The 115,343-nt window shown below is 72.8% G+C and carries 91 protein-coding genes and 1 pseudogene (2 of these 92 running past the window's edge); 29 read left to right on the forward strand and 63 right to left on the reverse strand.

The annotated features are described in order from the left end of the window. A protein-coding gene (locus WME97_RS10745; protein ID WP_437551752.1) for an SAM-dependent methyltransferase crosses the window boundary here: on the forward strand, positions 1 to 390 show its 3' portion. Its footprint begins 231 nt before the window's first position; the window shows 390 of its 621 coding nt (coding positions 232-621); the start codon falls outside the window, past its left edge; it ends in the stop codon at positions 388 to 390. 21 nt (positions 391 to 411) lie between these two features. On the opposite strand, the gene WME97_RS10750 is transcribed toward WME97_RS10745, so the two are convergent. Beyond that, positions 412 to 1,206, reverse strand: a complete 795-nt coding sequence (locus WME97_RS10750) for a sulfite exporter TauE/SafE family protein (RefSeq protein ID WP_437551754.1) — start codon at positions 1,204 to 1,206, stop codon at positions 412 to 414. Between the two features lie 124 nt (positions 1,207 to 1,330). Between WME97_RS10750 and WME97_RS10755 the strand changes: the two genes are divergently transcribed. Further along, the gene (locus WME97_RS10755) at positions 1,331 to 3,397 is read left to right on the forward strand and encodes a hypothetical protein (RefSeq protein WP_437551756.1); all 2,067 of its coding nucleotides are present in this window, start codon (positions 1,331 to 1,333) and stop codon (positions 3,395 to 3,397) included. A gap of 117 nt (positions 3,398 to 3,514) precedes the next feature. On the opposite strand, the gene WME97_RS10760 is transcribed toward WME97_RS10755, so the two are convergent. Beyond that, positions 3,515 to 3,943 carry a hypothetical protein gene (locus tag WME97_RS10760; RefSeq protein WP_437551758.1) on the reverse strand — a complete coding sequence of 143 codons (429 nt, stop codon included), beginning with the start codon at positions 3,941 to 3,943 and terminating at the stop codon, positions 3,515 to 3,517. A gap of 498 nt (positions 3,944 to 4,441) precedes the next feature. On the opposite strand from WME97_RS10760, the gene WME97_RS10765 reads away from it, so the two are divergent. Further along, positions 4,442 to 6,463: a hypothetical protein gene (locus WME97_RS10765; RefSeq protein WP_437551760.1), complete on the forward strand. Its 2,022-nt coding sequence runs from the start codon at positions 4,442 to 4,444 to the stop codon at positions 6,461 to 6,463. A gap of 276 nt (positions 6,464 to 6,739) precedes the next feature. Here WME97_RS10765 and WME97_RS10770 read toward each other — a convergent pair whose 3' ends face one another. The 7 genes from WME97_RS10770 to WME97_RS10800 all read right to left on the reverse strand — a co-directional run bounded on the left by WME97_RS10770 (position 6,740) and on the right by WME97_RS10800 (position 16,421). Then, complete coding sequence (locus WME97_RS10770; protein WP_437551762.1) at positions 6,740 to 7,807, reverse strand: S41 family peptidase; 1,068 nt, start codon at positions 7,805 to 7,807, stop codon at positions 6,740 to 6,742. 12 nt (positions 7,808 to 7,819) lie between these two features. Beyond that, positions 7,820 to 8,521, reverse strand: a complete 702-nt coding sequence (locus tag WME97_RS10775; RefSeq protein WP_437551764.1) for a DUF3540 domain-containing protein — start codon at positions 8,519 to 8,521, stop codon at positions 7,820 to 7,822. A gap of 16 nt (positions 8,522 to 8,537) precedes the next feature. Continuing rightward, entirely contained in the window at positions 8,538 to 10,277 is a 1,740-nt protein-coding gene (locus WME97_RS10780; RefSeq protein ID WP_437551766.1) for a pentapeptide repeat-containing protein, read from the reverse strand. After that, complete coding sequence (locus tag WME97_RS10785) at positions 10,274 to 12,712, reverse strand: DUF2169 domain-containing protein (protein ID WP_437551768.1); 2,439 nt, start codon at positions 12,710 to 12,712, stop codon at positions 10,274 to 10,276. The genes WME97_RS10780 and WME97_RS10785 overlap by 4 nt, the downstream gene beginning before the upstream one ends. A 25-nt stretch (positions 12,713 to 12,737) precedes the next feature. After that, positions 12,738 to 13,856: a hypothetical protein gene (locus tag WME97_RS10790; protein WP_437551770.1), complete on the reverse strand. Its 1,119-nt coding sequence runs from the start codon at positions 13,854 to 13,856 to the stop codon at positions 12,738 to 12,740. 45 nt (positions 13,857 to 13,901) lie between these two features. Next, positions 13,902 to 15,155: a hypothetical protein gene (locus WME97_RS10795; RefSeq protein WP_437551771.1), complete on the reverse strand. Its 1,254-nt coding sequence runs from the start codon at positions 15,153 to 15,155 to the stop codon at positions 13,902 to 13,904. Positions 15,156 to 15,299: 144 nt separating this feature from the next. After that, positions 15,300 to 16,421 (reverse strand): DUF4419 domain-containing protein, encoded by a 1,122-nt coding sequence (locus WME97_RS10800; protein ID WP_437551773.1) that lies wholly within the window; start codon positions 16,419 to 16,421, stop codon positions 15,300 to 15,302. A gap of 627 nt (positions 16,422 to 17,048) precedes the next feature. Here WME97_RS10800 and WME97_RS10805 point away from each other — a divergent pair. Next, on the forward strand, positions 17,049 to 17,795 hold the full coding sequence (locus WME97_RS10805) for a Bax inhibitor-1/YccA family protein (protein ID WP_437551775.1): 747 nt from the start codon (positions 17,049 to 17,051) through the stop codon (positions 17,793 to 17,795). A 130-nt stretch (positions 17,796 to 17,925) separates the two neighbouring features. Then, the gene (locus WME97_RS10810) at positions 17,926 to 18,321 is read left to right on the forward strand and encodes a cupredoxin domain-containing protein (protein ID WP_437551777.1); all 396 of its coding nucleotides are present in this window, start codon (positions 17,926 to 17,928) and stop codon (positions 18,319 to 18,321) included. A gap of 37 nt (positions 18,322 to 18,358) precedes the next feature. Here the strand turns inward: WME97_RS10810 and WME97_RS10815 are convergent, their stop codons facing one another. Further along, complete coding sequence (locus WME97_RS10815) at positions 18,359 to 18,868, reverse strand: hypothetical protein (RefSeq protein ID WP_437551779.1); 510 nt, start codon at positions 18,866 to 18,868, stop codon at positions 18,359 to 18,361. A gap of 347 nt (positions 18,869 to 19,215) precedes the next feature. On the opposite strand from WME97_RS10815, the gene rplC reads away from it, so the two are divergent. Together rplC and WME97_RS10825 are read left to right on the forward strand one after the other, a co-directional pair. Beyond that, positions 19,216 to 19,914, forward strand: a complete 699-nt coding sequence (gene rplC / locus WME97_RS10820) for a 50S ribosomal protein L3 (protein ID WP_437551781.1) — start codon at positions 19,216 to 19,218, stop codon at positions 19,912 to 19,914. 69 nt (positions 19,915 to 19,983) lie between these two features. After that, entirely contained in the window at positions 19,984 to 20,601 is a 618-nt protein-coding gene (locus WME97_RS10825; protein ID WP_044968202.1) for an SAM-dependent methyltransferase, read from the forward strand. A 413-nt stretch (positions 20,602 to 21,014) separates the two neighbouring features. On the opposite strand, the gene WME97_RS10830 is transcribed toward WME97_RS10825, so the two are convergent. The 11 genes and pseudogenes from WME97_RS10830 to WME97_RS10880 all read right to left on the reverse strand — a co-directional run bounded on the left by WME97_RS10830 (position 21,015) and on the right by WME97_RS10880 (position 34,956). Then, the gene (locus tag WME97_RS10830) at positions 21,015 to 22,199 is read right to left on the reverse strand and encodes an acyl-CoA dehydrogenase family protein (RefSeq protein WP_437551783.1); all 1,185 of its coding nucleotides are present in this window, start codon (positions 22,197 to 22,199) and stop codon (positions 21,015 to 21,017) included. Positions 22,200 to 22,261: 62 nt separating this feature from the next. Continuing rightward, positions 22,262 to 24,361 carry a L,D-transpeptidase family protein gene (locus tag WME97_RS10835; RefSeq protein ID WP_437551785.1) on the reverse strand — a complete coding sequence of 700 codons (2,100 nt, stop codon included), beginning with the start codon at positions 24,359 to 24,361 and terminating at the stop codon, positions 22,262 to 22,264. 221 nt (positions 24,362 to 24,582) lie between these two features. Beyond that, a complete protein-coding gene (locus tag WME97_RS10840; RefSeq protein ID WP_437551787.1) occupies positions 24,583 to 26,433 on the reverse strand; it encodes a DNRLRE domain-containing protein in 1,851 nt (616 codons plus the stop codon). Positions 26,434 to 27,005: 572 nt separating this feature from the next. Further along, positions 27,006 to 27,800, reverse strand: coding sequence for a creatininase family protein (locus WME97_RS10845; protein ID WP_437551789.1), 795 nt, complete (start codon positions 27,798 to 27,800; stop codon positions 27,006 to 27,008). Between the two features lie 3 nt (positions 27,801 to 27,803). After that, positions 27,804 to 29,507, reverse strand: coding sequence for a benzoate-CoA ligase family protein (locus WME97_RS10850; protein ID WP_437551791.1), 1,704 nt, complete (start codon positions 29,505 to 29,507; stop codon positions 27,804 to 27,806). Further along, positions 29,485 to 30,984 carry an NADH:flavin oxidoreductase gene (locus WME97_RS10855; protein ID WP_437551792.1) on the reverse strand — a complete coding sequence of 500 codons (1,500 nt, stop codon included), beginning with the start codon at positions 30,982 to 30,984 and terminating at the stop codon, positions 29,485 to 29,487. The genes WME97_RS10850 and WME97_RS10855 overlap by 23 nt, the downstream gene beginning before the upstream one ends. 2 nt (positions 30,985 to 30,986) lie before the next feature. Continuing rightward, a complete protein-coding gene (locus tag WME97_RS10860) occupies positions 30,987 to 32,267 on the reverse strand; it encodes an acyl-CoA dehydrogenase family protein (RefSeq protein WP_437551794.1) in 1,281 nt (426 codons plus the stop codon). Further along, positions 32,264 to 33,238: pseudogene (locus tag WME97_RS10865) on the reverse strand (enoyl-CoA hydratase family protein); the annotation flags it as partial. The gene WME97_RS10860 and the pseudogene WME97_RS10865, both read right to left, overlap by 4 nt. Further along, positions 33,192 to 33,734 carry a MarR family winged helix-turn-helix transcriptional regulator gene (locus tag WME97_RS10870; RefSeq protein ID WP_012234634.1) on the reverse strand — a complete coding sequence of 181 codons (543 nt, stop codon included), beginning with the start codon at positions 33,732 to 33,734 and terminating at the stop codon, positions 33,192 to 33,194. The gene WME97_RS10870 and the pseudogene WME97_RS10865, both read right to left, overlap by 47 nt. Positions 33,735 to 33,766: 32 nt before the next feature. Beyond that, positions 33,767 to 34,198, reverse strand: coding sequence for a RidA family protein (locus WME97_RS10875; RefSeq protein ID WP_437551796.1), 432 nt, complete (start codon positions 34,196 to 34,198; stop codon positions 33,767 to 33,769). Then, positions 34,195 to 34,956, reverse strand: coding sequence for an SDR family NAD(P)-dependent oxidoreductase (locus WME97_RS10880; protein ID WP_437555358.1), 762 nt, complete (start codon positions 34,954 to 34,956; stop codon positions 34,195 to 34,197). The genes WME97_RS10875 and WME97_RS10880 overlap by 4 nt, the downstream gene beginning before the upstream one ends. Before the next feature lie 521 nt (positions 34,957 to 35,477). On the opposite strand from WME97_RS10880, the gene WME97_RS10885 reads away from it, so the two are divergent. After that, a complete protein-coding gene (locus WME97_RS10885) occupies positions 35,478 to 36,266 on the forward strand; it encodes a hypothetical protein (RefSeq protein WP_437551798.1) in 789 nt (262 codons plus the stop codon). Positions 36,267 to 36,322: 56 nt separating this feature from the next. Here WME97_RS10885 and WME97_RS10890 read toward each other — a convergent pair whose 3' ends face one another. From WME97_RS10890 to WME97_RS10900, 3 genes are all read right to left on the reverse strand, one after another. Beyond that, positions 36,323 to 36,967 carry a Uma2 family endonuclease gene (locus tag WME97_RS10890; RefSeq protein ID WP_437551800.1) on the reverse strand — a complete coding sequence of 215 codons (645 nt, stop codon included), beginning with the start codon at positions 36,965 to 36,967 and terminating at the stop codon, positions 36,323 to 36,325. A gap of 161 nt (positions 36,968 to 37,128) precedes the next feature. Continuing rightward, the gene (sthA, locus tag WME97_RS10895; protein WP_437551801.1) at positions 37,129 to 38,526 is read right to left on the reverse strand and encodes a Si-specific NAD(P)(+) transhydrogenase; all 1,398 of its coding nucleotides are present in this window, start codon (positions 38,524 to 38,526) and stop codon (positions 37,129 to 37,131) included. A 50-nt stretch (positions 38,527 to 38,576) separates the two neighbouring features. Beyond that, positions 38,577 to 39,104: a tetratricopeptide repeat protein gene (locus tag WME97_RS10900; protein WP_437551803.1), complete on the reverse strand. Its 528-nt coding sequence runs from the start codon at positions 39,102 to 39,104 to the stop codon at positions 38,577 to 38,579. A gap of 62 nt (positions 39,105 to 39,166) precedes the next feature. On the opposite strand from WME97_RS10900, the gene WME97_RS10905 reads away from it, so the two are divergent. The 3 genes from WME97_RS10905 to WME97_RS10915 all read left to right on the forward strand — a co-directional run bounded on the left by WME97_RS10905 (position 39,167) and on the right by WME97_RS10915 (position 42,712). Continuing rightward, positions 39,167 to 41,227 (forward strand): hypothetical protein, encoded by a 2,061-nt coding sequence (locus WME97_RS10905; protein ID WP_437551805.1) that lies wholly within the window; start codon positions 39,167 to 39,169, stop codon positions 41,225 to 41,227. A gap of 107 nt (positions 41,228 to 41,334) precedes the next feature. Further along, the gene (locus WME97_RS10910; protein ID WP_437551807.1) at positions 41,335 to 42,108 is read left to right on the forward strand and encodes an esterase/lipase family protein; all 774 of its coding nucleotides are present in this window, start codon (positions 41,335 to 41,337) and stop codon (positions 42,106 to 42,108) included. A 37-nt stretch (positions 42,109 to 42,145) separates the two neighbouring features. Then, positions 42,146 to 42,712 carry a hypothetical protein gene (locus tag WME97_RS10915; protein WP_437551809.1) on the forward strand — a complete coding sequence of 189 codons (567 nt, stop codon included), beginning with the start codon at positions 42,146 to 42,148 and terminating at the stop codon, positions 42,710 to 42,712. A 58-nt stretch (positions 42,713 to 42,770) separates the two neighbouring features. On the opposite strand, the gene WME97_RS10920 is transcribed toward WME97_RS10915, so the two are convergent. The 10 genes from WME97_RS10920 to WME97_RS10965 form a co-directional block, all read right to left on the reverse strand. After that, the gene (locus WME97_RS10920; protein ID WP_437551811.1) at positions 42,771 to 46,730 is read right to left on the reverse strand and encodes a protein kinase domain-containing protein; all 3,960 of its coding nucleotides are present in this window, start codon (positions 46,728 to 46,730) and stop codon (positions 42,771 to 42,773) included. 98 nt (positions 46,731 to 46,828) lie between these two features. Beyond that, a complete protein-coding gene (gcvPA, locus tag WME97_RS10925) occupies positions 46,829 to 48,193 on the reverse strand; it encodes an aminomethyl-transferring glycine dehydrogenase subunit GcvPA (RefSeq protein ID WP_437551813.1) in 1,365 nt (454 codons plus the stop codon). A 56-nt stretch (positions 48,194 to 48,249) separates the two neighbouring features. Beyond that, entirely contained in the window at positions 48,250 to 48,651 is a 402-nt protein-coding gene (gene gcvH, locus WME97_RS10930; RefSeq protein WP_437551815.1) for a glycine cleavage system protein GcvH, read from the reverse strand. A gap of 78 nt (positions 48,652 to 48,729) precedes the next feature. Next, complete coding sequence (gene gcvT / locus WME97_RS10935; protein ID WP_437551817.1) at positions 48,730 to 49,851, reverse strand: glycine cleavage system aminomethyltransferase GcvT; 1,122 nt, start codon at positions 49,849 to 49,851, stop codon at positions 48,730 to 48,732. 96 nt (positions 49,852 to 49,947) lie between these two features. Continuing rightward, positions 49,948 to 50,490 carry a hypothetical protein gene (locus tag WME97_RS10940; protein WP_437551819.1) on the reverse strand — a complete coding sequence of 181 codons (543 nt, stop codon included), beginning with the start codon at positions 50,488 to 50,490 and terminating at the stop codon, positions 49,948 to 49,950. After that, positions 50,487 to 54,131 carry a hypothetical protein gene (locus WME97_RS10945; protein WP_437551821.1) on the reverse strand — a complete coding sequence of 1,215 codons (3,645 nt, stop codon included), beginning with the start codon at positions 54,129 to 54,131 and terminating at the stop codon, positions 50,487 to 50,489. The genes WME97_RS10940 and WME97_RS10945 overlap by 4 nt, the downstream gene beginning before the upstream one ends. A 16-nt stretch (positions 54,132 to 54,147) precedes the next feature. Further along, positions 54,148 to 54,747 carry a hypothetical protein gene (locus WME97_RS10950; RefSeq protein WP_437551823.1) on the reverse strand — a complete coding sequence of 200 codons (600 nt, stop codon included), beginning with the start codon at positions 54,745 to 54,747 and terminating at the stop codon, positions 54,148 to 54,150. Next, positions 54,741 to 56,099, reverse strand: a complete 1,359-nt coding sequence (locus WME97_RS10955; RefSeq protein WP_437551825.1) for a PilW family protein — start codon at positions 56,097 to 56,099, stop codon at positions 54,741 to 54,743. Before WME97_RS10955 ends, WME97_RS10950 begins: the two co-directional genes overlap by 7 nt. Then, positions 56,096 to 56,701 carry a type IV pilus modification PilV family protein gene (locus WME97_RS10960; protein ID WP_437551827.1) on the reverse strand — a complete coding sequence of 202 codons (606 nt, stop codon included), beginning with the start codon at positions 56,699 to 56,701 and terminating at the stop codon, positions 56,096 to 56,098. The genes WME97_RS10955 and WME97_RS10960 overlap by 4 nt, the downstream gene beginning before the upstream one ends. Further along, positions 56,698 to 57,534, reverse strand: coding sequence for a pilus assembly FimT family protein (locus tag WME97_RS10965; RefSeq protein WP_437551829.1), 837 nt, complete (start codon positions 57,532 to 57,534; stop codon positions 56,698 to 56,700). The genes WME97_RS10960 and WME97_RS10965 overlap by 4 nt, the downstream gene beginning before the upstream one ends. A gap of 65 nt (positions 57,535 to 57,599) precedes the next feature. Here WME97_RS10965 and WME97_RS10970 point away from each other — a divergent pair, with 65 nt between their 5' ends. Further along, positions 57,600 to 58,706 (forward strand): DUF6599 family protein, encoded by a 1,107-nt coding sequence (locus WME97_RS10970; RefSeq protein ID WP_437551831.1) that lies wholly within the window; start codon positions 57,600 to 57,602, stop codon positions 58,704 to 58,706. A 71-nt stretch (positions 58,707 to 58,777) separates the two neighbouring features. Here WME97_RS10970 and WME97_RS10975 read toward each other — a convergent pair whose 3' ends face one another. From WME97_RS10975 to WME97_RS10990, 4 genes are all read right to left on the reverse strand, one after another. Beyond that, entirely contained in the window at positions 58,778 to 59,500 is a 723-nt protein-coding gene (locus WME97_RS10975; RefSeq protein WP_437551833.1) for a peptidylprolyl isomerase, read from the reverse strand. A gap of 51 nt (positions 59,501 to 59,551) precedes the next feature. Continuing rightward, a complete protein-coding gene (locus tag WME97_RS10980; protein WP_437551835.1) occupies positions 59,552 to 60,400 on the reverse strand; it encodes a MaoC/PaaZ C-terminal domain-containing protein in 849 nt (282 codons plus the stop codon). A 129-nt stretch (positions 60,401 to 60,529) separates the two neighbouring features. After that, the gene (locus WME97_RS10985; protein WP_437551837.1) at positions 60,530 to 61,348 is read right to left on the reverse strand and encodes a hypothetical protein; all 819 of its coding nucleotides are present in this window, start codon (positions 61,346 to 61,348) and stop codon (positions 60,530 to 60,532) included. 34 nt (positions 61,349 to 61,382) lie between these two features. After that, positions 61,383 to 63,719 (reverse strand): protein kinase domain-containing protein, encoded by a 2,337-nt coding sequence (locus tag WME97_RS10990; protein WP_437551839.1) that lies wholly within the window; start codon positions 63,717 to 63,719, stop codon positions 61,383 to 61,385. Between the two features lie 125 nt (positions 63,720 to 63,844). Between WME97_RS10990 and WME97_RS10995 the strand changes: the two genes are divergently transcribed. After that, the gene (locus WME97_RS10995) at positions 63,845 to 65,665 is read left to right on the forward strand and encodes a segregation/condensation protein A (protein WP_437551841.1); all 1,821 of its coding nucleotides are present in this window, start codon (positions 63,845 to 63,847) and stop codon (positions 65,663 to 65,665) included. Next, positions 65,652 to 67,382 (forward strand): SMC-Scp complex subunit ScpB, encoded by a 1,731-nt coding sequence (gene scpB / locus WME97_RS11000; protein ID WP_437551843.1) that lies wholly within the window; start codon positions 65,652 to 65,654, stop codon positions 67,380 to 67,382. The genes WME97_RS10995 and scpB overlap by 14 nt, the downstream gene beginning before the upstream one ends. Before the next feature lie 42 nt (positions 67,383 to 67,424). Here the strand turns inward: scpB and WME97_RS11005 are convergent, their stop codons facing one another. Then, positions 67,425 to 67,769, reverse strand: a complete 345-nt coding sequence (locus tag WME97_RS11005; RefSeq protein ID WP_437551845.1) for a helix-turn-helix domain-containing protein — start codon at positions 67,767 to 67,769, stop codon at positions 67,425 to 67,427. A gap of 78 nt (positions 67,770 to 67,847) precedes the next feature. Between WME97_RS11005 and WME97_RS11010 the strand changes: the two genes are divergently transcribed. Together WME97_RS11010 and WME97_RS11015 are read left to right on the forward strand one after the other, a co-directional pair. Then, the gene (locus WME97_RS11010; RefSeq protein ID WP_437551847.1) at positions 67,848 to 69,449 is read left to right on the forward strand and encodes a lamin tail domain-containing protein; all 1,602 of its coding nucleotides are present in this window, start codon (positions 67,848 to 67,850) and stop codon (positions 69,447 to 69,449) included. 199 nt (positions 69,450 to 69,648) lie between these two features. Then, positions 69,649 to 70,278, forward strand: a complete 630-nt coding sequence (locus tag WME97_RS11015; RefSeq protein ID WP_437551849.1) for a helix-turn-helix domain-containing protein — start codon at positions 69,649 to 69,651, stop codon at positions 70,276 to 70,278. A 241-nt stretch (positions 70,279 to 70,519) separates the two neighbouring features. Here WME97_RS11015 and WME97_RS11020 read toward each other — a convergent pair whose 3' ends face one another. Both WME97_RS11020 and WME97_RS11025 read right to left on the reverse strand, forming a co-directional pair. Then, positions 70,520 to 71,902, reverse strand: coding sequence for a TldD/PmbA family protein (locus WME97_RS11020; RefSeq protein ID WP_437551851.1), 1,383 nt, complete (start codon positions 71,900 to 71,902; stop codon positions 70,520 to 70,522). A 104-nt stretch (positions 71,903 to 72,006) separates the two neighbouring features. Next, positions 72,007 to 72,759, reverse strand: a complete 753-nt coding sequence (locus WME97_RS11025; RefSeq protein ID WP_437551853.1) for a hypothetical protein — start codon at positions 72,757 to 72,759, stop codon at positions 72,007 to 72,009. Positions 72,760 to 72,924: 165 nt separating this feature from the next. Here WME97_RS11025 and larB point away from each other — a divergent pair, with 165 nt between their 5' ends. Together larB and larC are read left to right on the forward strand one after the other, a co-directional pair. After that, positions 72,925 to 73,677: a nickel pincer cofactor biosynthesis protein LarB gene (larB, locus tag WME97_RS11030; protein WP_437551855.1), complete on the forward strand. Its 753-nt coding sequence runs from the start codon at positions 72,925 to 72,927 to the stop codon at positions 73,675 to 73,677. A 67-nt stretch (positions 73,678 to 73,744) separates the two neighbouring features. Further along, positions 73,745 to 75,241, forward strand: coding sequence for a nickel pincer cofactor biosynthesis protein LarC (gene larC, locus WME97_RS11035; protein ID WP_437551857.1), 1,497 nt, complete (start codon positions 73,745 to 73,747; stop codon positions 75,239 to 75,241). Positions 75,242 to 75,314: 73 nt separating this feature from the next. Here the strand turns inward: larC and trxA are convergent, their stop codons facing one another. From trxA to WME97_RS11075, 8 genes are all read right to left on the reverse strand, one after another. Further along, on the reverse strand, positions 75,315 to 75,971 hold the full coding sequence (gene trxA, locus WME97_RS11040; RefSeq protein ID WP_012234670.1) for a thioredoxin: 657 nt from the start codon (positions 75,969 to 75,971) through the stop codon (positions 75,315 to 75,317). A 147-nt stretch (positions 75,972 to 76,118) separates the two neighbouring features. Beyond that, the gene (locus WME97_RS11045) at positions 76,119 to 77,111 is read right to left on the reverse strand and encodes an ABC transporter permease (RefSeq protein WP_437551859.1); all 993 of its coding nucleotides are present in this window, start codon (positions 77,109 to 77,111) and stop codon (positions 76,119 to 76,121) included. Further along, the gene (locus tag WME97_RS11050) at positions 77,108 to 78,637 is read right to left on the reverse strand and encodes an ABC transporter permease subunit (RefSeq protein WP_437551860.1); all 1,530 of its coding nucleotides are present in this window, start codon (positions 78,635 to 78,637) and stop codon (positions 77,108 to 77,110) included. Before WME97_RS11050 ends, WME97_RS11045 begins: the two co-directional genes overlap by 4 nt. A gap of 16 nt (positions 78,638 to 78,653) precedes the next feature. Continuing rightward, entirely contained in the window at positions 78,654 to 80,309 is a 1,656-nt protein-coding gene (locus tag WME97_RS11055) for an FHA domain-containing protein (RefSeq protein ID WP_437551861.1), read from the reverse strand. Continuing rightward, a complete protein-coding gene (locus WME97_RS11060; RefSeq protein WP_437551862.1) occupies positions 80,309 to 81,418 on the reverse strand; it encodes a S1 family peptidase in 1,110 nt (369 codons plus the stop codon). Before WME97_RS11060 ends, WME97_RS11055 begins: the two co-directional genes overlap by 1 nt. 1 nt (position 81,419) lies before the next feature. Continuing rightward, positions 81,420 to 83,222, reverse strand: a complete 1,803-nt coding sequence (locus tag WME97_RS11065; protein WP_437551863.1) for a Stp1/IreP family PP2C-type Ser/Thr phosphatase — start codon at positions 83,220 to 83,222, stop codon at positions 81,420 to 81,422. After that, the gene (locus tag WME97_RS11070) at positions 83,219 to 85,180 is read right to left on the reverse strand and encodes an FHA domain-containing protein (RefSeq protein ID WP_437551864.1); all 1,962 of its coding nucleotides are present in this window, start codon (positions 85,178 to 85,180) and stop codon (positions 83,219 to 83,221) included. Before WME97_RS11070 ends, WME97_RS11065 begins: the two co-directional genes overlap by 4 nt. Before the next feature lie 74 nt (positions 85,181 to 85,254). Continuing rightward, the gene (locus WME97_RS11075; RefSeq protein WP_437551865.1) at positions 85,255 to 86,097 is read right to left on the reverse strand and encodes a hypothetical protein; all 843 of its coding nucleotides are present in this window, start codon (positions 86,095 to 86,097) and stop codon (positions 85,255 to 85,257) included. 278 nt (positions 86,098 to 86,375) lie between these two features. Between WME97_RS11075 and WME97_RS11080 the strand changes: the two genes are divergently transcribed. Continuing rightward, on the forward strand, positions 86,376 to 86,768 hold the full coding sequence (locus tag WME97_RS11080) for a hypothetical protein (protein ID WP_437551866.1): 393 nt from the start codon (positions 86,376 to 86,378) through the stop codon (positions 86,766 to 86,768). A gap of 48 nt (positions 86,769 to 86,816) precedes the next feature. On the opposite strand, the gene WME97_RS11085 is transcribed toward WME97_RS11080, so the two are convergent. From WME97_RS11085 to WME97_RS11100, 4 genes are read right to left on the reverse strand one after another with little or no spacing between them, the layout of a single operon-like run. Next, entirely contained in the window at positions 86,817 to 87,932 is a 1,116-nt protein-coding gene (locus WME97_RS11085) for a tetratricopeptide repeat protein (RefSeq protein ID WP_437551867.1), read from the reverse strand. Then, positions 87,929 to 89,032 carry a low-specificity L-threonine aldolase gene (gene ltaE, locus WME97_RS11090; protein WP_437551868.1) on the reverse strand — a complete coding sequence of 368 codons (1,104 nt, stop codon included), beginning with the start codon at positions 89,030 to 89,032 and terminating at the stop codon, positions 87,929 to 87,931. The genes WME97_RS11085 and ltaE overlap by 4 nt, the downstream gene beginning before the upstream one ends. A 59-nt stretch (positions 89,033 to 89,091) precedes the next feature. Next, the gene (locus tag WME97_RS11095) at positions 89,092 to 90,666 is read right to left on the reverse strand and encodes a GMC family oxidoreductase N-terminal domain-containing protein (protein ID WP_437551869.1); all 1,575 of its coding nucleotides are present in this window, start codon (positions 90,664 to 90,666) and stop codon (positions 89,092 to 89,094) included. Beyond that, complete coding sequence (locus WME97_RS11100) at positions 90,663 to 91,184, reverse strand: hypothetical protein (protein WP_437551870.1); 522 nt, start codon at positions 91,182 to 91,184, stop codon at positions 90,663 to 90,665. The genes WME97_RS11095 and WME97_RS11100 overlap by 4 nt, the downstream gene beginning before the upstream one ends. A 279-nt stretch (positions 91,185 to 91,463) precedes the next feature. Between WME97_RS11100 and WME97_RS11105 the strand changes: the two genes are divergently transcribed. The 8 genes from WME97_RS11105 to WME97_RS11140 all read left to right on the forward strand — a co-directional run bounded on the left by WME97_RS11105 (position 91,464) and on the right by WME97_RS11140 (position 98,836). Then, entirely contained in the window at positions 91,464 to 93,041 is a 1,578-nt protein-coding gene (locus tag WME97_RS11105; protein ID WP_437551871.1) for a hypothetical protein, read from the forward strand. 275 nt (positions 93,042 to 93,316) lie between these two features. Further along, positions 93,317 to 93,859 (forward strand): Spy/CpxP family protein refolding chaperone, encoded by a 543-nt coding sequence (locus WME97_RS11110; RefSeq protein WP_437551872.1) that lies wholly within the window; start codon positions 93,317 to 93,319, stop codon positions 93,857 to 93,859. Between the two features lie 11 nt (positions 93,860 to 93,870). Beyond that, positions 93,871 to 94,107: a hypothetical protein gene (locus WME97_RS11115; RefSeq protein ID WP_437551873.1), complete on the forward strand. Its 237-nt coding sequence runs from the start codon at positions 93,871 to 93,873 to the stop codon at positions 94,105 to 94,107. A gap of 58 nt (positions 94,108 to 94,165) precedes the next feature. After that, positions 94,166 to 94,852 carry a response regulator gene (locus tag WME97_RS11120; protein WP_437551874.1) on the forward strand — a complete coding sequence of 229 codons (687 nt, stop codon included), beginning with the start codon at positions 94,166 to 94,168 and terminating at the stop codon, positions 94,850 to 94,852. Beyond that, a complete protein-coding gene (locus WME97_RS11125) occupies positions 94,849 to 96,312 on the forward strand; it encodes an ATP-binding protein (protein WP_437551875.1) in 1,464 nt (487 codons plus the stop codon). The genes WME97_RS11120 and WME97_RS11125 overlap by 4 nt, the downstream gene beginning before the upstream one ends. A 55-nt stretch (positions 96,313 to 96,367) precedes the next feature. Beyond that, positions 96,368 to 96,742 (forward strand): response regulator, encoded by a 375-nt coding sequence (locus tag WME97_RS11130; protein WP_437551876.1) that lies wholly within the window; start codon positions 96,368 to 96,370, stop codon positions 96,740 to 96,742. Between the two features lie 90 nt (positions 96,743 to 96,832). Further along, a complete protein-coding gene (locus WME97_RS11135; RefSeq protein WP_437551877.1) occupies positions 96,833 to 97,990 on the forward strand; it encodes a hypothetical protein in 1,158 nt (385 codons plus the stop codon). A 369-nt stretch (positions 97,991 to 98,359) separates the two neighbouring features. After that, positions 98,360 to 98,836, forward strand: coding sequence for a hypothetical protein (locus WME97_RS11140; protein WP_157906600.1), 477 nt, complete (start codon positions 98,360 to 98,362; stop codon positions 98,834 to 98,836). 15 nt (positions 98,837 to 98,851) lie between these two features. On the opposite strand, the gene WME97_RS11145 is transcribed toward WME97_RS11140, so the two are convergent. From WME97_RS11145 to WME97_RS11170, 6 genes are all read right to left on the reverse strand, one after another. Next, positions 98,852 to 99,865: a hypothetical protein gene (locus WME97_RS11145; RefSeq protein ID WP_437551878.1), complete on the reverse strand. Its 1,014-nt coding sequence runs from the start codon at positions 99,863 to 99,865 to the stop codon at positions 98,852 to 98,854. Beyond that, entirely contained in the window at positions 99,862 to 102,480 is a 2,619-nt protein-coding gene (locus WME97_RS11150) for a Kelch repeat-containing protein (protein WP_437551879.1), read from the reverse strand. Before WME97_RS11150 ends, WME97_RS11145 begins: the two co-directional genes overlap by 4 nt. A 7-nt stretch (positions 102,481 to 102,487) precedes the next feature. Beyond that, on the reverse strand, positions 102,488 to 104,158 hold the full coding sequence (locus tag WME97_RS11155) for a protein kinase domain-containing protein (protein WP_437551880.1): 1,671 nt from the start codon (positions 104,156 to 104,158) through the stop codon (positions 102,488 to 102,490). Positions 104,159 to 104,298: 140 nt separating this feature from the next. Then, a complete protein-coding gene (locus WME97_RS11160) occupies positions 104,299 to 105,330 on the reverse strand; it encodes a diacylglycerol/lipid kinase family protein (RefSeq protein WP_437551881.1) in 1,032 nt (343 codons plus the stop codon). Continuing rightward, complete coding sequence (locus tag WME97_RS11165; protein WP_437551882.1) at positions 105,331 to 106,560, reverse strand: hypothetical protein; 1,230 nt, start codon at positions 106,558 to 106,560, stop codon at positions 105,331 to 105,333. Between the two features lie 157 nt (positions 106,561 to 106,717). Beyond that, positions 106,718 to 108,001 (reverse strand): hypothetical protein, encoded by a 1,284-nt coding sequence (locus WME97_RS11170; protein ID WP_437551883.1) that lies wholly within the window; start codon positions 107,999 to 108,001, stop codon positions 106,718 to 106,720. A gap of 364 nt (positions 108,002 to 108,365) precedes the next feature. On the opposite strand from WME97_RS11170, the gene WME97_RS11175 reads away from it, so the two are divergent. Next, positions 108,366 to 109,718 (forward strand): MFS transporter, encoded by a 1,353-nt coding sequence (locus WME97_RS11175; RefSeq protein ID WP_437551884.1) that lies wholly within the window; start codon positions 108,366 to 108,368, stop codon positions 109,716 to 109,718. Positions 109,719 to 109,928: 210 nt separating this feature from the next. Next, positions 109,929 to 110,717, forward strand: coding sequence for a CPBP family intramembrane glutamic endopeptidase (locus WME97_RS11180; RefSeq protein ID WP_437551885.1), 789 nt, complete (start codon positions 109,929 to 109,931; stop codon positions 110,715 to 110,717). A gap of 5 nt (positions 110,718 to 110,722) precedes the next feature. On the opposite strand, the gene WME97_RS11185 is transcribed toward WME97_RS11180, so the two are convergent. The 4 genes in view from WME97_RS11185 to WME97_RS11200 are tightly spaced (at most 9 nt apart) and all read right to left on the reverse strand, a layout consistent with a single transcriptional unit that may run on beyond the window. Continuing rightward, entirely contained in the window at positions 110,723 to 112,147 is a 1,425-nt protein-coding gene (locus WME97_RS11185; protein ID WP_437551886.1) for a phospholipase D-like domain-containing protein, read from the reverse strand. After that, positions 112,144 to 113,109, reverse strand: coding sequence for a diiron oxygenase (locus tag WME97_RS11190; RefSeq protein WP_437551887.1), 966 nt, complete (start codon positions 113,107 to 113,109; stop codon positions 112,144 to 112,146). Before WME97_RS11190 ends, WME97_RS11185 begins: the two co-directional genes overlap by 4 nt. Then, positions 113,106 to 115,112, reverse strand: coding sequence for an asparagine synthase (glutamine-hydrolyzing) (asnB, locus tag WME97_RS11195; RefSeq protein WP_437551888.1), 2,007 nt, complete (start codon positions 115,110 to 115,112; stop codon positions 113,106 to 113,108). The genes WME97_RS11190 and asnB overlap by 4 nt, the downstream gene beginning before the upstream one ends. 9 nt (positions 115,113 to 115,121) lie before the next feature. Next, on the reverse strand, positions 115,122 to 115,343 hold the end of the coding sequence (locus tag WME97_RS11200; protein WP_437551889.1) for an iron-containing redox enzyme family protein. It continues 2,058 nt past the right edge of the window; 222 of the gene's 2,280 nt are visible here — the last part of the coding sequence; its start codon lies beyond the right edge, outside the window — the gene reads right to left on this strand; its stop codon occupies positions 115,122 to 115,124.

Consider the following 115,343-nt stretch of genomic DNA (forward strand, 5'->3'; position numbering starts at 1 on the left):
GCGCGCCACGGGGATCGGGCCAGGTTCTACGACGAGCCGTTCGGCGAGCTGCACGCGCGCGCGCTGGCCCCCTTCGACCGGGTCCTGATGCTGGGCCTCTTGCACCACGTGGACGACGAGGTGGCGAGCTCGCTGCTCTCGCTGGTCGCGCGCTCGATCCGCCCCTCGGGCCGCGTGATCACGCTCGACACCGCCTTCTGGGAGGGCCAGTCCTCGCTGGCGCGGCTCATCGCGAAGAACGATCGCGGCGACTACATCCGCACCCCGCAGGCGTTCCGTCGGCTCGCCGACCGGTCCTTCGGCCGGATCGAAGAGCGCTTCGTCGGCGACACCCTCAGGATGCCCGCCTCCCATTTCATGATGAGCCTCGAGGCGCCGCGGGTCGCGTAGCCGTCCGGGCGAGCCGCCGAGCTAGCCGCCGAACCGCTCCCACGCGAGCTTGGCCGTGAGCGTGAGGCCGAGCGCGACGACGAACCACCGCACCTTCCTGGGCTCGATGCGGCGGGCGACCACGGCGCCGGCGAGCGAGCCGACCACCGCCGCCGCCATCATGATCGGCGTGGCGACCGCGTCGACCGCGCCCGCGAACAGGAACGCGAGCGCCGCCACGCCGTTGATCAGGCTCGCGAGCACCGTCTTGATCCCGTTCAGCCGGTGGATGTCCACGTCGCCCGCGAACGAGGAGAGCAGCGCGAGCATCATGATGCCGATGCCGGCGCCGAAGTAGCCGCCGTAGACGCTCACGAGGAACTGGAGCAGGAACACGAGCCACGGCCGGGAGGGCAGCGCGAAGCGCTCCGCGCCGGGATCCGCAGCGCCGCCGTTCGCGGAGGGCTTCGCCGGGCGCAGGTTCTGCCAGAGCAGGAGCAGCGTCGCGACGAGCACGAGCCCCGGCACCGCGGCGTCGAACACGCGCTGCGGCGTCACGAGCAGGAGCGCCGAGCCCACGACGCCGCCGAGCAGCGAGGGCAGGAACAGGACGCGGAGGACCCGGTAGTCCCGGGAGAGCTCGCGGCGATACGCCCACGCCGACGCGAGCGACGCCGGCGTGAGCGCCACGGCGTTCGTCGCGTTCGCGGCGAGCGGGGGCAGCCCCGCCGCGATCGCCGCGGGGAACGACACAAGCGTGCCGCCCCCGGCCACCGCGTTGATGGCGCCGGCCACGGCGGCGCCGCCGGCGAGGAGTGCCGCTCTGGTCAGATCCACGGCGCGAGATCGCCCGAGCCCCGCCGGCCTGTCAACCGGCGCGCTTGAGGGGGCGGGCGCGGCGCCCCTAGGATGGCATCGCGGCCGACCCCGGCCGCCGCACCTCCTCGGAGAGCCGAGCGACATGCCGCGATCCTTCCCGCACCTCCCCGCCGCGCTGCTCTCCGCCATGGCGTGCGGCGCGCTCGCTCCAGCGGCCGCCGCCGGCGAGGGGCAGCCCGAGCGCGCGCGCGTCTGGGTGGCCGACGACGGCACGCGCGTCCGCCGGGAGGACGTCGGCCTGCCGCTCTCGCGCGGCGAAGGAAATGCGCTCTTCCGGCCCGGCGAGCCGATCCGGCTCGGCGCGCTCCGCGCGGAGGTCGTCGCCTTCCAGGTCGTCGTCGAGTCCGGCGCCGAGCCCGTGCGCGGCGTCACGGTCGAGCTCTCCGCGCTCGGCCCCGCGGCCGGGCCGGGCGCGCCGGCCAAGGCGCCGCCGGCGCCGCAGCAGCCCGCGCAGGGGCAGGGCGCCGCGCCCGCGGAGACGATCTCGATCCGCCGCTTCGTCGAGCACTACGTCGAGATCACGCAGCGCTCGCGCAACGAGCAGCGCCCCCGGGAGTCGCTCGGGTGGAGCCCTGCGGCGCGGCCGCCCGACGACGTGCACCTCGGGTTCCTCCCCGACGCGCTCATCCCGGTCGAGCTCGCGCCCCCCTGGGCGCCGTACCCGCTCGAGGTCGGCGCCCGCGAGACCCGGGCGGTCTGGATCGATCTCCACGTCCCGGAGGGCGCCCTCCCCGGCGCTTACGAGGGGAGGGTGGTGGTCGGATCCGCGTCGCACGGCGAGCTCGCGTCGCTCGAGCTGAAGCTCGACGTCGCCCCGCCGGTGCTGCCGTACGGCGCTGTCGACTTCATCGCGTTCTACGAGGCCGATCGCGTCGCCGAGCGGGTCGGCGACGGGCCCGCCGTCGAGCAGCAGCTCTGGCAGCTGCTCCACGAGCACCACGTCGACGGCTTTGCGTCGGTCCGGAGCCCCGCCGAGGTCGAACGGCTGCGCGCGGCGATCGACGGCTCGCTCTTCACGGAGGCGCGCGGTTACCGGGGGCCGGGCGCGGGCGTGCCGCCCGGGGCGGTGGCGCTCGGCGCCTATGGCGGCTTCGGCGATCCGGCGGAAGCGACCCTCCACCGCGTCGAGGCGGTCGCGGACCTCCTCCCGCCGGCGGTGGACGACGTGATGCTCTATGCGATCGACGAGCAGTGCGAGAGCCCCCGCGGGCCCGGCTGGCGCCGGCTGATCCGCGGCTCGCGCCTGTCGTCGCGCGTCCTCGTGGGGCACTCGTGCGGCGAGGTCCCTCCGGTGGAGCAGGACGTCGACCTCGTGCTCACGCCGGCGAACCGCTTCGACTCCACGTGGGCGCGGGCCGCGCGCGAGGCGGGCCAGCGGCTCTGGGTGTACAACGGCGCGCTGCCGCGGACCGGCACGTTCATGATCGACGCGCCGCTCACCGGGCTCATGGCCGACGGCTGGATCGCGGCCTCCCACGAGGTGGACCGCTGGTTCCTGTGGGAGACGGCGTTCTGGCACGACGGCAACCGCGGCGGCAAAGGGCCCATCGACCCGTTCACGGTCGCCGAGAACTTCCACAACCGCGACGGAGACGCGTGCCTCGGCGACGGCATGCTGCTCTATCCCGGGACGCAGCGGGGCGCGTTCTCCTCCCGATCCGTCGGCTTTCCCGGCGTGCTCCCCTCGATGCGCCTGAAGAGCCTTCGCCGCGGGATCCAGGACGCCGGCTACATCGCGCTCGCGAGGTCGGCGTCGCCCGGCGCGGTGGACGCGATCGTCAAGGAGGTGATCCCGGCCGCGCTCGACGAGGCGCTCGACAGCGCGCCCGCCGCGTGGAGCAGCGACGGCGCCCCGTTCTTCAGGGCGCGCTCCGCGCTGCGCGCCCTCATCCCGGCGGGCGCCTCGCTCGACGCCGCCGGCGTCCGCCGCGCGCTCGCCGAGGCGGCGGCGGCCCGCCGCGCGCTCGTCCCGCTCCCCCGCGCGGGCGGCGAGGCGGACAGCGCGGGACGGGCCAGCCCGTGGCCGTTCGGCCGGTGGAGCACGACGGCGCGGCTCATCGCCGTCGCCGGGCTGGGCGCCGCCGTGCTCGCGCTGGTCATCGGGCTCTACCGCCGGGGGAAGCCAGGGCGGGGGGCCGAGGGGCGCTGACCGGCGTACGCCTCGCTCGCCTTCCTGGCGGCTGCACCCATATCCCACGAGCCTGCACCCGCTATGAAGAGCGGTTCTATCGCCGGCGGATGGAACGGCGTTGTGGGCTCGTCGGGCTCACGATGATCGCATGATGAGCTGCTGAGTCGCCTTGCGCTCGCCCACGACGGCGACCACCGTCTCGGAGGCGAGCCCCGCCGCGCCCTGCGACGTGCGGCGGATCGTGCCGAGCAGCGCTAACCAGCCGAGCTGGCTGTTCGAAATGGCGCGCTCGCTGATTCCGTCCACGCGGGCCAGCGTCTTGCGCGCGACCCGGAACATGCTGCGATCGATCCCCTCGAGCAGGTCGAGCGTGGCGCCGAGCCGCTCCTGCGTCTCGACGCGCACGTCCTCGAGGAAGCCGAACCCCGCGCGCACGACCTCTTCGACGACGCCGAGGCTGCCATCAACCCAGGTGGTGATCAGGCCCTCTTGCGGAACGCTGAGCTTCGCGCGATCAGAACCATTGCTACCGGCCGCGGCCTGGCCGGAGATGCTCTCGTCCATCTCGAACCCCCTTCCTCAAAATGGCTCGCAGGCCATTCGCCTGCTGCGAACCCACTATCAACAACTGAGTTCTCGGATGGGTTATCACAGGGCAACAAAGGCGTGAACTCTTTCTTCGTCATCTCGTCATCGCGATCGTGCCCTCTGGTGCTCTGGTCGGTCGCGTCCGTTGCTTCGTTGCATCTTGCGTCCGTTGCGTTCGTTGCGTCCGTTGCGTCCGTTGCGTCCGTTGCGTCCGTTGCGTCCGTTGCGTCCGTTTCCGGAGCCAGACGTGCCGCGCGGAGTGAGGCCGTGGCGGCGCCCTCCCAGGCGCCCTGCCGAATCCGCCCTGCCTCGGTAAATTTCGCTGAAAACTCGCGATAAACGGCCAGCGCGTCGGAGACGTAAGCTGGCGGCCACCGAAGACCCTTGGTCCTTGGCAGGCGCGCTCCGGCTGGGTACGGTCCCGCGGTGCCCACGAGGCCCACGAAGATCGAGCGATTCCTGAGGGGAGCCACCTTGTCCACGCTGCTTGCCGCCTCCTGCGTCTCCGGCGCACCGCACGGCGAGGCGCCCTCCGCGCCCCCACCTGCTGAGCTCTTGGCCTTCGATCTGCAAGAAGGCCAGATAGACAACCACTTCTTCCGTCGTGGTCATATCGCTGCCCATCTCTTGACGACGTCGGGCGTGTCGCCGCGGCTCATCGTCGCTTTTCCGGCAGGCAACATGGGAATCGCGGTGTGGTTCGATGCTCTGCCCGCGCCGGTCGATCTCTCGGTGGAGGGGGACGTCTCTGACGTGGAGCGCGTGGAGCGGCCCGGCGTCATGCGCGGCGTGTCGGCGCTCCTCGCGAGCGAGGCGCCGGTGCTGCGCGTCCATCGGGTGCTCCTAGGGAGTGTCCGTACGCTCCGCGACGTGGGGCGCGACGCCGAGGTTCCGGCCTGGCTCGGGAACGACGTCGAGGTGTTCGCCTCGCAGCGGGGCGCGGCGATCGCCGTGCGGCGGACGATGCTGGACGGCGATCATCACCTCGAGTTGCTCATCGAGCCGCAGGACGGCACGACGGCCGCGCTCGGGGACGACGGCCGGATCGAGCTGGCGGCAGGGCCGAGCGGCCTCCGTGTCCGGGTGACGGCGCTCTCGGACGAGGCGCCGCTGACGCCGGTGCCCCTCGAGGAGCTCGTGACGGAGCGCGCCAGCGACGATCCGCGCCACCGCCAGGCGCTCGGCTTCCTCGCGTACCGGGAGAAGCTGCTGGCCGGGTCCTGGCGTTTCCTTACGTACTTCGGCCGGGACACGTTGCTCGCGGTGAGGATGCTCCTGCCCGTCCTCGAGCCGGCGGTGGTCGAGGCGGGCCTCGGCTCTGTCCTCGATCGGCTGAGCCTGGCCGGTGAGGTCGCGCACGAGGAGGCGATCGGCGAGTACGCGGCGCTCATGCACCTCGATTCGGGCATCCCCGGGGCGCTGCGCGAGCCCGTCTACGATTACAAGATGATCGACGACGACTTCCTCCTCGCGCCGGTCGCCGCCGAGTATCTCCTCGGCAGCGCGGCCGGTCGGGAGCGCGCCGCCGAGTTCCTGTCGCGCCGGACGCCGGGGGGCGACACGTATGCGGAGGCGCTCGCGCGGAACGTGGCGCTCGTGCTCCACCTCGCCGCCCCGTTCGCCGAGACAGGGGATCCGATGACGTTGATCGGGCTCAAGGCGGGCACGAAGGTGGGCGAGTGGCGTGACAGCCAGGAGGGCCTGGCGGGCGGCCGGATCCCCTACGACGTGAACGCCGCGCTGGTTCCGGCCGCGCTCCGCGCGTCGGCGCGGCTGCTCGCGAGCCCGCTGCTCGGCGCGGACGCGGAGCGCGCCGGCCGGGCGGAGCGGCTCGCGCGCGCGTGGAAGGACGCCGGCGTGTTCTTCCGTGTGGAGCTGCCGGAGGACGAGGCCAGGCGGCGCGTGTCGTCCTATGCGGCGTCGCTGGGCCTGGACGCGGCGCCGGCGCTCGCGTCGCTCTCGGGGATGCTCTCGTTTCCTGCCGTCGCGCTCGACAGCGAGGGGAAGCCGATTCCCATCATGCACTCCGACGACAGCTTCGTCCTCCTGTTCACGGAGCCGCCGCCCGCTGCGCTGGAGGAGATCGCGGGCCGCCTGATCCGCCCGTTCCCGGCCGGCCTGCGGACGCCGGTGGGGATCCTGGTCGCGAACCCCGCGTTCGCGCAGGATCCGGCGATCCAGAGGGATTTCACGGCGGCCCATTACCACGGGACCGTCACGTGGTCGTGGCAGCAGGCGATGCTGGCCGCGGGCCTCGAGCGGCAGCTCGGCCGCGGCGATCTGCCGGCGCGCGCGCGGGGCGCGCTGGAGCGGGCGCGGAGCGCGCTCTGGGAGGTCATCGCGGCGACGCGCGAGGCGAGCACGCGGGAGCTCTGGAGCTGGGCCTTCGAGGGCGGCTGTTACAAGCTGGTCCCCTTCGGCGCGGAGCGATTGCACCACGACGAGTCGAACGCGGTGCAGCTCTGGAGCACCGTGTACCTCGCGGTACGCCCCTGAGCCGAGCGGCGGCCTGTTCCGCGTGTGACGAATCCCGCCAGGGATCTGTCTCGCAAACGGGGAGAGATTTTAACGCAAAGACGCAAAGACGCAAAGGCGCAAAAAACACAAATATTTTCTTATTTTTGCGACCTTGCGTTGAGATCTCTCCCCGGCTCCCAGGCAGGACCTCTGGCGCGCGGAACTGTTCTTTTTTGCGTCTTTGCGCCTTTGCGTCTTTGCGTTGAGATCTCTCTCCGGCTCTCTGGCAGGACCTCTGTCGGGCGGAGCTAGCGCTCAGGCCTTTGCGCCGGCGATCAAGTCCATCAGCGAGCGCCGCTCCCCGCCGCGATCGGCCCCTTCAATCGCCCCCAGCTCGACATCCGGCCGGATCCCCGTCCCCTGGATCGGCTCTCCCCCCGGCAGGACCATCCTCGCCGCCGGCGCGAGCACCGGCGCGTGATCCTCCGGGTCCGCCGCGACCTTCAGCGCCGTTCCCTTCCCGTACGTGCGCTCCCCCGCCACGACCGCCCTCCCGTGCCACTGGAGGCAGCCGGCGAAGAGCTCCGCTGCCGACGCCGTCCCGCCATTCACCAGGATCCACAGCGGCGCGCGGCACGGATCCCGGTGGCTCGACCGGTACACGATCTCGTCGCCGTCCGCGTCGATCGCCCTCCCTAGGACGCTCCCCGGCTCCAGGAAGTCGCCCGCGAGCTCGAGGAACGCCGTCAGCTCCCCACCGGGGTTGTCGCGCAGATCCAGCACGAGCGTCTCCATCCCTTCGGCCTGGAGCGCCCTCACCGCCGTGTGGACCCGGGCGGGCACGTCCAGCGAGAAGGTGCGGATCTTCACGTACCCGACCCCCGGCTCGAGCTGGACGCTCTCGACGGGCGACGCGCCGCCGCACGGGTGGAGCGACGCGACCAGCGCGTCCAGATCGGCCAGCATCGGGGCGCCGGCGGGCCGCGCGCCCCCGGCGCTGCCCCCGTTGTACGTGATGAAGACGTTGGTCACGCTCGGCAACACCTGGACGCCGATGAAGCAGTTGTAATTGTTGCCGGCCCTCGGAGAGAGCAGCGACGTGGCGGGGGCATAGTTGACGAAGACCCGCACGTTGCCGAACGTGTACTGGCCTGATCCCATGAAGGTCCAGTGCAGCGTGCCCAGCCAGTCGCCCATCGTGAGGATCGCGCGCGCCAGGAGGCTCAGCGCAGGCCCCATCGAGAACCACACGTTGAACGAGAACGGGAACTTCACCGCGTTCGGGTCGAAATTGGGGAACGGGAACGGGCCGAGCGCAGGCGACAGGCACACGTCGGGGTACCCGGCGCTCATGCCGGTGCACTTGTTGTTCGCAGGGAGCATCGCGCCGGCCTCCTATCCCAAGAGGATCTGCTTGCCGTTCACCGTGACCGTCTCCTCGGTCAGGATCGTCGCGTTCTTCGCCTTCGTGAACGCCGTCTTCTCCACGATCGTGTGCGACTCGCTCGCCTGCACGCTCAGCAGCGCGCTCACCCGCTGGACCATCGAGGTGAACCTCTGGACCACGGCGTCGGCCACCATCCGGATCTTGCCCGCCTGCACCTCGAGCTCCGGCCCCCGGATTGCGACGCCCTTGTCCCCGGACAGCGAGAGCTCTCCGTCCCTCGCGTGCACCGCCACGTCCCCCTGGAGCGACAGCACCGTCCGACCCGCGCCGTGGAGCACGCCGATGGCGTAGTAGCGCTCCTCCCTGCCGATGACGAGCAGCGTGTCGCCCACGGCGGGCTCGTAGGGCAGCGCGAGCGCCATCTCGACGGCGATCGGCTGGCCGCCCGGCAGCTCCACCGCGATCGCGCCCCCCTCCGCCGCCGTGACCCGGCCCGGGCCCAGGTACTCCCTCGGGAGCGCCGCGGCGCCCTCCTGGCCCGCGTCGCCGGCCGCCGCGCCCTCGGCGCGCGGGAGGCCGATCCGAAGCACGTCCGCGCCGCGCGAGCCGTGCGCGCCGTACGCGCCGTACGTCCGAAGCGCGTGCTCCTCGCCCGCCGCCGCGTCCACCCGCACGGCCGCCGCGCGATCGCTCTCCTTCATGGCTCCCATCGACATCGCTCCTCCTTCATTGCGAGCGCCGCTCGGGCGGCATCCATGCTTCGGCCTCGAGCCGATCGACGTCCGTGCGCCTCGCCGTGGCGAGGTTGGCATCGAGATAACGTGTCTTCTCGTCGCGGACGTGGTGCAGGTTCGCCCAGTGCAGGTCCGCGCCGGTGAAGTCGGCGCCCGAGATGTCCGCGTGCGAGAGATCGGCGTGGTGCGCCTTGACCCCCACGAACAGCGCCCCGGCAGCGCGGACCTCGTGCATCACCGTCTCCCGGATGTCGGCCCCCGCGAGGTTCGCCCCCGAGAGATCGGCCTTCACGAAGATCGCATTGCGGAGCATCGCCTGCGTCAGCCCGGCGCCGGCGAGCACGCCCTCGCCGAAGAAGGCGGCCTTCGCCATCGCGCCCGCCAGCGAGGCCTGCCGCAGGTTCGCCCCCTTGAAGTTCGCGTTCGCCAGGATGGCGCCGTCGAGGCGCGTCCGCTCCAGGTTGCACGAGGTGAAGTCGCTGTTCGACAGGTTGCACCCCGAGAGGTCCATCCCCGAGAGGTTCCCGAGCACGAAGAAGCACCGCGTGATGGTCAGCCCGGAGAGCGACGCCCGCGTCAGGTCCACGCCGGAGAAGTCCACGCAGTCGAAGATCGCCTTCTCGAAGGTGATGCCCTCCACGACCGCGGTCCGCAGCGTGGTCTGCGAGACGAGCGCGCGCGTCAGGTTCGCGCCCGTCAGGTTGGCTCCCTCCAGCACGCAGCGCACGAGCCGCGATCCGGACAGGTCGGCGCCCGAGAGATCGGCCTCCTTGAAGACCACCATCTCGAGGTCCTTGCCCGAGAGATCCGCGCCCGGCAGCCGCGCCCGGTACAGCATGCACGACCTCAGCGTCGCGCCCCGGAAGTCCGCGCCGGTGAGATCGCAGCCCGCGAGCACCGTCTGGTCGAGCGTCGCGCCCCGGAAGCTCGCGCCCCGGAGGTCCGTGCCCTGGAGCGACGACAGCGTGAGGTTCGCGTTCTCGAAGCTCACTCCGGCGAAGTCCATCCCCTCCAGCGCCGCGCCCGCGAGGTCCGCCCCGGAGAGGTCGAGCCGGCCGAGGCGCGCGCCGTCGAACACCGTCTTCGTGAGCTTCTTCGGGAGCACGGCCTCCCGGAGATCGGCCTTCAGGAACACCACCGTGTCGAGCTCGGCGCCCGACAGATCGGCCCGCGTCAGGTTCGCCTCGGTGAACGACGAGCCCTCGATCCGCGCCTGCGACAGCGAGGCGCCCGAGAGATCCGCCCGCGTGAACGACGACTGCGAGACGGTCACCCCGTCGAGCGCCGCGCCCGAGAGGTCGGCGAGGTCGAGCCGCGTGCCCTTCAGGGTCGCCCCGGACAGCTCCGCCCCCGCGAGCTTCGACTCGGCCAGGTTCGCCTCCTGGAGCCGCGCGCCGCGCAGGTTCGCCCCGGTCAGCTGCCCGCGGACCAGGCTCGCCCCCGTGAGGTTCGCCCCGGCGAGGTTCGCGCCCGAGAGGTCGCTCTGGGCGATGGCCGCGCCCTGGAGATCCGCGCCCGACAGGTCCGCGCCGCGGAGCGCGCACCAGGCCATCTTGATGCCGCGGAGATCGGCCCCCGAGAGGTCCGCGCCCTCCAGCTGCACCCGCCCGAGCTTCACGCCGCGCAGCCGCGCCTTGCGGAGATCGGCCCCCCGCAGATCCATGTCGCCGAGCGTCCTGCCCTCGAGCGCCTCGCCCGCCTGGAGCAGCGCCCTCAGCTCGTCCGGGGTCATCGATCTCGCTCCAGCGTCGACTTCTTCAGGTTCGCCCCCCTGAAATCACAGCCGGATCCCGAGGTCTCGTAGAATTTTGCATCGTAGAGGTTCGCGTCGACGAACTTCGCCTCCGGGACCCGCGCCCTGAGCAGGTCCGCCTCGAAGAGGTTCGCCCGCGTGAAGTCGGCGCGCGTGAGGTTTGCCCGGTCGAACCGGGCGCCCCGCACGTTGGCCCCGAAGAAGCTCGCGCCTTCGGCCGTGGCCTCGCTGAAGAGGGCGCCCGTCAGCACGGCGAGGCTGAGATCCGCGCCGGTGAGGGTCGCGCCCATCCACACGCTCCCGTCGCCCCGCGCGCCCGTGAAGATCGCGCCGGTCAGGTCGGACCCGGAGAAGCTCGAGCCGGTGAGGGTGGCGCCCGCGAACGTGGCGGAGGCGCCCTTGACCTTGGACACGAAGCACCGCGTGAGCGAGGCCTGCGACAGGTCCGCGCGCTCGAGCACGGTGTCCTCCAGGAAGGCCACGGCCCACGCCGCCCCGCGCGCGACGGCCCCCGTCATGTCCGCCCTCGAGAAGACGAGCTGCGACCCTTGCGTGCCCGAGAGATCGGCCTCCATGAGCCGCGCGCCGTCGAACGTGGTGCCCTCCAGCGTGGCGCCGCGGAAGACGGCGCGCTCCGCCGAGGCGCTCTGCAGGGTGGCGAGGCTCAGGTCCGCGCCCGTGAAATCGGCCTCCCTCACGTCGGCGTCGAACAGCACGGCCTGCTTGAGGATGGCGCGCGTGAGCCTGGCGCCCCGGAGGTTGGCGCCCGTGAGGAGGGCGCCCGTGAGGTCCGCGCCGGTCAGGTCGCGGCCGCTCAGGTCCTGCTCGCTCAGGTCCTGGTCGCGGAGGTCGCTCCCGGGCCCGATCTGCCCGGGCGGCCGCGGCGGGGCCATGGAGAGGCCCATCGACGCGAGCTTCGGATCGCCGGCGAGCTTGTCCCACGCCGCGAGCGCCGGGACCTGGGTCCCGCGCGCAGCCGCGAGCGCCTTCGCCTCCTCCACCGCCCGCGCGACGCGCCGGAAGGCCGTCCGGAGCGCCGCGTCCATCAGCATGGGCGACGCGGCGGAGCTCATCGGCGGCAGGGCCTGCGAGGCCTTCGGCAGGTTGCGCAGCGCCTCCGCGATGACGCTGCCGAGGACCTTCCCCCCCGGCAGCGCGACGCCCGCGAGCCCCGCCATCGCCCGGCCGATCCTCTCCTGCTGCGGCTTCGCGACGTCGCCGAGCCGCGCCTTGAGCAGCGCCGACAGCGGGTCGAGCCCCGCCGCGCCGCCGCCGCCGTCGCGCGGCGCCGCGCCGTCGCCCTTCTTCTGCAGCGCCTGCAGCGCCCCCCACTCCTCCTTGAGCTCCGGGGCGAGCTGCTCCTCGATCTCGAGCGGATCGGCCTCGAAGCGCGCGAGGATCTCGCGGTAATGCTCCTCGGGCAGCGCCGGCCCGTCGAGCGGCTCGGAGGCGACGAGCGTGGTGACGCGCGAGAGGTCGTCGTCGGTCACCTCCGTGAGGCCGCGCCACGTGAGGAACAGGGCCCCCTCGTCCAGGTTGGCGAGCAGCGTGTCGAGGTGCATCGGCACCTCCCGGAACCCGCGCTCCGCGTCGTTCGCGAAGAGGCGGATCCGGAGGCCCGGCAGCCGCGACCGGAAGACCTCCGCGTCCGGGTGGAGGTTCTGGAACAGGAGCTCCTCGTCGCCGCGCAGGTACGGGAGCCACTGATCGGGCCGGGCCGAGTTGAAATAGGTCCAGTCGAAGTCGTCGGCGAAATACGGCGCTCGCTTCTCGCGGTACGCCTTGCCGTAGTTCTTCCCGACCCGCCCGCGCCGATCGGGCCGGTTCGGCGACAGGGGTCCGAACCCCGCGGGCGCCGGCCGATCCGAGCGCGACAGCAGCAGATCGTCCGCGCCCTCGACGTTGGGGAGCTCGCGCGTCCCGTGGCCCCTGCCCACCGGGTTGAGCGGGTGCCCCGGCCCTCCGAAGCTGCGCCGATCGCCGAGCGGCATCCGGTCGAACGGCACGGGATCGCTCATGGCGGGCCCGATCAGGCCATCCATCCACACGCGCTCGCCGACCACGCGCAGGATCTTCGACCAGGACCCGACGCCGAACCGCACCGGACACTCGGTCATGCGCGCCTTGCCCGGCGTGTGGCACGTGCCGAGCAGGAGCACGTCGGCGTGGGGCTTGAAGTCCGCCAGATCGCTCGGGTACAGGCACTCGCCGGTCTGCTCGTGATCGTCGTCGTGGAACACGTCGCCGCGCAGCGTCTCCTGCGCGAGCGCCGGGTGGCCCTCGGGCAGGGAGAGCGGCGCTCCGGGCGTGAGGATGAACTTCGCCCGGACGATCAGGGTCATCTCCGGCTGGGGCGGCCTCCGCGAGGTGACCTTGCTGCCGAAGAGGAACGGGGTGAGATTCTTGTTCGCCATCCGTGAGGGTCGTCGCGCTTGCGCGTCACGTCATGAGGTGGACTGCCGCGATGTTCGTGCGGACGGGCACGAACTTGCCCCGGTCCAGGGTGACCTTCACTTTCTCCGGCCCCATCGAGAGCGTGGGCCCGATGCTGGCCTCGAGCGACGCGGCGACGGTGACGGACGCCTCCAGGCCGATCGTGGCGCTCGCCGAGATGCCGCCTGTGAAGCTCACCTCCGCGCCGAGCGTCGCCTCGATCATCCCCCCCAGGACGACCTCGTTGACCATGCCGAGGTTGATCGTCGTCTCGATCCCCTCGACGACGGTCTTGCTGTTGCCCTGCGTGTAGGAGTCCGCGTCGCCGTACTTGTCGTCCTCGGTGTCGGCGTGGGTCTCGGAGATGATCTTGCTCGCCTTCGTGTAGCTCTTGATGACGTCGGCCTCGGTGTGGTCATCGATGGTCCCGGTGACCGTTGTCGAGGTCGTGATCGACCCTGCCTTCATCGTCGACTTCGACGGTCCGTCGATGGTCGTCTCGTCGGTCATCGACGTGGCGTGGGTCGTCGACACCATCGTGTCCGCCCAGGTCTCGTTGGAGATCGAGGGCACCCGCAGCTTCGCAGAGCCGGTATACGAAGAGATGCTCTTGGCCCACGTCCTGTCGACGATCGTGGGGTTCTCCCCGAGGACGCCTGACGACGGGAGCCCCCAGGGGTCCGTGATCTCGTCCAGGTTGCGCGGCGGGCTGTCGTGTCCTGTGACGCTCTCCAGCTTGCTGCCGTAATGGAACTCGAAGGCATCGCCGTGGTAGGTGGTGTGCACCTCGCCCTTCACGGTCTTCTCGCGCAGGCGCTTCTCGCCGCGGGGGCCCTGGATGAAGTCGAACTCACCCGACCCGTAGAAGGTGATGCTCTTCTCGTTGATCTGCCCGTCCTCCGCCTTCCAGCCGCCCTCGAACTCGCGGCGGCCGAGGACGGTCATCTTGTACGTGCCCCCGATGACCTCGACCTTGTCGCCCCGCGTGGTGATGACCCGGTTGCCGTCGGTGTGATCTCGCCAGGTGTACTCGTCGCCCTCGGCCGCGCCGATGCGCAGGTACGACGACATGCCGTCGCCGAAATCAGGCACATGGAGGATACCGTACTTGCCATCGCCGGCCATGGGAGCTCCGTATCCGGTGGCGCGTGGAGCGTTGTGCCCGCGCCCTCAAACGAAGAGGTTGAACGCCGAGACGATCTTGTTGGCGAGCGCGATCTCCGTCTTGCTCATGTGGAGCTCCACGCCCGCCGGGCTGATCTCGAGCCTGGGGCCGGCGGAGACGTCGATGGTCCCGGTCAAGCTGAAATCCGCCTTGAGCCCGACGGTCACGTCGACGATGCCGCCGGCCGTGAAGGTCACCTCCGCGCCGAGCGTCGCCTCGATCATCCCCCCGAGGACGACCTCGTTGACCATGCCGAGGTTGATCGTCGTCTCGATCCCCTCGACGACGGTCTTGCTGTTGCCCTGCGTGTAGGAGTCCGCGTCGCCGTACATATCGTCCTCGGTGTCGGCGTGGGTCTCGGAGATGATCTTGCTCGCCTTCGTATAACTCTTGATGATGTCGGCCTCGGTGTGGTCATCCATGGTCCCGTCGACCTTGGTGGAGGACGTGATCGACGCGGCGCGCATGGTGGATTTCGACTCCTCCTTGACGGTCGTCTCGTCGGTCATCGAGGTGGCGTTCGTCTTCGTCACCATCACTTCCGCCCAGGTCTCGTCCGAGATCGACGGCACCGGCAGCTTCTCCGAGCCGGTATAGGACGAGATGCTCTTGGCCCACGTCCTGTCGACGATCGTGGGGTTGTCCGTCGGGATCGCCTGGGGCGAGGGCGGGTTCTTGTCATCGATGAAATCGTCGGTGACATTCAGCGTGGGGAACGTGTCCGTGCCGGTCTGGCTCTCCTTGACCTTCCCGAAGTAATAGTCGTAGACGTCGCCGTGGTAGAGGGTGTGCACCTCGCCCTTGATGGTCGTCTCGACGACCTTCCACGTCCCGCCGTAGTTCTGCACCCACTCGATCGTGGTGCCGCCGCCGAAGGTCTCGCTGACCTCGGTGACGTGCCCTCCCGACACGTCCCAGCCCGCCTGGTGCTCCCCGCGGCCGAGGATGAGCAGGCGGTAGTTCCCCCCGATCACCTCGACCTTGTCGCCCTTGGTGGTCGAGATGCGGTTGCCGTCGGTGTGATCGCGCCAGCCGCCCTTCGTGTGCAGCTTCGCGGTCTCGGCCTTTCGCTCGCCCACAGGCACGAAATTGGGCGAGCCGTCCCGCTTTCGGTCGTCGTCGGTGAACGTCTGAATCCGCTCGGCGAGATCGTCGCCCGCGCTCTCGCCGAGCGGCGCGGCGGCCCCGAGGCGCAGGTAGGACGGTTCCCCACCATTCAGATCCGGTACTTCGAGGAGCGCAAACTTGCCTCCGGACACTGGAGCCTCCGAGCGTGATGGACGACGCAAGGCGTCGCCGTGTCGCGGACCGCACAATCCTATGTCAGCGTGAGCCGCCCGTCCACGCCGAACCGCTCGCCGTGATCGCCGTGATCGAGCGCGCGGCTCACGGGGCCGCGTGGCTCACGAGGCCTCGGCGGGGCGCTGCGCCGCCGACTCGGGGGCTTGGTGCGCGATGGCCCAGACGAACTCCGGCAGCAGCGCGAGGGAGTGCGGATCCTGCGTCACGCCGATGAGACCGCTGATGAACTCCATCGGGTGCTCGCGCCTGCTCCCATCGATGAAGCGCAGCTGGGCGCTGGTCAGGCCGGGCGGCATCTCGGAGAGCCCTGGTCCCTGCGGGTTGCCGAGGCCCCCGAGCGCGTCGCTCCGGGCCTCCGCCGTCAACCATCGCTCGTGCCAGCTCTCGAGATAGGGATTCGGGGCGAAGTAGTCGTTGGGCCACGCGCGCAGGTAGGGAAACAGCACGTGGATCCACCCGGTCAGCTCGTCGGCCGAGCTCTCGTACCTGAAGAACGCGCGCCAGAACATCGTGTCGGCGCGCCCCTCCGCCGAGGCGGCGATCTGGTCGAGCACGGGCAGGAGCGCGCGGGTCCACCGATCTTGCCCGACGGAGCCGAGCATCGCCACGCGCTGGCGCACCCAGCGCCAGTCGTCGGACGTGCCGAGCAGGTACACGCGCGGGATCCCGCGCTGCGGGAACACCATGTCGCCCGGGAACGGCGGCTCCCACGCGTAGTGCGGCGCGAGCGGGGTCGCGACCGTGAGCTCCGACGATACCCGCTCGACAGGCCCCGTTGTGGAGAAATTGGAGGTCACGAGGTCCCGCAGCGAGCCGACCCGCGCCGAAACCTGCCTGGAAAAGTCCGGAAACAAAGCTGGCCACGGGTTCACCTCGCCGAGGGTGAAGTCCGGGCGATCGACGACGAGCGAGAACTCGTGATCGTCGGGGAGGAAGCGGCGTCGATGCTCGTCGTTCGCGGCGAGGTGGAACGTGAAGCCGCGCGCCAGGCAGAGCCAGACCACGTCGGGCGAGAGCACGAGGGGATAGCGCTGGGTGAAGGCGGTATAGGCGGCCTGGACGAGCGGGTGGAGGTCCGTGCGTCCCACGAGGGGCAGGCGGTGGCGGTAGGAGGCCTCGATCTTCGAGACGAGCAGGCTCTGCACCGCAGCTTCGCTATCGAACCCCGGCAACGGCGCCGTTGCGGGCTCGACGTCGGCAACGGCGATCGTCGTGACGTTCATGAAACCTCGTCCTCCCCAAGGCTGCGCGGCGAGCTCGTGATCCTTCGCTGTCCTTCGTACACGAGCGTGCGGCGCGCGACAACGGGCCGCGCGCAGGCGCCCACCGCGGCGTCGCTGCATGGGGCGGAGCGCGCCCGGGCGCGGCCCATTTCTGCTGTCCGGCGTGAGCGCTGGGGCCCGGCAAGGTGCTTGTTCCGAGGCATCGATTGGTGATGGGCCGTGCTCCGGGTCCGCTGGGAGGCGTGCGCGGTCGTTCTTCCGGACCTCGGAAGACAGGAGTTCGTTCTCCTCCTTCCACGGCGCGCAGCCAGGTCGACGGCGCTGTCGCTCGGCGCCGGCGTTGCAGCGGAGCGGAGAGCCGAGCGGAGAGCCGAGCGGATTGTCGTCGGAGCCGAGCATTTTTCTCTGGATCCGGGCTGCTCTTCGCCGGATGCTGCGCGATGTCGGCGCGCCGTTCACGCCGCGCCGGTTCCGCCGCGCGCGCGCGATGCCGCTGGAGCGTGATTTTTTTGTGGACAGCGGATGCCCGAGGGCTTCGCCTGGCGGTGTTGCATGTCCGTGGTGAATGGTGCACGACTAGGCGCTCGTGCAGCCGCGGCGAAACGCCCTGAAGGAGGAGCGCAGCAGATGAACTCACGCCAGGCGAGTCCCCTCGGGGCGAGCGTATCGGCCAGCCCGAAGCTGGCGCTGCGGATCGACTTTCTCAAGAAGGTGTACGGGCTCTTCACGGCGAGCCTGGTGGTCTCCTCCCTGGGCGCGATGTGTGCGCTGTACATCGGGGCGCCGGACGTGGAGGAGGGGACGCTGGGGCGCGAGATGCCGCCGCTGGTCGAGCTCTTCGCGCAGCACCCGATCCTCTCGATGGGCGTCGTGTTCGGCGTGATGTTCGGCGCGCGGGCGGTGCGCAAGATCCCCGGGGTCAACGTCCTCGCGCTCTTCGGCATGGCGGCCGTCCTGGGCGTCACCGCGGCGCCTGCGCTCTACATGGCCCAGGCGGCGGCGGGCCTCGGCGGCACCCTGTCGTCGGCCCCGGTGCGGGACACCTTCATCCTGACGGTCCTCACGTTCGGGAGCCTCACGCTGGGGGTCTTCCTCTCGAGGGAGGACCTGTCGTTCATGGCCAGCGGGCTGGTGATGGGCGCCATGGTCGTCCTCGGCGCGATGCTGCTGAACGTCCTGCTCGGGAGCACGCTCCTCGGCCTCGCGATCGCCAGCGTGTCCGTCCTCGTGTTCGGGGGATACGTCCTCTACAACACGTCGCGCCTGCTCCACTCGAACGAAGAGGACCCGGTCGGCGGCGCGCTCGACCTCTACCTCAACTTCATCAACCTCTTCTCGGCGATTCTGCAGATCCTCTCGGGCCGCCACGTTTGAGCCGGCCGCGCTGCGTTCACGTCGCGGCGCGCGCCCGTCTGCGCCCGACCGTCCCTCGGCCTCTCGCCCGGGGCGGACGGCTGGAGGGCGGCTTGACGCGCGATTTGGGCCGGGTAAGAACGCGCTGACCATGAGCCTGCAGCTCCTCGTCACCACGCTTGCCCTCTCCCTCTCATCGCTCTCATCGCTCGCTTGTAACAAGCCCGCCGAGGAGGCGCCGGTGGTGGCGGCCGCCGAGCTCGCCGCGCCGGCGAACGTCAAGCGCATCGACATCGCGGTGAACGACAGCGGCTTCTCCCCGTCGACGATCGAGCTGAAGAAGGGAGAGCCCGTGGTGCTGCGCTTCACGCGGACGACGAAGAGCGAGTGTCTGAAGGCGATCGCGATTCCCGATCTGAAGATCGAGAAGGACCTGCCGCTGAACACGCAGGTCGAGGTGGCCGTCACCCCGCAGAAGGAGGGGAAGATGGTGCTTCAGTGCTGGATGGCGATGGTCAAGGCGACCATCAACGTGGTCGGCTCGTGACGCGGCCGCGCCCGTCGCGAGAAGCGCGCGCGCGCCGTCAGAGCATGAGCCAGAGCTCGGCGTTGTAGCGCTTCGCGCCGCCGCCCGCGTCCTGCGCCGCGCGGCGCCTCCCGGAGGCGGGCTCCCCCGCGCTGTCCGGCGCGTCGTCCCGGCGCGCCCCGTCGCCTCGAACGCGCGCGCCGGCGTGGGCCAGGTCGATGCCGGAGGCGGCGCAGCGGGCGACGGCGAAGCGGAGCATCTCCTGCACGTCGCCCGAGCGGAGCATGCCGCGCGTCCGGTGGCGCGCGATCGCGGCCGCGCGCTCGACGCACTCGGCGCAGGGGGCCACCTCCGATCGGAACCTGAAGAGCAGCGTGCCCTCGGGCCACCCGAGCGCCGACGCCTCGATGCTCACCACGACGTACTCGCCGTCGCGGACCACCCGGGTCCGGGCCGCGCTCGCGCTGTCCTCGCCGGCGCCGTGCGCCTCGCCTCTCAGCAGGAACCAGTAACGATCCATGAGGCGCTCGACGTCGCGCGGCTCACCGTGAGCGATGATGTCTGTCATCCCTGACCTCCGACGACCCAATGTGAGGCCCGCTCCTCCGAACTTCGATGCCAGGGAGAGACAGGAAATGTCCGCGCAGAAGGACAATGTCCGAGCGGTCGCGACGCAACATGACGCGACGCGTCTCGGTTTGATGTGGTCTGTATTACCTTTGTGGTGGTGGTTTTCGCTTCCCTTTGGGGGCCCCGTGAGTAAGCTCTGCGCCCCCCAACGTGCCCGGCGGGAAGCCGCCCCGGTTCTTCGCTCCGAACCGGCTCGTGACGAGGCGCGCCGAGGGGATCGCTCTCGCGGCGCGCCGCGCGGAGCCAGTTTCAGCCACCCCAGACGGAGCGAAAGGCAATCCCATCATGAATCAGCATCCCGGCATCATCGGCAAGAAGATCGGCATGACGCAGATCTTCAACGAGACGGGCGAGGTCCTGCGCTGCACGGTCGTGCAGGCGGGCTGCGTCGTCATCGGCAAGCGCACGCTCGAGAAGGACGGCTACAGCGCCCTCATCCTCGGCCTCGGCGAGCGGGCGGAGAAGCACACGACGAAGCCGGTCGCCGGCGCGTACAAGAAGTCGGGGCAGACGCCGAAGCGGATCGTGCGCGAGCTGCGCTGCAGCCCCGAGCACGCGGCGAAGTACGAGATCGGGACCGCGCTCAAGGTCGACGAGATCTTCGAGGTGGGCCAGCGGGTGGACGCGCAGGGCCGCTCGCGCGGCCGCGGCTTCAGCGGCGTCATCCGCCGGTGGAGCTTCGCCGGCGCGGTCAGCTCGCACGGTACGCACGAGTACTTCCGCCACGGCGGCTCGATCGGTACGAACATGACCCCCGGCCGCACGCTGCCCGGCCTGAAGATGCCCGGCCACTACGGCGACGAGACGGTGAGCGCGCTCAACCTCAAGATCGTGAAGCTCCTCCCCGAGGACAACCTGATCCTCATCGAGGGTCCGGTCCCTGGCCCGAAGAACCAGCTGGTGACGATCCGCGGCGCCGTGAAGAAGCGCGGCGGCAAGGGGATCGTGCCGGTGCAGCAGCCGACCAAGAAGAAGGGCGGCTGATCCCGGCCGCCGACGGGGCAGCTCCCATGAGCGAGCGCCCCGCCGGTCGTGCCCGCCGAGCGTCCCTCCGTGTCGCAGAAGCCGAAGAACCCGTACAAGCGGCCTGACGCCTTCACGAAGGCGGCGAAGGCGCAGGGCTATCCTGCGCGCAGCGTCTTCAAGCTCGAGGAGATCGATCGTCGGGTGCGGCTGCTCCGCCCCGGCCAGCGGGTGCTCGACCTGGGCGCCGCGCCGGGGTCGTGGTCGATGTACGCGGCGCAGCGGATCGGCGCGGGTGGCAAGCTGCTCGCGGTGGATCTGTCGCCGATCACGGCGGCGTTCGGGCCGCAGGCGACGGTGGTGCAGGGGGACGCGCTGTCGCTGACGAACGAGGCGCTCGCGCAGTTCGCGCCGTACGACGTTGTGCTGTCGGACATGGCGCCCGCGACGAGCGGCAGCAAGATCGCCGACCAGGCGCGGAGCTACGAGCTGTTCATGCGCGCCGTGGCCGTGGCCGAGGCGCTGCTCGCGCCGGGCGGGGCGTTCGTCGGCAAGATCTTCATGAGCGAGGACTTCGTGAAGGCCCGGGACGCGCTGAGGAACCTCTGCGAGGAGGTCCGGAGCATCCGGCCCGAGGGGACTCGGGCGAGCAGCGTGGAGATCTTCCTGGTGGGGCTGAAGCGGAAGGCGGCGGGGAAGACGGGGTAGGGGAGCGGAGCGCGGGGGCGTGTCCGGGCGGGCGGAAGCGGAAGGGGGATGTCGCCGGGAGGGGCGGTCCCTGGAGATGGGCGGAGCGGAGGGGAGGTTTTGCTGGACTGCCCGGCCCCCGGAGAGGGTGTTCGTGGGGCGGCGCGGGGGCCCCACCGAACTCGCCCAATTGACGTTCTCTCTCCGACGTGCACAGCACGCCGGAGAGAGAACGTCAATTGGGCTCAAACAACGGTCCGTCCCCCGCGCCGCCCCACGAACACCCTCTCCGGGGGCCTACCGCTCTCCTGGTTCATGCCCACTCGGACAGCGATCCATCCGCGGCGTTGGCATCAATTGAGATGCGATAGTCCCTTTCGGGTGAGTCTATCACGCGTATTCGGGACCGAGGCCGCAGAACCCGCCGATATCCCTCAGAACGCGTTGTGTCCCGTGATCGCGTTGCCGAGGATGAGGCAATGCACCTCGTCGGTGCCCTCGTACGTGTACACGCTCTCCAGGTTGAGCATGTGCCGGATGACGGGGTAATCGAGCAGGATGCCGTTCGCGCCGAGCACGCCCCGCGCGGTCCGCGCGATCTTGAGCGCCCAGCCCACGTTGTTCCGCTTGCACAGCGAGACCTGCACCGGGCTGATGCCGGTCGTGTCCTTCAGCCGCCCGAAGTGCAGCGCCATGAGCTGCCCCTTCGCGATCTCCATCGCCATCTCGACGAGCTCCGACTGGATGAGCTGCCGCGACGCGATCGGCTGGCCGAACTGGATGCGCTCGCGCGCGTAGGAAACCGCCGTCTCGTAGCAGGCGCGCGCGGCGCCCAGCGCGCCCCACGCAATGCCGAAGCGCGCCTGGGTCAGGCAGCCGAGCGGGCCCTTCAGGCCGACCACGCCGGGGAGCACGTTCTCCTCCGGCACGCGCACCTCGTTGAGCACGATCTCCCCGGTCGGGCTGGCGCGCAGGCTCATCTTGCCGTGGATGAGCGGGGTCTCCAGCCCCTTCATCCCGCGCTCCACCACGAAGCCGCGGATGGACTCGGCCCCTCCGTCGTCGACCTTGGCCCACACAACGCAGAGGTCCGCGATGGGCGCGCTCGTGATCCACATCTTTGTGCCCGTCAGCACGTACGCACCCCCGTCCTTCCGGGCGCGGGTCTTCATCGAGCTCGGATCCGACCCGCTGTCGGGCTCCGTCAGGCCGAAACACCCGATCAGCTCGGCGGCGGCCATCTTCGGCAGCCAGCGCTGCTTCTGCGCCTCGGAGCCGTACTTCCAGATCGGATACATCGCCAGCGAGCCCTGGACGCTCACGAAGCTGCGCAGGCCGCTGTCGCCATATTCGAGCTCCTGCAGCGCGAGGCCGTAAGCGACCGAGTTCATGCCGGCGCAGCCGTAGCCGGTCAGCGAGCCGCCGAGCAGGCCGAGCGCGGCGATCTCGGGGATCAGGTCGGTCGCGAACTCCTCGCGCGCGAACAGGTCCGCGGCGCGCGGCAGGTAGCGCTCGCGCACGAAGCGACGGACGGCGTCGCGGATCATGCGCTCTTCCTCGGAGAGCAGCGGATCGATCGCCATGAGCTGATCGAGCGAGAGGGGCTCCTGGATGGCCATGGAGCGAGCGTGTAGCGTGCCTGCGCGCGGCGCGGAAGGGGCAGCGCCGGCGGGCCGCCGGCTCAGGGGCGGATGGAGACGAGCGTGCCCTTCCGTAGCGAGAGCGCGCCGTGCCATTCGGCCGGGACCTCGGGGGTCGTCCACTCGAACAGCCAGGCGGCGTCGAGCGGAGAAAGGTTCACACAGCCGTGGCTGCGCGGGGTGCCGAAATCGTCGTGCCAGTAGGCCGCGTGGAACGCGAAGCCCTCCGTGAAGTACTGGACGAAAGGCACGTCGCGGAAGTCAAACGGATCCTCGTCCTCCTCGTCGCCGTCCATCGTGACCGTGACGTGCTTCGTGTGGATGCGGAACAGCCCCTGGATGGTGGAGCGCGTCGTCTTGGGATCGCCGAGGCCATCCGCCCCCGTCGAGACGAGCGTCACGTAGACCGGCCGGGTGCCCTCGTAAGCGACGAGGCTCTGCTTGTCGATCGAGACGTCGATCCACTTCCGCCCGCGCACCGCCCACGCGGGGGTCCGGGGGAGCGGGTCGACGCGCACGACCTCGTCCGAGCGGACGAGCGAGCCGTCCCGCGCCTCGAGGTAGTCGATGCCGCCGAGGCGCCGCGAGGCGCCGGACAGCGGGATCGCCTCGCGGAAGCGGAGCGGAGCGCGGGTGACGCCGCCGCGCTCGCCCGGGACGAGGCGCGCGGCGTGGCGGCGCCTGGCGAAGGCCACCGGCAACGTGACGCCCTCAGGGAGCGCCAGCCCGGCGAAGGCGCTCGGCCGGATGACGCGGGTCCGGTCGAGCGGCAGGACGGCGAGGTCGGTCGTCAGGCCGAAGCGGCGCCCGTCATGATCGAACGTCGAGAGCAGGGCGAAGCCGGAGCGCGTCCGGGCGCGGCCCAGGACGAGCGCGTCCGGCGAGCGGCGATCGCCGGCGAGCCCGGGCGCCGGCCGCCCGTAGAGCAGGACCGAGGGGGTCGCGTCCGGAGGCGGCGGCGCGACGAAGTCGGGCGCGCGCGCGGCGGTCGCGGCGCGGAGCAGGTGCCCGGCGAGGTCGGGCTCGGCGCCGCGCTGCTCGTCCCCGTCCGGAAGGCGCGCATAGAGCGGCGGGGTGGGGGAGCGAGACATCACGTACGTGTAGGGCAGGCCGCCGAGCAGGGCTGTCGCGTCTCCTGCCTGCGTCGCGGCAAGTGCGTTTGCGCCCGGCTGCGTTGCAGCAAGTGCGTTTGCGTCCGGCTGCGTCGCGGCAAGTGCGTTTGCGCCCGGCTGCGTCGCGGCAAGTGCGTTTGCGCCCGGCTGCGTCGCGGCAAGTGCGTTTGCGCCCGGCTGCGTCGCGGCAAGTGCGTTTGCGCCCGGCTGCGTCGCGGCAAGTGCGTTTGCGCCCGGCTGCGTCGCGGCAAGTGCGTTTGCGCCCGGCTGCGTTACGGCAAGTGCGGTCTCGCCCGGCTGCGTTGCAGCAAGTGTGGCCTCGCCCGCCTGCGCCGCGGCAAGTGTGGCCTCGCCGGCCTGTGTCGTGGCAGGCGCGGCCTCGCCACGAACGACCGGCAAGGTGGGCGAAGCGAACCGGCGGACAGGGCGGCGCGACGATGCCTCGACCGCGAGGTCGTGAATGTTGAGCGTCGCGCTGGCGCCGATGCAGACGTAGCCGTTCGGCTCGATGTGGTACCAGCCGTCGGCGCACGACGTCCTGCCGGACGGCTCCGGCCTGCGCGCGACGACGGCGCCGGCGCGCAGGTACCCGATGCGCCGGCTGGTCCAGCGCGGTTCGGCGAAAACCCACGTCTCCCTGGCGATGCTCGCGAGCTCGTGGACCTCCTCCTCGGCCGCCGTCGGCGAGGTGGCCAGGGGAGGATCGATCTCGGGCAGCTTGTCGGACCCGTCATCGACGAGCTCCGGCGGCAGCGCCGGCAACGCGAGCGGGTCGCCCCCCGGCGCCGCGGCGAGCGCGCCCGGCGCCGTCGCGGCCTCCTCGCCGGGCGGCGCGGCGTCCTCCGCGCGGGCGGCGGAGGGCGCCGGGGCAGGGACGGCCGGCGCGGCTGCGGCGAGCGGCGCGGTGACGGCGGAGGCGGGCGCAGGGGCCGGGGACGTCGCGGCGGGCTCGGAGGCAGGGCGCGGGCAGCTCACGCTCAGCGTCGCGAGCGCCATCGCCGGCAGGAGGAAAGTGCCTCTCACGCGCATGGATCGCGCGTATCAGGGGGCGCCCGCGAGGGCCAAGTTCAAGGGGGGCACCCAGGAGAGCGGGAAGGCAGGGAGCGAGCGGCTCGCCGGCAGGAGGCGCCCGCCCGGGAGGCCGGCGGGGCCGGCGGGCGCCTTGGCACGAGGTGCGCGGCGGACCCGCGCCCGCCGGCTTCACCAGCGCGGCGCGCATTCGCCTCGCCGGGCCGCCGGCCGGAGCGGCGTCACGGCGTGGGGAGATCGCGCGCGCACGTCGCCGTGACGTAGTAGCGCCGCGAGGTGCCCGCGTAGGAAGCCCGAAAGTCCGTCGTCTGCTTGTACCCGGCGGCCAGGAAGCTGCCGCCGTGCATGAAGCGCCCGCTCGAGCTGTTGTCGAGCCGCGAGCAGTCGTTGCAGGGCATCAGCAGCTGATAGTTATCCGAACCGTCACGGGTGGCCTTGTACGCGTTGCCAGCCAGGTCGAGCTGCCCCCACCGCCCGGCGCCCTGGGGGAACTTGCCGACGTCCGTGAGATCCGCGTGCGCGCAGGGATAGTTGCTCGGGTACGGCTCACCCAGGCAGCGGTTCGTTCCATCCCCCGCGACCGTGCCGTCGCCCTGGCAGCACCAGGAGGCATACCGTGTGACATCCGTGGAGCCGTCCTGGTTGACGCCGATGATGCTCTCGACGTTCGAGCCGCCCCACGGGAAGATGCGCTGCTCGTTGCCGCCGGCAGAGGCGTAGTTCATCTCCGCCTGGGTCGGCAGCCGGCCGCCGTCCCACGCGCAGAACGCGAACAGCTCGTACCACGTCGCGCAGACGATCGGCTTCTTCTCCTTGGCTCCAGGCGTGTCGCTCCAGGACGGCCATCCATAGGGATCGCAGATGAGCGCCGTCTTGAGCGCGCCCGTGTTGGCCGCGAGATACGTGTTCCACGACGGGTCCCAGCCGCTGTTCGCGATCTTCGGGTGCGCACCCGCGCCGGCGGCCGGCGGGTTGGCCTGGGTCGGGCCGCCGGTCTGCTCGAGGTACCGCCGGAAGCGCCCCACCGTGATCGAGTACTTGTCGAGGTAGAAGCTGCTGACCGTCGCGGGCAGACCCGCATTGTTGAGCCGGTTGAACGTGCCGCCCGGGACCGGAAGGGTCGAGCAGCAGTTATCGCCCCCCTCGACGCCGCAATTGGCACCTGCGCCAGGCGTGCTGCTGTTGCAGCTGATCGGCAGGCCAGGCACGCCGCCCCCGCCTCCGCCGCCCGCGCCCCCCGAGCCACCCGCGCCGCCGGCACCCCCCGCGCCGCCCGCGCCGCCCGCGCCGCTGGAGCTCGACGTCGTGGAGGAGGTCGTCGAGGCGCTGGAGCTCGACGTCGTGGAGGAGGTCGTCGAGGCGCTGGAGCTCGACGTCGTGGCGGAGGTCGTCGAGGAGCTGGAGCTGCTCGACGTCGCCGTCGTGCCCCCTGTCTCGCTGTCGTAGCAGACGCGGAGATACGGCCGCCGATCCAGCGAGGCCTCGCTCGTTCGGATGTGGGTGCGATTCAGGCTTTGCTCGAAGAACACACCGTTGTTCGCGACGGTGCGGTTCACCCAGCTCTGTACGGTGCTGGTGAGGCTGAGCGTGTGGTAAGTATACGTGTATCCCGAGCTCGCCGTGAAGGTCCCCAGGACGGTGGGATCCCAGGCGCTCGAGTGCGAGTTCCACGTCACGGTGTTCTCGTCCCAGGCCGTCGTGACCCGGTGCACGCGCATCACGTCGGGGGTCACGGCGCCGAGGTAGAGGTAGAGATCCGCCGAGACGATGGAGGCGTTGGCAGGGATCGACGAGAGATCGAACGCGATCAGCCCACGCAGCTGGGAGCCGGAGCTCTCGCCAGCATACATGTCGGCTCCGGTGGGGGTGTAGGTGGGGTAGGTCGAATTGATGAGGGCATCCTTGACCACGCCCGTCGTGCCGGTGCGCTGGAGAGTCACACAGACCGTCGCGGCCTGCTGCGCCTCACCGAGCAGCTCGTCACCTTCGTCTTGTGCGCCGACGCACCCGGCGAGCGCCGCGCCGGAGGCGGCGGCGAGAGACGCCAGGAGCAGATGCCGAGACCCTCTCATGATCGTTCGATTCCTCATGATGCTCTCCGATCCGCGTCGTCGGGCCAGCTCCGCCCGCGAGGCTGCGTGTGATGCCGTCGCGCAGGAACGCCAGAGAGCGCCCCCGCCAAAACCCCACCATCTGCCTGCGCGCCGTAAAGCATCACCTTCATCAGGTCAGCCGTCGGATCGTTCTGGCGTCAAACAGCGCGCGAGGAAAACGATACCGTTTTACGGCTTCTAATTGAATGCGTCAATTGGGAAGCGAGGTTTGTTGTCAAAAATCTGTTGATGTTGATTGTGATGTCAGAGCAAAACTAATCATTATTGATCGAGTCCTTGGTGATTGTCGAGTGCCGTGAGGCGCATTTGTGATGCAGCTCGCGTCTTGCTCACGTCTTGCTCACGTCTTGCTCACGTCTTGCTCACGTTCTGCGCGTGCCGCGCGACATGAGCAGCCCCATCAGCCTGAGCAGCCTGATCAGCTTGCCGGGGCGCGTGAGTCGATGGCGGATTCTGCCGTTCAGTCGAGCGTGCGGGGGGTGGTGCTGGAGTAGAAATGCCTGCGTTTGTCTACCTGAACGCTCGTTGGCCTACCTGCTGCTTTTTCCTGGCGGGGGCTCGTGGCCGGAAGCGCTGGAGAGGCCTTCTTCGACCTCGGTGACAATCATCGTCGCGAGCAGATCCAGCAACGCGCGGCCTTCGTCCTCGGACGCTTCGCGCGGAGATCCGGTGTAGGCGGCGTCCATGCCCAGCGCGCGGAAGCTCTTCGCTCCTGCCTTGATGCCCTCTGACAGGCTCAGGCCGAGGTCCGGCAGCGCCTGGGCGATGTCTTTCCGGACGAGCGCGGAGGCCGCGGCGAGGACGAGCGAGGTCTCGTAACGGCCCGCGTGGCAGGCGCCGCTCCGGAACTCCGCGGAGAGCGTCCGCGCCCAGCGGCGCGCGAGCGGGCACGCGACCGAGGCGCGGCCGAGGGGCAGGTCGCTGGTGGCGGCGCGCACGGCGCTGTCGTGCTCCGGCTCGAGGTGGTTGTTGATGAAGCAGACATGCGACAGGCCGGCCGACAGGTAGGCCTCGGCGACGGCGCGCAGAAAGGCGGTGAGCGCGGGCGCCGGGATCGAGATCGCGCCGGCGAAGCCCGCCGCGAAGTCGGTCACGCCATACCCTACGGGCGGGGCGAGGAGCGCAGCGACGCCGCGCGCCCAGAGCCGGCGGCCGGCCTGCTCGGCCGCGGCCTCGCCGATGAACGTGTCCGTACCGAGCGGCAGGTGCGGGCCGTGCGGCTCGACCGACCCGACCGGCACGAGCGCGACGCACGGCGCGCCACCCGCCAGAAGCGCGGCGAGCTCCTCCGTCGTGAGCTCCGCGAGGCGCGGCGCGGCCTGCATGGGCTACAGGCCCGCCGGGTTCTCGCCGGCGGCCTCGCGCTGCCGGAGCGCCTTGCGATCGACCTTGCCGCGATCGTTCCTGGGGACGTCATCGACGAAGGCGACCCAGCGCGGGTACTTGTGCTTGCTCAGCCGGTCCTTCACGAAGGCCTTGAGCTCCTGGGCGAGCTCGGCCCTCCCCTCGTCGGTGGCGACGCGGCCGCGCGCGTCGTCGCGGACCACGATGAACGCCTTCGGCTTCACGAGGCCCGCCTCCTCGGCGCCGATCACGGCGGCGAGGCTGACGGCCGGGTGCTCGGTCAGGCACTCCTCCACCTCGACCGGCGCGACCCAGACGCCGCCCACCTTGAGCAGCTCGTCGGCGCGCCCGCTGAACCAGAGGTAGCCCTCGGCATCCATGCGGAAGAGATCTCCGGTGCGGCACCAGTGGCCGTGGAAGGTGCCCCAGCTCTTCTCGCGATCCTGGAAGTAGCCGAGCGCGACCGAGTCGCCCTTCACCCACATGACGCCGGTCTCGCCGGGCGGGAGCTCGGGCGCGCCCGCCCCGGCCGCGTCCGAGGGGAGGATCTTGATCGTGTACCCCTCCACGACGCGGCCGAGCGACCCCGGGCGCACGTCGCCAGGGCGGTTCGTGCAGTAGATGTGGAACATCTCCGCGGAGCCGATGCCGTCATAGACGTCGGCGTGGAACCGCGCGCGGAAGCGCTCGAGGAGCGCCGGCGGCAGCGCCTCGCCCGCGGACAGGTGGAAGCGGACGCTGGAGAGGTCGAGGCGCGGGGCGCCGCGCGCCGCGCGGGCGTCGTCGTCATCGAGCAGCTTGCCCATCATCGTCGGGACGTTGGTGACGACCGTCGGGCGATAACGCTCGATGTACCGTGCGAGCGACTCCGGCGTCGGCCGCTCGACGAAGAGGCCCGACGTCGCGCCGACGGCGAAGGGGAACATCAGGTTGGTGCCCGTGGCGTAGCCAAAGAAGAGGCGCGGCACCGAGACGGTGATGTCGTCCTCGCGGTAGCCCACGGTCGCCTTGGCGTAGCGCTCGGTGTTGAAGGCGAAGTCGCGGTGCGTGTGCATGGCCGCCTTGCTCCTGCCGGTGGAGCCGGACGTGAAGAGCCAGATGGCGATGTCGTCGCGCCGGGTGGGGCGGGGGCCCACCGGGGCGCGCTTCGCCGCGAGCGCCGCGCGCCCCTGCGCGAGGGCGCCGCGGAGCGAGGTGCCACGCAGCGCCGCGAGGGCCGGCGAGACCGGGAGATCGGCCTCGAGATCGCCGCCGGTCGGGACCTCGGGCACCAGCACGACGGTGCGGACGTCCGTGGCGGCGAGCGCGCCTTGAAGCGCGAGCGCCTCGGCCACGCGCGGGATCGTGACGACCGCGGCGGCCCGCGTGTACTCGACGAGGTGCGCGAGGTCGGGCGCGGGCGCCTCGGGGTTGCCCATCGCAACGACGGCGCCGTGGCTCAGCGCCGCGAAGAAGGCCCAGACGAACGCCGGCGAGTCGTGCAGGACGATGAGCACCCGCTGCTCGAGCGCGACGCCCTCGACGGCGAGGTGCGCCTGGAGCATCCGGACCTTCTCGGCGACGTCGGCGTAGGTGTGCCGCTGATCACCGAAGAGCAGCGCGACCTTGTCGCCGAGCCCCTCGCGCAGCCGATCGAACAGGAAGTAGTCGGCGAGGTTGAGCTCGTCAGGGAACGTCGGTGCGGTCATCGTCACGCCTCCATCGCGGCGCCGTGAGCCGCCGCTTTCCGCCCTCCGTCGTCGCGATCCCCGGCTCGTCGAGCCCCTCGCGATCCCAGAGCTGGCACGTCACGGGTCGGTGGCGCTGATCGAGCGCCTCGCAGTAATTGGAATAGATGCAACGTCGGACCTCCCCGCTGCGCCCGAGCCGCACCTTCAGGAACCAGTCGGGATCCGCGAGCGTCTGCCGTGCCGCCCCGATGAGATCGGCCTCGCCGCGCGCGAGGATCGCCTCGGCCTGGGCGAACGTGCAGATCCCCCCCGCCACGACGACCGGCGTGCCGAGGCCGGCCTCGCGCAGGGCGCGTCGGATCTGCGCCTGCTTCGGCACCTGCCGCCCGAACGGCCCCGCCGCGTCCGAGAGCGCGGTCGGCATGCACTCGTACCCGCTCGGGCCGGTGTAGGGGTACGCGGCCTCGCCGACCTTGGGCTGCTTCGCGTCCTCGAACTTGCCGCCGGTCGACAGCGAGAGGAAGTCCATGCCGGCGCGCGCGAACGCGAGCGCGAAGAACGCCGCGTCGTCGACCCGGCTGCCCCCCGCGATGATGTCGTCGCAGAGGAAGCGGCAGCCCACCGTGAAGCGAGCGGAGACGGCGGCGCGCACCGCCGCATAGACCTCGAGCGGGAGGCGCGCGCGGCCCTCGCGATCGCCGCCGTAGCCGTCCGGGCGGGTGTTCAGCGCGGACAGGAACGAGGCCATGGTGTAGGCGTGCGCGTAGTGGAGCTCGACCCCGTCGAAGCCCGCCTCGCGCGCCCTCACGGCGGCCTCGGCGAAGAGGCCCGGCAGCGTCCGCGGCAGATCGCGGATGTGAGGGAGCGCGACGTCGGTGACGCGCTCGCGCTCGCCGAAGCGCAGCGCCTCGAGCTCGCGGGGCGCGAGCACGGCCTCGAGCCGCGCGTCGTCGAGCGCGATGAGCCGCTCGCGCACCTCGCGCTCCGGCGCGTCCCGGAGCGGCGGCTCCCCGAGCGCCTCGGACAGGGCGCGCCGGTGCGCGCCGGTGATCTCGAGGAACTCCCGCAGGAACCTGTCCTTCGCCGGGCGCCTGCGGATGCGGAGGAAGTCGATGAGCTGCAGGAACACGCGCGTCCTGCCGGCGCTCCGCGCGCGGACCGTCCGGACGAGCTCCCGGAGCCCCGGGACGAACCGATCGTGTCCGGCGCGGAGCAGCGGGCCGCTCGGCACGTCGCGGATCCCGGTCGCCTCGACAACGAGGGCGCCGGGCTGGCCTTCGGCGAAGCGGCCGTACCAGTCGAGCACGTCCTGCGTGACGACGCCCTCCTCGGTCGCGCGCCACGGGACCATCGCGGGCACCCACGAGCGCTCGGCGAGCTCGAGGCCCGAGGCGAGGCGGAGGGGCGAGAAGAGGCGCGCGCGCGCCGCCTCACCCGCGGTGGGAGGCTCCTCGCGGGGCAGCGCGTGGCGGATCCTCTCCGGCGGCCTCCACATGGCTACCGCGCCTCGTCGCGAGCGCGCTCGTCGGCCGGGGGCTCCGCGGCGGCGCGCTCGAGGATGCCCTTCGCGATGATGAGCTTCTGGATCTCCGTCGTCCCCTCGTAGATGCGCAGCGGCCGGATCTCGCGGTACAGCCGCTCGACCTCGGTCCCCTCGATGACCCCCATGCCGCCGTGGAGCTGGACGGCGCGGTCGATGATCCGCTGCGCCGCCTCGGTGGCGAACATCTTCGCCATGGCCGCCTCGGTCGAGACGCGCGCCGCCGCCCCGGCCGCGGCCGTGTCGCGCTTGTGCGCCGCGCGGGCGACGAGCAGGCGGGCCGCGTCGAGCTCGGTCGCCATCTCGGCGAGGTAGGCGCGCACCATCTGCTGCTCGGACAGGGGCGCCCCGAACTGCCTCCGCCGCGTGACGTGCGCGATCGCCTCGCGGAGCGCGCGCGCCGCCATCCCGTTCGCCGCCGCGCCGACCGAGATCCGGAAGGCGTCGAGCGTCTGCATCGCGAGCTTGAAGCCGCCGCCCACCTCGCCGAGCCGCGCGCTGTCCGGCACGCGGCAGCCCTCGAAGCGGAGCCGGCCGATCGGGTGCGGGACCGACATCGGGAGCGGCTCGGAGGTGACGCCCTGCGCGCCGCTGTCGACGAGGAACGCCGTGATCGCGGCGCGCCCGCCGCCGCGCTCGCCCGCCGCGCCGCCGCCGTCGCGCGGCGGCGCGCCCGTGCGGGCGAAGACCACGAGGTGGTGCGCGAGCGGCACGTTCGAGATCAGCACCTTCTCGCCGTCGAGGACCCACCCGTCGCCCTCGCGGCGGGCCTCGGTCCTCAGCGAGGCGACGTCGCTGCCCGCCTCGGGCTCGGTCAGCGCGAAGGCCCCGATGCGCCGCCCCGAGAGCACGTCGGGCAAGATCGCGCGGCGCTGCGCGTCGCTGCCGGCCAGCACGATCGGGTACGAGCCGAGCCCCTGCACCGCGAAGATCGCGTCGGCGAGCGGGGCGACCTGGCCGAGCGCCTCGCGGATGAGGACCAGCGAGCGCACGTCGACGGCGGTCGCGTCCGCGGGGAGGCCGCCGCCGCTCGGCGCGCCGCCGAGCGCCTCGGGGACGAGGTGCGCGTAGAGCCCGAGCGGCTCGCCCATGCTGCGCGCGACGGCGGCGGCGTCGTGCGTCCTGGCGAGCCGCGCGAGCGGCGCGAGCGCCTCGGGCGTCAGCCGCGCGGCGAGCGCGGCGTGGCGCTCCTCGAAGAAGACGGGGAGCTCGGCAGAGGAGAGCGCGAGCCCGCTCATACGCGGGGCGTCTCCTGGCCGGTGGACCGCGGGGTGGGGGGGGCGTCGGCGTCGCCGGGCGCGGCCGGCGCGTCGCCGTGGTCAGCGCCCTCGAAGCGCGGCGGGCGCTTCGCCCTGGTCGCCTCGTGGGCCTCGCGGAAGTCGGGGTGGGCCATGCAGATGGCCTGCGCCTGCGCCTCGGCCTCGATCGCGGCGGCGAGGGGCATCGTGCGCTCGCTCTCGAGCATCTGCTTCGTGATCGCGTGCGCGAACGCCGGCCCGCGCGCGAGGCGCTCGGCCCAGCCGCGCGCCACGCCCAGCGCGTCGCTGTCGGCGACGACGCGGTTCACGAGGCCTATGCGGAGCGCCTCGTCGGCGCCGATGAGATCGCCGAAGTAGAGCAGCTCGGCGGCGCGCCCCTGGCCGACGATGCGCGGCAGGAGGTACGAGGCGCCCATGTCGGCGCCGGACAGGCCGACCTTGGGGAAGATGAACCCGAAGCGGGCGCTCGCCGCGGCGATGCGCAGGTCGCAGGCGGCGGCGATCACCGCGCCCGCGCCGACGGCGACCCCGTTGACGGCGGCGATGACGGGGCGCCGGAGCTCGCAGATGCTCTGGATCAGCGCGCCGGTCGCGCGGGTGAACTCGAGCAGCCCCCGCGCGTCGCGCGCGAACAGCTCGGCGATGATCCCCTCCACGTCGCCGCCCGAGCAGAAGCCGCGCCCCGCTCCGGTGAGCACGACCGCGCGCGCGGCCGAGCGCTCGAGCGAGCGGAACGTGGCCGTGAGCTCGCCGTAGACCTCGAAGGTGAGCGCGTTCAGGCGGTCGGGGCGGCTCAGCGTGATCTCCGCGACGCCGCGGCTGAGCTCGAGATGGAAGGAGCGGGGTGTGAGGGTCATGGGCATCTCCTGGGTCCGGCGGGCGCCGGACGCGAGCCTCGCGCGATCAGGGCTTCGTCCGCGTGCGCCGCGGGGGGCTCCGCGCGCTCCGCTCGGCGTGCGCGCGGGCGCTGCCGGGGCGCGACGGGACGGGCATGTCCGGCTCGCGGAGCGTGGTGCGCAGCTTGTCGAGCAGCCGCGTCAGCGTGGAGAGCTCGGCCGGGCTCAGCCCGGAGAACACCTTCGCCACGCGCGCGGCGTGCCGCCGCTCGGCGTCGCGGAACGCGCGCTGCCCCTTCGCGGTCAGGTGCACCCGCCACGCGCGGCGGTCGCTCGGGTCGGCCCGCCGCTCGACCATGCCGTCGCGCGCCGCGCGATCGACGAGCCCGGTGAGGTTGCCCGCCGTGACGAGCATGCTGCGGGAGAGCGACGCGAGCGTCTGTCCGTCGCTGCGCACGAGGTTCGCCAGGAGGTCGAAGCGCGGGAGGGTCATCTCGTGCTCCAGGTCCTCCCGGATGGCCGCGAGCGCGCGCTTGTGGACCGCGAGGATGCGCACCCAGGCGCGCACGGCGGCCTGGTCGCCGCGCGCGCTCTCCGGCGGGGGGACCACGGCGAGCGGCCGCCTCGCCGGCGCCCCGCGCCTCACGGGCCGCCCTCGCCCCCGCGGCGCGCGTCGAGCGCCGCGACGGCCTCGATCTCCACGAGCGCGCGCCGCTCGACGAGCCCCGCGACGCCGAGGAGGGCCATCGCCGGGAAATGCTTGCCGAACCGCGCCCGCCACGCGGCGCCGATCGCGCGGAGCGAGCCCCTGTACGCCTCGAGATCGGTCACGTAGACGGTCATGCGGGCGACGTCGCCCGGCTCCCCGCCGGCGGCCGCGACGACCGCGAGCACGTTGTCGAGCGCCTGGGCGAACTGCTCGGCCAGATCGTCGCTCCGGAACCGCCCGGACGCAGGGTCCCACCCGATCTGCCCCGCGATGTGCAGCGTCCTGCCGCTCGTCACGACGCCGTTGGCGTAGCCTCGCGGCGCAGGCCACCCGGCCGGCTGCACGATCTCGAGATCGCCGCTCATCGCATCACCTGCCCCCCGTCGACCGGGATCGCCTGGCCATGGATGCTGCGCGCCTCGTCGCTGCAGAGCATCGCCACGACGAGCGCGACCTCGCCGGGCTCGACCATCCGGCCCTGAGGCGACATCGACTCGAGCGACCGCCGCGCCGCGTCCTCGCCCCGCCCGGTCTTCTCCGCGATGCGGGAGATCGCCTCGTCCGCCATCCTCGTGTTCACCCACCCGGGGCAGACGCAGTTGATGGTCACCGGCGTCCGGGCGATCTCCAGCGCGATGGCGCGGGTCATTCCGACCATGGCGTGCTTCGACGCGCAGTACGCGGTCGAGTAGGCGCACCCGACGAGCCCGGCGGTCGAGGCGACGTTGACGACGCGCCCGAACCCGCGCGCGATCATCTTCGGGATCAGGGCACGGCAGAGCGCGAAGGCGCCGGTCACGTTGACCGCGAGCATGCGGTCCCAGAGCGCGTCGCTCGTCCTGTCGAACGGCGCGCTCTCGGCGACGCCCGCGTTGTTGACGAGCACGTCGATGCGCCCGAGCTGGGCCTCGAGCGCGGCGATCGCCGGCGGCGCGCCCTCGCGATCGCCGACGTCGAGCCGGACGGCGACGCCCCCGATGGCCGCCGCCGTCTCCTCGATCTCGGCCTGCGTGCGGCCTGCGACGGCGACGCGCGCGCCGCCCTGCGCGAGCCGCTCGGCGATCGCCCGGCCGATGCCGCGACCCCCACCCGTGACGAGCGCGATCCTGCCTTCCAGGGACATCCGGAGCACCTAAATCATATATATATGAAGCACAAGCCGAAGTCACCCTGGTCGGCGCGCGCTGCGGCGCCCGCTCGCCGAGGTCGGAGTCGGCCACGTCGCGACGGAACGCGCGGATCGGCCTCATTTTCCTCGCTCTCCTTGCTCTCCTCGCCCGTCTGGCGCTCGCCGCGCGCGGCGTACGCTGCGCGTCGTCGTCTGGAACGTAGTGGATGGAGAGCATGGACGAAGACCAGAGCGCCCGTGGCCGTACGATCTGCGCCGCGAGGGCGGCATGGTCCGGCTCGACGGCTGCTCCGGGCTCGCCGGAGCGCGGAGCACGAGCTCCGCCCCGCGATCTCGCTCGCGCAGTCGATCGTCGACGTGGTCGATCCGATCCACTACGCTGCGCGCCTGTTCGTCGCGCGCCACGACGGCGTCGCGCCGAAGAGCATCTACATGACCGAGAGCATCAACCGGTTGGCACCGGCGACACGTTCGCGCCGCCTCGCGGCACCGAGATGCATGCCCTGGCGAGGGGCTTGCCGCTGCAGCTGCCGGCGGGCGCCGTGAGCGCGGCCGGCGCGCTCGCGTCGCGCGTCGCCGCGCTGCTCGCATGCGCCGGCGTGGAGGCGCGGCCCCCGGCGGCAGGGGCGGGCGCGTGGTCCCTCGCGCTGGCCGAGCCGCCGGATCTCGCGGCGCTCTACGCGGCGGCGGACGGCATCGCGCTCCCGGACGGCACGCTCATCCTGCCGCGCGGCGACGTCGCGCGGGCGACGGCGTGGCTCGCGGAGGAGCGCTCGCTCGACTGGGCGCGCGACCTCCTGGTCATCGGGGAGCGGGAGGATCTCGTCATCGTGCTCGACCTCGACGTCGCGGGCGCGCGCGCCGGGGGCGGCGTGCTCGAGGCGCCGACCGACGGCCTCGCCTCGTTCCAGCGCGTCGCCCGCTCGGTGGTCGGCTACCTGGAGCGGCGCCTCGGCGTCGCAGGGGCCGAGGCCGCGGCGCCCGAGGTGCGGGCGCGCGAGGCCGCGGCGCGCCGCGACGTCCCGGCGCTCGTCGAGGCGCTCGCGGAGGAGATGTACCCGGGCGCGGAGCGGCAGGTCGCGCACGCGGCGCTCACGCTGGGCGGGCTCCTGTCGGAGCGCGGGGACGAGGCGGCGCTGGACGCCTTCGCGCGCTCGGTCGAGGCGCGGATCGCGGCGGCGCCGCGGGGCGCCGCGGGGCCGGAGCGGCTCGCGGCGTGGCGCGCGTGCGAGATCGCGGCGCGGGAGGCGGGGGCTGAGGTGATCGCCGCGGCGTGCGCGGCGCGGGCGAGCGGCAGGGGGTAGGGGGCTGGCCTCGAAGCGCCTCGGTAGACGGCGCTTCGTCGCTCAGCGGACCGAGCTCACCTTTCGCCCCGCTCCCGGAGCCTCGCGCGCCACGCGCGCACCACGGTCGTCTGATCGCCCTTGCGCAGCATGAACTCCGTCAGCCCCGCGACGTCGAGCCCCGGCAGGAGCCGGCTCTGCCCCGCCTCCGCGTAGCCGTCCGGGCCGAGGAGGTGGATGGAGAGCTTTCCCTTCTTCAAAAACCAGACCTCGGGAACGCCGAGACCCGCATAGACGGAGAGCTTGTTGATCGTCCCGCTCTTCTCGATGATCTCGATCGCGAGCTCCGGGATCTCCCCGTCCTCGACCGTCCCGAGCACATAGCACTCATCCGGCTCGACCCCCCGCTGCGCGAGCTTCTTGCGGACGGTCATGCTGCCGTACCCGCTGAGAGGCAGCTCCGCCTCCTCCGCGTAGGCCTCGACGAGGCGGGCCAGGATCGTCTTCCGCCCCTCGTGCGGTCCGCCCGGGCTCATCAGCTCCAGCACTCCCTCGCAGTACGTCACCCGCACGCCAGCCCGGTCGCCGAGGGCGGCCAGGATGGCCTCGTACTGCTCCCACGAGACGTCATGAACGACGAAGAGCTGGTCTTCCGAGCCGTCCGCCGCGACAGCGTCGGCGGCGCCGGCAGCGGGGGCGAGGAGGGGTGCAGCGGCGGCCATGACAGCGTGCTCCTTCGGAGAGTATCGCCGCCGGGCCGCACCCTGGCAACCGCCGATCCGAGCGCCCGCGCACCGCTGCCCCGCTCGACCGTCCTGACGCGCGCCACGGCCTCGCCGGACGCTGCCAGGGGCGGGCCCGGGTGCGCCCGGGAGCCGCGCCTTCAGAACACGCGCCCCAGCCCGTCGAGCGCCGCGACGCGGTAGGCCTCGGCCATGGTGGGGTAGTTGAACGTCGTGTTCACGAAGTACCGGATCGTGTTGTGCGGCGCAGGTTGCGACATGATCGCCTGCCCGATGTGGATGATCTCCGCGGCGTTCTCGCCGAAGCAGTGGATGCCGAGCAGCGCGAGCGTCTCGCGGTGGAAGATCAGCTTCAGCATCCCGACCTGCTGGCCCGTGATCTGCGCGCGCGCGAGCGTCTTGAACGTCGACTTCCCCACCTCGTAGGGCACCTTCTCCGCCGTGAGCTCCCGCTCGCTCTTGCCGAGCGACGAGATCTCGGGCGTCGTGTAGATGCCCGTGGGGATGTCCCGGACCAGCTTGTCGTCGGCGTGGCCGCAGAGGTGGCTGGCCGCGTACCGGCCCTGGTCGTAGCTCGCGCTCGCGAGCGCCGGGAAGCCGACCACGTCGCCGACCGCGTAGATGTGCGGCTGGCTCGTCTGGAAAGTCTCGCTCACCTCGAGCTGACCGCGCTTGTTCGGCGTGATGCCGACGCTCTCCAGGCCGAGATCGGCCGTGTTGCCCGACCTCCCGTTGGCCCAGAGGAATACCTCGCTCCGGAGCTTCTTCCCGCTCTTCAGGGAGAGCACCACGCCCTCCTTCGTCGCCTCGACCGCCTCGTGCTCCTCGCCGTTCAGCACGCGGATCCCCTTGTCGCAGAAGTGGTAGCCGAGCGCGTCGGTGATCTCGTCGTCGAGGAACTCCAGGAGATGGGAGCGCGTGTTCACGAGGTTCACGGCGACCTGCATGTTGCGCAGCATCGACGCGTACTCGCAGCCGATGACGCCGGCCCCGAAGATGGTGATGCTCCGGGGGGTGTGATCCATGCGCAGCAGCGTGTCGCTGTCGAAGACGCGCGGGTGGCTGAAGTCGATGTCGGCCGGCCGGTACGGGCGCGAGCCGGTCGCGATGACGAAGCTGTCGGCCGTGTACCGCCGGCGCTGGCCGCCGTCGCTCTCCACCTCGATCGTGTGCGGATCGACGAACCTGGCCTGCCCCGGAACGAGCTGGACGCGGTTCCGGTCGTAGAAGCTCTCCCGCAGATCGACCTGCTCGTCGATGACGCGGTTCGCGGTCGCGAGGAGCTCGGCGAACGGGTACTCCGGAACCACATCCATCCGCTTGTAGATGGGGCTCTGGTTGATCAGGTTCATGTGGTAAATCGCGCGGCGCAGCGCCTTGCTGGGGATCGTCCCCCAGTGGGTGCAGCCCCCGCCGACCCGCGCGTAGCGCTCGATCGCCGCGACCGATTTGCCGTGCTTCGCGGCCGTCATGGCGGCGCCTTCGCCGCCCGGCCCCGTGCCGAGGATGATGAGATCGAAGTGCGGGGTGGTCACCATCGAGTTCCTTGCCTCCGGCGCGCCGAGCGCGCGCGTGCGCCGGGAGAAGGCTACTCGAACTGGAGCGGCTCGTCGTCGCCCCCGACGCCGAGCATCTCGAGGATCTGCCGCACCTCCATCGCGGCCTCGACCTCCGGGCCCGCGTCCAGGAAGCCCTGGAGGTGCTTCCGCGCGAGCGCGCGGTTGCCGCGGGCCGCGTACGCCAGCCCCATCGCGTGCATCGCCTCGCCGTCCTTCGGGAACCGGCGGAGCGCCTCCTTCGCCTGCGCGGTCGCGCCGTCCGTGTCGCCGAGGCGACGGAGCGCGTGCGACAGGGCGACCCGCGCCCCGAGGAAGCTCGGCGCGAGCCGCACGGCGGCGCGGTAAGCGTCGCGCGCCGGCTCGAGCTGGCCGAGCTCGTAGAGCGCGTGCCCGAGCAGGTTGTACGCGTACGGGTTCGACGGGGAGGCCTTGATCACGTCGCGCAGCGCGACGAGCGCCTCCTGGACTTGCTCCTCTTGCAGGAGCTCGGCCGCCTCCTCGACGGCCTCCCAGTGGGCGGCGTCGATCGATTCGTCCACCACGGCTCTGAGCACCATGGCGCGCAGTCTAGCCAGAATCGGCGCGCCGTCCTGGGCTCCTTCGTGGTACCGGCCGGGCGGTGAGGCGCCCGCCGCGGATCCGGCCGCTCTTGTGGCACGCGAGCGCCGCGATCCCGGTGCTCGGCGCCGCCGCGGCGTTCTACGGGCCCGCGCTCGCCAGGACGGGCGGCGTCTGGCCGGCGCCCCTCGACGACGTCTACATCCACTTCGGGTTCGCCCGCGCCGCGGCCCTGGGCCACCCGTTCTCGTGGATCCCGGGCAACGGCTACTCCTCGGGCGGGACCAGCCTGGCGTACCCCCTCGCCCTGGCGCCCGGGTACCTGCTCGGGTTTCGCGGCGCGTGGCTCGGCCTCTTCGCCGCGCTCCTCGCGTGCGCCGCGCTGCTCGACCTCTGCCGATCGCTCCGGTGGCTCCTCGATCCGCGCGGCGGGCCGGGCGCCGCCTCTTCTCGCTGGGTCGCCTGGGCCGCGCCGCTCTTCGTCGTGGCCGTGCCGCTGCTCGACTGGAGCTGGTTCTCCGGGATGGAGGTCGCGCTGCTCGGCGCGGTGATGGGCCGGGCGCTCGTCGCGGTGCGGCGCGCCGAGCTCGCCCCGCCGGCGCAGCGCCCGGCCGAGCAGCTCCGGGCAGGGCTCCTCGCCGCGCTGCTCGTCGCGACCCGGCCCGAGGCCGTCGCGCTCGCGGCGCCGCTCGCGGTCGCCGTGGCCCACGCGGCGGGCTCGCTGGGCGCGGCGGCGTCGCTCGCGCGCGCGTCCCTGCCGACCGCGCTGCTCCTCGGCGCGCAGGCCGCCGCGAACCGCGCGCTCACGGGGGAGTGGAGCGCGGCGGGGGCGGTGCGCAAGCTCATCCTCTCGAACCCGTACGCGGCGCCGCTCGAGAAGGCGCTGGAGGTGATCAAGAACCTCGCCGCGCTGCAGGTGCAGGCGCTGGAGAGCGCGCTCGGCGGCCCGTCCTACGCCTTCCTCTTGCCGCTGCTCGGCGCGATCGCGGCGCTCGACCGGCGGACGCGGCGCCTCGCCGTGCCGCTCCTGATCGGCGCCTACGGCTCGCTGCTCCTCGTCGCGCTCAACGCGACGGCGCGCTACCAGAACCTCCGCTACGCCGCCCCGGCGCTCGCGATGCTGCTCGTCGCCGCGGCCCTCGGGACCGAGGCGCTCGCGCGGCGGGGGCGGCTCGCGGCCGGCGTCGCCGCCGCGCTCGCGCTCGCGGCGCTCGCGGCGCCCTCCGCGTGGTTCGCGCGGCAGATCGACCACTTCGCCCGCTCCTCGGCCAACATCGCCGGGCAGCATGTCGAGGTCGCGCGGCGCCTGGCCGCGCGCGCGCGCCAACACCGAGCGCCGCGGCGGGTGCTGCTCGGCGACGCGGGCGCGATCCCGTACCTGTCGGGGATCCCCGCCATCGACGGGCTCGGGCTCGGCGGGTACCGGGGGATGCCGTTCGCGCGGGCCTCGGTGCATGGGGTGCCGGCCGTCGTCGAGCTCATCGAGCGGCTCGACGCCGCCGAGCGGCCCGACGTGTTCGCCCTGTACCCCTCGTGGTGGGGAGGGCTCGCGGACGTCTTCGGCCGGCGCGTCGACGCGGTGAAGATCGAGGACAACGTGATGTGCGCCGCGGACGAGAAGGTGATCTACGAGGCGGACTGGTCGGCGCTCGCGCCGCCGGGCGAGCGCCGCGACGGGGCCATCGACGAGGTGGACATCGCCGACCTGGTCGACGAGCGCGCGCACGGCTACGCGTTCCCGTCGCCGCGCGGCGGCTGGGTCGTCGGCGCCGTGCTGCGGGACGGGAGCGACGGCGGCGGTGCGCCGCGGTTCGACGCCGGCAGGATCATACCCGAGGGGCGCGAGCAGTCGTTCGCAATCAGAGCGGCCGCCGCGGCCGCCGCGAGCGCCCGCGGGCCCGCCGTGCTCGCGCTGCGCACCGACGGGGGCGGCCCGATCGCGATCGGCGTGGCGATCGAGCGCGCCGCGGACGAGGCGCGCGTCGAGGTGCCAGAGCGCCCTCTGGACCGCTGGTCCGAGATCCGGGTGCCGCTGCGCGACGTCGCGCCGGGGGACCTTGTCCGGATCCGCGCGCTCCGGGGGACGTTCCGCAGCTTCCATGTCTGGCTGCTGCGGCCGTGATCGGCCTCCTTGCCGCCCGCGCGGTGTCCTCGTGGCGCGCGCCCGCGACACAGCGCGTCGCGAGCCACGAGGACGTCGCGCGACGGATCCATGGTAAGAGCCACCACGTGGCGAGGTGGTTCCGTGCGTCGGCCTTCGCGGCGACAGCTGGCAGGGAGGTGGCCTCGTTCGCGAGGCAGGCCGTCCTCCTGCCGTACGACACCCTCGCGCCGGTGATCCCTGACGGGGCGCGCGACGGCGACGAGGTGGTGGTCATCCTTCACGGGCTCTTCGCCTCCGCCGGCGTCCTCCGGCCGTTGCGCACGGCGATCGAGCGCCACGCCGCGATGTCTCGCGCCTCGCGGGCGCGCGGTCGGACGGACCCGGCGCGCGCCGAGCCGTCGTGGTCGGTCCACACGGCGACGATGTCCTACGCGCCGGGGCCCGGCGTCGAGGCGCTGTCGGCGCGCCTCGCGGCGCTCGTCGCGGCGCTCCCGGACGGGGCGCGCTTGCACCTCGTCGGCCACAGCATGGGCGGCATCGTGTGCCGCTTCTTCGCGCAGGAGGTCGGCGATCCGCGCGTCGTGCAGACCATCTCCATGGCGAGCCCGTTCGGCGGCATCCCGCGCGCAGGGCTGCTCGGCTTCGGCGGCGCGCGCGATCTCGACGCGTCGAGCCCGGTCCTCCGGCGCGTCCTCCTCGGGACGGCGCGGTCGAGCATCCCGCACCTGTCGATCGTCGCGGGGGCCGACACGCTGGTCCGCTCGCCCATCGCGCACGCGCTGCCGGGCGGCGAGGTGCGGGTGATGGAGGGGCGGGGGCACAACACGCTCCTCTTCGATCCCGAGGTGGCCGCGCTCGTGGCGCGGCGCATCGTCGAGCGGCGCGGCCCCGCGCGCTGACCTATCCCCGCTCGGCGCTTCGTGGTAGCTCGCTCGCGTGCGCTCGCCCATCGCCTGCCTCGCAGCCCTCGGGGCCTTGCTCGCCCCGCTCGCCTGGTCCTCGCCTTCGCGCGCGGACGCCTCCGCGTGGACCTTCGTGGGCGCCGGCGCGATCGGCTGGAAGCAGGGCGAAAGCGATCTCGTCTTCGACGGCGCGCTGTCGTGCGACGTCGGCGTCGGGACCACGCCCGACGCGCCCGTCATCGTCGGCGGCCTGATGCGCGCGACGCCGATCCTCGACAGCGGCATCGATCTCGCGCTGCTCGCCCGGGTCGCGACGCGCGGCTTCCAGGCTGGCCAGCTGGGCCTCGCCCTCGACGCGGGCGGCTACCGCCGCTTGTGGGGCGCAGGTTCCACGGGCGTGGCCGGCGCGCTCACGCTGGGGGCGCCGCTCGGCATCAGCCTCTCGCTCCAGGGGAGCTACGGGACCGACAAGGCGATGTCGTTCGCCGCCATCGCGGGCATCGACCTGCTGCGCCTCACCGTCTACCGGCAGTCGCTCCTGCCGCTGTGGCCGAACCCGTTCCCCGCGCAGCAGCGCGGGCAGGACGTCGCCTCGCGCTGACCTGGCCGCCCCCGGCGAGCGGGTTCGTCGCGCGAGCGACCCGACCAGGGCGGCGATCTCACCCGGCGGGGCGCCCCCCCGAGCCGTCCTCGAGCCACGCCTCCGAGAGCTCGAGCGTGCGGGCATTCTCCTCGACATTGCGGAGGAAGCTGTCGCGCGTCCGCAGGTCTGCGATCTGCACGGCCACGGCGAGGAGCCGGTCGCGCGCGTCGGCGATCGCAGCCCGCGCCGCGCCGCGCTCGCCCGCCGCATAGAGCGCCTCCGCGTGCACGAGGCGTGCGAGCGCCTCGCCCTCCTCGACCTTCGTCACCGTGGCCAGCAGCGCCATGGCCGCGCGGCTCTCCGCGAGCGCCTCGGCCGACCGGCCGCGCGCGAGCAGCACAGAAGCCAGCGTCGCTCGGGCCGCGACCTGGGCTTGCTGCGCGGTCTCCAGCAGCGCCACCGCGCGGCGGGCCTCGCCCTCCGCCTCGTCGAGCCGGCCCGCGCTTCGCAGGATCCCCGCCAGGTAGGTGCGAGACCAGCCCTCCCCCCGCCGGCTGCCCTGCGCGGCGCACAGGGCGGCGGCCTTCGCCTCCACCACGCACGCCTCCTCGAGGGCGCCAGTACGGCCGAGGACACGACCCAGGTCGTGCAAGGTGAAGCCGAGGACGTAGTCCAGCCCCATCTGCTCGGCTTCAGCGACCGCGGCGCGCAGGCGCGTCTTCGCTTCCGCGTACGCGCCGAGCAGGGATTCCCGGAATCCGAGGTTGCACCGCTCGACGCACGCCCTCCGTAGGTCGCCCACCTCCTCGTAGCAACGGAGCGCGCGCGCGGCGAACGCGCAGCTCTCTTCCAGATGGCCGGCGAAGAGCTCACGCATCCCGCGCTGTCGGTAGATCGGCCCGCTCACGCTCGGGTCGTCGCGAAAGCGCTCCGCGACCGACTTGATGCGGGCATCGATCGCCTCGGCCCGCTCGTGGAGACCCGCGAGCAGGAGGTCCAGCGCGATCGACGCGGCCGTCGTCACCGCCGGAGCGGTCGCCTGCCCGTCGGGCCGCCAGGCGTCCGCGAGCATCGTGTCGAGCAGGAGGAGGTCCTCCGGCTTCCCGAGGTGCCTCGCCGCCCGTCCGGCCTCGGCCAGCGCCGCATACCAGGGCGCAGTGCCCTTCGGCAGCACGCGCAACGCCACCTGGGCGCACCGACCGAACTCCGCGATGTCCCCGCGCCACCGGCGCGCCTCGGTGCGCAGCAAGAGCAGCTCCTCCCGCGCCGCGCCGCTGACCCCGAGGGAGAGGGCGCGCTCGGCCCACCGCAGCACCGCGGCGAAGTCGTTCGCGGCGAACGCCTGCGCGGCGGCCGCCATGTAGAGCTCGGCGGCGCGCGCGAGCTCGCCGGCGCGATCGAAATGCTCGGCGATCACCGCCGCCGACGGCTCGGCGGCGCGCTCGAGCCACGCCCCCGCCAGCCGATGCCCGAGCGCGCGATCCTCCTCGGTGAGCATCCCGTAGGCCGCCTCGCGCACGAGCGCGTGCCGGAACGCGATCTCCCGCTCGCCTTGGAACCTCGAAGCAGAACGCGTGATGATCCACTCCAGGCCCTCCAACCGGGCGAGGTGATCGTCGATCGACCCGTCGTCCATGCCACCCAGCAGCGAGTCGATCGCGCCTCGCCAGAAGACGTCGCCGAACACGCTCCCGGCGCGCAGCAGCCGGCGCGCCATGTCGTCCAGCCCTTCGAGGCGGGACCGCACCATGGCCAGCACGGTCTCCGGAGTGCTCTGCTTGTTCCCTTCGTAGGTCGCGCGGATCAGCTCTTCCAGGTAGAACGCGTTGCCTTCGGCCTGCGTCACGATGCGCTGAAGGGTCGCTTCGCTCACCTGGTCGCCGAGCACTTGCCTCACGAGCCGCGCGCTCGCCCTGGAGGTCAGCGGCTCGAGGCGAATCTCCTGGAGCTGCCGCTCGGCCCACAGCCGGGGGAACACCTCGTGGACGTCCGGGCGCGCCAGCGCCAGCAGCATCCATGGCCGATCGCGGACGCGGCGCAGCGCCTCGTCGAGGTATTGAACCGTCGGCGCGTCGCTCCAGTGCAGGTCCTCTATCACCAGGAGCAAAGGGCGCTCCCCGGACACCGCCTCGAGGAAATCCACCCAGGCGCGCTGCATCTGATCGCCGAGGAGCCGGACGTCCCGGCGCGCGGCGTGCAGCTGAATGCTGTCCTCGTCGGGAAACGGCGTATTCAGGAGCTCTCCGAGGAACTCCGAGACGCGCCGCGCGTCGGCCCCGTCGAAATGCTTGTTCACGTGGGCGCGGAGCTTCTCGCGGCGCTCCTCCAGCGGCTCTCCGCCCTGGATGCCGCCGCAGGCCTGCCGCAGCGCCTGACCGAGCAGACCGAGCGCGGCGCCCGTGCGCAGCGGGTCCCCTCGGCCGACCCACAAGGCGAAGGGGGGGTCGCGCTGGCGGACGCGGAGCAGCAGCTCGTAGGCGATGCGCGATTTGCCCATGCCGGCCGGCCCCGTCACGAGCACCGCGCGCGCCCTCGACTCCTCGATGGATTGGGTGCGCAGCGCCTCGATGGCCGCGATCACCCAGTCGCGCCCGACACATGCGGTCGGCCTGCCGAGCAGCGTTCGCGCGCCCTTCGCGAGCGCCTGTTCGCCCTGGAGCCACAGGCCGGTCTCCGTCTCGAGGACATCGAAGCGGGCGTCGAGCAGCCCGGCGGTCACCTCGTCGATCGCGATCGGCCGCGCCTGGCCTGCCGCGTGCGCGGCGCCGGCCGAGGGCGCGGACTGCGCCAGCGTCCGTGTCGCGCGGTCGATGAGCTCGCTGGCAGGCAGCCTCCCCGACAGCTCTGCGGTGCCCGTCGCGAGCGCCAGCTGACGGCCGCCGGCGTGCTTGCGCAGCGAGAGCGCGCAGCGGGCCGCTCGCACGGCCTGATCGGTCGCCAGGCCAGTCCCGGTGAACGTCATGAGGATCGAGCTGTCCATCAAGAGGTCGAGCTGAACCCCGAGCGCAGCGACCTCCCGGGTCATCTCCTCCGCGGCGGACGCGATCTCGGTCTCCGCGTCCGATCGCCCCGCGCCGCCGGCCATGGGTGGCTCCGGGGCCATCAGCAGCACGCACGTCACCCTTCGTTCCTTGTGGGTCAGCGACGGCGGGGAGGAGGACGGCGACGCGCGGACCGAGGCCACCGGGGTCGACACCTCCGCAATGGGGAGCGTCGCTCCCAGGCCCACCGCATTGAGCGCCGCGGCCACCGCGGCGCCGTCGCACGGGCGCTGCGCCGGGTCCTTGGCGAGCATCCGGGTGCACAGCACGTCGAGGGACGGCGGCACATCGGCCCGCAGCTCGCTCGCCCGCTGGACGTCCTCCAGCACGATCTTCAGCAGGATGGACATGAAGCTGTCGCCCCTGAAGGCCTGTACGCCGGTCAGGCATTCGAACAGCACGCAGCCGAGCGCGAATACATCGGCGCGCGCGTCGACCGCCGCCCTGCTCCGGGCCTGCTCAGGCGCGATGTAGGCGGGAGTCCCGACGATCATCCCCGACTGGGTCATTCGTGATGCGTCGGAGAACCGGGCGATCCCGAAGTCGAGCAGCTTCACCCGCGCGACGTCGCGCTCCACGAGGAACAGATTGGAAGGCTTGAGATCGCGGTGCACTATCCGGTGCGCGTGCACGACCGCGAGCGCCTCGGCGGCGCGGGTCATGAGCGTGACCGTCTCGTCCACGCTGAGCCCTCGACGCCCGAGCCTCGTGCAGAGATCCTCGCCCTCGAGCCACTCCATGGCGAGATAGGGGACTCCCTGCGCCGTCATCCCGTGCGCCACATAGCGGCAGATGCCCGGGTGCTCGAGCTCGGCGAGCAGAGCGGCTTCGTGCATCAGGCGCTCGACGTTCCTCGGGTCGAGCTGCTGCAATAGCTTGACGGCGACGGGCTCACCCGAGGCTCGATCGCGAGCCTGGTAGACTTCCCCCATGCCGCCGATTCCCCCGAGCTTTTCGATTTCGAATCGCCCGGCGATTACCTCTCCCCCCCGCATGGGGGCGCAGTATCCCCCGGATCGAGGAATACTTGCATCAGAGGAAATCTCGGCCGTCTAGGCATCAGCCGGCCAGCTTGTGGGGGCCCGCGCCCGCGTCAGCCCGTGAACCCCGCGAGCCCCTCCACGAGCCGATCGAGATCCGCGCGGCTGTGCCGCTCGGTCACGGCGACGAGCAGCTCGTCCCGCCGCCGCGCGTCGATCCGCCCGAGATCGAGCCCCGCGATGATCCCCTGTTCGGCCAGCGCCCGCGTGAGCCTCCCCGCGTCCCCGCCGCGGACCTTCACGACGAACTCGTGGAACGTCGGCGCCGACATCGGCAGCGAGTAGCCGTCGAGCCGCGCGATCTCCCGCTTCAGGTGCTCGGCCTTCGCGAGGCACTGCTTCGCCGCCTCCACGAAGCCGCGCTTGCCGAGCATGCACATCCGCATCGTGACCGCCGTCGCGCAGAGGCCGCTGTTCGTGCAGATGTTGCTCGTCGCCCGCTCGCGGCGGATGTGCTGCTCGCGCGTCGCGAGCGTCAGCACGTACCCGCGGGTCCCGTGCTTGTCGACCGTCTCGCCGACCAGCCGGCCGGGCACCTGCTGGAGGTACTTGCGGTCGTTCCGGCACGCGAACAGCCCGACGTTGGGGCCGCCGTACTGCGGCGGCAGCCCGAGCGGCTGGCCCTCCGCCACCGCGATGTCGGCGCCGAGCGCGCCCGGCGACTCGAGCAGCGCGAGCGCGTACGGGTCCAGGGTGACCGTGATCAGCAGCGCGCCCTTCTGGTGGCACACCTCGGCCACCTTCCGGATGTCGCCCACGACGCCGAAGAAGTTCGGATAGCCCACCACCACGCAGGCCGTCGTCTCGTCGATCGCCCGCGTCAGCGCCTCGACGTCCGCCGTGCCGTCGCGGCCGACGTCGACCCCGACCAGCGACGCCTTGCCGGCCCCGATGCCGTGTACGTACGTCTCGACCGTGCCGATGTAGTCGGGGTGCACGCCCCCGGACAGGACGGTGCGCTCGCGCCCCGTCAGCCGGCGGGCCATCAGCACGGCCTCCGCGAGCGCGCTCGCGCCGTCGTACATCGACGCGTTGGCGATCGGCAGCCCGAGGATCTCGCTCACGATCGTCTGGAACTCGAAGATCACCTGGAGCGTGCCCTGGGAGACCTCGGGCTGGTACGGCGTGTACGCGGTGTAGAACTCGCTGCGGAGCAGCAGCTGATCGGCGGCCGGCGGGAAATGGTGCTCGTAGGCGCCGGCCCCCAGGAACGAGAGCATGCGCCCTGCGCGGTTCTTCTGGGCGAGCTCCTCGAGGTGCCGCATGAGCGAGGCCTCGTCGAGCGAAGGCTCCATCGAGAGCGGGCGCGTGAGGCGCGCCTCCTTCGGGATCGCGCTGTAGAGCTCCTCGAGCGACGACAGGCCGACGGCCTGCAGCATCTCGCTGATTTCCTCGGGCGTGTGGGGCAGGTAGCGCATGGTCTTGTGCAGCGGGAAACGGGAAGGGTGATGCGGAACGCGGAGGGGAGCGGCGCTCAATGCGCCGCGGTCTTCAGGAGCTCGCTGTACGCGTCAGGATCCATCAGCGTGCCGAGCTCGCCCTGGTCCGAGGGGACGACCTCGATCATCCACGCCTTGCCGTAGCAGTCGTCGTTGACCAGCTCGGGGCGGCTCTCGAGATCCGCGTTCACGCGCTGGATCTTGCCGCTCACCGGCGCGAACAGATCGCTCAGCGTCTTCACGCTCTCGATCGTGCCGAACGCCGTGCCCGCGGTGATCGTGTCGCCCGGCTTCACGTCGAGGTTGACCAGCGTGATGTCGCCGAGCTGCTCGACCGCGAAGGCGGTGATCCCGATCACGACGAGATCGTTCTCCTGCTTGGCCCACTCGTGATCCTTCGTGTACCGCCGGTCCGTTCGGACATTGTCGCTCGCCATGTGACTTCTTCTCCCTTTGCCAACCTGGATCTCTGGTCGCCGCGCGCGGCCGCTCGGATCGGCTCGCCGCGGCGCGGGTCAGGCCCGCTTGTAGAACGGGGTCTTGACCACGACCGCCTCGACCGAGCGCCCGCGGCAGTCCACCTGGAAGGCGGTCCCTACCGCCGCCATCGGCGCCGGCAGGTAGCCGAGCCCGATGTTCTTGCCGACGGTCGGCCCCGGGCTGCCGCTCGTGCAGACGCCGACCTTCGCGCCGCTCGGGTCGAGCAGCGGGTAGCCGTGGCGCGCGATGCCGCGCCCCATCATCTCGAAGCCGACCAGCTTGCGCGCGGGGCCCTCGTCCTTGATGCGCTGGAGCGCGGCGCGCCCCACGAAATCGCCCTTGTCGAGCTTCACCACCCAGCCGAGGCCCGCCTCGATGGGGTTCGTCGTCTCGTCGATGTCGTTGCCGTACAGCGACAGGCGCGCCTCCAGGCGGAGCGTGTCGCGCGCGCCGAGGCCCGTCGCCTCGAGGCCGAGCGGACCGCCGAGCTCGACGAGCGCGCGCCAGAGCCGCTGCGCGTCGGACGGCGAGCAGAAGATCTCGATGCCGTCCTCGCCGGTGTAGCCGGTGCGGGCCACGGTGCAGCGCACGTTGGCGAGCGTCGCGTCGCGGAAGTGGAACGGCGCGAGCTCGCGCAGCGCGGGGCCGTCGCCGCCCGTGAGCGCGACGATGTCGAGCGCCTTCGGCCCCTGGAGCGCCATCATCGCCGTGCGATCCGACGCGTCCTCGAAGCTGCAGTGGCCCTGCGCCGCGCCCCGGATGTGGGCGGCGATCTTGTCGCGGTTCGACGCGTTGCAGACGATGAGCCACTGCCGCGCGTCGATCCGGTACACGATGAGGTCGTCGAGGATCGTTCCGGCCTCGTTGCACGCGCACGTGTAGAGCGCGTGTCCGTCCTCCAGCTTCTTCACGTCGTTCGTGACGAGGTAGTCGATCACCTGTCCGGAGTGCTCGCCGCTCAGGATGATCTCGCCCATGTGCGAGACGTCGAACAGCCCGGCGGCGGAGCGCACCGCCTTGTGCTCTTCGGTGACGCCTTTGTACTGGACCGGCATCTCCCAGCCGGCGAACGGGACCATGCGGCCGCCGAGCTTGATGTGCTCGTCGTAGAGCGGCGTCCTTCGGAGCGGAGCGGTGGGGAGCGGCTTGGTCGACACGGCCGCGATCTACTTCGAAAGGTCGGAGATGTCGACTGGCGCCGACTGGCGCGGCGGCCCCTGCGGCGCTGGAGGTCGAGGCCGCCGCCGCCGCGCTCACTCGAGGCGGGTGGGATCAATCACCTTGCCGTCCGGCGTGAGCCCGCTGCGGCGCCAGCGCTCCTCGACCGACAGGCCCTGCTCCGCAGGGGCCCGGGTCTCGTCGCGGACGACGAGCTCCGAGATGTGCGCGCGAGAGACGACCTCGATCCGGATCATCCGCTGCGGCGCGCTCTTCACGGTGGCGCGCGAGAAGATCGTCTTCGCAGGCCCGGTCTCGACATTTCCTGCGAGGACGCGCGTGCGCACGTAGTTCGCCACCCGCTCGGCAGGTATTTCCCCGACGGCGAAGACGGCATCGGCGAAGCGCGCGCGCACCTTCATGCGGCGCGGGATGGGCAGGCCGAACGCCTGCTCGGCCCCCTCGGCGAGCTCGCCCGGCAGCGCCTGATCGACCGGCGGCTTCGGGGCCGCGGCCTCGCTCGCCTGCGGCGCCGGCGCCGGCGCGCTGGCGTCGCTGCGGCAGGCGGGCGCGGCCGAAGCGCACGCGACGAGCGCGGCGAGCGCGCCGGCGGCGCGCGACAGGCTGGCTCGCGTCATTCGATGAGGGTGGCCCACGAGTCGATCTTAACGACCTTGCGCGGCCGCTGCAGCGTCCTCGTGCTCGTTCGCGTCGCGCCCCCCTGGGCGTCCGCGTCGCCCGCGGCGCCGGTGTGGAACACGAGCTGGTACTCGGGCGGGGTGGACTGCCGGACGATCGTCTGCGGGCCGAAATACGGATCGGTGTAGTTCTCCGTATCCACGCACGTCGGCTTCTGGGTCACGGCCACGCCGAAGACGATGGTGCCCGGCGACTGCAGCTCGAAGCGCTCCGGAGGCGCGAGCGGATCGACGACGAGGCAGCCGTTCGGGAGCGCGGGCGAGTCCGTGTTGCCGAGCAGGTAGTCGACGCCCCAGATCGTGCCGCGCCCGTCCGCGCACGTGTAGGTCCCGGGCGCGACGGGCGTGAACGTCGCGAAGTACGCGCAGCCGTTGAAGAGGGAGATGGGCCCGGTCACGCGCTCGCCGCCCGTGAAGGGGACGACCCAGTTCTCGCTGAAGCGGAGGCTGGTGTTGTGCGGTCGCTCGGTGATCGACCAGACCCGCGTCTCGATGGCGCCGCTCGCCGTGAACGCCTCCTGATCGCCGGTGGAGAACAGGATGACCTTGTTGCCGAGCGGATCGGTGCTCACGATCGGCGTCGTCTGGATCGGCTGGCTGCTCGCCGCGGTGTCGGTCGGGAACGAGTACGCGTCCCAGGCGAGGTCCACGGTCCACTCGTCCGGGTCGGTGCTCGTCAGGCTGACGCGCCAGAGCGTCCCGTCGGCGTCGCCGACGTAGATGCGCTCGGCGACCTCGCCGACGCCCGCCGGGAACGGCACGGGCACGCCGGTGATCGGCGAGTCGAAGTCGACCTCCGTGGTCCGCGAGGCGATCCCGGCCGGGGCCTCGGAGGGGAGGCCGCGGAACGTGCGGAGGATCTCGCCCGTGTCCAGCCGGACGATCGTGAGCGAGCGCGCCGGGCCGACGGGGCCGCCCGTGCCCGCGCTGCCCCAGCACCGGACAGAGTCCCGGACCGCCAGGGTGCTCGTCGGATAGAAGAGCGGGTGCGCCGTGTTCTTCCGGTTGCACGCGGGCTGGCTCGTATCGAGCGGAGCAGAGCCGCCGGGCAGGATGGCGACAGCGATCTCCTTGATCTGGCCGCCGGACTCCATCTCCACCATGCCGATCGCCGGCGTCGGCGTCGCCTCGCCGAACAGCGGGGCGCCGCTGCCGTCCGTGGAGAGCTGCCAGAGGAACCGCGGATCGCGGGGGTTCGTCACGTCGAGCGCGTAGTAGAAGCTGCCGCCCGCGCCGCCGCTGGCGAGGAGCACGGTGTTCCAGGTCGCGTTGGCGCTGCTCACCTGCGCCGACGTGCGCTCGAAGACGACGTTCTTCACGACGGGCGCGCCGTCGAGCAGCTGCGATTGCTGGTTGAACGTCGCGAGCAGCCGGGGGAGCACGTGAGGCGGCAGGAACGACCAGAGCTCGTTGTTCTCGACCTTGTCCACCTTGAGCGGGTCCGACGCGGTCGCCGCGGCCACCTGGAAGGCGTGCAGCTGCCCGTCGGTCGTCGCCGTATAGAGCACGAGCGGCCGGTTCTTCTGATCGGGGTGCTCCGCGAAGGCCCGGTAGGACTCGTCGGGGATGAGGTCGTTCGGCGGCCCCACGACGACCGGCGTGGAGTGATAGATGCTGCCGAGCTCGTTGCCGTCGCGGGAGGCGATGCCCGACGGCATCGCCTCGCCGACCTCCCACTCGATGAGGCGCCGGGCGCAGTCCGCGGCGTTGGTCGCCTGCAGCCCGCCCGAGCACTGCGGCGGGACGGGCGCGCTGGGATCGAGGTCGAGCGCGCGGGACGCGCTGGAGAGAGCGTTCGCGAAGATCGACCCCTGCACGAGCGTGCCGCTGTTGGTCATCGTGCCCGTGTAGCTGCCCAGCCCGTCCGTGGCGACGTCGGCGGGGCGGATGCTCCGGCTCGACCAGATGCGCTGCGCGGTGGTGTCCAGCTCGCCGATCACGGTGAAGAACCGCCGCGGCTGCCCGATGTTCGAGTTGATGTTGGCCGCGAAGTCATCGCCCTTGCCGGGGTCGATGTCCTTCAGCTGCGTCGTCATGACGCCGCTCACGGCCTCGCAGACGAAGCGCTTGCGCTCGAGGTTGCCGCTCCAAAGCGAGCCGTCCGGCGGCGGGCTGAACGAGGAGGCGAACTGGAAGGCGACCCCCTCGTCGGTGCTGCCGTTGTTCGCGGTCGCGGTCGCGTTGGCGAAGACGGGGAGGGTGCGGCTCGTCGAGTTCGCGGCGATCTGCGCGAAGATCCGCGACATCACCGCGGAGAGCTCGTTCGCGTCGTCCGGGAAATAGCCGCGGTCGGTCCCGCCCTCGATGGCGATGCGCGCGAGCGTGCAGCACGCCTTGACCGCGCCAGCGGCGTTGTCGCAGCGCCCGGCGGGCAGGAAATCAGCGCTGGAGATCGTCGAGCAATTGAACGTCGGATCGCTGAGCTCCTGCCGCGCCTGGGTGGTAAGGCCGAACCCGACGGTATACGTCGACACACGCCGGGCCGGGGTGACGTGGGAGTTGAGCGACTGGGCGAGGACGTGCGGCTCCTCGTACGGACAGCCCGTCCCTTCGGGGCCGGGGCCGGAGTCCTGCGCGCAGGTCGGGCGCAGGTCGAGGTTCGGCTCGCCGTCGGAGATGAGCACGATCGACGTCTTGCGGCAGCCGCCGCTGATGTACGGATCGTCGCGCGGCCCGAGCGGCCGACCCTTCCAGTTCGAGGCGTCGTTCAGGATGTAGTTGCGCGCGTCCGACAGCATCCCGGCGAGCGGCGTCGCGCCGTAGGGGCGCACCGCGATGAGCGCGTTCTGGATGCTCTCGTTCACGCTGCGGATCTCGGTGGTGTCCGCCGTGTAGGTCGGGAAGGGGATGAGCGGCCCTTCCCAGAGCGGCGCGGACGGGTTCCTGGCGCCGACCTCCATGTCCGCGGGAGCGCAGGCGGGCGGGTTGCCCCGCGCCGAGAGTCCTGGGCCGGGCTCGAACCCGATGAAGTAGCTCCACATCCCCGCCATGCCGCCCACGGGATCGGGGGCGCCGGAGAGGAGCCCGGTGCTCGGGTCGGGGAGCGTGTCGAACGTCATGAGCCCGAACCGGATCCGGTCCTGATAGACGTCGAGCAAGCCGGAGTTGATCTGCGTGAACGGCGTCGTACAGGGAGTGGCCGCGTTGTCCCAGCGATGCTCGCCCACCAGATCGTAGGTCGCCCCCGGGCCCTTCGTGCAGTGGCCCGAGATCATGCGATGGAACGGGATGTAGTAGTTCCTGTCGTAGGGCGGCTCTCCCCCGAGGCTGAACTCGTTGACGAACGCGCTGCTCGTGCGGGGCTGCGCGACGCAGCTGAAGTCCTGGATCGGGCCCGTGAGCGACTCGACGAGCTTCATCCAGCGGCTCTTCAGGGCCTCGGAGGCGGGGGGAGTGCCCGGGTTGCAGTCCGGCTCCCCGCCCGCCACCGTCTTCTCCATCGAGCCCGACGTGTCGACGAGCAAGAGCACGTTGGGCAGCGGCGGCTCCACATCCATGGCCTGCGCGCGTGCGCGCCCCGCGACGAGGCCGACCGTCGCCGCGGAGCTCATGGTGACAAGGACCTTCGTCAGGTTTCGCATCGTGCGCTCCGGTTCGTCACTTCGAGCAGAGGATATCGGCAACGACGGACATGGATTCCTGGCTGCCCGCCGTCGCGATGGCGGAGCCGCCGGGCCAGGCGATGAGCCGCGCGCTCATGGTGACCGTGCAGTAATCGACGCTCACCGGGTTCGGGCCGCCCATGTCGCTGCCGGCGCGGTTCCCTATCGCAGGCCTTATCTTATCCGTGATCTCCACCTTGGCGATCCACTGGACGTCGGCGCGACCAAGGCTCCCGGGCGTCTCCGGCGGGCCGGCCGCGGGCGGCTCCAGGAGCTCTTCTGCCGCGTTGAACGTGTGCGGCAAGAGCGGCCAGCACTCGTCGGTGATGACCGAGCAGCTCGTCGACCTGGGGATCATCTCCAAACCTCCCTTCTGCTCGATCTCGGCGATCGCGAGCTGCATCGCGTACTCGGTGAGATAGTGGGTCTGCGTCATCCGGCGCTCGTGGCCGCTGGCGATGGTCGACAGCGTGGCCGCGTGGGCCGCGAACAGGCCGATCGCGGTGAGCATCGTGATGACCAGCACGACGATGAAGACGGCGGCGCCCCGCTCGCGGGAGCGCCGTCGGGACCGGGCGATGCTTGTGTTCACCATGGGACGTAGGCCTGGTTGGGGAGCGCGATGTCGGCGTAGAGCGTGCGCATCCGGGCGTAGACCGGCGGCGATCCGGAGGGCGCCGTGTTCCCATAGGTGTTGGCGCCCGCGGCGATGCCGGGGATCAGGAACCTGAGCCTGCGGCCATCCGGGGCCACGGGGACGGGGAGGCCGACGTCGCGATCGGGCGCCCGGGTGCGGGTCGAGAGCCGGACCTGGACCGACCGCACGCGCTCCGGATTGGCCCCTGGCTGGTCGTTCGCGGCGGCGTTGGTGTACACGAGCGCGTTGTCGGTCGCCATGATGGGAAACCGCGTGATCTGCGGGTTGGTCACTCCAGGGACGGTGCTCTCCTGCGCGACGGAGATCCCGAACTTCAGATCGACGGCGTACTCCGCGATGAGCTCGAGCGTGCCCGGGATCTCCTGATCCTCTTCGTCGAGCTCGACCCGCACGAGCTCTGTGCGGCCGTTGTCGCCGGTGAGCGTCCCGAGGTCCGTCGAAATGGGCGCCACGAGAGCGTCGTAGGCCGTCCCCTTGCCGACGAGGCTCCGGATGTCGTAGCGGACGCGGGAGACGACGTTCACCCATCCTCCGTCGCCGGTGGAGCCGCCGGGGGTCACGCCGCAATCGGCGAGCCCGACAAGCGTCGGCAGGCCGGGATCCGCCCTCAGCGTGATCTCGATCTGGGTGGGCGGGTTGCCGATCACGTTGACCTGATCGATGACGCCATACAGGAACTTCTCCTGACCGCGGACCATGATGCGCAGGAAGCGGTGAGGCGCGAAGATCTGGGTCAGGCTCTGCCCGCCGCCCTGCGCGCGCGCGAGCGTGCGCTGCACGGCGGAGCTGTTCGGGTTGAGCTCGACGACCCAGTCGCCCGACTCATCGCTGATCTTCCTGAACTCGAACAGCTCGGTGCTGTTCAAGCTGCCGCCGATGATGATCGAGTCAGGATGCAGGTCGTTGGCCACCGAGCTCTGGTTGAGCTCCGCTCCATGGAGGAACTCCGACCCTTGACGCAGGATCGAGATCCCGGCGAGGCGCCGCAGGCCGACCGGCGAGGCCGGGACCTGACAGACCTCCGGGTCATCGAGGATGTTGGGCGACGAGAGATAGGCCGCGCGCTGCAGGTCCGCGGTCAGCCGGTTCAGCCCGAGCGTCGCCGCGAGGTGCGAGGCGGAGGCCCTCGCCTCGTTCTGGAAGAAGCGCGTCGCGTTCTTCGAGAGCAGGAAGGCCGCCAGCGACACGACGAGGCCGGCCGCCATCGCCACGAGCAGCTCCACGAGCGTGAAGGCTCGCTGTCCTGAGGCGCGCGCGCGCGTGCGGGTGGTGCGTCGGCTCGTCGTCATCGCCTGTCCTCGCTCGTGTTCCGGAGCACGCCGGTCGTCAGGTAGACCGCGCCGAAGCGCCCCGGGTCCGCGTCGACGTCGAGCGGGAGGATCCCGCAGTTGATCGGGTCCCCGTTGCGCTCCCAGACGACGCGGATCTCGGCGCGGAGGAGGCTTTCCCAGATCGGCGTGCCCGACACGGGATCGGTGAACTGGCGGAAGCGCACGTGCGTGCAGAACGCGGACGCCGACGTGTCGCCCGGGTAGATGTCGGCCCCGAGCACGTCGGCGCTCGGCGACCCGAGCGCCGCGATCTCCGTGGGGGTCACCTTCGCGGGGAACGGGGAGGTGGCGCTGAGCGCGAGCCAGTCGGTGTCGCTGCTGATGTCGGGCACCCGCATCGGATCGTTCCACTGGAGCGCGTCCACCCGCAGCCGCTCTGCCCAGGTCATGGCGATGCTGTTGGCGATCGTGAGGTTGCGCGCGTTCGTGTTGCTGATGAGCGTCGCCTTCTGCAGCGCGAGCACCCCGGTGGCGCCGATCGCGAGCACGCCGAGCGCCGCCATGACCTCGATGAGCGTGTAGCCGCGGCTCGCCGCCCTCCTCGCACGCGCCGCGCTCACAGCCCGAGCCTCGCGACGCCGTTCGGCGGGACGAAGACCGAGCGCTGGAGGCCGGTCCTTGTGTTGGTCACGTTCACCCGGAGCGCGCCGAGCAGCGGCGCGAACGCCCCGGCGGGGTCGTAGCGGACGAACGTACGCCCCCGCGGCGTGAAGCAGACGTCGGCGTCGCCCTGCGCCACGCCGGTGGGATCGAGCAGCTGCATCGCCGCCAGCTCGATGCCCAGGGTCTGGAGCGTCGTGACCGACTCGGTCTGGGCCGGGTCCAGCCAGTTGGCGACGCTGAGGCAGCTCGTCGCGATCAGAGCGCCGGCGGCGATGTTGTCGACGTGCGCCTGCCGCACCTGGAACGCGCCTGTCGAGGCGGTCCACCGCACGAGGACCGCCGCCCCGCGCCCGATCGCCTGGTAGCGCGCGAGCCGGTAGATGCCGCTGATCTCCATCGCGGTGCGGTTCACGCGGCGATCGCGCATGCCGCTCACGAAGCTCGGCGACGCCGCGGCGGCCAGGATGCCGATGAGGACCACCACCGCGAGCAGCTCCGGCAGGGTGAAGCCGCGCGCGCCACGGCGGCGCAGCGCGCGCTGCCCCGGAGAGCAGGCCCGCGGTCGATCGGAATCACGAGGAGGAGGTCGCGAACAGGAGGGAGGGCGCACCAAAGGATCGGCAAAGGCAAGCCGCATGCCCTCGATGGGTTGCGCTAAGTCATTGAACTTCATGGTGAATCTCTCAAAGCGATTCGCCGCGGGCGCTAACGATTGCGGCGCTATGAAAAAAGGTGCAAGGCGAACATGCCATGCGATTCCCGCCCGAAAGGTGTTCACCGAGAGGCCCATTGGACCACAGCGTGTCAGCTGCGATGCGCGCGACTCGCGCGACGCGCGCGTGCCCCGGGAGGCCGTTGCGCTCCCGTGCGTGGAGCTGCGCGCTGCTCGCCGGCGCGCTCGTGGCCGCGCTGTCTTCGGGCTGCAGCAAGAAGGAAGAGCCCCTCGGCGCGCCGCCGCCGCCTCCGCCGGCCGCGAAGCCGGCCGCCTGCGCTGGCGGCGGAGGGACGATCAGCGACGCGGCGAGCGCGCCGTTCTTCCCGCGCACGACGGGCGGGTTCTGCCTCGACCCGAACGGCGGGGAGAAGACGTTCGGCGAATCGGCGCCCCTGCCGCTCGACAGCATCTGCGACATGTTCGACGGGGAGTGCGAGATCTACAAGGGATTCGGCGTGCGGCGGGTGGTCGAGGCGCGGTACGTGAGCGGCGAGGGCGGCTCCGCGACCGTCGACGTCCACCTCTCGAAATTCGGATCCACGGAGGGCGCTTACGGGATGTTCACGAAGCGCACCGTGGGCGACGGTGACCCCGCCGACGAGGCGACGCCCCGCGCGATCGAGGGGGGCGGCGCGGCCGCGATGGGGGTCGGGAACGCGTACCTCTGGCGCGGGCAGTACCTCGCCGAGATCACCTACAACGACGAGGCGCTGGCCGAGGCGGCGCTCAAGTCGTCGAGCGAGAAGGTCCTGCCTGGGCTCGTGAAGGAGATGGGCGCGAAGCTGCCCGGCGAGCCGTCGCTGCCGCCTGCCGCGGCGGCGCTGCCCAGGGACAACATGATCCAGCTCGGGATCCGCTACGAGACCAAGGACGTGCTCGGGGTGGATGGCGCCGGGCCCGGCGCGTTCGGCTACTACAAGGAGGTCGACAAGCGCTACCGGGTGGTCGCGATCGTGCGCGACGACGTCGACCAGGCCAAGGACGTGCTGTCGACGCTGGCGAAGCTGCCGGGCGCGGCCAGGGAGAAGGGCATCGGCGACGGGTCGGTGCGCCTCATGAACAAGGACGGCGAGGGCTCCGCGACCGAGTGGGTGTTCGCGCGCGCCGACAAGACCGTCTACGGCATCGGCGACGAGGCCCGCGTGCTCCGCAACGGCATGACGGCCGACGAGCACGCCAAGCTGACGCTGACCAAGGAAGAGAAGACGGCGAGGCTGAAGAAGCTCGTCAGCGCTCCGGCGCGCTGACCACGGCGGGAGGGGTCGAGCCGCCCGGGCTCGCGACGCTGCGGCGCCGCGGACCCGGCGGCGCCGCGCGCTCACTGCGTGCGGAGGATGACGTGGTAGCCGAACGCCGTCTCGACGAGGTCGCTCACCTGGCCGACCTTGATCTTCTCGAGGCCCGCCTGGAACTCCGGGACCATCGCGCCCTTCGGGAACTTGCCGAGGTCCCCGCCGCGCTTGTCCGCCCCCGGCTCGTCCGAGTACTCCTTCACGACGTCCGCGAACTTGCTCGGATCGGCCTTGGCCTTCGTCATGGCCTCGGTCGCGCGGGCCTTGGCTTCGTCCTTCGTGCGCTCGATGGTCGGGGGCGCTCGGCGGCTCCCCTTGTACATGACGAGCAGGTGCTTCGCGCCGAACATCTCCCTCGGCGCCTGCGCCGACTGCGCCGGGCGGGGCGTGGGAGCGGGCGGCGGAGCGGCGGCGGTGGCGTGCTCGTGCTCGTCGGGCGCCGGGGCGACGGGGGCCGCGAGGCGGGCGAGCGGCGTCTTGTTGAACATGCCGAAGAAGCCGAGGAGCCCGATCAGCACGAGCGCGCTGAGCACGGCGTGCGGCGCCCACCAGTACGGATCTTCCGGCTCGGCGCCGTCGTCCTCCGCGTCGTCGTCGTCGTCGTGCGCGTGGCCGTGTCCACGGCCGCGGGCCGCGGTGGCCTTCGCCTCTTCCTCCTCGCCGTCGTCGTTGCCTTCGTCGGTCGACCCGGCCTCGTCGTCGAGGTCCTCGTCGTCCTTGGCCCTGTCCTTCTCGCTCGTCTTGCTCATAACGCTTCCCCGATCCGGGCCTCGGCCCTTAGCACGCGACCACGCCGGCCGTCAGCCGATCTCCGCCCACGCGCTCGTGAGCACCGGATCGGGGCGTTCCTTGACAGAGGTGACCACCGCGACCTTGCCGCCGGCCAGCGCCCAGCCCCGCGTGATGAGGGTGTCGCCCGGCCACACCGGCTTGCGGAACTGCGCGCCGTACGCCCGCAGCCGGCTCGCGTCGCCGCCCGCCGCCTTCTGGATGATCGCGCGCGCCGCGAAGCCGTACGTGCAGAGGCCGTGCAGGATGGGGCCCTGCGTGAAGCTCGCCTTCGCTGCGACCTCCGGATCGGCGTGCAGCGGGTTCTCGTCGCCCGAGAGCCGGTACAGAAGCGCCTGCTCGGGCGCCGTCGCCTGCTCGACGACCCAGTCGGGCTCGCGGTCCTTCGGCACGGGGGCCTCCGACTCGGCGTGCGGCGGGCGCGGCCCGCCGAAGCCACCGACGCCGCGCACGATGATCGACCACACCGTGTCGAAGAGCGGCTCGTCGTTGAGCGTGGTCTTCGTCTCGACGATGACCTGCGCGAACTTCTTGAGGTCGTAGATGGCCGCCAGCGTCGCGGTCGTGAACAGCGTCCCGCTCGTCGGGAGCGGGCGGTGCACCCGGAGCGTCTGCCCTCCGTGGACGATGAGCGCCAGCTCGGCCCCGGCCACCTCGAGCGCCTCGAACACGGTCCCCTGGGAGGGGATCACGCCGAACGTGGGGTAGACCTTCATGCCTCCCGGCGTGCCCTCGTACAGGTACTCGAGCTCCTCGCGCTTGGCGCCGATCCCGAGCGCGTAGGTGGCCAGGGTCTTCCAGTTGAAGGTGAACGCGCTGGGCTGGGTCGTGTAGCCGACCTTCGAGAGATTCAGCGGCATCGGGGGCTCCTCGCAGGATGGAAACGGCCGCGCAGGCGTACCGACCTGGCGATGTCGCGTCAACTGCCGCCCGCCGAGCGGAGCGCGGCGTCAGGGCGTGAGGCGCCGCAGGCGGCGCCTGGCGCGGCGTCAGAGCGCCAGGCGGTACGCGATCAGGACGCCGATGTTGAACATGTCGACGCGCTCGGAGAGCGAGGCGAGATCGCCGGTCGGGGAGACCTTGCGATGCTCGGGGAGGAACCAGCTCGAGTAGCGGATGTGGCTCCCGACGCTCCAGTTGTCGGCGAAGGCCCAGTCGCCGCCGATCGCGAGCCCCGCGGCGACACCTTCGGTGCCGATCGTCGCCGCCCTGGGCCCGACGTACGCCGTGTCCGAGTACGGGTTGCGATCGGCCTCGACCGACCACGAGTCGTTGACGACGACGCCGCCGACCGTCACGCCGGCCCACCACTCCGAGCTGCGGATGCGGAGGGCGTAGTAGCGAAACAGCCCGTCGAGCATGAAGTAGCTGCGCGCGTGATCGCGCTCGAGGCCGCGCGCGCCGCGCGCGGCGTCGGAGGTCAGCGTCGCCGCCCAGAAGATGCCTGCGCCGAAGCCGATGTCGCGAAAGCGGTAGAGGTTGTGGATGCCGAGGGAGACGCTCGTCTCGCCCTGCTCGCAGGCGCCCGGAGCCAGCGAGACGGGGCAGACGTCGGCGCCCGGGAGCGTCATCACGCCGCTGCTCACCTCCACCATGGTGTAGGGGAAACCGCGCTCGCGCGCGGCGACGGCGCGGCGGGCGGCCCTGCTCTCGTCGGCCCGGCCGGGGGCGGAGATCAGGAGCGCGGCGAGCGCGGCGGCGCACGCGGCGCCGCGCGAGCGCACGCTCGTCGCTCGCGCGCTGCCTCGCCCCACCAGCGCTGCTCGGCCGCCCTGCCCGGCGCGGGCGTTGGCGGGCGCTTGCGACATCGGGTACCGGCCGCCTGGACTCACCTTCTCTGGATTATAACCAAGGACCGGTCGACGAGGGGAGCGGCGAGGCGGCGTCCGTGGGCAGCGGCGGCGGCGAGGGCGGAAGGACCGGCGCAGGTGCGGCGCTGGCCGGCGGCGAGGCGGCGCCTGTGCTGTGGGGCGAACCCGCGCCGCCCGGCGTCGGGGACGGGGCCGGTGCGCCCCGGGGGACGGGCGCCGGCGACTGGCCCTGGGGAGCGCCGCGGACCTCGGCCGCCGCGGGGCGGCGCGGCGCAGACCTGCGGTCGGCGCCTGCGGCCTGCGGCCCCGAGCTCTGTGGAGCGACCTGGGGTGGCGGCGCCGGGGCGGCGCCCGGCGGGCCGCCGGAGAGCTCGGCGACGAGGTGCTGGGCGGTGGTGAGGGCCGGCTGCAGCTCGAGCGCGAGCTTCGCCAGCCGGATGGCGCCGGCCCTGTCGCCGGCGTATTTCCGCCCGAGGGCGTCGGCGACGATGCGCTCGGACGACTCGCGGCGGAGCTCGGCGAGGCGCGCGTCTCCTGGCCACCGCGCGAGCGCCTGCGAGACGATCTCCTTGACGTTCTCGCGGGGCGGGGTGTCCCAGGCGTGCCTGCCCATGCAGTCGCGCGCGCGCTCGATGTGTGCTTCGAGGGTGTCGCGCGCGGCCGGCCCCCCGAAGGCGCCGAGGTGCCGCCCGCCGAGGAACACGACGAACCCCACCGCGCTGGCGCACGCGAGCAGGGCGGTCGCGCGCGCGATCATCGCTCGACGGGGGAGCGGCCGCGCCGCGGACTCGACGCCTTGCATGGTCGACGGGACGGGCGCGGCGTCGCGCATGGGATCGATGCCGAGGCCGATCGCCGTGCGCGCGGGCTCGTCCGCCGCGCCGCCGTGGCGATCGGCGCTCCACGATGCGCGCGCTCCGGCGTCGAGGCGCTCCACCGGTTCGGCGAGCGCGCCGCCGAACCGCGCGCCGCTCGACGGCCGCTCGGCCTGGGACGACGCTGCGAGCGGCGTTGTCCAGGAGGGCGCCGAGCTCATCGAGCTGGACGAAGCGCGCTCGACGCCGCTGGAGGAGGAGCGCTCCTCCTCGCGGCGATGCAACGTGGGGTCGCTCTCGCGGCGGTGCGACGCGGGGTCGCTGTAGCGCGCTGCCTCGCCCCCCGGGAGGCGGGGATCGAGGTCGCCGATGTGGGCGCTCTCGAGCGTCGGCGCGGCGATGCCGCCGATCTGGGCCGCGAGCGCGGGGGAGAGGTCGAGCGATTTGGTGCGCGACTTCGAGGCCAGCTTCATGACCGCGCTAGCGCGCAGGAGCCCGGGCTGGGCGGCGATCTCATCGGGGTCGAGCCCGCTCGCCCGGACGGCGAGGGCGAGGTCGCGGCCGAGGGCGCGCGCGTCGGGGGCCCGGTCCGACGGCTTCTTGGCGAGGTTCTGCATCACGATCCGCGCGATGGGCTCGGGCACGTAGCTGGAGCGCGCGATGCTGCGCAGGTCCGCCGGCGGGGCGTGCGTGTGCTGGACCAGGAGCGCGACGGGCGAGTCGCCCTCGAACGGGGCGCGCCCCGCGAGGCACTGGTACAGCATCGTCGCGATGGAGTAGACGTCCGCCGGCGGACCGACCCGCTGCCCTTCGGCGCCTTCGGGCGAGATGTACTTGGCGGTCCCGAAGATGAGCCCCGCCTGGGTGGTCATCGCCTTGTCGGCCCAGTCGAGGCGGGCGATGCCGAAGTCGAGCACCTTCACGTAATCCGGGTCCTCGCCGCGGCGGACGAGCATGATGTTCTCGGGCTTGAGATCCCGGTGGACGATGCCCTGCGCGTGCGCCTCGCCGACCGCGTCGCACACCTGGAGGGCGATGTGGAGCGCCCTCGGGAGCGGCAGCGCCTCGCTCTCGCCGCCTGCCCCTGCCGCGGCGAGCGCGGAGAGCAGCGAGATGCCGTCGAGGTGCTCCATGACGAGGTAGAGCTCCCCGCCGATCCGGGGGTCGGCCGTGGGGGGCACGCTCCCGGTCATGAGGACCTGGACGACGTTCGGGTGGACGAGCCGGCTCGAGATCTTGGCCTCGCGGTGGAAGCGGCTCACGAGCTCGGCGTTGCTGCTGAGCTCGCGGTGGAGGATCTTCACGGCCACGTCGCGCTCGATCCCGGCCTGGAAAGCGCGGTAGACGCGGCCCATCGAGCCGATGCCGATGAGGTGGCGGGTCTGGATCTGCCCCCCGAGCGTGATGCCCACGTACGGGTCGCGCTCCGCGGCGCCGAACGTGGGGCTCTTGCGCGAGCTCGCGAGCGGGGTGCCGTCGCGCGGGCAGTAGAGAACGCCCGCGTCGTAGCGCTCGCCGCACGAGGGGCAGCTCTTCGCGGGGGACGGCTCCATCGACGGCGCTGATCCTAGCACCGCTCCCGCCATAAATTCTCGGACGGAGCGGCGTTTCGGCGCGCCGCGGCGCCCGAGGACGCTCGGACGTGGACCGACCGGCGCCTTGCGACTACGGTCGCGGCGTGAGCGGTTCCAAGGCGGGTGCAGCACGGGCGCGCAGCGGCAAGGGGCGCGGCAACGCGGGCGCCGCCCCTGCGCCCGCCGCGCGCCAGGCCGCCGCCTCGCTGGCCCGGGAGGCCGCCTCGCCGCCCCGGGAGGTCGCCTCGCCGGGGGCCGATGCAGGGCCGCGCGAGGGCGAGTACGTCGTCACGCTTCCCTCGTTCGAGGGGCCGCTCGACCTGCTGCTGCACCTCATCCAGCAGCACGAGCTCGACATCCTCGACATCCCCGTGAGCTTCGTCACGGAAAAATACCTCGAGTACCTGAAGATCATGCGCTCGCTCTCGATCGACCTCGCGAGCGAGTACCTCGTGATGGCGGCGACGCTGACGCACATCAAGTCGAAGATGCTCCTGCCGAGCGTGCCTGCGGGGCAGGACGACGACGGGATGCCGGGTGAGGAGGAGGATCCGCGGGAGGAGCTCGTCCGGCGGCTCCTGGAGTACCAGAAGTACAAGGTCGCCGCGGCCGACCTGGCCGAGCGCGGGACGCTCGGGCGCGACGTGTTCACGCGCGGCATGAGCGAGAGCGAGGTGCCGAAGGGCCCGGCTCCGTTCGCGCAGACGGCCATCTTCAGCCTGCTGGACGCCTTCGAGCGCGTGCTGAAGCGGACGAACGTCCAGATTGATCATGAGGTCGTCTTCGATCGCATCAGCATCACGGATCGCATCGTCGAGCTCACGGAGAAGCTCTCGGCGCGGCGCGCCATGCGGTTCGAGGATCTGCTGCTCGACAGCGTCTCGAAGGGGGGAGTGATCCCTCGCTTCGAGGTCGTCATCACGTTCCTGGCTGTGCTCGAGATGTGCAAGCTGAGGCTCATCCGGGTCCATCAGACGGACTCGCTGGCGCCCATTCACATCCAGCTCGCGGTAGCCGATGGCGCGCCGGTGGCGGATGACGGATTCGAGGACGTCGCGCCAGTGGCGGAGCGGATCGAGACGGCGGGGAGCGAGGAGGTAGGAGCGCCGCCTTCTGCCGCTGAGAGCGAGGTCGCGGAGGCGGTCGAGGTAGGGCGAAGCGAGCCGCCTGGTCCGGAGCTCGTCGAGCCGATCGAGCAGGCGCGCGGAGAACTGTCGGAATCGGAGCTCGCGGGGGCGCCGAGCGGCGCACCGGAGAGCCTGGAGCCGGTCGAGCCCGCGGAGCAGGTGGAGGACGACACCAGCGTCGCGGAGGCAGAACCGGAGCCTGCGGAGGCGTCGAGCAGCGAACCGGCGTGGTCGGAGCTGATCGAGCCTGTGGAGCAGGTGGAGGACGTCAGCGTCGCGGAGGCAGAACCGGAGCCTGCGGAAGCAGCGGAGGCGTCGAGCAGCGAACCGGCGTGGCCGGAGCCGGCCGAGCCTGTGGAGCAGGTGGAGGACGTCAGCGTCGCGGAGATAGAACCGGAGGCTGCGGAGGCGTCGAGCAGCGAACCGGCGTGGTCGGAGCTGGTGGAGCCCGTGGAAGAGAGGAACGTCGAGGCGGGTGACGCGGACCTGGCAGAGGACGCGGAGTCACCGACCGGCGAACCGACGAGCTCGGAGCTGGCCGAGCCAGCTGAGGAGTCGAGCGGCGAAGTATCGGGGACGGAGCTTCCCGGGATGGCGGAGGAGGCGAGTCGTGCGCACGACGCCGCCGGGGGCGAGCCTGCGGTGGACGCGGCGGAAGCCGATGCCGGTCCGGCTCCGGATGAGGCGGAGCGCGATGCGGTGGTGGGCCCGAACGCGCACTCGACCGCTGAGGCCTTCGCAGCGCCGCCGACAGAGGTGGATGAGGTAGACGCGGGGAGTGGCCGTGACGGTGGCTGATGCCGCGGCGAAGCGGCGGCGCATAGCAAAGACGACGACAGGTCAGGGCGCTTCGGCGCGGCTGCGGGCGGCGGCGCACGCATGGCTCGGCGAAACGAAGCGGCCGAGGGGCGGGAAGAAGGAGCCGCGGACACCGAAGACGGCAGGGCAGGGCACGCCGGCCAAGGCGAGCGCGCAGGCGACGCCGGCGCGGCTGCGGGCGGCGGCGCACGCATGGCTCGGCGGAACGAAGCGGCCGAGGGGCGGGAAGAAGGAGCCGCGTGCACCGAAGACGGCAGCGCAGGGCACGCCGGCCAAGGCGAGCGCGCAGGCGACGCCGGCGCGGCTGAGGGCGGCGGCGCACACATGGCTCGGCGGAACGAAGCGGCCGAGGGGCGGGAAGAAGGAGCCGCGTGCACCGAAGACGGCAGCGCAGGGCACGCCGGCCAAGGCGAGCGCACAGGCCACGCCGGCACGGCTGCGGGCGGCGGCGCATGCATGGCTCGGCGGAACGAAGCGGTCGAGGGGCGGGAAGAAGGAGCCACGTGCACCGAAAGGGACACGGCAAGATCCGGTCGCTCGCTTCCGCGCTGGCGCATGGGACCAGCTCGGTCATCCGGCGCGCCGCGCCGACGTTCCTGTCCGGAGCGCAACCACGGTGCCCGGGCTCTCTGCCGTCGCGCGCAAGCACCTGAAGGGAGTGTTGGAAGCGCTCATCTTCGTGGCGGAGCGACCGGTGCCGGCGCGTGATCTCGCGCGTTCGGCGAACGCAGAGCACCGCGTCGTGCGAGAGTTGCTGGCCGAGCTCGTCGCAGAGTACGACGGACGAGGATTTCGGCTGGACGAGGTCGCCGGAGGGTACGTCTTTCGAACGAGCCCCGCATTTGCGCCCTTCGTTCGCGAGGTGACAGAGCAGAAGCCGGTCAAGATGTCTCGCGCCCAGACCGAGACGCTCGCGATCGTCGCGTACCGGCAACCGATCACGAGGCCCGAGATCGACGAGATCCGCGGTGTGGATTCCGGCGCGGCGCTCAAGTCGCTCCTGGAGCGTGATCTCGTGAGGATCCTGGGCAAGAAGGACGAGCCTGGGCGCCCGATGCTGTACGGCACGACGGCGCAGTTCCTCGAGTTCTTCGGCCTGAAGGCGCTCGGCGAGCTGCCCACCCTGCGTGAGTTCACCGAGCTGACCGAGGAGTCGCGCCGTGCCTATGAGCGTGAGCTCGGCGAAGAGCCGCCCGAGACGGGGGGGGTGACGCCGGGACAGGAGAGCTTCGCCGGCGCGGAGGGATCGCTCCGGACGAGCGTCGCCAGTGCGGGCGAGAACCTATCGGAAGACGTCGGCGCGTCGTCTGCTGCGCCGCGGGAGGGAGAGGTCGCGATGGAAGCAAGGGAAGCCGAAATGTCTGAGGAGATCTCTGTCGTGGGAGCGGACGCAGCGCTTGATGAGCCTGCTGAAAAGGACGCTTTCCAGCACGCCAACGACGTCGCGGAGGAACCGCGCGACGAGGACGACGACGAGGACGACGAGGACGACGAGGACGACGAGGAAGGCGACGAGGACGAAGACGACGGGGACGAGGACGAGGACGAAGACGACGAAGGCGACGAGGACGAGGACGAAGACGACGAAGATGAGGAGGACGAGGACGAAGACGACGAAGACGAGGAGGACGACGAAGATGATGAGGACGAAGACGATGACGAAGACGAGGAGGACGACGAAGATGACGAGGACTGAACGTTCACCCTTGTCTGAACGTCCAGCGCGTCGCCCCGTCGCTCACGGCGGTGGAGCATCCGTCGGATCCGGATAGGCCTCGGCCAGCTTCGATGCGGCGCTCCTCAGCTCGGGGTGGGCGAGGAGCTTGCGGAAGAGCCGCCAGAGCTCGGGATCGGCGAGCAGCTGGAGCGGCGAGGCAGCGACCTGTCTCCTCTTCTTGCGGGGGATCGCCTCCGGACCTTTTCGTCGCAGCTCCTCCATCATTCCCACGAAGCGCTTCGTGGGAAAGAGATCTCCGTGCTCCCACGCGAGCACGGTCTCCTGCTCGATGCCCAGCGCTCCGGCGAGCTCGCGGGCCGTGCAGCCGAGCTCCTGCCGGAGCTTCTTGATGTCCTCGGGGGCCATGCGGGGCGAGCGTAGCGGCCTCGAAAAAAGAAAGCGACGTCGAGCAACCGGCAGCGAGCTCCCGCCGAACTCCGCGTCATGACCCATCGTTGCCCGATTCGCCCCTCGTGGACCCTCCGCGCGCTGCCGCTTGCGCTCGCGCTCACGCCGCTCGTGGCCTCACCCCTGTCCTGCGCGCCGGAGCTCGTCGTTCCCCCGCAACTCGATGAAGGCGGTGACGAAGAGGACGCCGAGGTCGCCGGCCCCGCAGACGCGGGCCCCGAGCTCCAGCTCGATCCCGCCGCGCCGCTGGACGCCGCGCCTCCGGTGCTGCGGGCGCGGGTGCTCCTCCACGGCGCCGCTCTCGGGAGCGTCGATCCCGCCCGTGCGCTGGTCGTCCGCGGCAAGCTCAGCGCGGCGCACCTCCGGCAGATAGAGCGAGGCGAGCTGTCGACGGCGCTGTCGGAGCGCGTCGTCCCCTCGATCGCCTGGCTGAACGGGACTCCCCCTGGCGACCTCTCGCTGACCGTGGCGCCGCTCGCCCCGCTCGCTCCCGGGGAGACCTACGCCATCGCGAGCGGCAGCCCTGTGTTCTCGCACCACATCCAGATCGCCACGGAGGGCTCACCGCCCGTGCTCTCACGGCTCTGGCCGCCGCCGGACGCCGGCGCGACCCTCGGCCTGGGGGTGTGGTGCGGCGACGCGCCCCTCCCGGAGGTGGTCGCCGCAGCGACACTCGCGCCTGGCGGACCGGCGGGCGAGCTGCGCCGCGGCGCTGTCGACGACATCGGCGCGCGCTGCCTGCGCTTCGAAGGGGAGCCAACCGCCACGGCGCCGCCCGAGGCCGACGGCGTGCGCCTCGTGGGGCCTCCCGTCGCGCTATCGGGCGAGCCGGCGGCAGTGAGCCTCGATCCGCGTCCGTTCATGCTGGAATCTGATCCGCTTCCCGCCATCGCAGCGGCGTGTGCGCCGGACGAGCTCGCGCTCGGGCCGGGCTGTGCTCAGGTCGCCGACGATCGGATCCTCGTTCGTTCGGCGGATGCGCCGCTGCTCTGGGCGATCGCGGGCACGGGGTTCGACGAGGTCCTCGCGGTACCGCCGGGCGAGCCGTTCGTCCTCGCTCCCCTGCCGCCCTTGAGCCCCGTGGAGCTCGCCATTGCGACCGTCGACAACGCCGGGGTCGTGGAGCGCCGGACGTTCTCGGCCATGACGCTCGCGCCCATGCCCCATGTGATCATCAACGAGGTGCTGGCGAACCCCGCCGGGCCAGAGCCAGGGCAGGAGTGGGTCGAGCTCTACAATGACGGAGACGTCCCTGCTGAGCTCACAGGGGTTGTACTCGCCGATGTGGGTGGTGAGACCGAATTGCCCCCTATTTCGTTCATGCCCGGCGCGTACGCTCTGGTCGTCAACGAGGACTACGTTTCTGATGATGAGCTCGACCCTCCGCCTCCTCCCGAGACGCTTCTTCTCCGCGTTCCCAAACTTGGCAGCCACGGGCTGTCGAACTCGGGAGAACCGCTCAAATTGAAGGATCGAGGAGGTGCTGTCTTGTCCAGGTCGCCCGCCGCGCCCGTGCCAAAGCCGGGAATGAGCCTGGCCCGCGTCGCTCCGCGCGCTCCAGACGGCTCGGCTGGCTCCTTCGCGACCAGCTGGCCGACGCCCGGTCGCGTGAACATAATGAACCAGGAGATCCCCTGAAGGATGGGGAGTTTGCCTCCGCGCGGGGCGAACTCGCCATGGGGCCGAGAAAATTCGAGCAAAGCGGGTGACGGACCCGTCTATGAGAGCTAGGTTTCAATCGAGTAGACAGACGGGTGGGGGGGCCGCCACCTGAGGAGACGCTGCCGCGCTGTGAACGCGAGCTGTGCGGCAGGTGCCTTTCGCGTGGAGTTCGGCGATGGCTGGTGTTCGTGAAAAGCTGTTGACGGCATCGGACCTCGCAGCCTTGTGCGAGGTCGACTTGAAGACAATCCATAACTGGGTAGATCGGGGGAGGATTGCCCATTTCCGTACGCCGGGGAGACACTTGCGCTTCAAGGCGGCGGACGTGGCCGAGTTCCTCCGTGCATGGGGCTATTCGGTGCCCAGGGAGCTCGCCAAGGCGACCTCCAAGTCGATGATGGCCATCGGCACCAAGGATACGATGGCCCACGTGGCGCGAGCCCTCGGGGAAGGCGTGCCCATCCGGCACGCGAGCCACCCGTATGACGCGCTGATCTTCGCGGGGGCGGACCCCGCGGACGTGTACATCGTCGACGTGCGGGCGGTGTCCAGCGACGTGGACGTCCCCTCTCTCTTCGAGGCGCTCCACCGAGCGAACTCGCAGGGGACCTTCGTCGCCTTGTCAGATGAGCCGATCAGCCTGCCGTCGTTCGTCGGCAGGATCGGCCGGAGCGACGCGCAGCAGCTGAAGGGCTTCCTCGTGCCCGAAGCGGCCGCGCAGACGGCGGCGCCCCTCCAGGCGGCGAGCGGTCCGGCGTCGGAAGAGCCGCCGCGGAGCCTCGCCGCAGGCGGGTCCTCGCGCTGAGCCAGGGCCCCGGCCGTCCTACGCCCAGCAGAAGAGGCTGGGCTAGGACGGCCGGTCGCGCCCGAGGAGGCTCCGCCAGGAGCCGCAGCACTGCAGAGCGAGCCGCTGAGGTCAGAACCCCCTCCTGCAGCACAACCAGGGGCCGGTTGATGGGTCGCTCGCAACCCTGCTGTCGAGTCCGCTTCGGAGTCTCCTGGAGAAAGACGCGCCCGAGGAGCACGGCTCCTCGGACGGAGGCGCTTCAGCTTCCAGCGATGGTCATGGAGGAGACCCGGAACGTCGGTGAGCACGTCGACGTCCGGAGATCCAGATCGTCCCCGACGGCGTCGATCCGCTGCAAGAGCTCGTCAAGGTTGAGTGAGATGGTTACCTCGCTCACCGGATGGTCGAGCTCTCCATTCTCGATCCAGAAGCCGGACGCACCCCGGGAAAAGTCGCCGGTCACGGCGTTGAAGCCGAAGCCCATCATCTCGGTGACGTACAGCCCGCGCGGCGTGGAACGGACGATCTCCGCCGCCGGCGTGGACGTGGGCTGGAGGAGGAAGTTCGACGTGGACGGCCCGACGCCGCCGCCAGCGCCGCGCGAGGCGCTGGCGGTCGGCGGGCGCTTGAGCTTCCGGCCGCTGTAGCTGTCGCAGAGGTACGTCTTCAGGATGCCTTGCTCGACCACGACGTTGCGCCGGGCGAGGAGGCCCTCGCCGTCGAACGGACGCGAGCCGGGCGCGCGCGGGATCAGCGGGTCGTCGACGACCGTGATGAGATCGCTGGCGATGCGCGTCCCTTCGCGGCCGACGAGGTAGCTCGACTTGCGCCAGATCGAGCTGCCCATGATACAGGAGCCGAGCAACCCGAGCATCGACCGGGCGACGTCCGGGTCGAAGACGACGGGCGCCTCGCAGGTCGCCACCTTGCGGGCGCCGAGCTTGCGCAGCGTCCGGCGCGCCGCCTCGCGGCCCACGGCGTCCGGGGCGTCCAGGTCGGCGAGGTGGCGCCGGCCGGTGAAGTAGAAGCCGCGGCGCTTCTTGTCGCCGCTGTCATCGGCGATCGGGGAGACCACGAGCTGCGCGTACGAGCCGGCGAAGCCGCCGCGGAACCCGCCGGACAGGACGAGGGCGAAGGCGCCCGCGCTCCGCGAGAACGTCGCGCCCTCGCTGTTCGTGATCCGCGGGTCGGCGTCGCGCGCGGCCTGCTCGCCTCGGCGCGCGATGTCGATCGCCTGCGCGGCCGTGACCTCGCCGCCCGAGGGATCGTAGAGATCGAGCGCGGGGAACGGCCCCTTGGCGATGAGCTCCGGATCGGCGGGGCCGGCGAACGCGTCCTCCTGGGAGATGTCGGCGAGCTCGAGCGCGTCCGCAACGAAGCGATCGATGCCGCGGGGCGTGAGGTCGGACGTCGAGGTCAGCGCGACGCGCTGCTTCTTGATGATCCGCATGCCGAGGCCCTTGTGGACGGCCTCCTCGACGAGCTCGGGCTCGCCGAGGCGCACCTTGGTGGTGAGCTCGGAGCCGGAGCGGGCGATCGCCTCCGCGACGTCGGCGCCGCCCTTCCTGGCGCGCGTCACCACCTGCTCGGCGAGCTCCATGAGTTCCTCGACCTGCTGCTCCACGCGGGCTCGTTCGGACATGGGGCGACAGGGTGGTGGAGCGGGCTGGCTCCGTCAACGCGGTGACGCGGTCGCCTCCGCGCGCGCGCACCAGGGGCGTCAGCCCCGCGCGCACCAGGGGCGTCTCAGCCCGGCCGGTTCGAGCGCCCGCCGCTGCCGACGCCGAGCCGACGCTGAGGGCGTGTCGAGGCGGGCCGGGGGGGAACGACCTCAGGCGCTGGCTCACTCGGGACGGCGCGGGGGCGCGCGCCGGGGGAGGGCTCGACCTTCGGCGCGCCGCCCGGGGGCTCGCGCCGGAGCAGGGCGCTCACGGTGACAGCGAAGCCGCCGGCCAGCATGGTGTACATCCAGAGGAGCGCATACCCGAGCGGACCGCCGGCGACCGGGTGGACGCCGAAGTCGCCCTCAACCTGCCGGTAGGTGCCGTCGAGCGCGAGCCGCCGGGACAGGGCCAGGACGGCGAACAAGGCGATCGACAGCGGCGCGCCGGCGAGGACGGCGAGCGCATGGACCGCGCGCTGCGCGGTCCACCTGCCGCCAGCGCTCCCGGCGAAGCGATTCGCGGCGGCGAACCCGGCGGGCACCGAGGCGGCGTTGACGAGGACGAGCACGAGGTCGACGGCGGACGGGATGCGACGCGTGTCGACGAGGTACGCGAAGCTCCAATCAGGGGCGAACACCAGGAAGTACGCGCAAACCGGCGCGAAGACGAGGCAGGCGAACAAGGAGACGAGCGCGAGCGGCCGAGCGCGCGCGCCCGGCGCCAGCCGAGGCTCCGACGCGCGCAGCGCGCCCAGGCGGTGAGGGGCTGCAGCGCTGAACCAGGCGAGCAGCGCACCGAGAGCAAAGCCGACGAGGGGAGCGACGAAGGCGGGCACGCGGCGCCGAAAGTAGTCCTGTCGCCCCCTCCTGAGCAAAGTGCCTGGACCTTTTCCTGACCAGGACGGCTCCAGCGGCCCACACAAGGGCTCTTCCGGGTGCCGCTGGGCAGGCGGGGCGGAACGTTTGCTCTGGGGACGCCGCCGCGCTAAGCGGCTGCGCGCATGGAGCCGCGCCTCGTCCGGGAGATGCTTGAGCGCGTTCGGGCCGGCGAGCTTGCCGTCGAGGAGGCGCTCGATGCCCTCCGAGGGCTGCCTTTCCGGGACCTGGGCGTCGCGACCGTCGATCACCACCGCGCGCTCAGGCAGGGCGTCCCCGAGGTGATCTTCGGCGAAGGGAAGACACCCGAGCAGATCGCCCTGATCGCCGGGGAGATCTCGGGGGCGGGGCAGAACGTGCTCGTGACCCGGGTCGACGCCGCGAAGGGCGCGGCGGTCTCGGCGCTCTTGCCCGCGTTCCGTTATGTGCCCCTCGCGCGGACCGGCAGCATCGAGGTCGCGCCGCCGCCGAAGCGCACCGCCGGGGCGGTCGCCGTCGTGACCGCGGGCACGAGCGATCTGCCGGTCGCCGAGGAGGCCATCGAGACGCTGCGCGCCGTGGGCCTCGAGGCGAAGCGGCTGTACGACGTGGGGGTCGCGGGGCTGCACCGCTTCCTCCATCGCGTCGAGGAGCTGCGCAAGGCGTCGGCCGTGATCGTTGTCGCGGGCATGGAAGGCGCGCTGCCCAGCGTGGTCGGCGGGCTCGTGGCGGCGCCGGTGATCGCGGTGCCGACGTCGGTCGGCTACGGCACTGCCCTGGGCGGCTTCACCCCGCTCTTCGCCATGCTCACGTCGTGTGCCTCTGGAGTCGCCGTGGTCAACATCGACAGCGGCTTCGGCGCGGCGATGGTGGCGCATCGCATGTTGCCGAAGGAGTAGCTCGGAACGAGCGCGACCGCGGGAGCGCCGCGCCGCGAAGGCGCCCGGGGAACGGAGAAGGCGAGAGATGGGACACGGGCACGATCACGACCACGCGCACGGGGATGCGCACGGAGACGAGCTCCACCACGGGGGCCATCACGACCACGGGCACGCGCACGAGGGCCATCACGGGCACGCGCACGAGGGCCATCACGGGCACGCGCACGAGGGCCATCACGACCACGGACACGGGCACGAGGGCCATCACGATCACGGGCACGCGCACGGGGGCCATCACGACCACGGGCACGCGCACGAGGGCCATCACGTGCACGCGCACGAGGGCCATCACGACCACGGGCACGCGCACGACCATCCGCGCGCGCCGCTCCTCGAGGAGGGCGCGGGCACGGGCAAGGTCCTGTTCTTCGACGCCTTCAGCGGGATCGCGGGCGACATGACCATCGCCGCGCTGCTCGATCTCGGGGTGCCCCTCCTCGTCATCGAGCGCGCCGTCGCCGCGCTGCCGCTCGATGGGTTCCACCTGCACCGCGGGCACGCCCATCGAAGCGGCATCGTGGCGACCTCGTTCGACGTGCACGTCGAGGCGCCGCAGCCGGAGCGCACCTACGGATCCATCGACGCCATGCTCGCCGCCGCGCCGCTCGATCCACCGGTCGCCGCGCTGGCGCGCCGGATCTTCCGGCGCCTCGGCGAGGCGGAGGCCGCCGTGCACCGGATCCGCCTGGAAGACGTGCACTTCCACGAGGTCGGCGCCGTCGACGCGATCGTCGACATCGTGGGCGCCGCCGCGGCGATCGTGCACATCGGGGCGGAGGTCGTCGGATCGCCGCTGCCCATGGGGCGCGGGTTCGTGAAGGCGCGGCACGGGATCCTCCCGCTGCCGCCGCCCGCGGCGGTCGCGTGCCTCCGCGGCGTCCCGACCTACGGCGTCGAGCTCGACGCCGAGCTGGTCACGCCCACCGGCGCGGCCATCATCGCCACGCTGGCGACCCGGTTCGAGCGCTGGCCGACGTTCGCCCCCGATCGGATCGGCTTCGGCGCCGGTCAGCGCGAGCTGCCGGACCGCCCCAACCTGCTGCGGGTCGTGCTCGGGACGCGCACTGGTGGAGACGAGAGCCTCGGCAGCGCGTCGCACGTGATCGTCGAGGCGAACGTCGACGATCTGACGGGCGAGGTGGCAGGGCATGCGATCGAGGCGCTGTTCGCGGCGGGCGCGCTCGACGCCTGGGCGGCGCCGATCACCATGAAGAAAGGGCGCCCCGCCCTGACGATCGCGGCGCTCGCGGCCGCCCCCCAGGCCGACGCCGTCGCGACGGCGCTGCTCCGCGAGACGACCAGCATCGGGCTACGGAAGATCCCGGTCGCGCGCACCGAGCGGCCGCGGCGGATCGTCACGGTGCAGACGGCGTACGGAGCCATCCGGGTGAAGATCAGCGAGGGGCCGTTCGGGCCGCCGCAGATCAAGCCGGAGTTCGACGATTGCGCCGCGGCGGCGAGGACGCACGGCGTGCCGGTGCGCGAGGTCGTCTCGGCGGCGCTGTCGGCCGCCAAGGGGTGACGCCGCGCCGCGCAGGGTGCTGCCGCGCGGCGCCGAGCTCGCCGAGCGGCGCTGCGTCACCCTGCCGTAGCGGTCAGTCGGGGCGCTGGATCGGGAGCGCCTCAGCTTCCCATGAGAGGAAGCCGCCCTCGAGGAACGCGACGGGCACGCCCTCCTCGGCGAGCTTCGCGGCGACGTCCTTCGACTTGTCGCCGGAGCGGCAATAGAGGACGGGCGCGCCGGCCAGCATGTGGAGCTCGGCGAGCCGGCCCTCGATCTCCTCGATCGGGATGTGCACCGCGCCCGGGATGTGGGCGCGGCCGTAGGCGGGGGTCTCGCGCGTATCCACGGGGACCACTTGACCCTCCCGGATCAGCTGCGCCAGCTCGGCCGCCCGGATGGCGCCCTCGGCGCGCGGGAGGAACGGATCGAGCAGCTCGCGGAGCTGCTTCCGGTTGAGGACGCCCTGCTCGGCGGCCACCGGGCGGCCTCGATGAAAGACCATGAACGTCGGGACGGCCTGGATGCGCAGCGTGGTGGCGATGCGCTTCGACCGGTCGATGTCGACCTTGACCACCTTGGCCTTGCCTTCGAGCTCGCGCGCGATGGCGTCGACCTCCGGCGCGACCGTCTTGCACGGTCCGCACCAGGTGGCGGTGAAATCGATGAGCACGGGCAACTCGCTGCGGAGCACCTCGCGCTCGAACTCCTGCTCGTTGATCTCGGGAACGGCCATGGCGGGCGAATTCATAGCGGGCCTTTCCTGCGAGATCGAGCGGCGCGAGGGCTCCGCCGCCGAGATCGCGGAGATGAACGCGATTTCAGCGCAATTTCGGCGCGCGAGAGCGCTGCACGGCCGGCGGCGCCTGCGGACGTGCGGCCCCCGCGCCCCGCCCCGTCAGCGCGGGACGCGCGCGCGCACGGTGCGTGTATCGATGGAGTCGCGCAGGGCGTCGGCGATGAGGTAAGAGCCGCCGACCGTCGCCAGGAGCAGCACGAAAGGGAAGACGAGCAGCCGGATCTCGCTCGGGTGCCGCGCCGCCTGGCCCAGCGTCTCCCCCCACGAGGCCACGCGCGCGGGCGCGCCCATCCCGAGGAACGAGATCGCCGCCTCGAGCAGGACGACGGACGCGACGCCGAGCACCGAGCTCACGATCACGGGGCCGAGCGCGTTCGGGAGGATGTGGCGGTAGAAGACGCGCAGCCGGGTGCTGCCGAGCGCGTGCGCGGCCGCCACGTACTCCTCGCTCGACGCGCGCAGCACCTCGGCGCGCACGAGGCGCGCGATCTCCGCCCAGCGGACGAAGGCGACCGCGAGCACCAGCGACAGCGCGGAGGGCTCGCGCTCGATCGCCCGCACGATGGCCACGACGAGGATCGCCGGGAAAGTGTCGACCGTCTCGACGAGGCGGACGAGGCCGTCGTTCCAGACGCCGCGCAGCGTGCCCGCGAGCCCGCCGAGCACGACGCCGAGGAACATGCCCACGAGCACCGCGCTGAGCGACAGGCCGAGCGCCGTGCGCGCGCCGTAGATCAGCCGCGCGGCGAGATCGCGGCTCTCGAAGTCCGTGCCGAGCGGGTGGTCGAGGGACGGCGACGCGTTCGGGCCGGCGTCGGTGCGCTGCTCCGGGCCGTAGCGGATGGGCGGCCAGATCGCGAAGCCCTCGAAGCGCACCCTGAGCTCGGCCTCGGTGAGCGACTCGAGCGCGGCGCCCTCGGTGACCGCGGGCAGGATCTCCGCGCGGCCCGGCCCGAAGCAGGCGATGGGCGCGGGGGCGGCGAGGAGCTCGGCGAAGATGGCGAGCAGGGCGAGGACGCCGAGCAGCACGGCGCCGATGGCGACGCGCTTGCTGCCCACCATCCGGCGGAGGAACGCGGTCGCGTGGGTCACGCCTCGCTCCTCCGCGAGAGCACCGCCGGGCCGAGCCGCGGATCGACGAGCACATAGGCGAGATCGGTCGCGATCACGCCGAGCGCGGCGATGGCCGCGGCGCCGATCGAGATGGCCATGAGCCAGCTCACGTCGCGCGCCTGGACGGCGAGGAGCGTGAGCTCGCCGAGCCCGTGGAGCTCGAAGACGCGCTCGACGACGAAGGCGCCGCCGAGCGCCATCGGCGGCTCGAGCATGGCGAGCGTCACGACCGGGAGCACGGCGTTGCGGAGCCCGTGGACGGCGATGGCGCGCGCGGGGCCGGCGCCGCGCGCCCGCGCGGCCCGGACGAAGTCCTGCGTGAGGACCGCGACGAGCGCGGCGCGCTGCTGCCGCGTCGGCGCGGCGACGAGCGAGAGCGCGATGATGCACGTCGGCAGGAGCAGGGACCGCGCGCCGCCCGACAGGAGCGCGGCGGCCACGGCCACGACGGCGGTCGGGAGGACGGCGGCGGTGAGCACGGCGGCCGCGATCGCGGAGTCGCTCCGCCGGCCCTGCGAGGCCGCGCTGAGCGCGCCGAGCGGGATCGCCACGGCGTAGGCCAGCGCGATCGCCCCGAAGACGAGCGCGAGGGTGACGGGCGCGCGCCGCGCGAGCTCGTCGAGCACCGGCTCTCCGGTCGCCGCGACGCCGAGCCGGTGGGTGACCGCGCCGAGCGCCCACTTGCCGTAGCGGGTCTCGAGCACGGTCGCCGCGAGCTGCGCCGGGCCGGTGAACACCTCGAAGTCGCTGCGGTACACGTTCCAGAACGACCTCCACCGCGTGACGCACGCGCGGGCCTCCGCGAGGTCGTCGCCCGGGGCGATCCGGTCGTCGATCTCCGCGATGTGGGCCGCGACGTCGACGAGGGCGCGCGCCTGCTCGAGCGTGGCGGCGTCGCGCGGCGGCGGCAGCGCGGCGATCACCGCCTGCAGGGCGAACGTGTCGAGCTCCAGCAGCTCGGCGGCGCGCGACGCGGAGCCGTAGCGGACCAGGCGCCGCACGGCGCTCCGGACCGACGCGCTCCGGAACTCGATGCCGCGGTCGTCCCAGAAGCGCGTCCAGAACGCGACCGCGTGCGCCGGGTCCGCGGCGTCGTCGGCCCGCGGCAGGCCCATCCGCTCCGCGACGGGCGCGAGCGCGAGCGCGACGCGGGTGCGCGGCTCGGGCGCGAGCGCGTCGAGCGGCAGGATGTGCGGCAGCGCGGCGCCGCCGAGGCGCCGCAGCTCGTCGGCGGCGGCCGCCGCGTCGTCGCCGCCGGCCGCGATGGCCTGCGCGGCCGCGAGGGCGCGCAGGCGCACGTCGCGCGGCGCCAGGTTGATGAAGCGCGGCAGGTCGAGGAAGCGCTCCCGGCGGAGCCGCGCGAGCTCCGCGCTGGAGAGCGAGCTGGCGAGCAGCGGATCGTCCGTCGGATCCGGGACGAAGGAGAGCACGAAGAAGGTCAGCAGCGAGACGCCGACGAGGGTCGGCAGCGTCCAGAGGAGCCTGCGGAGCGCGTGGCGGAGCATCTCTCTCGGCCCGGAGTCAGCGCAGGATGGCGTCGAGCAGGTCGATGCGCATCCCGAACTTGTAGGGGGAGGCCTTTACCACCTCCATCTTCTGGCCAGAGATCGTCTCGTCGTTGCCCTCGAGGTACCCGCCGGCGTTGATGCCGATGACCTTGCCCTGGCCGTTGAAGATGGGGCTCCCGTTCATGCCGCTCGTGCTGCGGGCGTCGTGCTGGATCAGCCAGGCCTCCGCCGCGGGCGCGGGCCGGCCGTTCGCGCCCGTGATCCGGCCGATGTTGGCGGCGAGGAACGTGGCGACGGGGTTCGCGGTGTCCGTGAGCCGCTCCGGGAAGCCGATCAGGTACACGTCGTCGCCGGCGCCGGCCGCGGCGAGCTCTTCCCGCGTCGCGAGCTCGAGCACGGCGGCCGCGCGCCCCGCGATCGTCACGGTGCCGATGTCCGGGGTGAGCTGATCCGCGCTGTCGCGGTACTGCGGGTGCGTCCGCATGCCGGTCACGGCGAAGCTTATCTGGCCCCGGCCCTCGTTCTCGAGCGCCGCGATCGCGCCGCCGCGGCGCTTGGCCGCGGTGATGCAGTGGGCGTTCGTCACGAGGACGGAGGGCCGCACCGCGAACGCCGTGCAGAACCCCTCGCGCCCGGCGGCGAGCATGAAGATCCCCTTCCTGGAGCGGTCGTGGAGGTTGCGACCGAAGTTCGCGTTCGAGGGGTGGAGCGTCCCGAGGCGGCGCTCGATCTCCTTGCGCCGGGGGTCCTCCGGCGAGAGGCCCGCGAGCTCCCCCCGCAGCTGGCTGATCTCGTCGTGGGAGGAGCGGTTGTAGACGATGAGCGCGGCGAGGCTGGCGAGCGCGATCACGAGGAGCGCGGCGAGGATGTAGGTCGTGCGGCGCTGGCCTGCCGTCGCGGCGTGCACCTCCTTGTGGAGCATGGCGTTGATCTCGACGGTGCCGCGGGGCTTCGCGCGCCCCGTGGCGGCCGCGACGGCCGAGGAGATCATCATGGCGATCGTCCGCTCGCCGACCCGCCGAGCTCCGGCCGGCGGCGCCGCCGGGACGTGCCCAGGGGGGGCGGCAGCGGGCGCCGGGTACGCGGCGGGCGCGGGGTACGCAGCGGGCGCCGGGTATCCAGCGGGCGCCGGGTATCCAGCGGGCGCCGGGTATCCAGCGGGCGCGGGGTACGCAGCGGGCGCCGGGTATCCAGCGGGCGCGGGGTACGCGGCGGGCGCCGGGTATCCAGCGGGCGCGGAGTAGCCCGCAGTGGGCACGGGGTACGCGGCGGGCGCGGGATGGCCCGTCACTGGCGCAGGGTAAGCGGCGGCAGGAGAGGGGTGATGGGCCACAGCGTGCGCCTGCGGCGGACCCGACGCGCGGCGCTCGACGAGCTCGAGCCGCACCCGCGGGCCCTTGGCGCCGAACGTGATCTCGTCGCCCGACGCGATCGGGTGCCGCTTGATCCGCTGCCCGCCCGCGTAGGTCCCGTTGCGGCTGTCGAGGTCGTAGAGCACCCAGCCAGCCGCCTCGAGGCGGGCCTCGGCGTGGTGGCTGCTCGCGTCGCGATCGTGGTTCGGGTCGAAGACGACGTCGTTGTCCGGCGCTCGACCGAAGCGCACCGCGCGCCGGTCATGGATCTCCACAGAGCCGGCGTTGCGCCCGAAGGTATGTACGACGCGTAACATCACGGCGCCGGGACCCCCTGCAGCAGATCGATCCGCATCCCGATGCGGAACGGCGAGCTCTGCGTCACCGTCGCCTTCCGGCCGTCGATCGTGACGTTGTCCTCGTCGTCGATGTGCGCCGCGTGGATGCCGATGACGTGCCCGTACTGGTTGAAGATGGGGCTCCCGCTGTTGCCCCCGCGCGTGACGGCGTCGTGCTGGATCAGGACCGCTCGGTCCGGCGTCGTCGCCTCCTCGTCGATGCCGGTCACGCGCCCGATGCGGCCCTCCAGGAACGTCGCCGAGGGGCTCAGCGGGTCCATCAGGCGACCGGGGAAGCCGATGACGTAGGCGTCGTCGCCCGGCCCGATGGCCCGCAGCTCGGCGTCGTTCGCGAGCTTCACCGTGCGCGTCGCCTTGCCGGCGATCCGGAGCAGGGCGACGTCCGGCGAGCCGGCGCCCGCCTGCCCCGGCTTGTACGCCGGGTGGGCCGACATCGCGACGATGGGGAAGCGGATCTTCCCCATCGAGTCGTTCTGCGTGACGATCGAGGTGCCGCCGCGGGCGCGGCAGTCGCGGACGCAGTGCGCGTTCGTCGCGAGCAGATCGGGCGCGATGGCGAACGCCGAGCAGCAACCGCCGATGCGGTTGTCCACCTTGTAGCCCATCACGTAGAGCGCCAGCCTGTTCTGCTCGAAGATGGCGCGCCCCGAGAGCACCTGCTCCGGGATCGCGCCCGACGGGCGCGCCGCCGGCGCGATCCCGAGGCCGACCTCGCGCGCCAGCGCGTCGGCCGCCTGGCGCGATCGGTACGTGACCACGAAGGCCACGGCCACGGCGACGAGCGCCGCGGCGACGCCTAGCCCGAGGAGCAGGTTGTGGCGCGACACCTTGCGCCTCGCCTCGTCCGCCTTGGCGCGCACGAGCGCGAGCGCCTTCTCCTCGCGCCGCATCGCCTGCACGACGGCATCCTTGACGATGCGCTGCGCGGTCTCGACGTCGACGCGGCCGTCCGCGTCGGGGCGCCCGGGGGGCCACTCTTCCTGCGGGGCGGCCGGGGTCTGCCGGCCACGCTTGTCGTTGCTGCGCAGCATCGCGGTGGGGGGCGCGCGCACGTGCGCTACGCGCACCCTAACGAAGCAGGTAGTAGCCGGCGATGGTAACGCACGCGACGGCGCTCACGATCATCAAGATCACCAGCCACTGCGGCGCGCCGTCGGTCGGGATCATGATCGGCTCGTCGCCCTGGACGGGCGCGCGGGCATTGCGCTCGTCCAGCGCGTCGTCGGGCGGCAGGGGCGAGGCGACGTGGTCGTAGTCGTCCCCGTCGTCGTCCATGTCGCTGTCCGCGCTGCTCAGCCACGATTTCGGCGAGGGGGGGCGCTGCGAGATCTTCTTCTCGTCGAGCTCCTTCACCTTGCGCGCCGGCTCGGACGCGGCGGCGTTCTGGGCCAGGAGGTGCTCGGGCAGCGCGTACTTCTGGTAGCGGAGGTCCTCGATGTCCTCGAGCTCCGGCACGGCGAGCCCGTCGCCGTCGAACTTCGCGACCACCACCGTGATGTTGTCGTGCCCGCCGGCCTGGTTGGCCCGATCCGTCAGCACCTTGCAGGCCTCGATCGGATCGTCGACGCTCCGCAGCACCTCGCGGATCTCCTCGTTCCGCACCATGCCCGAGAGCCCGTCGGAACAGAGCATCAGCGTGTCGCCCCGCTTGAGCTCCACGAAGGTGAGGTCGACCTGCACCGAGTCCGCGGTGCCGAGCGCCTGGAGGATGATGTTGTTGTGCTCGAAGGTCTCGGCCTCCTCCTCGGTGAGCTGGCCCGCCTCGATGAGCTGGTTCACGAGCGACTGGTCGCGCGTCACCTGCACGAGCCGATCGCCGCGGAGGACGTACGCGCGGCTGTCGCCGACCTGGCCGAGGAACAGGTGATCGTCCATCAGCGCGGCGATGGTCGAGGTGGTCCCCATCCCCCGCCGGGTCCGATCGAGCTTCGCCTCGCTGAAGATCCGGAGGCCCGCCGCCTCGATCGCCTGCACCAGCCGCGCCGCGAGCTCGTCGTGGTTCTCCGGGGGACCGGCGACGCTCATCCGCTGGTAGATGATGTCGACCGCGAGCTGGCTCGCGACCTCGCCGGCCGCGGCGCCGCCCATGCCGTCGCACACGCCGAGCAGGGCGCCCCGCTCGCCGACGACCTGGTAGCGATCCATCTCCATCAGGCCGCGGCTCGCCTTCGTGAGATCCGCGACGATGAAGTTGTCCTCGTTGTGCTCGCGGACCTGGCCCACGTCGGTCCGGCCGAACAGCCGGAGCACGACCTCGGGGCGACGCGGCTCGTCGGGCGGTGTCGCCGCGCCGTCCATGCCGTCGGGGCGCTGCCCGCCCTCGTCCGGCTCGCCACCCCCCGGCGCCTCGCCCGCGAAGCGCCCGCCGTGGGCGGCCTCCGCGGCAGGGGTCTCGTCGAGCGCGCCGTCGTACGAGGCGGCCGCGAGCGAGGCGTGCGCCTGAGCGGCGGCCGGCGGAGCATCGGGGGTCACTGCGTCTCCGAGGTCGTCCGACCGTGCGGCGCTTCCATCCGTTTCCTCCTCGCGCGACCCGCCTGCGGTGAGCCGCACCCGCGGCGGCGGAGGGAGCTTCCGCCCGACCTTCTCCGGGCTCGATGTGCTGGGCGCCTTCACGGGCTTCACGGCGATGCCAGCCTTGTGCGCGGCGTTCGTGGCCGGACGCGTCTTGGGCGGCGGGGGCTTCCAGTTCACGGGCTTGCCTGCTTCCACAGACCCCGCCTTGCCGGGCTCGAGCGACGCGGCGCCGTGCGGGGAGTCATGAAGCGCCTTGCCGGCGTGGCTGCTCGAGTCGGTTCCTGCGGACGTCGCGCCGGGGAGCCCCTCGACTTCCAGCGCCTCGGTCGGCGTTTCGCGGACGGTCTGGTCGCTCATCGGGGGAGATCCACGCGGAACAGGTGCTGCCCGATGCGCACGAAATCGCGATCGAGGAGGCCGACGTCCTCGCGGATGGCGACGTAGGTCCCGTTCGACGAGTCCAGGTCGCTGAGCGTGAACTCCCCCGTGGCCGGGTTCCTCCGGATGGCGGCGTGGCGTCGCGAGAGGAACGGATCGGCCGTGAATACGATGTCTCCCGTCTCCCGTCCGATCACCGTCTCATCCCGGTAGAGGTGGTACACGTCCCGCGTCACGCCCTCCACCGTCCGCTGGCAGAGTCTCGCCCGGCGGTGGATGGCGGGCGAGCCAAACAGCAACGTTCCATGCTGGATGGCATGGCCGAGGCCTCGCTCGCCGTCGTTCACGGTCTGAAACTGTAACACCTCGAGGCCCAGGAGGAGCAAGTCGCCATCTCGGAGGGGGTGCGTCTTCCGGATGCGGAGGTAGATGCGGTTGACGCTGCCCAGGTCACGGAGAACCCAGGACCCTTCCTGCGGGATGATCCGCGCGTGCCGCGGCGAGACGTACTGGTCGTCCTCGAGGAGGATATCCCCCTCGGTTCGGCCGATGTCGATCTGCGGCCCCGCGAGGGGGAAGCTCTTCCCCTCGGTCCCGTCTTCGACGATCACGATGAGCTTGCCCTCGAGCGCTCGGGTCGGCTGGGTGTCAGCCGGAACCCACGCCGGCGGGCGAACCGAGAGGGACGCGCGCAGCGGCGCGAGCGGCCGCTGGGAGGCCGGCGGCGCGCTGCTCGCCTCGGTCGAGATCGGCCCGGCGGGCTCGGCAGTCTGCGGGGGCCGCTGCGGGTCGCGCCGGGCGTCCGGGGCGAGCGCGGGCGCGGGCTGCGGGCGTTCGGAGGCGGCCCTGGATGGGCGCTCGGAGGCGGGCCGCTCGCCCTCGAGGGGCGCACCGCAATACTTGCAGAACCGCGTGCCCGCCAGGCACTGACCGCGACAGCGCGCGCACTCGACCGGCGGGACGGGAGCCCGCTGCGACGACGCGATGTCGACAACCGGTGAGCCGACGATCTTGTCCGCGTTGCTCCCGCTGGCCGCGGGCGGGGGCAGGCGCGCTGGGGGCAGGGCGACCGGGGGCAGCGGGGGCGGAGCCGGCCTGGCCGGCGCGCCGGCCCGTTGATGCGCGTCTACGGCGCCGGAGCGCTCGTCGCGCGCCGCTGGCGGCGGCGCGGCCTCCGCGGGCGGCGCGTGCCGGGGCGCGGCGGGCGTGACGTCGTGGAGACCTCGCGCGGTCGTCCCGATCTCCTCGTGGGGCGGGGGCGCCATGTACGGCGCGCCAGGGGAGAGCGCGGTGCCTGGCTCGCCGCGCTCTCCCCTGGCGCGCTTCGACACCTGGCTCGCCGGCTGCGGGGCGCCCGCCGGCGCTCCGCCTTCTCTCCTGTTCAGCGCCGCGCCGCACGTAACGCAGAAGCGGTAGCCCGGAGGGTTCTCCCCGTTGCAGTTCGCGCAGGAGAGCCCCAGGATCGCGTCGGTGATCGAGGGCGTCGCGGGCGTCCCGGGCGCGTCACCCCGCTCGGTGACCCTCGGCCCTTGCAGGGCCGGCACCATCTGGATCGCGCTGTCCAGCGCGCCAGCATCCGGCGTCGCGGCGCCCTCGCGCGCCGGGCGCGTGGCGCCCTCGGCGCGGCCGTGCACCGCCGGCATCGCTGGCTCCGTCCTCGCCGCGCTGAGCGGGCTGAAGGAGAACACGGGCGCCTCCGGGCGAAGGCGCCCCGGCGCGCCGCGAGGCCCCGGCGCCCTGGCGGCCGCGCGGGCGTCGTTCGCCGGCGGCGCCTCGGCCTGCGCGGGCGCGGGCAGGGCCGGGAGCGACACCTGCGGCAAGCCGCTCGGCGGCGTCGGCGGGACGACCCGCGCCTCTCGAGCCTTCAGCCGTCGGCCGCAATCCTGACAGAACGTCAGATCGCCAGCGTTGTCGCGGCCGCACACATCGCAGATCACGCTGCCGAGGGGACCGCGGAGCGACGGTCGAGTCAAGTAGCCGGTGCGTTCTCTCGAGCGGACAGGGGAACCGCTCAGCGCCGGCCGACCTCGGTCCGCACCTCGAGAAGGAGCTCGAAGCCGACGAATTGCGCGATGGCGGTGGCCCGCTCGTAGTTGGCCGTGTCCCTCCAGCCAGCGAGGAGCACCGGCCGGTACACGCAGCTGACGCCGAGCACCGCGCGGCGCGAGACCTCCAGCTCGACCCCGACGCCGCCGAAGATGAGCGCGCCGCCCGTCTCGACGCCCCACTCGTTCCCGTAGGCGACGCCGCCGATGCCGGCGGAAAAGTAGGGAGCCGCCCGGTAGCCGATGTCTGGCAGGTACCTCATCTCGGCCCGGAGCTGCTGGAAGATTCCAAGCCGGTAGAGGTTGCTCGAGTCCATCTTGGTGAACTGGTACGCGCCGCCGAAGTACCAGGGGCCCGGCGAGCGGTATCCGCCGCGGATCGCGAGCCCGCCTCCGCTGCCCAGGATGCACGCGTAGAGGGGCCCGGAGCGCGGGCAGGCAGCGCCAGGATCGAGGCTCATCTCGGCCACGAGGGCGACGCCGTACTGCACGTACTCGACGTGCAGCGGCGGCGGTCGGGAGGCGAGCTCGACGCGCGGCTTGACGGCAGGCGCTGGCTCGTGCTCGGCGGCGGCTTCGCCCGCTGCCGCGTCGAGCCGAGCGCTCCCGTCGGGCGTGGCGCGGCCGTCCTCGGCCCCTTCGCCGGGGCCTCCTCCCGTCCGGCCGCCGGCGGGAGCGCCTGGCGCGGCGTCGTGGAGGGCGCCCTCGGCCCGGGGGTGCGGAGGCGCGGCCCGCGCTGTCAAGGACAGCAGGGCGCCGGCCGCGATGATCGCGGCCGAGAGCGCGCCGGGCGGAGATCGCAAACGCACGAGTCGTTTGAGATACGCGAGAGATCTGCCGCCGGCAACGCTCCTCCGTCGCGCGGGCGCGGGAGCGCGCCCGCGCCGACCTCCGACGTGGGCGCGCGCGGCCGCCTGGGGCACCTCCGCTCCTCTACGTGCCCGCCGTGCCCGCCGTGCCTCCTTCGCGTCTCGCGCGCCCCCCAGGAAAAGACGCGACGGAAGGGGGAGGCGAGCGGTCTCTTGAAGCTCGACACCATACGCCGCTTGACGGCAGCTGCGAGGGTCGCCTAAACGAAGCCACCTTCATGGAGATTCACCTCGACAAGCGTGCCGTAAAGCAGATCCGCCTCTCTGCGGCGGATGCCGTTGAGGAAGGCGACACCGAAGCGCTGCGCGAGGACGTCCTCGAGGCGTTCTCGGAGGAGCAGGTCGAAGAGATCGAGCGTCGTCTGGACAGCGGTGATTTTTTTGAGTTCTTGACCGACGTGCTCGACGAGTGGGGGGGCGACGACGTGGACGAGCTCTTCGAGCTCCTCGAGACCCAGCTCGGCGACATCGGCATCGATCTGAAGTACGAGCCGCGCGAGGACGACGACGACCTCGACGAGGCCGACGACGACGACCTTGCCGACGACGACGAGGACGAGGACGGCGACGACGACGCCGAGCTGGAGCCCGAGGACGACGAGGACGACTGAGCGCGGTCGGCCCGCCGCCGCGGCGGCGCGCCGCGCGGCGTCCCCGCGTCAGGGGTCCTTGCCGCCGTCGAGCTCGCGGAGGATGTAGTCCGCGCACGGGCGAGGCGCCGCAGGGAGCGACGGACATATCGCGTGCGCGCAGCGCGCGTAGCGCGAGTCGGGGAGCTCCCGGGCAATCCGCGCCGCGGTGGCGCACGCCTCCTCGCTCCGACCCTCCTCGCGCCACAGCTTCGCCTCGGCCCAGAGCGCGTCGTCGCGCAGGATGGACGCGGGGTGGTCCGTGTAGAGCTTGCGCAGCTCGCGGCGCGCGGCCGCGCGATCGCCGAGCGCGTCGCGGTAGAGGCGCGCGATCTCGAGCTGCGCGTCGTCGAACTTCTCGCGGTCGTAGCTGCCGGTGACGGCTGGCTCGCGCGCCGAGAGCATCTCCCTCAGGTAGCCGATGGCCTCCTCGGGGCGCCCGAGGGACGCGGCGAGCTCCGCCGCGTGGAACAGGGCGTCGTCCGTCAAGCTGCCGACCGGATACGGGTGCGCGCGCGCGGCGGCGACGAGCGCGCGCAGCGCGGCCTCTCGATCTCCGCTCCGCTCGAGGAGGAGCGCGGTGTGGTAGGCGACGTCCTGATCGAGCTCCGTCCCGCGGAGCGCGGGGCCGTGCTGCCGCAGCCACGCGAGCGCGCCCGCCGCGCCGGCGCGGTCTTCTTCGCGCTGGATGAGCCGCTTCAGCGCGTTGCGCGCGAGCCCGTGCGACGGGCGGCGCAGCGTCGCCGCCAGCAGCATCGCGTAGCCCGCGTCCGCGTCGCCGTGCTCGATCGCGAGATCGGCGAGCTCGAACTCCGCGCGCTCCGAGCGCGGCCCGCGCGGCGAGTCGGCGAGCAGCCGCTCGTACGACGCGCGCGCCTCGCCCCAGGACTCCGCGCGCTCGAACGAGCGCGCCTGCATGAGGCGCGCCTCGTCGCGGTCCTTCACGCGCAGCGCCTGCGACGCGGCGTCGTCGAACGAGCGGGCCGCCTCGCGGTAGCGCCCCGCGTGGTAGGCGCGCTCGCCGGCGGTCATCGCGGTGAGGTAGGCGTCGCCGCGCGCCGGCGCGCACGCGGGGCCGAGCAGCGCGGCGATCGCGATCGCGAGGGCGAGCGCCGGCGCGGGGGCGTTCCTGGGGCGGCGGCTCATGCGCGCGCGCCCTCGGCGCCGCGATCGCGCGGCAGCGCCAGCACCTCGGCGAGCGCCTCGGCGAGGGCGCTCGCCGCGGGCGCGACCTGCTCCGGCGCGAGATCGAGGTGGGTCACGGCGCGGACGGCGCTCCGGCCCGTCGCCCCCACGAGCACGCCGCGCCGCCCGGCGGCCTCGACGAGCCGCTCCGCGGGGATGCCGGGCGTCTCGATGTAGAGGATGTTCGTCTCGGGCTCCTCGATCGTCGCGGGCGGCGCGCCCGTCGCGGACCGCGCCACCGCGCGAAGGGCCGCCGCGCGCAGCGCCCGCGCGATGGCGCGCGCGGCCTCGTGGTCCTCGGCGATGCGGCCTTGGTGGTGCGCGAGCGCGTACAGGGCGGCGGCCGCCAGCACGCCGGCCTGCCGCATGCCGCCGCCGAGCATCTTCCGGAAGCGCAGCGCGGCGCGGACCACGTCGGCGCTGCCGCACAGCGCGGAGCCGACGGGCGCGCCGAGGCCCTTCGAGAAGCAGACGCTCACCGTGTCGAACGGCGCGGCGAGCTCGGCGGGCGTTCGACCGGTGGCGACCGCCGCGTTCCAGAGGCGCGCCCCGTCGAGGTGCAGCGCGAGCCCGTGCGCGCGCGCGACCGACGCGATGGCGAGCACGTTCTCCTGCGGGAAGACGCGGCCGCCCGCGCGGTTGTGGGTGTTCTCTATCGCGACGAGGCGCGTGCGCGGGAGGTAGTACTGCGGCGGCTTGATCGCGTCCTCGACGTCGGCCGCCTTGAACAGGCCGCCGCGCCCGGCGAAGACGAACTGCACGCCGCTCCAGGCGGGCGCGGCGCCGCTCTCGTAGAACGCGCAGTGCGCGCCCTCGCCCGCGATCACCTCGTCGCCGCGCTGCGTGTGGCAGAGGAGCGCGATCTGGTTGCCCATCGTCCCGCTCGGCACGAAGAGCGCCGCCTCCTTGCCCGTGAGCTCCGCGACGCGCTCCTCGAGCGCCCGCACGGTGGGATCCTCCCGGTACACGTCGTCACCGACCTCGGCCGCGGCCATGGCGGCGCGCATGGCCGTGGTCGGCCGGGTGACGGTGTCGGAGCGGAGATCGATCGTCGCTTGCATCCTGGAACCTCGGCTGTCGGCGTCGGCCGACGTTGTAGCACCGCGTGGCGCCGCGCCCGCTACGCGGGGCTCGCCGCCGCGAGCCGCGGGAACCGCTCGGCCATCCGCCACGCGATGCGCGTCGCCATCGCCATGATCGGCACCTGCGAGTTCACGCCGATGCTCGTGGGGAGGATCGAGCCGTCGGCGACGAAGAGCCCCGGCAGCGCGAAGCACTCGCCGCTCTGATCGACGATCCCGCGCCGCGGATCGTTCGCGACCCGCGCGCTCCCGAGCGGGTGGAACGCCATGCACTCGATGCGGCGCGTGTCGATGGCCTCGCGCTCGGCCGCGCGCGCGGCGTCCATCGACGTGACCGGCGGCGCGCCGAGCAGCGCGGTGTAGACCTCGCGCGCGCCGGCGGCGAGCGCCATCTCGCTGAGGATCGTGATGGACCGGCGGAGCCGCGCGAGGTCGCGCGGCGCCATCGCGTACGAGACGAGCGGCTCCCGGCCGGGGCCGGGGCGGACGCGGCCGCCGCCCTCGTCGTGGATCATGGCACCGAAGACGGCGCAGCGCGACAGCGCGGCGGCGCGACGCCGCAGCGCGGGCCCGACGCCGGGCAGGCCCGCCGCGAGCACGTTCACCGCCGAGTAGACGCCGACGAGCTTGATCCCCTCGGCGTCGAAGTGGTCGGAGTAGACGCTCTGGAGCGCGCCGTCCCAGCCGTTGAGCGCGTCGTCGAACCGGGCGACAACGCGCACCGCGGGGTGCAGCGTCACGCCGTCGCCGAGCCCGGAGCTCGCCCCGAACGCGCCCGCCGTGCGGAGGAGCAGCGGCGTGTGCAGCGTGCCGCACGCGGCGACGACGGCCTTCGCGCGCACCCGGAACCGGCGCGGCGGGGCCCCCGGCTCGCCGCCGAGCAGCCTCCCCTCGACGCCTACGGCGCGCCCGCGCTTCACGCTGATCCGCTCGACCAGCGCGTCGGCGACCACGCGCGCGCCATGCGCGGTCGCCGACGGCAGGTAGGCGACGTCGACCGAGCGCTTCGCCCCGGCGGGGCAGGTGAAGTTGCACCGGCCGTTGCCCTCGCACGCGTCGCCGGTGTTGCGGCGGAGCGGGCGCATCGGGATGCCGAGCCGGCTCGCCCCCTCGACGAGCCGCGCCGTCGAGGCGGAGCGCAGCGCCTCGGGGACCTCGCGGACCTCTAGCCGATGCTCGACGCTGTCGTACGCCGCCTCGAGGGCGCGCTCCGACAGCTCGTCGAGGCCGAGGTCGCGGGTCCACCGCGCGTGGACGCTGCCCGGGATGCGGAAGCACACCCCGCCGGTTACGACCGACGATCCGCCGACGGCGCGCCCCAGGGTGAGCGAGATCATCGGCGTCTGGCCCACGCCGAACGCCGTGAACAGGCCGGCCTCGCGGAACAGCCGCCGCACCGACTCGCTGGGCTTCCAGCGCTGGTAGTCGTCAGGGCGAACGTAGGGGCCCTCCTCCAGCACGATCACGCGCCGCCCCGCCTCGGCGAGCAGCGCGGCGACGACCGCGCCGCCGGCGCCGGAGCCGACCACGACGACGTCGCACGGCTCGTCGAACCCCGCGGGCAGGTCGCGCCCGCTGACGATCGGCTCGCTCGACGCGATGCCGCCGTTCACGCGCCGCCCCCGGCGCCGAGCCCCGGCAGCCTGCGCCGCGCCGCGGTGCTCTCGCGGTCGAAGCCCGTCAGCGCGAGCTCCGCGCCCTCCTCGAAGGCCGCGATGCACATCGGCACCTTGAAGGCGAGGAGCAGCATCGCGAGGAGCCCGGAGCGGCTCGACTCGAGCGCCTCCAGGTACGCGAGCCGCCGGCCGAGCGAGAGCCGGCTCATCCGGCCGAAGGCGCCGATCACGAAGGGCGGCAGCAGCTCGAGGCAGGCGGCCAGCAGCGCGAAGCTGCGCCGGGTCTCGGGGCTGCCCTGCCGGAGCGCGAGATCCAGCGCCGCGACCGCGCGCTCGCACACCTCGGCGCCCGGCGGGGCGAGCTCCCCGCGCTCGTCCTCGTCGCAGAGCATCGCCTCGGCGGCGGCCCGCGCGACGCGCCGCGCCCACGGCGAGAGCCCGCGCCCGGCGCGCTCCCACCGCTCGATCCCTCGCGCGGCGCGCCCGGGCGCGCTCCCTCCCCCGTCCTCTTGCATGGCCGCGAGAGCCTAGCCCGGATCGACGCAGCGCCGAGGTCGAAGGCGGCGCGCGACGGGGTCGGGTGATCCCGGGCGCTTGGCTCGGCCACGCGGACGGGCTGTTCGCGTGCCATTGCAGAACGACATCCTGACGGTCCGCTGAAGGCGCGCGCCGTGCCGCGTCGAGCGCTGCGCCGCGGCGCGCGGATCGCTCTTCGCGGCCGCGCGCGGGCTGGCTGTCCGCCGCGGATCCGGTTCTGGTATTGAGCAGTGCGGCCGGGGGAGCACGGAGGAACGATGGCGGAGCGATCGCTGCAGCACCGGGATCCCGATAGCAAGGACGACGAGACGCTGAGGAGAGAGGCGCGCGTGCACCTCGCGAGCGAGCCGGCGCTGCAGCTCGTGGCCGAGCTGATCGCGCGGCTGCGCGAGCTCGATCTGCCGTGGTGGACGCCGGTCAAGCTGCGCGATCAGTTCGGCGCGGTCGAGCGGATGGGCTGGTTCCGCGAGCGGAGCGACGTGCGCCAGCAGATCACGACGTCCCTCACCGGCCTCTCGCCCAAGGCCGCCCGCCGCAAGACGCCCGACTTCCAGGGCGCGCTCATCGACTCCGTCATCGACGAGGGCGACATCACCCCGCGCGCGTTCGAGGACGCGTTCGATCCGCGCGATCTCGCGGTGTACGGCCCGGCCGGCGGCTACTGGCAGTTCTTCCGGGACTCGATGCCGTGGGATCAGGACACGCCGCAGCTCCAGGAGATCGTCGCCTGGCTGCTCAAGGCGCTGCTCGCGGATCGCAGCCCGTTCGAGGGCATCGGCAGGACGCCGATCCTGACGCCGTGGGACGTGCGCACGGCGATCGACGGCCGGCTGTGGCAGACCCGCATCCCGCTCGAGATCCGCGTCGCCATCGACAACGCGCGGCTCAAGCAGGAGCGCGAGCGCCCGGGCGTGCCGTTCCACGCCGACGGCGAGCTCGCGATCGCCGGGCCGGACGTCATCGCCGCGAACATCCCGCCGCGCGACATCCTCCCGGTGGTGCAGCTCGCGCAGAAGGCGATGCGCTTCGACGGGCCGCGGGCCGCCACGCCGAAGGCGGCGGCGCCGGTGGAGCTGTCGTCCGGCCGCGGCGGCGCGCCCGCTGCCGCTCCGCCGGCCGGAGCGGCAGCGCCTGCATCGGCGCCGGGGGCCTCCGCCCCCGTGTCGAAGCCGGCGGCGTCGGCGTCCGGCGGGCCCGTGTCGGGCCCGGCGGCGTCAGCGCCTGTGTCGTCCGGCGGCGGGCCCGTGTCGGCGCCGGCCTCCGGCTCGTCCGGCGGCGCGCCCGACGCGGGCCAGGCCGGCAAGGCCGCCGTGAGCGCCGCGCTCTTCGGGGCGGCCGGCTCGCCGCCGGGGGGCCTCGCGGCGTCGGTGAGCAGCCCGCCGGCCGGCTCCCCCGCGGGGCCGAAGGCCGCCGGCGGCATCACGCCGCCGAGCGCGATCGCCGCGAGGCCGCTCGCAGCGGCGGGCGCCGCGGCGGCGGTCTCACCGCAGGGGGCTGAGCCGTCGCGCAACAGGCTCCCGAGCGACCCTGGCACCTCGTCGGCGCGCGCATCGACGCCGCCCCCTCCGGCGGTGCGCCCGTCGACGCCTCCTGCGCCGCGCGCATCGACGCCGCCCGCGCCCCCGGCGTCGCGCGCGTCGACGCCGCCTGCGCCGAGCGCCTCGCCGGATGGGGCCAAGGTCGAGTCGCTCGACGACCTCGAAGAGGAGGACGACGACGAAGACGGCGACCGCGGCGCGCCCGAGAGCGAGCGCACGAATCCGTGGGCGACCTCGGGCGACGGGAAACCCAAGGATGACCTCGACGACATCGGCGATGTCGAGTCGGTGAAGTAGCGCCGCCGGAGCGCGGAGCGCCGTCCGCGAGCGGATGGCGCGCCCCTCCGTCATGGCGCCGCGCCGCGCTGCCCGCGGCGATCTTCATGTTTCTTCACACGCGCTCCTGAACATCCTTCACACGCGCTGCGCAGCTTCGAGGTGTCCCGGAGCCGCGCGTCTGCGGCTCCGGTCGTTGCTGCCCGGGGCGGCGCCCGCGTTCGGACGAACCGAGGCCGCGCGCACACGCCCCGTGCACGGATCGACGGCGGAGACGCTCACGGAGGGTACGCATCATGCTGGGATTCGTGGTTGGAACGGCCTGTCTGATAGGCCTCGTCATGACGTTGAAGCGCGGCTGCAGGTACGACTGCGGTGCGCCCTGGGGCGCTGGGCCGCGCTTCTTCGGGCGGCGCGGCTTCGGGGGGCACGGCTTCCGCCGTCGCTTCTTCCTGTCCTTCCTCTTCGATCGGCTCGGCACCACGCCGACGCAGGAGAAGGTCATCGTTGCGGCCATCGACGAGCTCCGCGCCGCCGCTGAGGCGCAGCGGAGCGAGATCCGCAGCACGCGCGCGGACGTCGCGGCGGCGATGCGGAGCCCGAGCTTCGACGAGACGCGCCTCGGCGAGCTCTTCGCGCGCCACGACACGGCCATCGAGTCGCTGCGCAGGGCCGCGGTCGGCGCGCTCGGGAAGGTCCACGCCGTGCTCGAGGACCGCCAGCGCGAGCAGCTCGCCGATCTCATCGAGATCGGGCCGGCCGCGTTCCGCGACATGTGGTCCGGCAGGGCCGGGTGGCGCGGCGACGATCCCTACAGGACCCACGGCCGGTGGGCGTGAAGGAGAAGACCATGATGCGACGCCAGATCACCATCGCGCTGCTCGCGCTCGGCACCGTCGCCGGTTTCGCCTCCGGCTTCTCCTCGCTGCGCTGCCGGGCGGAGGCCCGCCGCGACGCCTTCCAGCGCCACGTCGCCTCCATCTGCGTGGACGCCGCGCGGGAGGCCGATCGCTCCTGGCCGCGGGGCGCCCCGCGCGCGGTCCACGCGCCCGCGGCGGCCGACGCCGACACCGGCGCGGGTCCCTGAGCTATACAAGGGGTGAGCGGCGGCCGGTCGCCGCCGCACCTGCCCCCCGGGTCCTTCCATGGCGCTGCGGCTCCTGCTCATCGACGACGACACACGGCTCCACGCCTTGCTCGCGAGCTACCTCGAGCAGAACGGGTTCGCGGTGACCGTCGCGTGCGACGGCGCGCGCGGCCTCTCGGCGCTCGCCGCGGGCACCTTCGACGCCGTCCTGCTCGACGTGATGATGCCGGGCATGGACGGCATCGAGGTCGTCCGCCGCATTCGGCAGAAGAGCTCGATGCCGATCCTCATGCTCACCGCCCGCGGCGACGAGGCCGATCGCGTGGTCGGCCTCGAGATCGGCGCCGACGACTACATCGCGAAGCCCTTCAGCCCGCGCGAGCTGCTCGCGCGCCTCCGTGCGGTGCTCCGGCGGGCCACGCCCGACGCCGCCGGCGAGCGGATCGTGGCCGGCGACATCGCCATCGACGTGCCCGGCCGCGTCGTCACCGTGTCGGGCAAGCCCGCCGATCTCACCGGCATCGAGTTCGACATCCTCGTCGCCCTCGCGCGGCGCGCCGGCCGCGTCGTCGCCCGGGACGCGCTCCTCGAGGAGGCCGGCCGCGGCGACGTCAACGTCGGCGGGCGGACGGTCGACGTGCACATCTCGCACCTGCGGCAGAAGCTGTCCGACGACCCGAGGTCGCCGAGGCTCATCAAGACGGTGCGCGGCGTCGGCTACGTGCTCGCCAAGGACCGCGTGTGAGGAGGCGGTACCGGTCCTGGCTCTACGAGAACGGGCGCAAGGTCTCGATCGGCCGCTTCGTGAGCGCGCGGCTGCACCGCCGGATCTTCATGTGGTTCGGCGCGACCATCCTGATCACCGCGCTCGCCGCCGTCGCCACGATCGGGGCCATCGATCGCGTCGGCAACTCCGGCTGGCGGCGCGAGCACGCCCGCGCCCAGTCGTTCGTGGCCCACGAGTTCGAGCGCGTATGGGGCGATCCCGCGGCCCGCGACGCCCTCGCCCGCGCGTTCGCCGAGGATCTCGAGATTGACCTGGAGCTCGTCGACCCGACCGGGCGGCGGCTCGCGAGGTACGGCCAGCCCTGCCGGGCGCAGACCCTGGTCGCCCCGGTCCGCGACGAGGGGGGGCCGCTCGGCACCGTGCTCCTCTGCCCCGCCCGCGGCCGCTCCGGCGGATCGCTCCGGTTCGCCCTGCCGCTGCTCGCCGTGGCCATCGTCATGTGGGGGGCCTCGGGCCTCATCGCGCGCCGCCTCGCCCGCCCGCTCGTCGATCTCGCCCACGTCGCGCACGAAATCGGGGCCGGCAAGCTGTCGAGCCGCGTCCGGCTCGACTGCCACGGACAGCAGGGCGAGGTCGGCATCGTCGCCGAGGCGGTGAACGACATGGCCGCGCGCATCGAGCGCCAGATCGCTGACCAGAGAGAGCTCCTCGCCGCCGTGTCGCACGAGCTCCGCACGCCGCTCGCCCGCATCCGCCTGCTGACGGAGATGGCCCGCGAGGGCGGCGGGCCGAGCGCCTGCGTGCTCGACGACCTCGACCGCGAGGTCATGGAGATCGACGCGCTCGTCGGCGACCTCCTGGCCAGCTCGCGCCTCGACTTCGCGGCCCTCACCGTGGCCCGCCTCGACCCGGCCGAGGCCGGGATCCGCGCCCTGGAGCGCGCAGGGCTGGATCCGACGCTGCTGGAGGTCGTCGAGGGGACGCCGGCGCTCCAGGCGGACGCGACGCTGCTGGCGCGCGCCCTCGCCAACTTGCTGGAGAACGCGCGCGCGCACGCTGGCGGGGCCGAGCGGCTGCGGGTCCGTCCCGGCGGCCAGCGCGGCGTCGTCTTCGAGGTCGAGGATCGCGGGCCCGGGTTCGCGGACGGGGAGGAGACGCGCATCTTCGAGGCGTTCTTCCGGCGCGAGCGGGGGCAGGGCGGCGAGAGCGGCGCCGAGCGCGGCTCGCTCGGCCTCGGCCTGGCGCTGTGCAAGCGCATCGCCGAGGCGCACGGGGGCCGCGCGTTCGCCGAGCGCCGCGAGGGCGGCGGGGCGCGCGTCGGCATCGAGCTCGCGCTGCGTCCGCCAACCAGCGCCGCGCGCCCACAGGGACGCGACAGGGAAGCAGACGGAGCAAACAGAGCAGACAGAGCAGACAGAGCAGACAGAGCAATCAGAGCAAACAGAGCAGACAGAGCGGCCCGCCCTCGCCGCGCGTAGCGTTCCCGCTTGACCGCGCGATGGGGCGGGTGCGACGCTCCCCGTGCTCGCGACCATGCGAATCCTCCTCTGCGAAGATCAGGACGCGATCCGGCGCATGATCGAGGCGCTGGTCGGAGCGAGTGGTCACGAGGTGATCGGCGTGGGCACCGGCCGCGAGGCGGTGGAGCGCGCCCTGACCGAGCCCTTCGACGTGCTGCTGCTCGACCTGATGCTGCCCGGGAGCATGGATGGCTTCGAGGTCTGCGAGCGCCTCCGCGCGCACCCGGGCACCTCCGGCCTGCCGATCCTCGTGATCAGCGCCCTCGACGATCACGAGGCGCGCGCCCGCGCCTTGAAGCTCGGCGCGACCGCCTACTACGCCAAGCCGTTCCGGCCCCTCGAGCTCCTGGAGCACATCGGCGGGCTCAAGGCCGCGCGGCGGGCCTGAGGCGAGGCCCCGCCCCGACGGGAGCCGTCCGTCGGCGCAACGCAACGGAGCGCTGGAAGATGGCGCCCGTTTTGGCTACACCCGGCCGTCATGGACACTCGGTGGCGCTGGGTCATGGCTTCGACGCTCGCGGCGGTCGCCCTCGCGGGGCTCGCGGGCTGCGAGGGGGATAAGAGCAAGGCGCAGGTCGCCGCCGACGCCGGCGCGCTCGACGCCGGCCCGCCGCTGCCGGTCGTCGGCGGCAAGCTCGGCGCGGCGCTCGCGGAGGCGGCGGCGGGCGGCACCGAGAAGAAGGGGCCAGCGGCGGGCGGCGCGGCGGGCGGGCCGCCGGAGAGCGGCGTGTTCTCGGCGTCCGAAGCGGCCGCCGCGCTGCCGAAGGACGTGCCTTACAAGATCGAGGTCGTCAGCGACGGCAGCGAGCCGCGGGCCAGGCTCGCCCCGAAGATCGACCCGAAATCCGAGCAGAAGCTCGACATCACGCTCGGGCTGCGCATGGGCGGGCCGCAGGGGCTGCCGAACCTGGAGCTCGGCGTGAGCTTCAAGGCGGAGAAGCCGGCGGACGCGCCCAAGGAGGGCGCGGCCGCGCCCGCGGCGAGCGCGGCTCCGACGAGGGTGATCGCGAAGATCACGTCGGCGATGCTCGCCTCGATGTCGATCGGCGGCCCGCCGAAGCAGCTCGCCGACGCGCTCGCGAAGCTGAAGGGGAGCGCGTTGCGGTACGAGCTCTCGCCGGCGAACGCGGTCAGCAACCTCCAGTTCGAGCTCTCCAAGGACGCCGATCCAGGGCTCCAGCCGCTGATCGGCGCGCTCGGGGAGGCCATCACGCTCCTCACGCCGCCGCTCCCGGACAAGCCCGTCGGCGCAGGCGCCTACTGGATGGTCACCGATCGCGTGGTGGCGTCGGGCGCGCAGCTGCCGGTGCTGCGGTACCGGGTCTTCAAGATCGAGAAGGTGGAGGGAGGCGTCGTCTCGCTCAGCGTGGACACGCGCCAGTACGCGGAAGGGGCCGACCTCAAGCTGCCGAGCCCGAACGGGGAGATCACGATGACCATCGACCGGCTCGACTCCTCGGGCAAGGGCACGCTCACCTGGTCGCCGTCGAGCTTCGTGCCCGGCGTGGCCGACGCCTCGCAGCGGCTCCAGGCGTTGCTTGTGCCGCCCGGCGCCACCGCCCAGCAGGCCGCCGCTCAGCGCAGCGTCGCCCAGGTGGAGCTCACCGCGAAGTTCGCGGCGCCGGCAGCGCAGTAGCGCCGGTCCGCCGGGCGGGGGCGCGGCAGCTCTCGCCGGGGCCACGCCCTGCCGCCCGGGGCACACGGAGCGGCTCTCGCGCATCGGGCGGTGTGAGCGCATCGCCCTGGCGGCTGTGCACTTCCGTGCGAGCGTTCGCGCCTGCATCTCCCGCCGCGCGGCCGTGCGGTCTTCCAGGACGCAGGCGTGCGTCCCGGTCGCTGACCGCGAGCGATGGAAACCGTGGAGACCGCGACCAACCCTGGAGCGGCGCCGCGGTGCCGGGGGTGTTGGCTAATCCCGTGCATGAGCGCCCGTGCGGGGAGGCGTGACGGCTGTCCGACCCGGCTGCCAGAGGCGGGTGAGCAGACCGAGCCACGGTGCAGACGCATGACGTACGGGTGCGAGCGGAACATGCGCGGGTGCAGCCTCGAGGCGTACATCGAGGAGCCGGGCCTCACGGAAGGGCAGCGCCGGCGGCTGCGGCTGTTCCAGACGGTGGAGGAGGCCGTGAGCCGTCGCGTGGAGCGGCTGTGCACGTCCAGCGAGATCGAGGTGACGGACGCGGCGATCCTCGTCGTGTCCCCGGCGGCGCGCCGGGCGTTTTTCCGGATCGACGCGCGGGGCAGCGCGGAGGCGCCGGGCGCGAGCGTCATCGTCGACCACCGCGCGCGGCTCCACGAGTTCCTGCACGCGGTGCTGCCGCCCGTGGACGAGGCGCCGTTCGATCCGTACGTCGACCTGCTCGCGCCGTCTCCTCCCCAGTGCGTCCGCGTGCTCATCGTGGACGAGGACTCGCTCACGGTCCTGAATTACGGCGCGTTCGTGGTGGTGAACCTCGACCGCAGGGAGATGCCGAAGGCCTAGCTCCCGCGTCGGAGGTCAGAAGCGCACGGTGAGGCGGAACGGGTCGAGGGCGGCGCGCGGCGGGGGCTGCTTGCGCGGGGCGCCGGCGGGATCGCGGTCGAAGACCATCACGAGCACGCCGACGCCCGCCGCGAGGAGGCCGGCGCCGGCGACGATGTCGCCCGCGAGCGCCTGGGCGCGCGCGGCGTCGGCCGCGCCCCCGTCCCGCGTCGGTGCGTCCGACGCGCTCGCGACCCCGAGCAGCCCGATGGCCGCGCCGGCCGCCACGGTGGTCAGACCGCCGGCGACCAGCACGATCGGCACCACGCGGCTCGGCGCAGCGTCGGGCGCGGAGCTCGGCGCGGCGCCGCGCAGGACCGGTCTGGCCGGAGCGACGCTCGCTGGAGCGCTCGTCGAGGACACCCTCGGCCCGGCGGGCGCTGCCGGCGCGACGACCTCGCGCTCGAGGCTCAGCACGACGACGGCGCGGCTCCCCGGCGCCGCTGCGACGCTCCGCTCGGCCTCGCGGTAGCCCGGCGCGCTCGCGGTCACCGTGTGATCCCCCGGGTTGACCGGGCGCGGGCGATCGAGCGCCGCCGCGGGCACCACGACGCCGTCGATCTTCACCTCGAGGCCGGCGGCGTCGCCCGGGGAGAGCCGCAGCTCGAGCGCCGCGACCTTGTGCTCGAGCTCCTGGATCGCCTGCCGCGCGAGCTTCTCGTACCCTTTTGTCGCAGGCGCGGACGGCTCGACAAGGAACGCGCGGAAGTTCTCCAGCGCCTCGACGAGCTGCCCCGTCTGCTGCTGGGCCACCCCGAGGCTGTAGAGCGTGATCGGCGCGCGCTTGATCGCGAGCGAGCGCTCGTACCGCTCCCGCGCCTGCTCCCAGCGCCCCTGCCTCGCGAGCTCGGAGGCCTCGATGAAGATCTCGCGCGCGACTGCGACGTCGGCCGCGCTCTGGGCCGCGGCGGGCGCGGGGGCGGCGAGCATCGCCGCCGCGACGAGGAGCGCCAGGGCGCCCGAGAGCGGGCGCGTCCGCCGCGGCGTCACGGCCTGAACCGCTCCCCGTCGGGCACCAGCGAGAACCCCTCGAGCCCGGACCACAAGATGAGCTCGGTCCCCGTCCACACGCCCACGCCGTAGGTGTGCTGCTTGCCCGCGGCCGACATGTTCGCTCCCCACGCCATCGTCATCGGATCGTACAGCTTCCCGTCTCGCCTGAGCGTCAGGCCGCTCCGCCCGCCGGCGACGAGCGCGTGCGCGCCGGTCCACCCGGTCCAGCCGGTGCGCCGCTCGACGCGGCTGCGCTCCGAGGGGGCCCCCTTGTCGTCGATCCCGCGCCACGCGTCGGCCACCGGATCGTAGATAGCGCCGCCCTTGCGGGCGCCGCCCTCCTGGTCCTGCCCGCCCCAGACGAGGAGCCGATCGCCCATCCAGACCGCGAACGCTTCGGTCCTCGGGCTCGGCGCGTCGGCGCTGGGCAGCGACCGCCACACGTCGGTGGTGGGGTTGTAGGCGTAGCCCTCGTTCGTTGTCGCCTCGCCGGCTTCCCCGCCGAACAGGTAGAGCTCCGTGCCCGACCAGGCCCACGCGACGCCTTCGCGCGCGGGGGCCGCGCCGGCGCTGGAGGCCGGCGTCCATGCGTCGGCGACCGGGTTGTAGAGCCCGCCGCCGGCGACCGGGGCGCCGCCCTCGTTGCCGCCCCAGATCAGGAGGCGCGTGCCGGTCCACACGCCGATCGGCATCCGCCGCGCCGCGGGGGCGTTGGTGGTGCTCATCGCGCGCCAGGTCCGCGTCGCCGGGTCGTACACGCCGCCGGTGGACAGGCCGAAGGGGCTCGCGAACGAGCCGCCGCCCCAGACGAGCACCCGGGAGCCCGTCCACGCCGCGGCCGCGAGCACGCGCGGCGAGGGGGCGCCCTCGTTGCCCAGCGTCGACCAGGTGTCGCGCGCCGGATCGTAGAGCGCCCCGTCGCCCACGTCCCCGACCGACGTGCGGCCGCCCCACAGGAAGAGCGCGTTCCCGATCCAGGTCGCCGCGGCCATCTGCCGCGGCGCGGGCGCGCCGGCCCTCGTCATCGGGGCCCACGCGGGGGTGCACTGGCCGGTGCGGCACTCGCGCCCGCTCAGGCAGGCGTTCCCGCATGCGCCGCAGTGCTCGGCCGAGCCCAGGCTGACGCACTTGCCCTCGCAGGCCACGAGGCCGCCTCCGCAGGGCGGGATGCAGGCGCCGCCGGAGCAGATCTCGCCCCCGCTGCAGTCCGCGCTGGTGCAGCACTGGCGGCACGCGACGAGGCTGCAGCACTGCTCTCCGTCGGCGCAGCCCGTGCTCTTGCACCTCGCGCCGCCGTCTTCGCACACGTCGGCGGTGCAGCCGTCGCCGTCCGAGCAGTCCTCGTCCGAGCAGCAGGCGCGGCAGGCCGTGCCGCAGTCGTGCGGCGTGAGCGCCCCGCACGCGCACGCGCCGGAGACGCACACGGCGCCCGGCTTGCAGGTGGTGCTGCACGCGCCGCAGTGCCGCGGATCCCTGGTGAGATCGGACTCGCAGCCCGGGGCGATCGGGTCGCAGTCCGCGAAGCCCTCGTCGCACACCAGCTCGCCTCGGTCGCAGCGCTGATGCGGCCCCGCGGCGACGCCGCACGCGCCGCAGTGGAACGGGCTGAGCTGCGTGTCGACGCACGAGGAGTCGCACACGGCGAGGCCGGCGGCGCAGCCGGCGGCGCACGCCACGCCGTCGCAGTAGGCCGCCTCCGGCGCGCACCGCACGTCGCACGCGCCGCAGGTCGTCGGGTCGATGGCGATCGCCTCGCAGCCGGGCGCGCCGTCGCAGTCGAGGCGCCCGCTCGCGCAGGCGCAGCCGCTGCTCCCATCGCAGATCATGCCGCTCGCGCAGGCATCCCCGCAGGCCCGGCAGTCCGCCTCTGTCCCGAGCGTGGCCTCGCAGCCGTCGTCGGGCGAGCCGTTGCAGTCGGCGTACCCCGGAGCGCACCCGCACACGCCGGCCCGGCACTCCTTGTTCGGCCCGCAGGTGACGCCGCAGGCGCCGCAGTTCGCGCGATCCGAGGAGCTGTCGATCTCGCACCCGGTGTCGTGGAGGTTGTCGCAGTCGAGGAGCGGCGGCGCGCACGCGCACTGCCCCGCGTCGCAGATCGCGCCCGAGGGGCAACGGAGCGAGCAACCGCCGCAGCGCTCGGGATCGCTCTTGAGATCGACCTCGCAGCCGTTGGTGACGACGTTCCCGTCGCAGTTGTCGAAGCCGAAGACGCACTCGGACGAGCAGTGGCCGCCCACGCAGAGGGTGTGCGGGCACGGCACGCCGCACGCGCCGCAGTGCGACGGGTCGTTCAGCACGTTGGTGCACGACCCGCCGCAGCACGACTCCCCGTCACCGCACGCGTTGCCGCAGGCGCCGCAGTGCTCCCGGTTCTCGCCCAGCGCGACGCACGTACCGCCGCAGCAGGCGCCGTCCGGGCAGTCGGGCGCGCAGCCGCCGCCCGTCGAGGTCGCGCCGTGGCCGCCCTCGGAAGGTTTGTCGGAGAGGGCGCTCTCCGCGAGCAGCGAGCAGGCGCCGGTGAGCACGGCCAGCGCGAGCAGCAGCGGCCAGCGCGCGCCGGTCGTCGGCCTTCGATGTCGCGTCTCGCGCGCGGGGCTTTCCTGGGAAGACATCGCGACGCTAGAAGTTCGGCCGGGCCGGGACCGGCAAGGCAGCGCCAGAGGTCTTCGCGCCCGCCCGTGAGGGCGCGGTCCGTCGCGAGCCGGCGCTCCGGGGCGCCGGCGCGGGCTCCCGCGCGTGGGCGCTCGCGGTGGGGCTCTCGGCCGGTCCGAGGCGGGCCGCGCCGGCCGAGGGCTGCGGCTCGGCCGTGCGGGCTGGCTCGGGGCGGCTCTCGGGCGCAGGGCCCTGTGCGGTCGATGGTGCGGCGGCGGCCTGCGGCTGGACCTGCGACGCAGCGGGCGGCGCCGCAGGCGCGGGCTCGGCGCTGCCGTCCCGCGCGGTCATGGCGCGCAGGGAGAACAGCGCGGCGCCGAGGATCACGAGCGTCGCCAGCCCCGCCGCCGCGACGACGGCGACGCGCCGCCGGTCCCCGGTCGGGCGAGCGGCCTCCTGGTGGACAGGGTGTACAGCGACCTCCTGGTGGTCCTCGCTGCTCCTCTGCGCCCGCACCGCCGGCCGCTCGGAGATGCGCCGCTGCTGCGCCCGCACCGCCGGCCGCTCGGAGAGGGGCCGCTGCTCGCCGTCGCTCAGCCAGTGCACGGCGAGCGAGGTCCCGGTCACGTCCTCCACGACGCCGTTCTCGGTCGCCCAGCGCGCGAGCGCGACGCCCATCTCGCGCATGGTGCGCCACCTGTTGAAGCGCTCCTTCCCGAGGCCGCGCGCGATGATGGCCCACAGCGCCTCGTCGCCCACGCCGAGCGCGGTGATCGGCGTCGGATCCTTGACGAGGATCGCCGCCACGAGGTCGTGGTAGTTGCCGCCCTGGAACGGCTTCTGGCCGGTGATCGTCTCGTAGAGCACCACGGCGAACGCCCAGACGTCGGTCTGCCCGTCGACGTCGGTGATGCCGCGCGCCTGCTCGGGCGACATGTAATCGGGGCTGCCGAGCACCGTGCCCGCCTTGGTCATCTCGCCGCTCGCCGTCTCGCTCCACACCTTGGCGATGCCGAAGTCGACGATCTTCGGGGTGATGTCGCCGCGATCGTTCTTCACGAGGAAGATGTTCTCGGGCTTGAGATCGCGGTGGACGATCCTCCGGTCGTGCGCAGCGGCGACGGCGCTCGCGATGGGCAGGAGGATGCGGAGCGCCGCCGTGGGCGAGAAGCGCTTCCTGCGCTCGATCGCCTCGACCAGCTGCTCTCCCCGGAGCACCTCCATCACGATGTACGGGTCGCGGTGCTCTGACTCCCCGAAGTCGATCACGCGGACGATCGAGGGGTGATCGATCCGCGCGGCAGCGCGCGCCTCCTGGTGGAGGCGCACCGTCGCCTCGGTCGAGTTGACCTCGCGCCGGATGAACTTGATGGCGACGTCGATGTTGAGGACGTCGTTGTGGGCCAGCCACACCATCCCCATGCCGCCCTCGCCGAGGACGTAGCGCAGGCGGTACTTGCCGCCGATCACGTCGCCCTCGCGGTAGATGCGCCGCGCCGCCTTCCCCGGAGCGGGCGACGGCGTGCCGGCCTCCGGAGGCGGTGTCACGAGGGACGGATCGATGAGCTCCGGGTCGAGCGAGTCCGGAGCGCTGGCGCGCGGGAACGCCGCAGACGAGGCGAACGAGCGGTTCGCGCTCTCGGGCCGCGGGGTCGAGTCCGTCGACGAGGCGGGCGCGGAGGAGGAGCGCGGCGGCATGGAGCGAACGCAGTCTAACTTTGCTGGCCTCGCACAGCCATGGTCTCGCGCACCTGTACGTCGCTGCCTGCCCGCGCGCCGCTGCCTGCCCGCGCGCCGGCGCGCCGTCGGCGCATGGTCAGCGCGTGATCCATGCATGATCAGCGTACGATTCCGCAGGGATGCGCGTGCTCGCCGCGTGCGCACACATCGTGCGACGTGCGCCGTGCGCCGGCGGGGCGATGGCCGGACTTGTGCTCCACGAGGATCTTCACCCGCGGGCCGATGCGCACGGTGAGCGGGCCCGCGTGCTCGTGCACGTCGCCGTCGCAGACGTAGTGGACCACGCCCGACCTGGCCTCGAGCACCGCGCGCCGGGCGATCTTCTCGAACGTGTGCGCCTCGCCCATCGGCCGCGCCCGCCAGATATCGGGCAGCTTCCTGACGAAGCCGAGCGCGGAGGTGTGGATGCCCAGCATGTGGAAGCTCTCCGGGCGCTCGTCGTGGCGGTGGAACGGGCGGAACCCGAGGCCGATCTGGTCCACCGTGCCGGCGGCGACGGCGAGGTAGTCGCGGTCCGGGAACGCGGAGCCGTCCTCGAAGTGGACGCGGCCCTGCCAGCGCGCGGCGACCTGGGTGCCCGTGTTGAGGAGCACGGCGGCGCTCGCGCGGGCGAGGACCTTGGCGGCCCAGAGCGCGCTCCGCTCCTCGCTGCGGTTGTACTCGGCGATGAAGCCGTGGACGCAGCCGGTGCCGAAGATGAAGCCGTAGTGGGCGCCGATCTGCATCACGTGGCGCTCGATCCAGCGCAGCGGGTGCCGGCCGCGGTCGGTGTAGCGGGCGATGAGCCCCGCGAGCAGGCCGTCGGGGCGCCCGCGGGGGACGCCCACGGCGTTGGCCACGGTGTTCATCGTCCCGCCGCGCAGGAAGGCGATCGGCGGCAGCGGCTCGTTCTCGTAGACGTCGAGGAAGCCGGTGATGGTCACGTGGTTCGTGCCGTCGCCCCCGGAGATGCCGAGCACGTCGATGGAGAGCTTCCTGAAGTCCTCCGCGATCCGGGCGAGATCCTCGCGGGAGCGCGCGGCGCGGACGACGCCGTGGTCTCCGAGCGCGCGCGCGAGCCGGACCGCGGCGCGGGGATCGCTCAGGTTCTGGCGCGAGCGGGGGTTGATGATGACGCCGATGCCGCCCATCTAGCGCCGGCCTCGCGGCGACTTCCACCGCGGGTTGAGGTGGACCCGCACGACATCTGCCATCAGGCCGAGGTGGGCGCAGTGATCGGGCTTGTCGTCGCCGGTGTACCCGCGGACGTGGAAGTCGCCGCGGTCGAAGCGCTGGATCATGTCGAGGCCGAGCACGTCGGCGCGGGAGGAGCCCCTCGGCTTGCCCCGCAGCTGCCGCACGATGAAGTCCGCCGTCTCCGCCGTCGACGCGTAGCCGGGCGGCAGGATGGAGGAGTGGCTCATGAACATGAACGCCTCGCCCGCCGCGGCGCGCCTCGCGAACGCGATGAACGGCTCGATCTGCGCGACCTTGAGCTTGTGCTGCTGCTCGTCGGCGTACCCGGCGTGGAGCGAGTCGAGCAGCACGAGGGCGTCGACCCGCTTGCCGGCCGGCTGCCGTAGGATCTGCTCGACGGCGCCGTAGCCGGCGCTCCACGACGAGAGGCCGAGCTTGCGGATGTAGGCCTTCTTCTTGCCGGTCTTCTTCGCGACGGCGCGCTCGATGCTGTCGAGCAGGTTCTCGAAGACGTACGGCGCCGAGAACGCGCTCGAGTACGCGCCCGAGCCGATGCCCAGATCGATGCCGACGAGGACGGCGCCCTCGGCGGTCTTCACGAACTCCTTGCGGAGCGCCTCGTGGCCGTGGAAGTGGATGATGACGTCGAAGCCGCCGCGCTTCGTGACCCCGCCCCGGTGGGGCATGATCATCTGCCCGATCGAGGGCGCGCGGGACCACCGGTCGTAGACGCCCCAGCCCGGATCGGGCGTCATGCAGGGGTTGATGTCCCCGCGGCGCTTCTTCGAGGGGGTGGCGCGGCTGCTCGTCGCCCCGGGCCTGTCGCGCCGCGCCGCGCTGCGCTCGGCCGGATCCCGCGCGTCCGAGGCCGCGCCGCCGGCGCCGCCCGCGCCGCCCGACGGCGCGCCGGCCCCGGCGGCTCCGTCCGTCGAGGGCGCGCCGCCCTCCGCCGGAGGGCTGTCGGCCTGCGGCGCGGCGGCCTGCGCGGCGGCCGGAGGGCCGTCGGCCTGCAGCGAGGCGGCGTGCGTCGCGGGCGGAGCGTCGTCGGCCTGCGGCGCGGCGGCCTTCGGAGTGGCCGTGTCCTGCGCTGCTGCAGGGGGCGCGGCGAGCCACCAGGTGGCGGCGAGCAGCGAGAGGAGCGCCCATCGCCCGGACGGCCGGCGGGCCTGCAGGGGGTGTCTCATGTCGGGAGCGCCTCCATTCCATGGAACGGCGTGCGGATCGAGCGCTCGGTGCAGGGCCGCCGCCGCGCTGTGTTCGCGGGGACACCCCGCGGGAGTTCTGTGGTCGTGCGGAGGGTAGGCGCGACCCCTTGCGCCGGCCGGCGTCACGCTGCCGGCGTCACCCTGGCGGCGGCTTCCCGTGGGTGAGGGCGGCGCCCGCGTCGGCGGCGGCGAGGATGCGCTCCTCGGCCTGGGAGGCGAGCTTCTCGACCGCCGCGGCGGCGTCGGCGGGGGGCAGCGAGCGGAGGAACTGGATGAACTCGAGCTCGAGGCCGGGCTTCACGCCGCTCAGGACGAGCACGATGGGGATGGCCGGCTTCTCGACCTCGGCGAGCTCCGTGGTGCGGGCGCGCCAGCGGCCCGCGCCGAGGGCGAGGCGGAAGGCCCACTGCGCGCCGAGGCCGATGAGGAGGCCCGCCATGACGCCCGCGACGAACAGGTCGGCGTCCCTCGGGGCGAGGAGGGCCGCGGAGAACCCGCCGATGGCGGCGCCGATCACGAGGCCGGGCTCGCCGCTGTTGTGCGTCGCGGCGGTCTTCAGGATCTCCGCGGCCTGCATGCCCGGGCGCCCGCTGCGGACCGCGTCGCGCAGCGGGAGCAGCGTCGCGAGGCGGCGCATCGAGGCGGCCCGCACGCCCAGGTAGCTGATGAAGAGAGCGCAGACCGTCAGCCCGACGCCGACGCTCACGGCCACGCGCCGCGAGAAGACGCCCTGCGGCAGCGGCTCGCGGACCATCGCGGTGAGCGCGCGATCCCGGTCGCGCTCCGCGTTCGCCTTGAACGCCGCCTCGGCGTCCTTCGTGGCCTGCGCGACCTTGTCGGCCGGGATGTCGGCGACGAGCGAGAGCAGCTGCTTCGCCGCCTCGAACTGCTCGGCCTCCGCGGCGCCCGGCGGCGTGATCGCGGCCGCCTTGGCGATGGCCTCCCAGGCGGGGATGGCGTTCACCCGAGCCCCGAGGAGCGCCTCGGTCGCCTCGCGGCAGCCCGACAGGGTCTTGATCTGCTTGTAGAGCGGCTGGGCGGAGGCCCACGCGCCCTGCTTGTCCGGCTCCTTGGGCTTCGGCGGCGGCGGCGCGTTGCGGGGCGCGCGCCCCTTCGTGCTCGTCGCCGGCGGCGGCGGCGGCGCGGGGGGCGCCTCGCCCGGGTCGGGCATGCGCGCCGATTTCGCTGCCGCCTTGAACAGGTCGATCTCGACGATCAGCTTCTCGCCGGCGAGGGCGCACGCCCGCGCGGGCGCGACGCGGGCCTCGGACTCCTCGGCCTGGCGCCGCGCGCCCGGGTCGGGGACGAGCCTGCCCTCCACGGTGACGAGCCGGAGGACCGCCACGGCGATGCACAGCACGAGGATGGCCGAGGCGATGAAGGTGGCGCGGACCTCCTCGCGCCGGGTGTACTCGTTCACGCTGGCTCCCTCGGAAAGACCGGAGATGAGCAAGGCGCCGGCCGCGTCGGCGCGAGGTCGGCGCGCGCGAGCGCGGCCGCACGGCCGGAGCGGCACGAAGCGCCACGATCGGCGTCGCCGCCGTGACGGCAGGGGGACACCGAGGGAGCGTGAGCCCGTCGCATGCAGTTCACCGTTTAAACCAGATGCCGGACCGATACCACAGCGTCGCTCGCGATGGCGTCCGCTGCGTCCTCGCCGCCTCACGGCCTCACGGCGTCGCGGCCTCACGGCGTCGTGTTTGCTTCCATGGTCGGGCGCGGCGGTCGGGCGTCCTGGAACTTGCTCCGTCCCGGGACGCATCGTGTAAGGGTGCGGAGAAGGCGTGGAGGCTGCCGTTACATCCCACAAGCCCGTTGAGCCCGCGGCCGCGGCGCGCGCCGCGCTGCCCGAGCCGGGAGCGGAGGCGCCGAGGCGTGACGCCTCCTCGGACGCGCCCGGTGAGGCGGCGTCGCCCGGCGCGGTGGCGGCGCCCGGCGCGGTGGCGGGAGGGGCGCGCCGGGGCCTGTGGATCTCGTCGACCTACTTTGCCGAGGGCCTGCCCTACGCGATCGCGCACAAGGTGGCGGGGGAGTTCTTCACGGCGGCGGGGGCGAGCCTGGAGATCATCGGGCTGACGTCGCTCTACGGGCTCCCGTGGAACCTCAAGTTCCTCTGGAGCCCGCTGGTCGACCTCCACGGCAGCCCGCGGCGCTGGCTCGTGGCGGTCGAGATCGCGCTTGTCGCGATCGTCCTCGGGCTCGCTGCGGCGGCGGACAGCGGCGCGATATGGCTCGTGGCGGCGCTGTTCGGGGCGGTCGCGGTCGCCGCGGCGACGCACGACATCGCGGTCGACGGCTTCTACCTGCAGGCGCTCGACAAGGACGCGCAGGCGGCGTTCTCCGGGCTGCGGGTCGGCGCGTACCGGCTCGCGCTGCTCGCGGGCGCGCTGCTTGTCGCGTTCGCGGGCTGGGCCTCCTTTGGCGCGGCGTTCGCGGTCGCGGCAGGCGGGCTCGCGCTGCTCGCGATCGGGCACGCCGCGGGGCTGCCGCGCCCGGCCGCGACGCCCGGGGCCGGCGCCGCGCCCGGAGCGACCGGAGCGACCGGGCTGCGGCGCTACATCGAGCCGTTCCGTGTGTACCTGCGGCAGCCGCAGATCGCGTCGAGCCTTGCGTTCATCCTCTGCTACCGGGCAGGGGACGCGCTCATGTTCGCGATGTCGTCGCCGCTGCTGAAGAGCCTCGGCCTCGACACGGCGGCGCGCGGCAACGTCGGCGGGGTCGGGACGGTCGTCTCGATCGCCGGCTCGATCCTCGGCGGGGTGATCATCAAGCGGTGGGGGCTCGCGCGGACGATCTTCCCGATCGCGCTCGTGCAGAGCCTGGCGATCCTGCTGTACGTGGCGCTCGCGTGGGCGCGGCCGGCGCTCCCGTGGGTCGTCGCGCTCGTCACGCTCGAGCAGCTCGCCGCCGGCGTCGGGACGGCGGTGCTCGCGGTGTTCCTGATGCGGCGCTGCGTGGACGGGTACAAGTCGTCGCACTTCGCGATCGGGTCGGCGCTCATGTCGGTCTCCGCGACGTTCGCCGGCAGCGCGAGCGGCTACCTGGCCGCCAGCGCGGGGTTCACGGCCTTCTTCGCGATCGCGTTCGCGGCGTCGATCCCGGGGGTCGTCCTGTCGCGCCTGGTGCCGCGCGACTAGGGCCGCGGGTCGGAATCCCGCGAGGGATCTGCGTCGCGAGCGAAGAGAGAATTCAACGCAAAGGCGCAAAGACGCAAAGACGCAAGAAAGACAAAATGTCCTGCATTTTGCGCCTTTGCGTCTTTGCGCCTTTGCGTTGAACTCTCTGTCCCTCTGTCCGGACCTCCGGCGGGTGGAACCACGTAGATAGGACTCGTCCGCGCGATCCCGATGCAAGAGCCCACGTCCGCCTTCTCCGAGCCGAAGGCGCGCGTCGATCGCGCGCTGAGCCTGGTCTCCCTCGGCCTCCTGGCGCTCCAGGCCGCGCTCGACGCGCCCGCGTTCCCGCGCGCGACGCTCGCCGTCGCCGTGGTCGCGGCCCTGGTAGCGCTGCTCGCGGCCCGCGTGGCGCAGGGGCCGGCGCGCGCCGTCGCGGCGCTCGTGGCGTGCATCGTGGTGGCGATGCGGCTCGGCGTCGTCTGGCAGCTCGCCATGATCCTGGCGCTCGCGGCCTACGGCGGCCTCGCGCGGCTCGCGCCCGCGCTGCGCCCGCCCGAGGGCTGGCGCGCGGCCGGCGGGCTCCCGAAGCGCTGGACGGCGCTCGTCGGCGGCGTCACGCCGGTCGCGCTCGTCGGGTGGCTCGCGCTCGCCCGGCCCGATCTCCGCGACATCACCGGCTCGGAGCTGCTCCAGGTGTCGACGCCGTTGCTCATCGCGGGAGGCGCGGTCTTCGCCGTGCTGAACGCCACGCTGGAGGAGGTGATCTGGCGCGGCGTGCTCCAGCCGAGCCTCGCTGCGGCGTGGGGCGCGCGCGTCGCGGTGGTCCTGCAGGCCGCCTCGTTCGGCGCGCAGCACGCGCACGGGTTCCCGCGGGGGCTGCTGGGCGTCTTCCTGGCGGGCAGCTGGGCCGTGATGCTGGGCCTGTTGCGGCAGCGCTCCCGCGGGCTCCTTGCGCCCGTGCTCGCGCACATCGTCGCGGACGCGACGATCGCCGCCCTGGTGATCGGCATGCTCCGCTGAGCGCGTCAGGGCCGGAGGCCGAGCAGATCAAACGCGCCCAGCAGCGCCGAGCGCGCCCACGACCCCTGGCCGCGGGGCGCGCGCCGCGAGGCGGGCAGATCCCAGAGCCGCTCGAAGTGCGCCGCGAACGCGGCGACGAAGGCCGGATCGCGGGTCTCGAGGTCGGTCTCGAGCCACGCGCGCGAGAACGAGTTGGGCGTGAAGTTGGCCTGGCCGCCCACGAGCATCGGCCGAGCCCCCAGCCGCGCCGCGGTCTTGAGGTGCATCATCGCCCCGCCGCGCGAGTCGTGCACGCGCAGCGCGAAGCGGTCGGGCCACCGCGCTTCGGCCTCGAGCGCGCGGGTGATCCCGTGGTGATTGACCAGGTTGCGGATGAGCCACCCGGCCGCGGGGGGCAGCGGGAGCGCGTCGATGGAGTCGATGAGCACACGCACCCGGGCGCCGCGCGCCGCCGCGCGATCGAGCGCCTCGAGCATCGGCAGGTCCGAGAGGTACGTGGTCGCGACGAGGAGCTCGTCGCCCGCCTCCGCGCCGTCGAACAGGTCCGCGAGGCGCTCGCGGATCGCCTCGTGCTCGACGAGCGCGCACGTCTCGTCGCCCGTTGCGGTGAGCGCGCCGGGCGGCGGGAGAGGGACGCGCAGGCCGCCGGCGTACCCCGGCACCGGCGCGAGCGTGGGCGTCAGGGAGGGGCCCTCGGTCCCGAGATCGTCGGGCTCGCGCGCGGCGCGCGCGGCGTCTGCGACGAGCGCGTGGAGCGCGGCGCGGCCCTCGGCGCCGAGCGCCTGCGGGAGGGTGAGCGCCTCGCCGATCGCCGCCATCGCGACGCGCCAGAGCCGGCGGGCCACGGCGCCCGTCAGCCAGAACAGGTTCTCGTGCCAGTCGAACGCCGCGTCGATGAAGTTGTGCGACGTGATCGCGCCGGCGCGCCCGCCGTCGATCACCAGGTTCTTCCGGTGGTCCTCGACGTTGTGCAGCACCTGCCAGCGGTTCTGGTGCTCGACCCAGTCCTCGATCGGCGCGCGCCCGCGCGCGTGGTCGAGGTGGAAGTTCATCCGGGGCAGGAGCCGGCGGCGCCGGTCAAAACGCGCGCCGAACAGGCAGGCGTTCAGCACGAGGACGCCCGCGTCCGCGAGGCGCCTCCGCACCAGCACGCCGCGGCGGCGCGTCAGGGCGGGGTTCGCGGGCGTGTTGCTGTCCAGGATCACGACGATGGTCACGTCGGGCCGCGCGCGCTTCTTGGCGATGAGCCAGTCGGCGACGGTGTCGGCGTAGGGGAACGCGCCCGGGCGCGGCAGCAGCGTGGTCTGGTCGCCGTTCGCCGCGAAGAGGTACATCTGCAGGACGACGCTGCGCTCGGCGGCCTCGATGAGGTCGCGGCACGCTGAGAGGATGCCGTGGCTGTCGCCGATGTACGCGAGCCCGGAGCTCACGCGGGATCCGTGCGCAGCGCGCGCCGCAGCGCCCAGCAGAGGGGCCGCGCTCCCGCGAGCCCGCGGCCCTCCAGCTTGCGCGTGAAGCTCTCGGTGCCCCAGCGATCGGACTGCGTCGGGGCGCGCGCGCCGAGCCGCCGCCGCTGCGCGGCGTCGAGGCCCAGCTCGCTGCCGGCCGAGGCCACCAGGCGGCGCCAGGCGTCGCCGACCACGCCGTCGACGTACACCAGGAAGGGGAGCGCGAGGGCCGTCTGGATCGCGGCGAGCCAGCGCGGACAGCGCTCGTTCAGGTGCAGGAGCACGCGCTCGTCGATGGCGACATGCGGCGCCTCCTCGCGCGCGTGCAGGGCCATGATCTCGGCGACGAGCGCCGCGCTCTGGTCAGGCCGGGCCTCGATCGCCCGCGGCACGAAGAGCGTGATCTCCTCGAAGTACCACGCGAGCAGGAAGAACGTGCCCGCCGGGGCGAGGCGCAGCGCCGCGTCGTCACCGCGGCCCCAGCGCAGGAAGCGCGGCGGGGCCGCGTCGGTCGGGTAGAGATCCGGCCGGAGCCTGTGCAGGAGCCGGCCGAACATCTCCGCGTGCGTGCGCTCCTCGGCGACGAAGCGGGCGACGACGGGCGCGGACAGGTACGGCGCGCGGTGGGCCGACCGCTCGAGGTACCGGATGACGTAGCCCTCGAAGTGGATGAACAGCTCGCACGTGAAGCACGCGAACAGCCGGTTGATCGCGACGCGCTGGCGCTCGGTGAGCCCGAGGCCCGCGACGTCCATGTAGTGCGCCTCGGGGATCACCAGCGCCTCGGGCGGGATCGGGCGCGTCCAGTCGATGCGCTCCCAGCGCCGGCGCACCGCCGCGTGGAGCCGGTCCTCCCTCGCGGCGGCCTCTCCGTCGTGGGGCGGCGTCCGAGGGCTGCCTTCGTGGCCGGAGAGCGCGGGATCGGCGGAGATCTGAAGGCTCACGATGGCACCGTCCTCTCGGTCGACGCGACCGGGCGCTCGTCTGCGGCCGCGGGCGCTGGGCCGGCCGCGGGCGCTGGTGGCGACCACGTGGGCAGCTCGCAGAGCCCGCCGCCGAGGAAGAGGTGGTGCCACAGCTGCGTGGTGACCACGGCGGTGTAGCTCCCGTCGGCGACGATCCTCCGCGGGGCGAGCGCGGGCAGGATCCGCTGGAAGCGCTGCTCGCGCGCGACCTTCGCGGGCGAGAAGTAGCCCGTCTTGCGCAGCGACTCGGGGCTCACGAGCTGCGCGATCCAGCGGGGCTGGGGCCCGAGCGCGCAGAGCGCGTGGGCCTTGAACATGCCCTTGGGCGGGTCGGCGATGTCGCGCGGGAGCACCCGCCGCGCCACCTCGCGCAGGAGCCACTTCTCCCGCAGCCCGCGGAGCTTGTACGTCGGCGAGAGGCCGCAGGCGAGGTCGACGAAGGCCTCGTCGAGGAAGGGGTAGCGGTGCTCCACGCCCGAGCGCATCGCCGCGCGGTCGCCCTTGCCCACCAGGAGGTGTCCGGCCAGCATCAGCTTGTACTCCACGTAGAGCGACCGATTCAGCGGATCCCAGCGGCGCATCCGCGCCGGCGCGATGTCGAGCTCGGAGAACGGGTCGTGGCCCGCGACGCGATCGCCCATCGTATCCGAATAGAACAGCCAGCGCGCGCGGGAGAGCGGCTCGTACAGGTCGAGGAGGCTCGGGCGAACGTCGCCGAAATGGTCCTGGAACGTGGGCGCGGGTGTGCCGGGCGCCGCGAGCTCGGCCAGCGTGGTGCGGATCGCGCGTGGCAGGGCGGGGTGGACGCGGGCGAGGCGCTCCATGGCGCGGTGGGTCTTGTGCCAGACGTAGCCGCCCATCGCCTCGTCCGCGCCCTCGCCCGTGAGCACGACCTTGAACCCCCGGCGCGCGGCGCGCTCGGCCAGGAGGAGCACGCACCCGTCGGCCGTGTCCATCACGGGGCCCTCGGCGGCCTCCACCACGCGCGGGAGGGCCTCGAGGATCTCCGTCGGCGAGGGCACCAGGGTCTCGAGCCGCGCGCCCAGGCGCGCCGCGCTGCGGGTCGCGCGGCGGCGCTCGTCGGGCCCGGCGCCGTCGAAGCCGACGGTGAACGACGCGATGGGCGCGTCGCCGCGGGCCTCCCGGGCGAGGCCGAGCACCAGCGTCGAGTCGAGCCCGCCGCTCAGGTACGTCGCCACCGGGCCGTCGGAGACGAGGCGGCGCTGCACGGCGTCGCGCAGGCAGGCGCGCGTCTCCTCGATCAGCGCGTCGAGCGAGGCGACGCGCCGCTCCTCGCCCTGGGCCGGGAAATCCAGGTCCCAGTAGCGCCGCTGCTCCACCGCGCCGCCCTGCGCGCGGAGGTAGTGCCCGGGCCAGATCGAGCGCACGCCGCGGAAGCACGTCCGCTGCGTGCCCGCGGCGAACAGCGAGAAGACGTGGTCGATGCCCGCCGGATCGGCCTCGGGGCGTACGAGCCCGCTCGCCAGGATCGCCTTGATCTCCGAGGCCCAGAGGAGCCAGCCGTCCGCCTCCGCGTAGTGGAGCGGGCAGATCCCGATCCGGTCGCGGCCGAGCAGCAGCGTGCGCGCCTCGCGATCCCAGAGCGCCACGGCGAACTGCCCGCGCGCGCGGGAGAACGCGCCCTCGCCCGCGTCGAGGTAGAGCCCGGGCCACAGCTCGGTGTCGCACCGCGTGCGCAGCGTGTGCCCACGCGCAGCGAGCTCGCGGCGCAGCTCGGCGTGGTTGAACAGCTCGCCGTTGTACGAGGCCCACACGCGGCCGCCCGCGTCGGCCATCGGCTGGCGGCCGCCTGCGACGTCGACGATGGCGAGGCGCCGCGTGGCCATGGCGATCCCTGGCGCTGAAAAGGAGGCGCCGTCGTCCGGGCCGCGGTGCCGCACGCTCGCCGCCATGCGGTCGAGGCGCGCCGGATCGAACGTGCGTCGCCCGGCGAGGTCCAGCGCTCCGACGATGCCGCACATGATCGAGCGTTACCTCCCCGTGTCCCCGAGCAGATGCCGCCGGAGCCAGCGCCAGCCGAGGCGGGGGCCGAGGCGCACCGCGACGGCGCGTACGAGCGCCCGGCTCGCGCGCGCGTACGCGGCGTATCCGCGCCAGATCCGCAGCGTTGCGCGCTCGATCGCGAGCGCGTCGCCGGGGGCCGCGCAGGCGTCCATGAACCGCGTGATGGCCTCGATCGACCACGCGGTGTG

This window comes from Sorangium sp. So ce367, assembly GCF_051520455.1.
Classification (GTDB): Bacteria; Myxococcota_A; Polyangia; order Polyangiales; family Polyangiaceae; genus Sorangium; species Sorangium cellulosum_B.

Bases quoted from the DNA above. Each gene is read 5' to 3' on its own strand.
- WME97_RS10890 (WP_437551800.1), bottom strand. From the start codon at position 36,967: ATGGCCGCCGCTGCACCCCTCCTCGCCCCCGCTGCCGGCGCCGCCGAC.
- WME97_RS11120 (WP_437551874.1), top strand. From the start codon at position 94,166: ATGGCGCTGCGGCTCCTGCTCATCGACGACGACACACGGCTCCACGCC.
- WME97_RS10985 (WP_437551837.1), bottom strand. From the start codon at position 61,348: ATGTCGCAAGCGCCCGCCAACGCCCGCGCCGGGCAGGGCGGCCGAGCA.
- WME97_RS10940 (WP_437551819.1), bottom strand. From the start codon at position 50,490: ATGACGCGAGCCAGCCTGTCGCGCGCCGCCGGCGCGCTCGCCGCGCTC.
- WME97_RS10990 (WP_437551839.1), bottom strand. From the start codon at position 63,719: ATGGAGCCGTCCCCCGCGAAGAGCTGCCCCTCGTGCGGCGAGCGCTAC.
- WME97_RS11105 (WP_437551871.1), top strand. From the start codon at position 91,464: ATGGCGGAGCGATCGCTGCAGCACCGGGATCCCGATAGCAAGGACGAC.
- WME97_RS10980 (WP_437551835.1), bottom strand. From the start codon at position 60,400: ATGCCGCTGAATCTCTCGAAGGTCGGCTACACGACCCAGCCCAGCGCG.
- WME97_RS11135 (WP_437551877.1), top strand. From the start codon at position 96,833: ATGGACACTCGGTGGCGCTGGGTCATGGCTTCGACGCTCGCGGCGGTC.
- WME97_RS11055 (WP_437551861.1), bottom strand. From the start codon at position 80,309: ATGTTACGCGTCGTACATACCTTCGGGCGCAACGCCGGCTCTGTGGAG.
- WME97_RS10780 (WP_437551766.1), bottom strand. From the start codon at position 10,277: ATGACCCCGGACGAGCTGAGGGCGCTGCTCCAGGCGGGCGAGGCGCTC.
- WME97_RS10920 (WP_437551811.1), bottom strand. From the start codon at position 46,730: ATGCGGGGGGGAGAGGTAATCGCCGGGCGATTCGAAATCGAAAAGCTC.
- WME97_RS10775 (WP_437551764.1), bottom strand. From the start codon at position 8,521: ATGGGAGCCATGAAGGAGAGCGATCGCGCGGCGGCCGTGCGGGTGGAC.
- rplC (WP_437551781.1), top strand. From the start codon at position 19,216: ATGAATCAGCATCCCGGCATCATCGGCAAGAAGATCGGCATGACGCAG.
- WME97_RS11020 (WP_437551851.1), bottom strand. From the start codon at position 71,902: ATGTCCGAACGAGCCCGCGTGGAGCAGCAGGTCGAGGAACTCATGGAG.
- gcvPA (WP_437551813.1), bottom strand. From the start codon at position 48,193: ATGCGCTACCTGCCCCACACGCCCGAGGAAATCAGCGAGATGCTGCAG.
- sthA (WP_437551801.1), bottom strand. From the start codon at position 38,526: ATGGTGACCACCCCGCACTTCGATCTCATCATCCTCGGCACGGGGCCG.
- WME97_RS11085 (WP_437551867.1), bottom strand. From the start codon at position 87,932: ATGAGCCGCCGCCCCAGGAACGCCCCCGCGCCGGCGCTCGCCCTCGCG.
- WME97_RS11005 (WP_437551845.1), bottom strand. From the start codon at position 67,769: ATGGCCCCCGAGGACATCAAGAAGCTCCGGCAGGAGCTCGGCTGCACG.
- WME97_RS11150 (WP_437551879.1), bottom strand. From the start codon at position 102,480: ATGTCTTCCCAGGAAAGCCCCGCGCGCGAGACGCGACATCGAAGGCCG.
- WME97_RS11140 (WP_157906600.1), top strand. From the start codon at position 98,360: ATGACGTACGGGTGCGAGCGGAACATGCGCGGGTGCAGCCTCGAGGCG.
- WME97_RS10835 (WP_437551785.1), bottom strand. From the start codon at position 24,361: ATGCGCGTGAGAGGCACTTTCCTCCTGCCGGCGATGGCGCTCGCGACG.
- WME97_RS10850 (WP_437551791.1), bottom strand. From the start codon at position 29,507: ATGACCGCACCGACGTTCCCTGACGAGCTCAACCTCGCCGACTACTTC.
- WME97_RS10790 (WP_437551770.1), bottom strand. From the start codon at position 13,856: ATGGCCGGCGATGGCAAGTACGGTATCCTCCATGTGCCTGATTTCGGC.
- WME97_RS10815 (WP_437551779.1), bottom strand. From the start codon at position 18,868: ATGACAGACATCATCGCTCACGGTGAGCCGCGCGACGTCGAGCGCCTC.
- WME97_RS10855 (WP_437551792.1), bottom strand. From the start codon at position 30,984: ATGTGGAGGCCGCCGGAGAGGATCCGCCACGCGCTGCCCCGCGAGGAG.
- WME97_RS11010 (WP_437551847.1), top strand. From the start codon at position 67,848: ATGACCCATCGTTGCCCGATTCGCCCCTCGTGGACCCTCCGCGCGCTG.
- asnB (WP_437551888.1), bottom strand. From the start codon at position 115,112: ATGTGCGGCATCGTCGGAGCGCTGGACCTCGCCGGGCGACGCACGTTC.
- WME97_RS11015 (WP_437551849.1), top strand. From the start codon at position 69,649: ATGGCTGGTGTTCGTGAAAAGCTGTTGACGGCATCGGACCTCGCAGCC.
- WME97_RS10830 (WP_437551783.1), bottom strand. From the start codon at position 22,199: ATGGCCATCCAGGAGCCCCTCTCGCTCGATCAGCTCATGGCGATCGAT.
- WME97_RS10880 (WP_437555358.1), bottom strand. From the start codon at position 34,956: ATGTCCCTGGAAGGCAGGATCGCGCTCGTCACGGGTGGGGGTCGCGGC.
- trxA (WP_012234670.1), bottom strand. From the start codon at position 75,971: ATGAATTCGCCCGCCATGGCCGTTCCCGAGATCAACGAGCAGGAGTTC.
- ltaE (WP_437551868.1), bottom strand. From the start codon at position 89,032: ATGCAAGCGACGATCGATCTCCGCTCCGACACCGTCACCCGGCCGACC.
- WME97_RS10755 (WP_437551756.1), top strand. From the start codon at position 1,331: ATGCCGCGATCCTTCCCGCACCTCCCCGCCGCGCTGCTCTCCGCCATG.
- WME97_RS11110 (WP_437551872.1), top strand. From the start codon at position 93,317: ATGCTGGGATTCGTGGTTGGAACGGCCTGTCTGATAGGCCTCGTCATG.
- WME97_RS10975 (WP_437551833.1), bottom strand. From the start codon at position 59,500: ATGAGCAAGACGAGCGAGAAGGACAGGGCCAAGGACGACGAGGACCTC.
- WME97_RS11160 (WP_437551881.1), bottom strand. From the start codon at position 105,330: ATGGGCGGCATCGGCGTCATCATCAACCCCCGCTCGCGCCAGAACCTG.
- WME97_RS10950 (WP_437551823.1), bottom strand. From the start codon at position 54,747: ATGGTGAACACAAGCATCGCCCGGTCCCGACGGCGCTCCCGCGAGCGG.
- WME97_RS10785 (WP_437551768.1), bottom strand. From the start codon at position 12,712: ATGGCGAACAAGAATCTCACCCCGTTCCTCTTCGGCAGCAAGGTCACC.
- larB (WP_437551855.1), top strand. From the start codon at position 72,925: ATGGAGCCGCGCCTCGTCCGGGAGATGCTTGAGCGCGTTCGGGCCGGC.
- WME97_RS10805 (WP_437551775.1), top strand. From the start codon at position 17,049: ATGAACTCACGCCAGGCGAGTCCCCTCGGGGCGAGCGTATCGGCCAGC.
- WME97_RS11080 (WP_437551866.1), top strand. From the start codon at position 86,376: ATGGAGATTCACCTCGACAAGCGTGCCGTAAAGCAGATCCGCCTCTCT.
- WME97_RS10770 (WP_437551762.1), bottom strand. From the start codon at position 7,807: ATGCTCCCTGCGAACAACAAGTGCACCGGCATGAGCGCCGGGTACCCC.
- WME97_RS10875 (WP_437551796.1), bottom strand. From the start codon at position 34,198: ATGAGCGGCGATCTCGAGATCGTGCAGCCGGCCGGGTGGCCTGCGCCG.
- larC (WP_437551857.1), top strand. From the start codon at position 73,745: ATGGGACACGGGCACGATCACGACCACGCGCACGGGGATGCGCACGGA.
- WME97_RS11180 (WP_437551885.1), top strand. From the start codon at position 109,929: ATGCAAGAGCCCACGTCCGCCTTCTCCGAGCCGAAGGCGCGCGTCGAT.
- WME97_RS10840 (WP_437551787.1), bottom strand. From the start codon at position 26,433: ATGAGAGGGTCTCGGCATCTGCTCCTGGCGTCTCTCGCCGCCGCCTCC.
- WME97_RS10965 (WP_437551829.1), bottom strand. From the start codon at position 57,534: ATGGGCCTCTCGGTGAACACCTTTCGGGCGGGAATCGCATGGCATGTT.
- WME97_RS11100 (WP_437551870.1), bottom strand. From the start codon at position 91,184: ATGCAAGAGGACGGGGGAGGGAGCGCGCCCGGGCGCGCCGCGCGAGGG.
- WME97_RS10800 (WP_437551773.1), bottom strand. From the start codon at position 16,421: ATGAACGTCACGACGATCGCCGTTGCCGACGTCGAGCCCGCAACGGCG.
- WME97_RS11155 (WP_437551880.1), bottom strand. From the start codon at position 104,158: ATGCCGCCGCGCTCCTCCTCCGCGCCCGCCTCGTCGACGGACTCGACC.
- WME97_RS11115 (WP_437551873.1), top strand. From the start codon at position 93,871: ATGATGCGACGCCAGATCACCATCGCGCTGCTCGCGCTCGGCACCGTC.
- WME97_RS10760 (WP_437551758.1), bottom strand. From the start codon at position 3,943: ATGGACGAGAGCATCTCCGGCCAGGCCGCGGCCGGTAGCAATGGTTCT.
- WME97_RS10955 (WP_437551825.1), bottom strand. From the start codon at position 56,099: ATGACGACGAGCCGACGCACCACCCGCACGCGCGCGCGCGCCTCAGGA.
- WME97_RS11065 (WP_437551863.1), bottom strand. From the start codon at position 83,222: ATGAGCGACCAGACCGTCCGCGAAACGCCGACCGAGGCGCTGGAAGTC.
- WME97_RS11130 (WP_437551876.1), top strand. From the start codon at position 96,368: ATGCGAATCCTCCTCTGCGAAGATCAGGACGCGATCCGGCGCATGATC.
- WME97_RS10845 (WP_437551789.1), bottom strand. From the start codon at position 27,800: ATGCAGGCCGCGCCGCGCCTCGCGGAGCTCACGACGGAGGAGCTCGCC.
- WME97_RS10945 (WP_437551821.1), bottom strand. From the start codon at position 54,131: ATGCGAAACCTGACGAAGGTCCTTGTCACCATGAGCTCCGCGGCGACG.
- WME97_RS10810 (WP_437551777.1), top strand. From the start codon at position 17,926: ATGAGCCTGCAGCTCCTCGTCACCACGCTTGCCCTCTCCCTCTCATCG.
- gcvH (WP_437551815.1), bottom strand. From the start codon at position 48,651: ATGGCGAGCGACAATGTCCGAACGGACCGGCGGTACACGAAGGATCAC.
- WME97_RS11165 (WP_437551882.1), bottom strand. From the start codon at position 106,560: ATGAGACACCCCCTGCAGGCCCGCCGGCCGTCCGGGCGATGGGCGCTC.
- WME97_RS11050 (WP_437551860.1), bottom strand. From the start codon at position 78,637: ATGCTCCGCCACGCGCTCCGCAGGCTCCTCTGGACGCTGCCGACCCTC.
- WME97_RS10860 (WP_437551794.1), bottom strand. From the start codon at position 32,267: ATGAGCGGGCTCGCGCTCTCCTCTGCCGAGCTCCCCGTCTTCTTCGAG.
- WME97_RS10900 (WP_437551803.1), bottom strand. From the start codon at position 39,104: ATGGTGCTCAGAGCCGTGGTGGACGAATCGATCGACGCCGCCCACTGG.